The organism is Methylobacterium sp. XJLW (genome assembly GCF_003254375.1).
In the GTDB taxonomy this organism is placed as follows: domain Bacteria; phylum Pseudomonadota; class Alphaproteobacteria; order Rhizobiales; family Beijerinckiaceae; genus Methylobacterium; species Methylobacterium fujisawaense.
This window is the reverse complement of sequence record NZ_CP016429.1, coordinates 2,219,640-2,331,861: the sequence shown is the minus strand read 5'-3', so window position 1 is coordinate 2,331,861 and position 112,222 is coordinate 2,219,640. Positions and strand designations below refer to the sequence as shown.

The 112,222-nt window shown below is 71.8% G+C and carries 99 protein-coding genes, 1 tRNA gene and 1 pseudogene (2 of these 101 only partly in view); 36 read left to right on the top strand and 65 right to left on the bottom strand.

Annotation, left to right across the window (positions count from 1 at the left end):
• Positions 1-173: the 5' end (the start) of a response regulator transcription factor gene (locus tag A3862_RS10745; protein WP_043346856.1), read on the bottom strand. It extends 514 nt beyond the left edge of the window; 173 of the gene's 687 nt are visible here — the first part of the coding sequence; it begins with the start codon at positions 171-173; its stop codon lies beyond the left edge, outside the window.
• A gap of 375 nt (positions 174-548) precedes the next feature.
• On the opposite strand from A3862_RS10745, the gene A3862_RS10740 reads away from it, so the two are divergent.
• Positions 549-1,106, top strand: coding sequence for a L,D-transpeptidase family protein (locus A3862_RS10740; protein WP_043759476.1), 558 nt, complete (start codon positions 549-551; stop codon positions 1,104-1,106).
• A 15-nt stretch (positions 1,107-1,121) separates the two neighbouring features.
• On the opposite strand, the gene A3862_RS10735 is transcribed toward A3862_RS10740, so the two are convergent.
• Positions 1,122-1,874, bottom strand: coding sequence for a YggS family pyridoxal phosphate-dependent enzyme (locus A3862_RS10735; protein WP_043346853.1), 753 nt, complete (start codon positions 1,872-1,874; stop codon positions 1,122-1,124).
• Between the two features lie 392 nt (positions 1,875-2,266).
• On the opposite strand from A3862_RS10735, the gene leuS reads away from it, so the two are divergent.
• A complete protein-coding gene (gene leuS, locus A3862_RS10730) occupies positions 2,267-4,876 on the top strand; it encodes a leucine--tRNA ligase (RefSeq protein WP_043759478.1) in 2,610 nt (869 codons plus the stop codon).
• Positions 4,877-5,140: 264 nt separating this feature from the next.
• Here the strand turns inward: leuS and A3862_RS10725 are convergent, their stop codons facing one another.
• From A3862_RS10725 to A3862_RS10715, 3 genes are read right to left on the bottom strand one after another with little or no spacing between them, the layout of a single operon-like run.
• Positions 5,141-5,923: an ABC transporter substrate-binding protein gene (locus A3862_RS10725; RefSeq protein WP_083935960.1), complete on the bottom strand. Its 783-nt coding sequence runs from the start codon at positions 5,921-5,923 to the stop codon at positions 5,141-5,143.
• Positions 5,924-5,938: 15 nt separating this feature from the next.
• Complete coding sequence (locus A3862_RS10720; RefSeq protein WP_043346844.1) at positions 5,939-6,709, bottom strand: TerC family protein; 771 nt, start codon at positions 6,707-6,709, stop codon at positions 5,939-5,941.
• Entirely contained in the window at positions 6,706-7,659 is a 954-nt protein-coding gene (locus A3862_RS10715; protein WP_043346841.1) for a lipid kinase, read from the bottom strand. Before A3862_RS10715 ends, A3862_RS10720 begins: the two co-directional genes overlap by 4 nt.
• A 293-nt stretch (positions 7,660-7,952) precedes the next feature.
• Between A3862_RS10715 and A3862_RS10710 the strand changes: the two genes are divergently transcribed.
• From A3862_RS10710 to A3862_RS10700, 3 genes are all read left to right on the top strand, one after another.
• Entirely contained in the window at positions 7,953-8,825 is an 873-nt protein-coding gene (locus A3862_RS10710) for a hypothetical protein (RefSeq protein ID WP_043759480.1), read from the top strand.
• Positions 8,826-8,996: 171 nt separating this feature from the next.
• On the top strand, positions 8,997-10,268 hold the full coding sequence (locus A3862_RS10705) for a thermonuclease family protein (protein WP_043759482.1): 1,272 nt from the start codon (positions 8,997-8,999) through the stop codon (positions 10,266-10,268).
• A 4-nt stretch (positions 10,269-10,272) separates the two neighbouring features.
• Complete coding sequence (locus A3862_RS10700; protein WP_043759483.1) at positions 10,273-11,313, top strand: aldose epimerase family protein; 1,041 nt, start codon at positions 10,273-10,275, stop codon at positions 11,311-11,313.
• A gap of 122 nt (positions 11,314-11,435) precedes the next feature.
• Here the strand turns inward: A3862_RS10700 and A3862_RS10695 are convergent, their stop codons facing one another.
• The 6 genes from A3862_RS10695 to A3862_RS10670 form a co-directional block, all read right to left on the bottom strand.
• Positions 11,436-12,152 (bottom strand): hypothetical protein, encoded by a 717-nt coding sequence (locus A3862_RS10695; RefSeq protein ID WP_111473577.1) that lies wholly within the window; start codon positions 12,150-12,152, stop codon positions 11,436-11,438.
• Positions 12,153-12,176: 24 nt separating this feature from the next.
• Positions 12,177-12,521, bottom strand: a complete 345-nt coding sequence (locus A3862_RS10690) for a hypothetical protein (protein WP_111473576.1) — start codon at positions 12,519-12,521, stop codon at positions 12,177-12,179.
• Between the two features lie 14 nt (positions 12,522-12,535).
• Positions 12,536-12,955 carry a hypothetical protein gene (locus A3862_RS10685; protein ID WP_043346832.1) on the bottom strand — a complete coding sequence of 140 codons (420 nt, stop codon included), beginning with the start codon at positions 12,953-12,955 and terminating at the stop codon, positions 12,536-12,538.
• 129 nt (positions 12,956-13,084) lie between these two features.
• Positions 13,085-13,603, bottom strand: coding sequence for an Hsp20/alpha crystallin family protein (locus A3862_RS10680; protein WP_043346830.1), 519 nt, complete (start codon positions 13,601-13,603; stop codon positions 13,085-13,087).
• A 121-nt stretch (positions 13,604-13,724) separates the two neighbouring features.
• Complete coding sequence (locus tag A3862_RS10675) at positions 13,725-14,207, bottom strand: Hsp20 family protein (protein WP_111473575.1); 483 nt, start codon at positions 14,205-14,207, stop codon at positions 13,725-13,727.
• A 254-nt stretch (positions 14,208-14,461) separates the two neighbouring features.
• Complete coding sequence (locus A3862_RS10670; RefSeq protein ID WP_111473574.1) at positions 14,462-17,128, bottom strand: DNA translocase FtsK; 2,667 nt, start codon at positions 17,126-17,128, stop codon at positions 14,462-14,464.
• A 168-nt stretch (positions 17,129-17,296) separates the two neighbouring features.
• Here A3862_RS10670 and mtnA point away from each other — a divergent pair, with 168 nt between their 5' ends.
• On the top strand, positions 17,297-18,400 hold the full coding sequence (gene mtnA / locus A3862_RS10665; protein ID WP_111473573.1) for an S-methyl-5-thioribose-1-phosphate isomerase: 1,104 nt from the start codon (positions 17,297-17,299) through the stop codon (positions 18,398-18,400).
• A gap of 6 nt (positions 18,401-18,406) precedes the next feature.
• Here the strand turns inward: mtnA and A3862_RS10660 are convergent, their stop codons facing one another.
• From A3862_RS10660 to pth, 4 genes are all read right to left on the bottom strand, one after another.
• Positions 18,407-19,450 (bottom strand): aldo/keto reductase, encoded by a 1,044-nt coding sequence (locus A3862_RS10660; RefSeq protein ID WP_111473572.1) that lies wholly within the window; start codon positions 19,448-19,450, stop codon positions 18,407-18,409.
• A 58-nt stretch (positions 19,451-19,508) separates the two neighbouring features.
• Complete coding sequence (locus A3862_RS10655; protein WP_043759491.1) at positions 19,509-20,498, bottom strand: MaoC/PaaZ C-terminal domain-containing protein; 990 nt, start codon at positions 20,496-20,498, stop codon at positions 19,509-19,511.
• Positions 20,499-20,667: 169 nt separating this feature from the next.
• Entirely contained in the window at positions 20,668-21,765 is a 1,098-nt protein-coding gene (ychF, locus tag A3862_RS10650; protein ID WP_043355673.1) for a redox-regulated ATPase YchF, read from the bottom strand.
• Positions 21,766-21,996: 231 nt separating this feature from the next.
• On the bottom strand, positions 21,997-22,605 hold the full coding sequence (pth, locus tag A3862_RS10645; RefSeq protein ID WP_111473571.1) for an aminoacyl-tRNA hydrolase: 609 nt from the start codon (positions 22,603-22,605) through the stop codon (positions 21,997-21,999).
• Between the two features lie 302 nt (positions 22,606-22,907).
• On the opposite strand from pth, the gene A3862_RS10640 reads away from it, so the two are divergent.
• On the top strand, positions 22,908-23,138 hold the full coding sequence (locus A3862_RS10640) for a hypothetical protein (RefSeq protein WP_043387836.1): 231 nt from the start codon (positions 22,908-22,910) through the stop codon (positions 23,136-23,138).
• A gap of 72 nt (positions 23,139-23,210) precedes the next feature.
• Here the strand turns inward: A3862_RS10640 and A3862_RS10635 are convergent, their stop codons facing one another.
• Complete coding sequence (locus tag A3862_RS10635; RefSeq protein WP_442919055.1) at positions 23,211-25,436, bottom strand: FUSC family protein; 2,226 nt, start codon at positions 25,434-25,436, stop codon at positions 23,211-23,213.
• Between the two features lie 175 nt (positions 25,437-25,611).
• On the opposite strand from A3862_RS10635, the gene A3862_RS10630 reads away from it, so the two are divergent.
• Both A3862_RS10630 and A3862_RS10625 read left to right on the top strand, forming a co-directional pair.
• Positions 25,612-25,688 (top strand) — tRNA-Arg (locus A3862_RS10630).
• Between the two features lie 325 nt (positions 25,689-26,013).
• Positions 26,014-26,301, top strand: coding sequence for a hypothetical protein (locus A3862_RS10625; protein WP_043351475.1), 288 nt, complete (start codon positions 26,014-26,016; stop codon positions 26,299-26,301).
• A gap of 186 nt (positions 26,302-26,487) precedes the next feature.
• On the opposite strand, the gene A3862_RS10620 is transcribed toward A3862_RS10625, so the two are convergent.
• On the bottom strand, positions 26,488-27,207 hold the full coding sequence (locus A3862_RS10620) for a helix-turn-helix transcriptional regulator (RefSeq protein WP_043759495.1): 720 nt from the start codon (positions 27,205-27,207) through the stop codon (positions 26,488-26,490).
• Between the two features lie 94 nt (positions 27,208-27,301).
• On the opposite strand from A3862_RS10620, the gene A3862_RS10615 reads away from it, so the two are divergent.
• A complete protein-coding gene (locus A3862_RS10615) occupies positions 27,302-27,913 on the top strand; it encodes a glutathione S-transferase family protein (RefSeq protein ID WP_043759496.1) in 612 nt (203 codons plus the stop codon).
• A gap of 1,120 nt (positions 27,914-29,033) precedes the next feature.
• Here the strand turns inward: A3862_RS10615 and A3862_RS10610 are convergent.
• Positions 29,034-29,195 carry a YqaE/Pmp3 family membrane protein gene (locus A3862_RS10610; RefSeq protein ID WP_085987713.1) on the bottom strand — a complete coding sequence of 54 codons (162 nt, stop codon included), beginning with the start codon at positions 29,193-29,195 and terminating at the stop codon, positions 29,034-29,036.
• A gap of 200 nt (positions 29,196-29,395) precedes the next feature.
• Complete coding sequence (locus A3862_RS10605) at positions 29,396-30,904, bottom strand: glucosamine inositolphosphorylceramide transferase family protein (RefSeq protein WP_043759498.1); 1,509 nt, start codon at positions 30,902-30,904, stop codon at positions 29,396-29,398.
• A gap of 524 nt (positions 30,905-31,428) precedes the next feature.
• On the opposite strand from A3862_RS10605, the gene A3862_RS10600 reads away from it, so the two are divergent.
• Positions 31,429-32,262 (top strand): outer membrane protein, encoded by an 834-nt coding sequence (locus A3862_RS10600; RefSeq protein ID WP_043756327.1) that lies wholly within the window; start codon positions 31,429-31,431, stop codon positions 32,260-32,262.
• Positions 32,263-33,000: 738 nt separating this feature from the next.
• Here the strand turns inward: A3862_RS10600 and A3862_RS10595 are convergent.
• A complete protein-coding gene (locus tag A3862_RS10595) occupies positions 33,001-35,112 on the bottom strand; it encodes a putative bifunctional diguanylate cyclase/phosphodiesterase (RefSeq protein WP_043759500.1) in 2,112 nt (703 codons plus the stop codon).
• Positions 35,113-35,462: 350 nt separating this feature from the next.
• Entirely contained in the window at positions 35,463-35,759 is a 297-nt protein-coding gene (locus A3862_RS10585; RefSeq protein ID WP_236952738.1) for a hypothetical protein, read from the bottom strand.
• A gap of 95 nt (positions 35,760-35,854) precedes the next feature.
• On the opposite strand from A3862_RS10585, the gene A3862_RS10580 reads away from it, so the two are divergent.
• A complete protein-coding gene (locus A3862_RS10580; RefSeq protein ID WP_043386687.1) occupies positions 35,855-36,226 on the top strand; it encodes a hypothetical protein in 372 nt (123 codons plus the stop codon).
• Between the two features lie 50 nt (positions 36,227-36,276).
• Here A3862_RS10580 and A3862_RS10575 read toward each other — a convergent pair whose 3' ends face one another.
• The 14 genes from A3862_RS10575 to A3862_RS10510 all read right to left on the bottom strand — a co-directional run bounded on the left by A3862_RS10575 (position 36,277) and on the right by A3862_RS10510 (position 48,771).
• Positions 36,277-36,969 carry a response regulator transcription factor gene (locus A3862_RS10575; RefSeq protein WP_078947215.1) on the bottom strand — a complete coding sequence of 231 codons (693 nt, stop codon included), beginning with the start codon at positions 36,967-36,969 and terminating at the stop codon, positions 36,277-36,279.
• Complete coding sequence (locus tag A3862_RS10570; RefSeq protein ID WP_043759501.1) at positions 36,966-37,487, bottom strand: hypothetical protein; 522 nt, start codon at positions 37,485-37,487, stop codon at positions 36,966-36,968. The genes A3862_RS10575 and A3862_RS10570 overlap by 4 nt, the downstream gene beginning before the upstream one ends.
• Positions 37,484-38,425: a YncE family protein gene (locus tag A3862_RS10565; RefSeq protein WP_043759503.1), complete on the bottom strand. Its 942-nt coding sequence runs from the start codon at positions 38,423-38,425 to the stop codon at positions 37,484-37,486. The genes A3862_RS10570 and A3862_RS10565 overlap by 4 nt, the downstream gene beginning before the upstream one ends.
• Positions 38,426-38,433: 8 nt before the next feature.
• Positions 38,434-38,988, bottom strand: a complete 555-nt coding sequence (locus A3862_RS10560) for an SRPBCC family protein (RefSeq protein WP_043386677.1) — start codon at positions 38,986-38,988, stop codon at positions 38,434-38,436.
• 2 nt (positions 38,989-38,990) lie between these two features.
• Complete coding sequence (locus A3862_RS10555; RefSeq protein WP_111473570.1) at positions 38,991-40,034, bottom strand: vWA domain-containing protein; 1,044 nt, start codon at positions 40,032-40,034, stop codon at positions 38,991-38,993.
• Complete coding sequence (locus A3862_RS10550) at positions 40,031-40,660, bottom strand: hypothetical protein (RefSeq protein WP_043386674.1); 630 nt, start codon at positions 40,658-40,660, stop codon at positions 40,031-40,033. Before A3862_RS10550 ends, A3862_RS10555 begins: the two co-directional genes overlap by 4 nt.
• Positions 40,657-41,736, bottom strand: coding sequence for a vWA domain-containing protein (locus A3862_RS10545; RefSeq protein ID WP_111473569.1), 1,080 nt, complete (start codon positions 41,734-41,736; stop codon positions 40,657-40,659). Before A3862_RS10545 ends, A3862_RS10550 begins: the two co-directional genes overlap by 4 nt.
• A gap of 4 nt (positions 41,737-41,740) precedes the next feature.
• A complete protein-coding gene (locus A3862_RS10540; RefSeq protein WP_182592692.1) occupies positions 41,741-42,685 on the bottom strand; it encodes a nonribosomal peptide synthetase MxaA in 945 nt (314 codons plus the stop codon).
• 2 nt (positions 42,686-42,687) lie between these two features.
• On the bottom strand, positions 42,688-43,542 hold the full coding sequence (locus A3862_RS10535) for a DUF58 domain-containing protein (RefSeq protein WP_111474332.1): 855 nt from the start codon (positions 43,540-43,542) through the stop codon (positions 42,688-42,690).
• Positions 43,539-44,570, bottom strand: coding sequence for an AAA family ATPase (locus A3862_RS10530; protein ID WP_043386668.1), 1,032 nt, complete (start codon positions 44,568-44,570; stop codon positions 43,539-43,541). Before A3862_RS10530 ends, A3862_RS10535 begins: the two co-directional genes overlap by 4 nt.
• 191 nt (positions 44,571-44,761) lie before the next feature.
• A complete protein-coding gene (locus tag A3862_RS10525; protein ID WP_043759513.1) occupies positions 44,762-45,052 on the bottom strand; it encodes a methanol dehydrogenase [cytochrome c] subunit in 291 nt (96 codons plus the stop codon).
• 86 nt (positions 45,053-45,138) lie between these two features.
• Positions 45,139-45,726 (bottom strand): cytochrome c(L), periplasmic, encoded by a 588-nt coding sequence (moxG, locus tag A3862_RS10520; RefSeq protein ID WP_043759515.1) that lies wholly within the window; start codon positions 45,724-45,726, stop codon positions 45,139-45,141.
• An 80-nt stretch (positions 45,727-45,806) separates the two neighbouring features.
• The gene (gene moxJ, locus A3862_RS10515; protein ID WP_043759517.1) at positions 45,807-46,715 is read right to left on the bottom strand and encodes a methanol oxidation system protein MoxJ; all 909 of its coding nucleotides are present in this window, start codon (positions 46,713-46,715) and stop codon (positions 45,807-45,809) included.
• Positions 46,716-46,887: 172 nt separating this feature from the next.
• A complete protein-coding gene (locus A3862_RS10510; RefSeq protein ID WP_043386654.1) occupies positions 46,888-48,771 on the bottom strand; it encodes a methanol/ethanol family PQQ-dependent dehydrogenase in 1,884 nt (627 codons plus the stop codon).
• Positions 48,772-49,139: 368 nt separating this feature from the next.
• On the opposite strand from A3862_RS10510, the gene A3862_RS10505 reads away from it, so the two are divergent.
• The 6 genes from A3862_RS10505 to sorB all read left to right on the top strand — a co-directional run bounded on the left by A3862_RS10505 (position 49,140) and on the right by sorB (position 56,722).
• On the top strand, positions 49,140-49,943 hold the full coding sequence (locus A3862_RS10505; protein WP_051976220.1) for a trypsin-like serine peptidase: 804 nt from the start codon (positions 49,140-49,142) through the stop codon (positions 49,941-49,943).
• Between the two features lie 215 nt (positions 49,944-50,158).
• Entirely contained in the window at positions 50,159-51,568 is a 1,410-nt protein-coding gene (locus A3862_RS10500; RefSeq protein WP_111473568.1) for a cytochrome P450, read from the top strand.
• Positions 51,558-54,017, top strand: a complete 2,460-nt coding sequence (locus A3862_RS10495; RefSeq protein WP_111473567.1) for a putative bifunctional diguanylate cyclase/phosphodiesterase — start codon at positions 51,558-51,560, stop codon at positions 54,015-54,017. Before A3862_RS10500 ends, A3862_RS10495 begins: the two co-directional genes overlap by 11 nt.
• Positions 54,018-54,132: 115 nt before the next feature.
• Complete coding sequence (locus A3862_RS10490; RefSeq protein WP_043352342.1) at positions 54,133-55,074, top strand: NAD(P)-dependent oxidoreductase; 942 nt, start codon at positions 54,133-54,135, stop codon at positions 55,072-55,074.
• A gap of 98 nt (positions 55,075-55,172) precedes the next feature.
• On the top strand, positions 55,173-56,381 hold the full coding sequence (gene sorA / locus A3862_RS10485; RefSeq protein WP_043759524.1) for a SorA family sulfite dehydrogenase catalytic subunit: 1,209 nt from the start codon (positions 55,173-55,175) through the stop codon (positions 56,379-56,381).
• Positions 56,382-56,404: 23 nt separating this feature from the next.
• Positions 56,405-56,722 (top strand): SorB family sulfite dehydrogenase c-type cytochrome subunit, encoded by a 318-nt coding sequence (sorB, locus tag A3862_RS10480; protein WP_043386636.1) that lies wholly within the window; start codon positions 56,405-56,407, stop codon positions 56,720-56,722.
• 43 nt (positions 56,723-56,765) lie between these two features.
• Here sorB and A3862_RS10475 read toward each other — a convergent pair whose 3' ends face one another.
• The 6 genes from A3862_RS10475 to A3862_RS10450 all read right to left on the bottom strand — a co-directional run bounded on the left by A3862_RS10475 (position 56,766) and on the right by A3862_RS10450 (position 63,476).
• Positions 56,766-57,005 (bottom strand): hypothetical protein, encoded by a 240-nt coding sequence (locus A3862_RS10475; RefSeq protein ID WP_043386634.1) that lies wholly within the window; start codon positions 57,003-57,005, stop codon positions 56,766-56,768.
• Positions 57,006-57,117: 112 nt separating this feature from the next.
• Positions 57,118-58,527, bottom strand: a complete 1,410-nt coding sequence (locus tag A3862_RS10470; protein ID WP_236961944.1) for an adenylate/guanylate cyclase domain-containing protein — start codon at positions 58,525-58,527, stop codon at positions 57,118-57,120.
• A gap of 1 nt (position 58,528) precedes the next feature.
• Positions 58,529-59,926: a TAXI family TRAP transporter solute-binding subunit gene (locus A3862_RS10465; protein WP_043352333.1), complete on the bottom strand. Its 1,398-nt coding sequence runs from the start codon at positions 59,924-59,926 to the stop codon at positions 58,529-58,531.
• A 12-nt stretch (positions 59,927-59,938) separates the two neighbouring features.
• Positions 59,939-60,886, bottom strand: a complete 948-nt coding sequence (locus tag A3862_RS10460; RefSeq protein WP_043759527.1) for a DMT family transporter — start codon at positions 60,884-60,886, stop codon at positions 59,939-59,941.
• A 30-nt stretch (positions 60,887-60,916) separates the two neighbouring features.
• Entirely contained in the window at positions 60,917-62,185 is a 1,269-nt protein-coding gene (locus tag A3862_RS10455) for an arsenic transporter (protein ID WP_043352329.1), read from the bottom strand.
• A gap of 67 nt (positions 62,186-62,252) precedes the next feature.
• Positions 62,253-63,476, bottom strand: a complete 1,224-nt coding sequence (locus tag A3862_RS10450) for a metallophosphoesterase family protein (RefSeq protein WP_043352327.1) — start codon at positions 63,474-63,476, stop codon at positions 62,253-62,255.
• 782 nt (positions 63,477-64,258) lie between these two features.
• On the opposite strand from A3862_RS10450, the gene A3862_RS10445 reads away from it, so the two are divergent.
• From A3862_RS10445 to A3862_RS10420, 6 genes are all read left to right on the top strand, one after another.
• On the top strand, positions 64,259-65,059 hold the full coding sequence (locus A3862_RS10445; protein WP_043761500.1) for a MetQ/NlpA family ABC transporter substrate-binding protein: 801 nt from the start codon (positions 64,259-64,261) through the stop codon (positions 65,057-65,059).
• Positions 65,059-66,228, top strand: a complete 1,170-nt coding sequence (locus A3862_RS10440; RefSeq protein ID WP_043386625.1) for a methionine ABC transporter ATP-binding protein — start codon at positions 65,059-65,061, stop codon at positions 66,226-66,228. Before A3862_RS10445 ends, A3862_RS10440 begins: the two co-directional genes overlap by 1 nt.
• Positions 66,229-66,318: 90 nt before the next feature.
• Positions 66,319-66,972, top strand: a complete 654-nt coding sequence (locus A3862_RS10435; protein ID WP_043352323.1) for a methionine ABC transporter permease — start codon at positions 66,319-66,321, stop codon at positions 66,970-66,972.
• Between the two features lie 89 nt (positions 66,973-67,061).
• Complete coding sequence (locus tag A3862_RS10430) at positions 67,062-68,306, top strand: SfnB family sulfur acquisition oxidoreductase (RefSeq protein ID WP_043759529.1); 1,245 nt, start codon at positions 67,062-67,064, stop codon at positions 68,304-68,306.
• 10 nt (positions 68,307-68,316) lie between these two features.
• Entirely contained in the window at positions 68,317-69,555 is a 1,239-nt protein-coding gene (locus A3862_RS10425; RefSeq protein WP_043759530.1) for an SfnB family sulfur acquisition oxidoreductase, read from the top strand.
• Positions 69,555-70,934: an LLM class flavin-dependent oxidoreductase gene (locus tag A3862_RS10420; RefSeq protein ID WP_043759531.1), complete on the top strand. Its 1,380-nt coding sequence runs from the start codon at positions 69,555-69,557 to the stop codon at positions 70,932-70,934. Before A3862_RS10425 ends, A3862_RS10420 begins: the two co-directional genes overlap by 1 nt.
• Here the strand turns inward: A3862_RS10420 and A3862_RS10415 are convergent.
• Both A3862_RS10415 and A3862_RS10410 read right to left on the bottom strand, forming a co-directional pair.
• Positions 70,922-72,136 (bottom strand): transporter substrate-binding domain-containing protein, encoded by a 1,215-nt coding sequence (locus tag A3862_RS10415; protein WP_111473566.1) that lies wholly within the window; start codon positions 72,134-72,136, stop codon positions 70,922-70,924. The two genes, A3862_RS10420 and A3862_RS10415, sit on opposite strands and share 13 nt — an antisense overlap.
• Before the next feature lies 1 nt (position 72,137).
• Positions 72,138-73,160 carry a helix-turn-helix domain-containing protein gene (locus A3862_RS10410; protein WP_236961936.1) on the bottom strand — a complete coding sequence of 341 codons (1,023 nt, stop codon included), beginning with the start codon at positions 73,158-73,160 and terminating at the stop codon, positions 72,138-72,140.
• Positions 73,161-73,572: 412 nt separating this feature from the next.
• Here A3862_RS10410 and A3862_RS32440 point away from each other — a divergent pair, with 412 nt between their 5' ends.
• Both A3862_RS32440 and A3862_RS10400 read left to right on the top strand, forming a co-directional pair.
• Positions 73,573-78,099: a S8 family serine peptidase gene (locus A3862_RS32440; protein WP_043759534.1), complete on the top strand. Its 4,527-nt coding sequence runs from the start codon at positions 73,573-73,575 to the stop codon at positions 78,097-78,099.
• A 46-nt stretch (positions 78,100-78,145) separates the two neighbouring features.
• Positions 78,146-78,343: a hypothetical protein gene (locus A3862_RS10400; RefSeq protein ID WP_043759535.1), complete on the top strand. Its 198-nt coding sequence runs from the start codon at positions 78,146-78,148 to the stop codon at positions 78,341-78,343.
• Positions 78,344-78,534: 191 nt separating this feature from the next.
• On the opposite strand, the gene A3862_RS10395 is transcribed toward A3862_RS10400, so the two are convergent.
• The 3 genes from A3862_RS10395 to A3862_RS10385 all read right to left on the bottom strand — a co-directional run bounded on the left by A3862_RS10395 (position 78,535) and on the right by A3862_RS10385 (position 81,289).
• Positions 78,535-78,900: a response regulator gene (locus A3862_RS10395; RefSeq protein WP_043759537.1), complete on the bottom strand. Its 366-nt coding sequence runs from the start codon at positions 78,898-78,900 to the stop codon at positions 78,535-78,537.
• Positions 78,897-80,387 (bottom strand): sensor histidine kinase, encoded by a 1,491-nt coding sequence (locus A3862_RS10390; RefSeq protein ID WP_043348026.1) that lies wholly within the window; start codon positions 80,385-80,387, stop codon positions 78,897-78,899. Before A3862_RS10390 ends, A3862_RS10395 begins: the two co-directional genes overlap by 4 nt.
• A 332-nt stretch (positions 80,388-80,719) precedes the next feature.
• Complete coding sequence (locus A3862_RS10385) at positions 80,720-81,289, bottom strand: DUF3016 domain-containing protein (protein ID WP_111473565.1); 570 nt, start codon at positions 81,287-81,289, stop codon at positions 80,720-80,722.
• 206 nt (positions 81,290-81,495) lie between these two features.
• Between A3862_RS10385 and A3862_RS32350 the strand changes: the two genes are divergently transcribed.
• Positions 81,496-81,624, top strand: coding sequence for a hypothetical protein (locus tag A3862_RS32350; RefSeq protein ID WP_257787387.1), 129 nt, complete (start codon positions 81,496-81,498; stop codon positions 81,622-81,624).
• Between the two features lie 9 nt (positions 81,625-81,633).
• Here A3862_RS32350 and A3862_RS10380 read toward each other — a convergent pair whose 3' ends face one another.
• The 6 genes from A3862_RS10380 to A3862_RS10350 form a co-directional block, all read right to left on the bottom strand.
• The gene (locus A3862_RS10380) at positions 81,634-81,912 is read right to left on the bottom strand and encodes a hypothetical protein (RefSeq protein ID WP_043348032.1); all 279 of its coding nucleotides are present in this window, start codon (positions 81,910-81,912) and stop codon (positions 81,634-81,636) included.
• A gap of 29 nt (positions 81,913-81,941) precedes the next feature.
• Positions 81,942-82,283: a DUF6894 family protein gene (locus A3862_RS10375; protein WP_236961934.1), complete on the bottom strand. Its 342-nt coding sequence runs from the start codon at positions 82,281-82,283 to the stop codon at positions 81,942-81,944.
• Between the two features lie 305 nt (positions 82,284-82,588).
• Positions 82,589-83,047 (bottom strand): MucR family transcriptional regulator, encoded by a 459-nt coding sequence (locus A3862_RS10365; RefSeq protein ID WP_043348035.1) that lies wholly within the window; start codon positions 83,045-83,047, stop codon positions 82,589-82,591.
• A gap of 631 nt (positions 83,048-83,678) precedes the next feature.
• Positions 83,679-84,284, bottom strand: a complete 606-nt coding sequence (locus A3862_RS10355) for a PAS domain-containing protein (RefSeq protein ID WP_043759541.1) — start codon at positions 84,282-84,284, stop codon at positions 83,679-83,681.
• 132 nt (positions 84,285-84,416) lie between these two features.
• Positions 84,417-84,566: a hypothetical protein gene (locus tag A3862_RS31495; protein WP_164706361.1), complete on the bottom strand. Its 150-nt coding sequence runs from the start codon at positions 84,564-84,566 to the stop codon at positions 84,417-84,419.
• Positions 84,567-84,670: 104 nt separating this feature from the next.
• A complete protein-coding gene (locus tag A3862_RS10350) occupies positions 84,671-85,165 on the bottom strand; it encodes a GAF domain-containing protein (protein ID WP_164706360.1) in 495 nt (164 codons plus the stop codon).
• A 428-nt stretch (positions 85,166-85,593) separates the two neighbouring features.
• On the opposite strand from A3862_RS10350, the pseudogene A3862_RS10345 reads away from it, so the two are divergent.
• Positions 85,594-86,429: pseudogene (locus A3862_RS10345) on the top strand (outer membrane protein).
• 120 nt (positions 86,430-86,549) lie between these two features.
• Here the strand turns inward: A3862_RS10345 and A3862_RS10340 are convergent.
• The 4 genes from A3862_RS10340 to A3862_RS10325 form a co-directional block, all read right to left on the bottom strand.
• Positions 86,550-86,963, bottom strand: a complete 414-nt coding sequence (locus tag A3862_RS10340; RefSeq protein ID WP_043386105.1) for a VOC family protein — start codon at positions 86,961-86,963, stop codon at positions 86,550-86,552.
• Positions 86,964-87,304: 341 nt separating this feature from the next.
• Entirely contained in the window at positions 87,305-88,615 is a 1,311-nt protein-coding gene (locus tag A3862_RS10335; RefSeq protein ID WP_043348042.1) for an MFS transporter, read from the bottom strand.
• 526 nt (positions 88,616-89,141) lie between these two features.
• Entirely contained in the window at positions 89,142-90,713 is a 1,572-nt protein-coding gene (locus tag A3862_RS10330) for an ABC transporter substrate-binding protein (protein ID WP_043348046.1), read from the bottom strand.
• A gap of 90 nt (positions 90,714-90,803) precedes the next feature.
• On the bottom strand, positions 90,804-91,124 hold the full coding sequence (locus tag A3862_RS10325; RefSeq protein WP_043759544.1) for a hypothetical protein: 321 nt from the start codon (positions 91,122-91,124) through the stop codon (positions 90,804-90,806).
• A gap of 239 nt (positions 91,125-91,363) precedes the next feature.
• Between A3862_RS10325 and A3862_RS10320 the strand changes: the two genes are divergently transcribed.
• Together A3862_RS10320 and A3862_RS10310 are read left to right on the top strand one after the other, a co-directional pair.
• Positions 91,364-91,900: a PAS domain-containing protein gene (locus A3862_RS10320; protein ID WP_236961932.1), complete on the top strand. Its 537-nt coding sequence runs from the start codon at positions 91,364-91,366 to the stop codon at positions 91,898-91,900.
• A 375-nt stretch (positions 91,901-92,275) separates the two neighbouring features.
• Positions 92,276-92,914 (top strand): hypothetical protein, encoded by a 639-nt coding sequence (locus tag A3862_RS10310; RefSeq protein WP_236961930.1) that lies wholly within the window; start codon positions 92,276-92,278, stop codon positions 92,912-92,914.
• A gap of 274 nt (positions 92,915-93,188) precedes the next feature.
• On the opposite strand, the gene A3862_RS10305 is transcribed toward A3862_RS10310, so the two are convergent.
• The gene (locus tag A3862_RS10305; RefSeq protein WP_043348059.1) at positions 93,189-93,662 is read right to left on the bottom strand and encodes a CYTH domain-containing protein; all 474 of its coding nucleotides are present in this window, start codon (positions 93,660-93,662) and stop codon (positions 93,189-93,191) included.
• A gap of 245 nt (positions 93,663-93,907) precedes the next feature.
• Between A3862_RS10305 and A3862_RS10300 the strand changes: the two genes are divergently transcribed.
• From A3862_RS10300 to paoC, 6 genes are all read left to right on the top strand, one after another.
• Positions 93,908-94,375, top strand: a complete 468-nt coding sequence (locus tag A3862_RS10300; protein ID WP_051044698.1) for an NUDIX hydrolase — start codon at positions 93,908-93,910, stop codon at positions 94,373-94,375.
• Between the two features lie 195 nt (positions 94,376-94,570).
• The gene (locus A3862_RS10295) at positions 94,571-97,012 is read left to right on the top strand and encodes a bifunctional diguanylate cyclase/phosphodiesterase (protein WP_111473563.1); all 2,442 of its coding nucleotides are present in this window, start codon (positions 94,571-94,573) and stop codon (positions 97,010-97,012) included.
• Positions 97,013-97,152: 140 nt separating this feature from the next.
• Positions 97,153-97,350: a hypothetical protein gene (locus tag A3862_RS10290; RefSeq protein WP_043353828.1), complete on the top strand. Its 198-nt coding sequence runs from the start codon at positions 97,153-97,155 to the stop codon at positions 97,348-97,350.
• Positions 97,351-97,706: 356 nt separating this feature from the next.
• Positions 97,707-98,297: an aldehyde dehydrogenase iron-sulfur subunit PaoA gene (gene paoA / locus A3862_RS10285; RefSeq protein WP_043759553.1), complete on the top strand. Its 591-nt coding sequence runs from the start codon at positions 97,707-97,709 to the stop codon at positions 98,295-98,297.
• Positions 98,294-99,244, top strand: a complete 951-nt coding sequence (locus A3862_RS10280) for an FAD binding domain-containing protein (protein ID WP_043386121.1) — start codon at positions 98,294-98,296, stop codon at positions 99,242-99,244. The genes paoA and A3862_RS10280 overlap by 4 nt, the downstream gene beginning before the upstream one ends.
• A gap of 3 nt (positions 99,245-99,247) precedes the next feature.
• Entirely contained in the window at positions 99,248-101,467 is a 2,220-nt protein-coding gene (gene paoC / locus A3862_RS10275) for an aldehyde oxidoreductase molybdenum-binding subunit PaoC (protein WP_043759557.1), read from the top strand.
• 169 nt (positions 101,468-101,636) lie between these two features.
• On the opposite strand, the gene A3862_RS10270 is transcribed toward paoC, so the two are convergent.
• The 8 genes from A3862_RS10270 to A3862_RS10235 form a co-directional block, all read right to left on the bottom strand.
• Entirely contained in the window at positions 101,637-104,243 is a 2,607-nt protein-coding gene (locus tag A3862_RS10270; protein WP_043759558.1) for a TonB-dependent receptor, read from the bottom strand.
• 290 nt (positions 104,244-104,533) lie between these two features.
• A complete protein-coding gene (locus tag A3862_RS10265; protein ID WP_043759561.1) occupies positions 104,534-105,139 on the bottom strand; it encodes an SOUL family heme-binding protein in 606 nt (201 codons plus the stop codon).
• A gap of 88 nt (positions 105,140-105,227) precedes the next feature.
• Positions 105,228-106,358 carry an FAD-binding domain-containing protein gene (locus tag A3862_RS10260; protein WP_100794026.1) on the bottom strand — a complete coding sequence of 377 codons (1,131 nt, stop codon included), beginning with the start codon at positions 106,356-106,358 and terminating at the stop codon, positions 105,228-105,230.
• Between the two features lie 200 nt (positions 106,359-106,558).
• The gene (locus A3862_RS10255; protein WP_043759565.1) at positions 106,559-108,286 is read right to left on the bottom strand and encodes a hybrid sensor histidine kinase/response regulator; all 1,728 of its coding nucleotides are present in this window, start codon (positions 108,284-108,286) and stop codon (positions 106,559-106,561) included.
• The gene (locus A3862_RS10250; RefSeq protein WP_043353847.1) at positions 108,283-108,744 is read right to left on the bottom strand and encodes a response regulator; all 462 of its coding nucleotides are present in this window, start codon (positions 108,742-108,744) and stop codon (positions 108,283-108,285) included. The genes A3862_RS10255 and A3862_RS10250 overlap by 4 nt, the downstream gene beginning before the upstream one ends.
• A gap of 1 nt (position 108,745) precedes the next feature.
• Positions 108,746-111,001 carry an ATP-binding protein gene (locus tag A3862_RS10245; RefSeq protein ID WP_043759567.1) on the bottom strand — a complete coding sequence of 752 codons (2,256 nt, stop codon included), beginning with the start codon at positions 110,999-111,001 and terminating at the stop codon, positions 108,746-108,748.
• Between the two features lie 213 nt (positions 111,002-111,214).
• Positions 111,215-112,144, bottom strand: a complete 930-nt coding sequence (locus A3862_RS10240; protein WP_043759569.1) for an AEC family transporter — start codon at positions 112,142-112,144, stop codon at positions 111,215-111,217.
• 77 nt (positions 112,145-112,221) lie between these two features.
• Position 112,222, bottom strand: a 1-nt sliver of a protein-coding gene (locus A3862_RS10235) for a peroxidase-related enzyme (RefSeq protein WP_111473562.1). Its footprint extends 578 nt past the window's final position; only 1 of the gene's 579 nt is visible here; the start codon falls outside the window, past its right edge; its stop codon straddles the right edge of the window (only 1 of its three bases is visible, at position 112,222).

Genomic DNA, 112,222 nt, shown 5'->3' with positions numbered 1-112,222 from the left:
CCGACATCCATCACGGCGAGGTCGATGCGCTCGGCGGCGACCCGTCGGATCGCGTCCGTGGCGTTGGCTTCGGTGAAGACCGTGAACTCGTCGCAGAGATCGAGCTGCTCGGTGAGGGTATCGCGCAGGATCGCGTCGTCGTCGCAGATCAGCAGGCGGTAGGCATTCGGCATCGTCCGGGGCCCCAGAGCAGGCTGCGGGAGAGGCGGGGGCCGCCTGCCGGGTGCAGCATGCGATGACGTCAGGATCTCGGCAGGATCGCGGCGCGACTCTACCGAGGCTTGTGTTTCCGCATCCTTTCGCCGCCACGGCAATCGCCGCGGTGAACGGGCTGCGGGATCGGGGCGCACCGCTTCAGGATCAAGGCGTCGGACCCCACGGCGAGGCGGTGGGCTGGCTCCCGAATCCCGGCTCGGCGGCCCGGGTTCAACCGAGAAATAGAGCGCCCTTTGTGGCCGGAAGTTGCCTTGCGCGCAATTTTTCACCGGTTCGGAGTACGGATCTCGGGCATAAGGCGCGCCGGACCGGGTGGATTCGGGAGGACGGAGATGCGGCGGCCGAGCAGGGGACCCGTCCGCCTGACCCTGGGGGACATCCGCGTGCGGGCCACGGTGGGGGACCGGCGGCGCGGGCAGCTCCTCGTCGGCCCGGCGGTGATCCCCTGCGCCCTCGGGGCGGGCGGGATCGTGATCGACAAGCGCGAGGGCGACGGCGGCTCGCCGCGCGGGCGCTTCCGCCTGCGGGCCGGCGCCTACCGGCCCGATCATCTCGGGATCCGGCCGCGCACGCTGCTGCCCCTGCGGGCGACCCGGCCCGACGACGGCTGGTGCGACGAGAGCCGGGACCGCCGCTACAACCGGCCGATCCGCCTGCCGGCCCCCGGGATCAGCGCCGAATCGATGTGGCGCGGCGACGGGCTCTACGACGTGGTGATCGACCTCGACTACAACCGCGCCCCGATCCGGAAGGGGCGGGGCTCGGCGATCTTCCTGCACATCGCCCGGGACGGCTACCGCCCGACGGAGGGCTGCGTCGCCCTGGCCCGGGCCGACCTGCTGCGGCTGCTGCGCCGCCTCGGGCCGCGGACGCATCTGCGGATCGGCTGAGGCCCGACCTCAGGCTCAGGCCTTCCGGGTCCGGGCCCCGAAGATCGCGGTCCCGACCCGGACATGGGTGGCGCCGAGCTGGATCGCCGCGGGGAAATCCGCGCTCATGCCCATGGAGAGGATCGGCAGGTTGTGGGCCTTCGCGAGCCGGGCCAGCAGGGCGAAATGGGCCGAGGGCGGATCCTCCGCCGGCGGGATGCACATCAGCCCCTGAATGGCGAGGCCGTGGGTCTCCTGGCATTCGGAGAGCAGGGTGTCGAGTTGATCCGGGAGCACGCCGCCCTTCTGCGGCTCTGCGCCGGTATTGACCTGGATCAGAAGCTTCGGCGTCCGGCCGGACCGGTCGATCTCCTTGGCCAGCGCCGCCGCGAGCGACAGCCGGTCGAGGGAGTGGATCACGTCGAACAGGGCGACCGCCTCCCGGGCCTTGTTGGATTGCAGCGGCCCGACGAGGTGCAACTCGACATCCGGGTAGCGGGCCCGGAGGTCCGGCCATTTCGCTACGGATTCCTGGACGTAGTTCTCGCCGAAGACCCGCTGTCCGGCCTTGAGCGCCGGCAGGATGCCCTCGGCCGGCACGGTCTTGGAGACGGCCACGAGCTGGACCGTGGCCGGATCGCGCTCCGAATCCTCGGCGGCCCGGGCGATGGCCGCCCGGACCTCGGCGAGACCCGCGGCGACATCGGCCTGCCCCACCGGAAGCTTCGCGGTCACATGCCCCATCCCGTCGGTGGGAGGCGCGCTGGGTTCGGTCTTCGCGTCGTCCATGGCCTTGCCTGTCCTGTCGCTGCCGGGCGGCGGCCCGTGCATCCCCGCTGCCGTGATTCTCGAGGGGACGGTCATCCTGTCCAACCCCCTCATCCTGAGATGCCGGAGCGCCGCGGAGGCCTCGAAGGAGGGTCCCGGCGGTCCGCCCCCCTGCAGCCCGCCGTCGAGGCGGCGGCGCAGCGTCTCAGGATGAGGGGGTTGGATGGGATCGCTCCGGCGCGACCCCGCCTCATGTCCCGTCTCTCCCTGTCCGACCTATGCGTTCGCGCGCCCCGCGCAAGCCCGAATCGCGCGCTGCGTTGACCGGCTGCGGCGCAGATATGCTATCGCGGCGCGACCGTGCCGTGGTCATCCTTCGGAATGACCGACGAGCCCCTGACCCAGCCGGATCCATGACCAGCACCGCCCCCCAGCCCGTCGAGCGCTACAACGCCAAGGATGCCGAGCCGCGCTGGCAGGAAGCCTGGGCTGAGAGGCGCCTGTTCGAGACCGACAATTCCGACAGCCGTCCGAAATACTACGTTCTTGAGATGTTCCCCTATCCGTCGGGGCGCATCCACATGGGCCATGTCCGCAACTACGCGATGGGCGACGTCGTCGCCCGCTACAAGCGCGCCCGCGGCTTCAACGTGCTGCACCCGATGGGCTGGGACGCCTTCGGCCTGCCGGCCGAGAACGCCGCCATGGAGCGCAAGGTCAACCCGCGGGACTGGACCTACGCCAACATCGCGTCGATGCGCGACCAGTTGAAGGCCATGGGCCTGTCGCTGGACTGGAGCCGGGAGATCGCGACCTGCGATCCCGACTATTACAAGCATCAGCAGCGCATGTTCCTGGACTTCTTGGCGAAGGGCCTCGTGACCCGCCGCACCGCCAAGGTGAACTGGGACCCGGTGGACCACACCGTGCTCGCCAACGAGCAGGTGATCGACGGGCGCGGCTGGCGCTCCGGCGCCCTGGTGGAGCAGCGCGAGCTGACCCAGTGGTTCTTCAAGATCACCGACTTCGCCGAGGACCTGCTGACCGCGCTGGACGGGCTGGACCGCTGGCCGGAGAAGGTCCGGCTGATGCAGAAGAACTGGATCGGCCGCTCGGAGGGCCTGGAGGTTCTTTTCGCCCTTGTGCCGGATGCCCACGCCGCAGCTGCCCAACCTGCGGCCGATGGGGTCCTCCGTGACATCAAGGTCTACACCACGCGGCCCGACACCCTGTTCGGCGCCAAGTTCCTCGCCGTGGCCGCCGATCATCCGCTGGCGGCAGCGGTTGCCGCAACAAACCCCGCTCTCCAGGCCTTCATCGAAGAATGCCGGCGCACGGGCACGGCCCAGGCGGCGATCGACACGGCGGAAAAACTCGGCTTCGACACCGGCCTCACCGTCCGCCATCCCCTGGACCCGTCCTGGACGCTGCCGGTCTACGTGGCGAATTTCGTGCTGATGGAATACGGCACCGGCGCGGTGTTCGGCTGCCCGGCGCACGACCAGCGCGACCTCGATTTTTCGAACAAGTACGGGCTCGGCAACACGCCGGTGGTCTGCCCCGAGGGGCAGGATCCGACGACCTTCGTCATCACCGACACCGCCTATGTCGAGGACGGGCGGATGATCAATTCGCGCTTCCTCGACGGCATGAGCACCGGGGAGGCCTTCGAGGCCGTGGCGCGGCGCCTGGAAGGGGAGGGGATCGCCAAGCGCAAGGTGCAGTTCCGCCTGCGCGACTGGGGCGTCTCCCGCCAGCGCTACTGGGGCTGCCCGATCCCGATCATCCACTGCGAGTCCTGCGGCCCGGTCCCGGTTCCGGTGTCCGACCTGCCGGTGAAGCTCCCCGAGGACGTCTCCTTCGATCAGCCCGGCAACCCGCTGGAGCGCGACGCGGCGTGGCGGAACGTGCCCTGCCCGCAATGCGGCGCGCCGGCCCGGCGCGAGACCGACACGATGGACACGTTCGTCGATTCGTCCTGGTACTACGCCCGCTTCACCGCGCCCTGGCTCACGGACGCGCCCACCGACCGCGCCGTGGTCGATCGCTGGCTGGCGGTGGACCAGTATATCGGTGGCATCGAGCACGCGATCCTGCATCTGCTCTACGCCCGGTTCTTCATGCGGGCGATGCGCGAGACCGGCTGGGCCGGCGTCTCCGAGCCCTTCGCCGGCCTGTTCACGCAGGGCATGGTCGTCCACGAAACCTACAAGGACGCGGCCGGCGCCTGGGTGCCCCCGGCCGAAATCCGCTTCGCCACGGAGGAGGGCGAGCGCCGCGCGTTTCACGTGAAAACTCAGGCGCCGATCACGATCGGCGCCATCGAGAAGATGTCGAAGTCGAAGAAGAACGTGGTCGACCCCGACGACATCATCGCGAGCTATGGGGCCGACACGGCGCGCTGGTTCATGCTCTCCGACTCGCCGCCGGAGCGCGACGTGATCTGGACCGAGGAGGGCGTGCAGGGCGCGGCCCGCTTCGTCCAGAAGGTCTGGCGGCTGGTCAACGCGGCCGTGCAGGCGACCGGCGACGGCGCCGCGGACCTGCCCCTGCGCAAGGCCGCCCACCGGGCGCTGGCCTCCGTGCAGGACGATATCGAGCGCCTGCGCTTCAACCGTTGCGTCGCCCACATCTACACGCTGGCCAACGCCCTGGAGGATGGCCTGCGCGGGCCGGTCTCGGGACAAGCGGCGCGGGAGGCCGCCGGCATCCTGGTCCAACTCATCGCCCCGATGATGCCGCACCTCGCCGAGGAGTGCTGGTCCGTCCTCGGCCGCGGCGGCCTCGTGGCCCAGGCGCCCTGGCCCGAGACCGAGGCGGGGCTCCTCGTCGAGGACGAGATCACCTTGCCGGTCCAGATCAACGGCAAGAAGCGTGCGGACGTCACCGTGCCCCGCGATGCCGACGCCAAGGCCGTGGAGGCCGCGACCCTGGCGCTGGAGGCGGTCCAGAAGGTCCTGGAGGGCAAGGCGCCCCGCAAGGTCATCGTCGTGCCGGGGCGGATCGTGAACCTGGTGGTGTGAGGCGTCGATCTGCCGATCCCATCGGGAATCGACTCCATCCCACCCTCCATCCTCATCCTGAGGTGCCGGAGCGCAGCGGAGGCCTCGAAAGAGAGCTTCCGCCAGCCGGGCGATCCCGGGTGCCCTCCTTCGAGGCCCGCCGACGCGGGCACCTCAGGATGAGGGCACGGGTGAGGTCAGCGGATTCCAGGGCGAGGACGGCTCTGCCGGGCCTCTGTCACAGCGCCGGGTTGACGAAGGCCTCAGCGCGCCGCGTGACGCCCCTCAAGGCGCCGCCAACTCCGGGTCCTGCCCGCTGGCTTCCAGACCGCGCCGCACCAGTCCGTCCCGCTTCGCCTGCGCGATGAACGCGGCGAGGTAGGCGGCCCCGGCCGCGCGTCCGACCGGCAGGCCCATGGCCTGCGGGATCTCCATGAAGTGCCCCGGCAGCAATCGCACCTCCGGATGCGCCGCCGCGTAGGCGGCCAGCGGCTGATGCACGCCCGCCGCCACCTCCAACCCGTCCCGCACGAAGGCCGTCACCGCCTCGGCCGAGGTCGGTGCCCGCACCAGGGCCGCGTGCGTCAGGGCGCGGGTCAGGAACAGGTCGTAGGCGCTGCCGCGCCCCACCGAGACGCGTACGCCGTCGCGATCCACCGCCTCCGGGGACCGGAGCGGCGAGGCGGCCGGCACGAGGTAGCTGCCGGCGATCAGCACGTAGGGCTCGGTGAAGCTGATCCCCTCGGCGCGCTTGGGGTCGATCGCCAGGAAGCAGATGTCCCAGGTTCCGGAGCCCGCCGAGCCCGAAACCGCGCCCGCTCCCGGATAGGTGATGAACGCCACCGGCACCCCGAGCCGCGCCGCCAGGGCCCGGGCCAGATCCACCGAGACCCCCGCGGGCCCGTCCGGGCCTCCCTGAGCGAGCACCGGGTTGCCGAGATTGATCGCCGCCCGGAGCGTGCCTGTGGGGGCGAGGTCGTGCAGGACCGTCGGATCGGGTGCCATCGGTCTCGTCTCGGCATGTGCGGCGGCGGGGAGCAGCAGGAGGAGGGCTGCGCGGATCCACATGACGGTCGCTCCGCCTCAGGCGCGCCGCGCCGGCCCGGTCGACGCGGGGACGCCGTCCCGGGCGGGACGGCGGCGCCGGCGGGCCAGCATGTTGAGGCTCTCGACGCCGGCCGAGAAGGCCATGGCCGTGTAGACGTAGCCCTTCTGCACATGCGCGCCGAACCCCTCGGCGATCAGCGTCATGCCGATCATGATCAGGAAGCCGAGCGCCAGCATCACCACGCTGGGGTTTCGGGCGATGAAGGCCGAGAGCGGCTCGGCGGCGACCAGCATCACCACCACGGCGGCCACCACCGCCACCATCATCACCGGCACGTGCTCGGTCATGCCCACCGCGGTGATGATCGAGTCGACGGAGAAGACGAGGTCGAGGAGCAGGATCTGGCCGATCGCCGCGCCGAAGCCCAGGCTGCCCCCGGTTGGCCTGTCCGTCTCGGGCTCTGGATCCACCGTGTGATGGATCTCCTTGGTGGCCTTCCACAGCAGGAACAGGCCGCCGCCGATCAGGATCAGGTCGCGCCAGGAGAAAGCCTGGCCGAGCACCGCGAAGACCGGTTCGGTCAGCTGCACGATGAACGCCACGGTGCCGAGCAGCCCCAGCCGCAGGATCAGCGCGAGCCCGATGCCGATACGCCGCGCCCGGGTCTGCTGATCGGCCGGCAGCTTGTTGGTCAGGATCGAGATGAAGATCAGGTTGTCGATCCCGAGCACCACCTCCATCACCACCAGGGTGGCGAGGGCGGCCCAGACGGCCGGCTGGCTCGCGAGTTGGAGCAGGTCGGTCACAGGCTGGGGGCCTCACTGGTCGGGAACAAGCGGCTGCCCAGGGTGGTCAGGTCGAACGGGCTGGGGCCGCGCACCGGCTCGGGGGCCAGCACCCGCAGAATCTGCGGGAAGACCTTGAAGTGGGCGGGCGTGTGCGTGGTCAGCTCGCCGTCGGTGTTCACCGGCCGGGGTCTGCGGGTGGAGAGGCGGATCTCCTGCGCGTGGAACGCCCGCACGTCGGCCGCCCGTCCATGCGTGCCCCGCCGAAGCGCCGGGAGCAGGGTGATGAGCCGCCACCAGTGATCGATCTCCAGGCTGTAGAAATCCAGCTTGCCGTCATCCACCGCGGCCATCTCCTCGACGGTCATGCCGCCGCCATAGTGGCGGCCATTGCCCACCGAGACCTGGATCGTGGTGACCTTCTCCACCGTGCCGTCATGCTCGATCGTCACGGTGAAGGGCCGGACACGGCGCAGCACGCGGACAGCCGCGACCGCGTAACCGAGCACGCCCCAGGTCTTCTTGGATTCCGCCGTGAGTTCGCCGGCGAGTTCGGCGGAGAAGCCGATGCTCGCCACGTTGAAGTAGTAGTGACCGTTGACCCAGCCGAGATCCACCGGCCGCGCCTCGGCGGCGGGGATGAAGCGGGCGGCCGCCAGGGGATCCAGCGGCAGGTTGAGGGAGCGGGCGAGGTCGTTGGCCGTGCCGAGCGGCAGGATGGCGAAGGGCAGGCCGGCCTCCACCAGAGCCGGGGCGGCGTAGTTCATGGTGCCGTCGCCGCCGCCGAGAATCACGAGGTCGACCGCGCCGGCGCGGTCGCGGATGACATCCCGGCAATCGGCCTCCGGCGACGGCTCCTCCGGCTCGATCCCGCCCTCCCGCAGGATGGCGCGCACCTCGTCGAGATCCAGGGCGCCATTGCGGGCCTTGGCGTTACAGATCAGCAGGGCCCGGCGCTGGCGCGTGCTCATCGTGTGCGTCCGGGACGGGTGCCGGACGGCGTTTCGGTCTCAGGTCGGGCCAAGGGATCCTCGGTGCACGGCGGCAAGGGGGTGCCAGGGGAACGCGGGAACGGCGAAAGGCCGAGACTGTCCCCGACTTGGTACCCAAACGCACGAACGCAACCCCATCATCCCCGCAATCCAGGGCTGGTCGCCGCCGCGCAGTCGGGCAGGATGTGACGCGCGCCCGAAGCCCCCGTGGAACCCCGCACTCACGCAGGCGCGTTCTCTCCCAGTCCGCCCCGGCCGCCAGGAAGGCACCGATGCCCGCCACACGTCCCACCCGTCCCCATGCCCTCGTCCTGGGCTTGGTCCTGCCGCTCGCCATCGTGGGCTCTGCCGCGGCCCAGCAGCCGGGTGCTGCGGGCGGGGGCGGCTGGGTGGATCCGCCCCCGCGGGCGGCCGCGCCCGTTGCGGCTGCCCCGAAGGCCCCGCTCAAAGCCGCAGGCCCTCAGACCCAGGAGCCCGTCACCGCTCAGGCGAAAGCCCCGCCCGAAGGCGGGCGCGGCGCCGAGCCGCTCCGGCAGGCCGCCAGACCGGAACCGGGGGAGGATGCCCTGCCGAAGGCTGCGGCGACGCGGGGGCCGGGACCGAAGCGGGCCGCCGCCCTGGAGCGCCCGCCGGTCCGGGAATCCCTGCACCATCACGCGCGCCCCCCGCACCGGCTCGCCGAGACGCCGGCCGCGATGCTCCCGGCATCCGGCGTCTCGGCCGAGCGCGCCGCCGCCGCCCGGGCGCTGGCCACGAGCTACCTCGCCACCGTCTCGGGTTCGAGCGACACGATGGTCGATGCCGCGACCCGGTTCTACGCGACCCGCGTACGCTTCTATGGGCGGCCGATCACCACGGCGGGCCTCGTGGCCGAGAAGCGCAGCTTCGTGCAGCGCTGGCCCGAGCGTCGCTACGAGCCGCGGGCGATGCGCGCCGCCTGCGATGCCGAGACCTGTACGATCCGCACGATCGTCGATTTCCGCACCGCCAATCCGGGGCGCGGCGCCGTCTCCAGCGGCGAGGCCGAGCTGATCCTGGAGGTCGGCTTCGCGGGCACGCGACCCTACATCCTCGGCGAGACCGGTCGCGTCCTGCGGCGGAGCATCCAGGCCGGAACCCTGGCCGCTTCGCCCGGCAAGGCGTAAGAGCCCCGGATCATGGTCCGCCGCCTCGCGGCGGGCAGGGGCGTGCGAGGTGGTGCGTCATGGGATCGGTCCCGGTGCTCGGGCGTTCCGTGAGGCGCCCCGGGCGGGCTTCGTTGGGAGGCACGGCCGGGCCTCCTTCACGCCGCGCGCGGTGATGCCGGGATCGGGTGTATGACGTCTTCGATGGTGGTGGGGAAACAGGCGGCGGAGCCGGCGCGTCCGGCCCTCGACGGTCCCGGCCGCCTCGCCCTGCGCGAGGCAATCCGGGCCGAGATCGCGCGGGCGCGCCCGCGCCCCGTGGCGGTCCGGACCCTCGAGCTCCTGGCCGAGGCCGCCTGCACCCCCGATGAGGCGGGAACCGGCCTCCGCGTGCTCGATCGACACGGTGCCGTGCGCCTGCGGGACGACACGTCCGAGCCGATGACCCTCGTGGATCTCGTGGCGGACCTGCGCGCCCGGCATCCGGCCCTGTTCCTGCCGCCCGAGCCCGAACCCGAATCGGCGCCGGAGGCCGCCGACGAGGCCCGCGATTCGTCCCTGCTGAGCGGCGCCTACGAGATGAAGGCCGCCACCGCGCGCTTCGTCGAAACCCAGTCCGAACGGGCCCGCTCCCTGGCGGAGCGCTCCTCCGAGCAGGGTCGGGTTCTGGCGCAGAGCGCCGCCGGCCGGTTCGCCACCCTGCGGACGAGCCTGCGCGGCCGGTTCGCCCGTCCCGCGACGGTCCGGACCGACGCGGCCACGGCGGCGAGCCCGGGGGTCGATCCGGCAACGGCCTGGAACAGCGGCCCCGGCCGCGTCGGAGAGTCCCTCCGTGACGGCTTCGGCCGTCTGCGCGACCGGTTCGGCCGCGGCGGAGACGGCGCGGACGAGGGCGCACGCCGGCAGCGCCGCCTGCTCCTGGGCGCCAGTGCCGGCACCCTGGCGGCGGTGATCGCCGCGGGCCTCGTCCTGGAGGGCCGTGCGCCCGATCCCGCGCGTCCCGCGGCCCCGGCCGCGCCCCGAACGGAGGCCCCGAACGGCGCCACCCCGAACAATCCCTCCTCCGGCGCCCCGGCGGCAGCCCCCGACACGGTCACGCCGCCCCCCGAAACCGGAGGCGAGTCCGAGCCCGACGCGCCGCTGCCGCCGAATGCCGTGACGGGACAGGCCCAAGTCATCGATACCGCGACCCTCAAGGTCGGCGGCAAGGTCGTGCATCTGTTCGGCGTCGAATGGGTGCGCGGCGGCCAGGCGGAGGAGTTGGCCCGGTACATCGGCAACCGGCCGGTGACCTGCCAGCCCGCCCCCGGCAGCACGACCATGAATTGCCTCGTGGACGGGCGCGACCTCTCCGAGGTGGTGCTGTTCAACGGTGGCGGTCGCGCCTCGCCGGAGGCGAGCCCCGAACTGGTCGCGGCCGAGGATCACGCCCGGAGCGAACGGCTCGGCGTCTGGAAGCGCTAGACCGATGCCGGCCGAAGCGTTCGGCACCACCGCGGATGGACGGCCGGTCACCCGCCATGTCCTGAGCCGGGACGGTCTGCGCGTCGCCATCATCGATTTCGGCGCGGCCGTCACGGCGATCGAGGTGCCCGACCGCGCCGGCCATTCGGCCAACGTCGTCCTCGGCCTCGACACCCTCGCGGCCTACGAGACGCTGAGCCCGAGCTTCGGCGCCATCGTCGGCCGCTACGCCAACCGCATCGCGGGCGGGCGCTTCAGCCTCGACGGGCAGAGCTATCGCCTGCCTGTGAACGAGGCGCCCAACACCCTCCACGGCGGCCCGGACAATTTCGGCCGGCGCCTGTGGCGGGCGGACCTCTCCGAGGCGACGCGCCTCGTCCTGAGCCGCCGCTCCCCGGACGGGGAAGAGGGATTTCCCGGCACCCTCGATGTCCGCGTGACGTACAGCCTTCCGGAGGACGGCGTGCTGCGCATCGATTACGCCGCCGTCACCGACCGGCCGACGGTCGTGAACCTCACCAACCACAGCTACTTCAACCTCGCCGGCGAGGGGACGGGCAGCGTCCTCGGCCACATCGTGCAGGTCGAAGCGGACGCATTCGCGCCGACGGACGCGACCCAGATCCCCACCGGCGCGCTCCAGCCGGTCGCCGGGACGCCGTTCGACTTCCGCACGCCCCGGGCCCTGGAGACCCGGATCCGCGAAGGGGACCCGCAGCTCGCCTACGCCAAGGGCTACGATCACACCTTCGTCCTGCGCGGCGCCGCAGGGACGCTGCGGCCGGCCGCCACCTGCATCGCCCCCGACAGCGGGCGCCGGCTCGACGTCTGGACCACGCAGCCGGCGCTGCAGCTCTACAGCGGCAACAATCTCGACGGGCGGCTGATCGGGCCCTCCGGACGCATCTACCGGTCCGGGGACGGCGTCTGCTTCGAGACGCAGGGCTTTCCGGACGCGCCGAACCAGCCGGCCTTTCCCTCCGCGGTCCTGCGGCCGGGCGAGACCTTCGCGGCGACGACGGAGTTCCGGTTCTCGGTGGTGTGAGGGCGCGTCGCGCCAGCCTCACGCCTCCGTCAGGGCGCATACCGCCGGGCCGCAGTGCCCTGAGGGCCGAACCCGGGCTCGATCCGGGACCGGCCGATCCGGTCTGACGGCCGGCTCCGGCCTCACGCGGCCTGCGGGCGTCCCCGCAGGCCGGGGATCGCGGCGGCCGGCGCGGCGGGATGCGGACGCCGCGTCTCGCCGAGCGCCAGCAGGGCAACCGTCACGGCGTCGAGCCGGGACGGCTCGCCATCGGCCATGCCCTCGGCGGCGGCGACTTCCTTCAGGTACTCGTCCCACGCCCAGCGCCGCAGGATTTCGCGCTTGCAGCTGGGCAGCAGCCGGGGATGATCGAGGACCGCGGCCGGCGTGGCGAACACCGCGGCCGGGTTGACCAGGGCTCGCTCCAGATCCGGCAGCCCCTCGGGCACGCGATCGTCCGCGGAACGACCCTGCGCCGTCGCGCGGACCTGCACGGGCGCCGCGTCCCGGTTCGAGCGCCAGACCCGCACAGTGCCTGGCCGACCACGTCGGTCCGCCGGGTCGGGCGCGGGCCTGTCGGCGCGGCTCCGGCCCGGGGCAGAGGCTGCCGCCCGCTCCCCTGTCGGGCCTGTCGGCGCCTCCTCCGTGGCGGGCGTGCCGGTCTCGCCGGTCCGGCCCATCGGCGCCGCGATCTCCGGAGGCGTCGCCCGCTCGACGGCGAGGCCGCCCCTCTCGGCCCGGGCGGGGCCGGATGTCTCGACCGAGCGCCCGCCGTGGCGGATCGGCGCCCGGCGGCCGGCGCGCCTCGTTGCGCCCGCGGGCGGCGTGTCGTCTCCGAGTCCGATCGTACAATCCTGCATGGTTGCCTCCCTGTTGAGGCGCGCTCAGCCGCCGAAGAGACCGAGCCGCGCCGCCGATTGCACGCCGAAGCTCGCCGCGAACGAGAGCAGCGCGGCGTCCCAGGCAGTCAGATGCGGGGTGTTGGCCGGCGGCCCGGCCTGCGTGATCGCAAGACCGAGCCACACGAAGCCCGACAGGCTCAGCAGCACGGCCAGCACCCAGGGCAGGGCCGGTGCCGGGCAGAGCGCGGCCAAAGCGACGCACAGCGCGGCGGACAGGATCCAGCGGCCCAGCACGGCCCCGTCGGTCGCCTGCACCGGCCCGCCACGCCGGCCATGCCGCAACCGGGATACGCGCCTGTGCCCACCCCTCAGGTCGAAGGTTGCCATCGGACGCCTCCGGCTCAGTTCAGCTGAGGCTCGCGCCCGGTCGGACCGCGCCGCCAGCGGCGGGTGAATGCCGCGGGGAAGAGCGGCTTGGGCGGCGCCGGCGAGACGGGCGGGGCCGAACCCTCGTCGAGCGCCTGGAGCGCGTCCAGGATCGCGTCGAGCGGCACGGGCTCGGCCCGGCAACCGGGCAAGCAGCGCAGCGCCGGACAGGACTCGACCGCCCGTGCGTCGGAGGCCCAGGAGGCCAGGATCGCCCGCTTCTCGGCGTGCGACAGGCCCGGATAGCGCAGCACCTCGCGGGGATGCCGGAAGACGTCGCCCGGCGCCACGAAAGCGTCGAACGGCTCGACCGCCTGCGGTCTCAGGGTGGCGGCCGCCACCGGACCGAGGCGCTCGATCTCGGGATGGATGGACGTCGTATCGATCGGCTGCATGCAACCCTCCTCGTCGTGAGCAAAGGCAGGGGCAGCCGGCACGTTGATCGGGACGCACCGGCGGCCGCATCATGCGTTCAGGTCTGCGGCCACCGGGGCGGCCGCAGGCAAGGTCGATCCAAAGCCGGCTCAGTGCTTGGCGGCCGGCGCGCCGGTAGCGTTGATCGCGATGCGCCGACGGCGTTCCGGCGCCTCGGCGGCCCGCGGCAGCGTCACGGTGAGCACGCCGTTGCGGAACGTCGCCTCGGCCTTGTCCTCCTCCACCGGCACGGGGAGGGCGATCGACCGCTCGAAACGGCCGTAGCTGCGCTCGGAATAGCCGCGCGCCCTGTCGGTGGTCTCGGCACGCTTCTCGCCCTTCAAGGTCAGGACACCGTCCGCGATGAGGAGTTCGACGTCCTTCTCGTCGAGGCCGGGCAGCTCGGCGGAGACGCGCAGCGCCCCGTCCGCCTCCACCAGCTCGACCTGCGGCCAGCCGATGCCGCGGCTCGCGAGGCTCGGCACGCCGCCGAACCCGCTGAACACGTCGTCGAACAGGCGGTTCATCTCCCGGTGCAGCGTCAGGAACGGGCTGGCCGGCTCCTGCGACAGGGCGGTGGGCGCCGGGGCCGTGCTGCGGCTCCAGGGAATCAGATCTCTCACGCTCATGGTCCATTCTCCAGCGCATGCGATGCAGTCGTGGGAACAGGCCCGCGGCGGGTCCGCGGACCCGTGAGGGATGTCATGCGTGTCGGCACGGGGTGCCCGGACGCGCGGCCCGGGCCGCCGATCAGGCTGCCTTGGCGTCGCGGGCGATCTGAGCCGGGGCGTTGTCCTGGCCGGACGCGGCCGTCGTGCCGCCGATGGCGATGCGGCGAGGCTTGAGCGCCTCCGGCACCTCGCGCTTCAGCGCGACGGTGAGCAGGCCGTTCTCCAGGGACGCGCCCACGACCGTCACGTGCTCGGCCAGATTGAAGGTCTGGCGGAAGGTGCGCGCCGCGATGCCGCGGTGGAGGTAGTGCCTCTCGCCCTCCTGGGCGGCCTTCTGACCGGACACCAGGAGCATGGTGTCCTGCTGGGTCAGCTCGATCTCCTCGGGCGTGAAGCCCGCCACCGCCATGGTGATGCGATACTGGTCCTCGGCGACCTTCTCGATGTTGTAGGGCGGCCAAGCGGCCGAAGGCTCGACGCGCTCAGCCTGATTGAGCAGCTCGAACAGGCGATCGAACCCGATGGACGACCGGAACAGGGGCGAAACGTCGTAAGTCCTCATAACCACATCCTCCGACGAGCAACGTGACTACAAGCGACGCCGGACACCGTGTCCGGCGCCCTCACCGCGAGCCCGTTTCCGGGCCTCGCACGCGCGTAACGTGCCGGGGGAGGGCGGGTTCCAGGCCGAGCGAAAATTTTTGACCGCGACGCTGCGGGCTGTCGGACCGGGCATTCCGGCCCCAAGAGATCAGGATGAGGCCGGGGACTGGGACGGGCGCCGGACCGGAACCGGCGGCACCGGCGCCCGCACGCTCAGCCGACCGCCTCCTCCACCAGGATCTCGCGCTTGCCGGCATGGTTGGCCGGACCGACGATGCCCTCGATCTCCATCCGCTCCATGAGCGAGGCGGCGCGGTTGTAGCCGATCTGCAGGCGGCGCTGGATGTAGCTCGTCGACGCCTTCTGGTCGCGCAGCACCACCTGCACGGCCTGATCGTAGAGATCGCCGCCGGCCTCGCCGAAGGAGCCCTGGTCGAACACGGCGCCGTCGAGTTCGAGTTCCGCCGCGCCGGCCTTCCCCTTCCCGGCCCGTTCGCCGCCCTTCTCGGGCGCGCCTTCCTCGTCATCCGCCGTGACGGCGTCGAGGTAGCTGGGACGGCCCTGGCGCTTGAGATGCGCCACGACGGTCTCGACCTCGCTGTCCGAGCAGAACGGCCCGTGCACCCGGGTCGTGCGCCCGCCGCCGGCCATGAACAGCATGTCGCCCTGGCCCAGGAGCTGCTCCGCGCCCATCTCGCCCAGGATCGTGCGCGAGTCGATCTTGCTCGTCACCTGGAAGCTGATCCGGGTCGGGAAGTTCGCCTTGATCGTCCCGGTGATCACGTCCACCGAAGGCCGCTGCGTCGCCATGATCAGGTGGATGCCCGCCGCCCGCGCCATCTGCGCCAGACGCTGGATCGCCCCCTCGATGTCCTTGCCGGCCACCATCATCAGGTCGGCCATCTCGTCGACCACGATCACGATGTACGGCAGCGGCGCCAGGTCCATCGCCTCGTCCTCGTAGACCGCCTCGCCGGTGTGGCGGTCGAAGCCGGTCTGCACGGTCCGGGTCAGCACCTCGCCGCGCGCCGCCGCCTCGGCGACCCGGGCGTTGTAGCCGTCGATGTTGCGCACCGCGATCTTGGCCATCTTCTTGTAGCGCTCCTCCATCTCGCGCACGGCCCACTTGAGGGCGATCACCGCCTTCTTGGGGTCGGTGACCACGGGGGAGAGCAGGTGCGGGATGCCGTCGTAGACCGACAGTTCCAGCATCTTCGGATCGACCATGATCAGCCGGCACTCCTCCGGCTTCAGCCGGTAGAGCAGCGACAGGATCATGGTGTTGATCGCCACCGACTTGCCCGAGCCGGTGGTGCCGGCCACCAGCAGGTGCGGCATGCGCGCGAGGTCGGCGATGATCGGCTCGCCGCCGATGTTCTTGCCCAGGCACAGGGCCAGCTTGTGCTTGCTCTCGGCGAAGTCCGTGGAGGCCAGGAGCTCGCGCAGATACACCGTCTCGCGCTTGGCGTTCGGCAGTTCGATGCCGATGGCGTTGCGGCCGGGCACCACCGCGACGCGGGCCGAGACCGCCGACATCGACCGGGCGATGTCGTCGGCGAGCGCGATGACGCGGCTGGACTTGGTGCCCGGTGCCGGCTCCAGCTCGTAGAGGGTGACGACCGGGCCCGGCCGCACCGCCAGGATGTCGCCGCGCACGCCGAAATCGCCCAGCGTCGCCTCGAGGAGCGTGGCGTTCTGCTCCAGGGCGTCCGCCGAGATCAGGCTCGCCTGGGACGGGCCCCGGGGGGCAGCCAGCAGGTCGAGGGCGGGCAGGGCGTAATCCTCCGGGCGGACGGGCGGCGCGGGCGCGCGGCGCGCCGGCACCGGCGCGGCCGGGGGCGGAGCGACCCGGGAGGCGGTGGGTTCGGAGCGCGGCGGGACCGGGCTCTGCGGCGCCTCGAACGCCTCCAGCTCGTCCTCCGCATCGACCTGCGGCGCCGCGATTCGGCGGGCGGTCGTGGCCGGGGGGCCGTCCTCGGGCGCCTCGAAGACCGGCTCGCGCCGACCCGGCCCCGGCGCCCGTCCCTCGGGCAGGTGGTCGGTCCAGGGCAGATCCGCATCCGTGAAGGCGCGCCGGGCCGCGAGGGCCGGCGAGGCACTGTCGATCGGCTCGGCCCGGCCGGCGCGCCATGCCGCGATCCGGTCCGCCGCGGCGACGCGCAGGCCCATCAGCCCCTGCGCCAGGGCGCCGACACCCACGAGGCCGAGGCTCGGCTCGTCGGAATCCTCGCGCTCGTCGCGGGCCGATTCCCGGCCGCGCGCCAGGGCGCGGCGGACGGGATAGGGGTCGTCGTGCAGGCTTTCCTCCTCGACGGCGCCGAAGCGGCAGGCACCGGTCAGGCTGAGGATCGCCACCGCCGCGTAGCCGAAGCCGACGAGATGGGCCGCCGCGGACGAGACCGCCCCGACGATCACCCGCGCCATCGACAGCAGGCCGTCGCCGGCCACGCCGCCGAGGCCGGTGGGCAGCGGCCAGCGGGTCGTCGGCGGGAGCGCGCTCGCCACCGCACTGGCGGCGCAGAAGCCGATGATCCAGAGCGCGATGCGCAGGCCGCCCTCGGGCAGGTTGCGCTGGCGCATCAGCCGGATGCCCCAGAGGACCGGCGGCAGCACGAAGGCCAGGGAGCCCAGGCCCAGGATCTGCATGGCGAGATCGGCCACGACGGCGCCCGGCTGGCCGAGAACGTTGTGGGCGGCGTGGTCGGTGGCGTGGTTGAGGCTCGGGTCGTCGATCGACCACGTGGCCAGGGCCACGGTCAGCGCGACCGCGCCGGTGAAGAGCACGAAACCGCCGAGTTCCGTCAGGCGCTTGCCCAGGAAGGGGCGAACGCTGTCGACGAAAGTCTCGTAGGGCGATGCGGGACGGCGAAGCGAGCGCATGCGGGACCGGACGCAAGACGGGGACTTACGCCCGAGGCTAGGCATGACCGCCTTAACGACCTGCTAAGGTTGAGGAAGGCTCACCGGCGCCCGGCCGGGCCTCCTCGGGCCGTCGCGATCCCGCCCGGGAGGATGCAAAAGCCGCCCCGCTGTGGCACAGGAGCGGCCATGAATATCGACGGCCAGCCCTACCGCACGATCTTCCCGGACCCGGACGGCGTCAGCGTCCAGGTGATCGACCAGACCCGCCTGCCCTTCGCGTTCGAGCTGAAGCGCCTCGCCACGCTGGAGGACGCCGCGGTGGCGATCCGCACGATGATCGTGCGGGGCGCGCCCCTGATCGGCGTCACGGCCGCCTACGGGCTGGCGCTGGCCATGCGGGCGGATGCCTCCCACGACGGGATCGACCGGGCGGTGGCGACGCTCGCGGCGACACGTCCGACCGCCATCAACCTGCGCTGGGCGCTGGATCGGGTCTCCACCAACCTGCGGCAGGTTGCGCCGGACGAGCGCTTCGCCCGCGCCTTCGCGGAAGCCGGCCGCATCGCCGAGGAGGACGTGGCGAGCTGCCGCGCCATCGGCGCCCATGGCAGCCAGGTCATCGCCGACCTGCACAGGGCCAAGGGCGGCGACAGACCGGTCACCGTGCTGACCCACTGCAATGCCGGCTGGCTCGCCACGGTGGATTGGGGCACGGCGCTGGCGCCGATCTACGCCGCCCACGAGCGGGGGGTGCCGGTGCATGTCCTAGTCGACGAGACCCGGCCGCGCAGCCAGGGTGCCGCGCTCACGGCCTTCGAGCTGAACGGCCACGGCGTGCCGCACACGGTCATCGCCGACAATGCCGGCGGCCACCTCATGCAGCACGGCGGCGTCGACCTGTGCATCGTCGGCTCGGACCGGACCACGGCGAGCGGCGACGTCTGCAACAAGATCGGCACCTACCTGAAGGCGCTGGCGGCCCACGACAACGGCGTGCCGTTCTACGCCGCCCTGCCGTTCTCGACCATCGACTGGACCCTCGACGACGGGGTCAAGGAGATCCCGATCGAGGAGCGCGACGGGCGCGAGGTCACCCATATGACCGGGCGGCTCGCCGATGGCGGCTTCGCCACGATCGAGGTGGTCTCCCCCGGCAGTCCCGTGGCGAATCCCGCCTTCGATGTGACCCCGGCCCGGCTGGTGACCGGCATCATCACCGAGCGCGGCATCTGCGAGGCCAGCGCCGAGGGGTTGTACGGGCTCTATCCGGAGCGCCGGAAGGCGGCGTGAGCCGCCTCACCGCACCCCGGGCCGGCCCGATTCCGCGAGCTGCTGCGCCCGGGCGCCCTGGCGCTCGAACATCCAGCCCGGATATTCCGGCGGCAGGGCGCTCACCGCATCGAGGGCGTCGAGTTCCGCGTCGCCGAGGCTGAGTTCGGTCGCCGCGATGTTGTCCTCCAGCTGGTCGAGGCGCTTGGCACCGACGATCACGCTGGTCACCGCCTTGCGGTGCAGCAGCCAGGCCAGCGCTACCTGGGCCACCGAGACGCCGCGGGCCTCCGCCACCTGCCGCATGGCGTCGATGCAGGCGTCGGCCCGGGGGCGGTCGACCGGCGGGAAGTCGAAGCTCGCGCGCCGGCCCTCCCCCGCGCCGCCGGCATACTTGCCGCTGAGCAGGCCGCCGGCCAGCGGGCTCCAGACCAGGAGGCCGAGTCCCTCCGAGCGCAGCATCGGGACGATCTCCCGCTCCAGGTCGCGACCCGCGATGGAGTAATAGGCCTGCAGGGTCTCGAAGCGGGCGAGCCCGGCCCGCGCGCTGATCCCCAGCGCCTTCACGATCTGCCACGCCGCCCAGTTCGAGACGCCGACGTAGCGGACGTGGCCGTGCTGGACGAGGATGTCGAGGGCGCGCACCTGCTCCTCGATCGGCGTCGCCGGGTCGAAGCCGTGGACCTGATAGAGGTCGATGTGGTCGAGCTGGAGCCGCTTGAGGCTCGCCTTGCAGGCGTCGATCAGGTGCAGGCGCGAGGCGCCCTTGGCGTTCGCGCCCGGCCCCATCGGCCCGTAGCCCTTGGTGGCGACGACGACGCTGTCGCGCGGGACCTTGAGGTCGCGCAGGGCCTGGCCGGTGATCTGCTCCGAGAGCCCCTCCGCGTAGACGTCGGCCGTGTCGATGAAGTTGATCCCGGCATCGAGCGCCCGTCCGACGAGGCGCCCGGCCTCCGTCTGGTCGAGGGCGCCGATCTGGCGCCACATCCCGGCCCCGCCGCCGAAGGTCATGGTGCCGAGGCAGAGTTCCGAGACGAACAGCCCCGTGCTGCCGAGCTTCTTCTGATACATGCCTGCCTGATCCCGTCCGTGTCTGGGGTGTCAACGCGCGGGAGCGGGCCCGGTGCGCTCAGGGCTCCCAGCGGTGGAACACCGCGCTGTCGAAGACGAAGACCGGCTCGCCGCGCTGGTTCACCCCGGTGTTGCGGGCGAAGGCCAGGCCCCAGCCCGGCCGCGAGGCCGAGGCGCGCTTGTCGGTGAGCTTGGCGCTGAACCGGACCGTGTCGCCCGCGTAGACGGGCTTCAGCCAGCGCAGGTTCTTGAACCCGGGGGAGGGGCCCGCCTCCGGGACCGGACCGCGGGTGGCCGTGTAGGCGGCGTCGCGGGCGCGGGTCGTGAGCATCCGGTTCATGTAGGCGGCGGCCGTGTGCCACCCGGAGGCGCAGAGGCCGCCGAAATGGCTGCGCTTGGCCGCCGCGTGGTCGAGGTGGAAGGCCTGCGGATCGTAGGCCTCGGCGAACGCGATGATCGCCTCGGCGGTGAACGGATAGGCGCCCAGCTCCCGCACGGCGCCGATCTCGGCATCCCGCAGGAAGGGCAGGATCTCGGCATCCTCCGGCTCGGCGACCGGTCCCGGCACGCCGATCTCCACCGGCCGCGGGGGCAGGGGATCGGTGCCGCGGCGGGCCAGCATGAAGGTGAAGCGCTGGGTCAGCACCGTCTCGCCGCGCGGGTTACCGAGGGCGACCTCGGCGGTCACGAAACCGAGCCCGGGCTTGGAGGCCGAATCGCGCAGCCCCACCACCCGGAAGGTCAGCGTCAGCGCGTCCCCCGGCAGGACCGGCGCGAGCCAGCGCAGCTCGTCGATCCCCGGCGCGCCGAGCGACGAACCGCCCTTGAACGGTCCCTGCTGGAGCAGCCGCATGCCCAAAGCCGCCGTGTGCCAGCCCGAGCCGATCAGCCGGCCCGCGAAGGTCCCTTCCGCCGCCGCCTCGTCGAGGTGGAAGGGCTGGAAGTCGAAGGCCTGCGCGAAGCCCACGATGGCGTCGCGGGTGACGGTGAGCGGCGCGCCGACGATCACGTCGCCGACGGCGAAATCCTCGAGGGCGGGATCGGGCATGGCGGGCTCGTCTGGTTGATCGGTGGGGCGGGCGATCGGGATCGCCGTCTTTGCGAGCGGGCGCGAAGCAATCCAGGAGCGCCACGCTCACCGATGTCGCGCTGCCCTGGATCGCTTCGCTCCGCTCGCAAAGACGCAGCGCCGCCCAGGGCTGAGCGCGACCCGAGCCTCAGTTGGCGAAGCGGAAGTGCAGCACGTCGCCGTCCTGCACCACGTACTCCTTGCCCTCCAGCCGCAGCTTGCCGGCGTCCCGGGCCCCGGATTCGCCGTTGAGCGCCGTGTAGTCCTTGAACGCGATGGTCTCGGCCCGGATGAAGCCCTTCTCGAAATCCGAGTGGATCACCCCGGCCGCCCCGGGGGCGCGGGTGCCCTTGGTGATCGTCCAGGCGCGGGCCTCCTTGGGGCCCACCGTGAAGTAGGTGACGAGGCCGAGCAGGTCGTAGCCGGCGCGGATCACCCGGTTGAGGCCGGGCTCGGCGAGCCCCACCGCCTCCAGGAACTCCGCCTGGTCGGCCTCGGGCATCACGGCGATCTCGCTCTCGATCTTGGCCGAGACCACCACCGCCACGGCGCCCTCCGCCTTGGCGCGGGCGAAGACCGCGTCCGAATAGGCGTTGCCCTTGTCGGCGTCGGGCTCATCGACGTTGCAGACGTAGAGGACGGGCTTGGCGGTCATCAGGCCGAGGGACTGGAACAGCTTCTCCTCGTCGGGCTTGCGCTCCACCAGCCGCGCCGGCTTGCCCTCGCGCAGGAGCGGCAGCGCCCGGTTGACGAGGTCGAGGCTCTCCTTGGCCTCCTTGTCGGCCCCCTTGGCCTTCTTCTCCAGGGCGACGGCGCGGCGCTCCAGGCTGTCGAGGTCGGCGAGCATCAGCTCGGTCTCGATCGTCTCGATGTCGGCGGCCGGATCGACCTTGCCCTCCACGTGGGTGACGTCGCCGTCCGTGAAGCAGCGGACCACGTGGGCGATGGCGTCGACCTCGCGGATATTGGCCAGGAACTGGTTGCCCAGGCCCTCGCCCTTGGAGGCGCCGCGCACGAGGCCGGCGATGTCCACGAAGGTCAGGCGCGTCGGGATCTTCTCCTTCGACGAGGCGATGCGGGCGAGGTCATCGAGCCGCGGATCGGGCACCGCCACCTCGCCGACATTCGGCTCGATGGTGCAGAACGGGTAGTTCGCCGCCTGGGCGGCCGCCGTCTGCGTCAGCGCGTTGAAGAGGGTCGACTTGCCGACGTTCGGCAGGCCGACGATGCCGCATTTGAAGCCCATGGGTCAGTTCCGTCGCAGCACGTCGTCGGGCGACGCGCGAAAAAGGGTTGCGGAGAGTCAGGCCCGCGAACACGGCACCGTGCGCCCTGTCCTCGGTCGAGCACGCGCGGCACCGGCGAGCCGGGCCTCAGCCACCGGGAGGCAATCGAACCGCCGACAGCCGGGCTTGTGGCGCACGGCCTTCATCGGACCCTCTCGCCCGCCCCGATATCCCGTCCCCGCGGGGGCGTGTCAATTTCGGGCGCCCAGCGTCTTCACCTCGTCCCAGCCGCGGCCGGCCATGGCGAGGTGGACCTTGTTCTGGAAGCTCGCATCCTCGCCGGCGGCGAGCAGGGCGGCGTGGTCGGCCACGGCCCGGCAGAGATCGTCCACCCAGGGCAGCTCGGCCTTGCCGAAATCGTTGAGCACGTAGGCATGCACCAGCGCCTTGTCGCCGGGATGGCCGATGCCGAGCCGCACCCGGCGGTAGTCGTTGCCGCATTGGGCGGTGATCGAGCGCAGGCCGTTATGGCCGGCATTGCCGCCGCCGAGCTTCACCCGGAGCTTGGCGGGGGCGAGGTCGAGCTCGTCGTGCAGCACGATCACGTCGGAGAGCGGAATCTTGTAGAAGCGCTGCGCCTCCGAGACGGCGCGGCCGGACTCGTTCATGAAGGTCGAGGGCTTCAGGAGGATCGCCCGCTCCGGGCCCAGCACCACCTCGGCGGCCTCGCCCTGGAAGCGGTGGCGGAACGGGCTCGCCCGGTGCTGGCGGGCGATCGCGTCGACGGCGAGGAAGCCGATATTGTGCCGGTTGCCCGCATAGCGTGCGCCCGGGTTTCCGAGGCCGACGATCAACTTCATGTCAGAGGGTTCCGCGGGACTCCGTTCGGCGCGGTCTGTGGCACGCTTCCGCGCGGGACGCACCCCCGAGCCGGGTCCGGCCCGACCGGAGCGATGGGCCGGCCTCCGGGCCCGGGCCGTCTCCGTCGTGCGCCAGCGCACGGCCTCGGCCGAACCCGAAGCAGAATATCCTCGTTGAGAGGTCACATTCGGCCAAGCAAAGCCCGAGTGATCAAGACCGCCGACCCGACGATCTTCCTCACGCGACACGGTTGACCGGATGACTTCCCGCTGAAGTCGTACGAAGACACCAGGAGATCATCATGACCGTCCGCATGCTCGCTGCCGCCGCCCTGGTCGCCGCGGTCGCCACGCCCGCCCTCGCGCAGGGCCTGGATTCGAAGCACTCGCCCTACCCGGCCTCGGCCTATTCGGGCTGGGTCGGCAACGGCGCCGTCCTGCATCGGGACGCCGCCGGTCCCGCGCGGGCGGCCGCCTACCGCTACAGCGGTCCGCATGCCGGCGGCCCGGCCAACGCCCTGCCGCGGTTCTGACGGGCGGACGGGCCCGCGGGCTCCGCGGGCCCCGATAACCGGCGGTGATCGGGGCACGGGACCGGCGGACTCTCAGGTGTGAGGGACGGGCCGGTCGGCAAGGCCGGTGGCGCCGCTTGCCGGACCCGGCACCGCGCCGACGGCCGCCGTCCCAGCCCGGATCTCTCCAGGGCGCAGGGTTCCCACCAGAAGATCGACCTGGCTGACGAGACGCACGAGCGATTGCCCGCGATCCAGCGCCGGCCGCTCGGGCACGGGCCTGTCCGCGCCCAGGGCCGCCAGGGTTGCGGTGATCCAGGCCCGCCAGGGCTCGGCCTCGGGGGCGGCCGCCTCCGGGGCGTGCCGCAGGACGATGAGCCGGGCGCTGATCCGGCGCAGGGTCGCGTCGGCCACCAGGGCGGATTCCACCTCCGGGTGGCTGCCGGCCCGGGGCTGCTGCAGGGCGCGGGAGAGCGCCGCCTCCAGATCGTTGAGGGCGAGGCCGGCCTCGCGGCTCTGCGCCGCGATCGCGGTCTCGCGGCCCTCGCCGGGCGGCGCGCGGAGCACCGCCTCGGCGAGACCGGCCTGGGCCTTGAGCGCCCGGCGCAGTTCCTGCCGGACCTGATCGGGCTCCCAGATCGGCCACAGCACCAGGCAGCTCGCCACCGCGATCACGCCGCCCAGCACCGTGAAGCCGCCCCGCATGGCGACGATCTCCCAGGAGCTGTGGCCGGGCTCCAGCAGCTCGACCAGCAGCACCACGAGGGGGGTCAGGCAGGTGACGAAGAAGCCGTAGGAGATCTGGCGCGCCGCGAAGCCGACGATGCTGAGCACGAGGATCAGCCCGGCCTCCGCCAGGGGGCTCGTGGCGTAGTAGGCGAGCACGGCGCCCACGAGGCCGCCCAGCACCGTGCCGCCGATCCGCTCCAGCGCCCGCTGCCACGTCGCCGCGTAGAAGGGCTGCATGGTGAGCACCACGGTCATCACCAGCCAGTGCGTGAAGGCGCCCGCATAGGTCAGGGTGGCGGCGAGCGCCGGGGCCGCGACCGCGCTCGCCCGCAGGGCGTGCCGAAGATTGGGCGAGGCCAGGGTGAAGTTCTGACGCAGCGGCCCGACATAGCGGGTCCAGCGGTCGAGGCTGCCGCCCTCCGTGAGCGTGCCGCCGGGGCGATAGCCCTCCGGGGTCGACAGCTTGGCGCCGATCCGCACGCGCCCGACGATCCGTTCGGCGAGGCGGGCGAGGGTCGGATCCTCCGACAGCCCCTCGGCCACGCGGGCGATGGAGTGTTCCAGACGGTCGAGGTCGAGGTTGACGTCGTCGCGGATCGCCCGGGCGATGGTCACCAAGAGGGGGCGCAGGCGCCGCAGGAAGACCTTGGCGAGGGCCCGGCGGCGGGCATCGGGACGGCTGTCGATCAGCTCGCCGACGGCGATCAGCGCGGAAAAGATCTGCTCGGCGCTCTCCAGGCGCAGCAGGGCCTGGGCGGTGCGGTCCGAGACGCGCTCGCGGGAGCGGGCGAGGTCGAGGATCATGGTCCGGGCGGTCTCGATGCTCGCCCGCACGCCCCGCCGGTGGCCCCGCGCGTGGCCGTCGAAGGCGGCCGTGTCGGGTTCCGGCAGGACGACGAGCCGCTCGAGGTCGCCGCAGAGCCGGGCGAGGTTGTGCCAGACCTCCGCCACCGCCCGGTGGGCCGGCCGGTACGGGTGCAGCCGCCAGATCACCAGGGCCAGGAACGTCGCCCAGAGACCGCCGGCCGCGAACATCAGCGCGGTGACGGCCGCCTGCTCCGGGGTCAGGGGCCGGTCGAGGGCGATGCACAGCACCACCACGAGCACGTTGCCGGCCGACTGGGCCTGAACGCTCCAGACGCGGGCGTACGAGCAGGCGAAGATCAGCGCACAGGCGACCGGGACGACCACCGGCAGGCCGAGGGGCTGGATCAGGCCGAGTCCGGCCCAGAGCAGGCCGCCCAGGACCGAGAAGGCGGTGAGGACCCGCAGGCGGGCGCGCATCGGGCCGCCGTTGTCGCAGAAGCAGGCGAGGTTGGCGGCGAGCGCCATCGTCAGCAGCGGCGCCCACTGGATCCAGATGTTGAGGAGGATGACGACGCCGAACGCGAAGGCGGCGCGCACGCCCTCCACGAGCCGGACGTTCCGGAGGTCGAGGCCCGTCGGCAGGCGCCGCAGGTCCGAGCCGGGCCGGTTCAGGCTGCCCCGACCCGCGGCGTTCCACCGGCGCCGGGCCGGCCCAGGGGGCGAAGCTGTGGGACTCGGCGCGGGCAACCTCGGTCTCCGGACGGGGGCGCGGTGCCCCGGCATGAACCGCGCCCCGGCCTGTCCGGATCCGCAGCGTCGCGCAACCCCAATCCGGATCCGCTGCACGATCCAGACGTCCACATCGTCACCGCCGATGTGAACCCGGGGGCGGCGGACGTCTTCGTCTCGCGCTTGACCCCCGGGCGAGCCCGTGGCTTCTGGGGCCGCTTGGCATCCTGACTCCGTAGCTCAGCTGGATAGAGCAGCCGCCTTCTAAGCGGCAGGTCGTAGGTTCGAGCCCTACCGGGGTCGCCAGCAACTTGCCCGCTGCGGGGATGACGGAGCGGGTTTCACGGTGCCGCAGCGTCCTCCTCCGCGTTCACGGCACCGACGCGATCTCGACGCCGCGGAACTCACCGCCATCCGAGCAGCACGACGAAGCCGGAAAACGTGAGGGCGGAGGCCATGAGGGCGAACGGAACGATATCCATGAGGGCCGCGTAGCGGCGAGCCGCAGGCTCGGCCATCGGGCGTTCGGCCGCTGCGGCACGATCACCGCCGCTCCGGCCATCCTGGTTCGAACCGAAGAGCGCTCTGGACCGTTGATGGCCGTTCAGCGTGACCGTTCGAAGAGCCTCCCATGGACCGCCCCCGCCGCGTCGGCCTGCCCTGGTACGCTCCGGAGCGCTACGCGGAGTTGCGCGCGCGCTTGGCGGATGGCGCCAAGCTGCCGCCCGACTATGAGACGTGGCGCGTCGCCACCGAACAGATGGAACGCGAGGTGCAGCGCAGCGGCGTAGAGGTCGTGCGCGTGCCGATCGAGCCGGAGATCTTCGCCGCGTGGTGCGAGCGGGCCGGGCTTCAGAGAGATGCGGCGGCGCGCGCCCGATACGCCGCCGCGGCACTGGCGGCCGACTGGGCGATCTGAGGAGCGCGGCGGCGTCCCAAGGGCGATCCATCGCGCCGCCCCCGGGCGGCGCGGGCGCAGTTCGGCCAGCGCGTGACAGCCGGGCGGGCGACGGGGGCGATCGCGGCGCGACCCGGATCGCGTTCGGAACGCCAGGGGGCGCCCGCCCTCGACGGCGGGTGGCCGCAAGCCGGGATCCCGACGCCTTCACGTCACGACCTGCGTCGGCGCGTGCGGACCCACCGGCCGGCCCGACAGGCTCCGCTTCCACCGGGCGCGCAGGACGGCGGGCCGGAGGCCGTGCCGCTCCTCCAGGAAGTCGGGGTCCGTGATCCGGTCGGTGCGGAAGTGCCGGAATTCCCCGCGCAGCTCGCACCAGCCGGCCAGCATCCGTGCCTGATCGAAGAACCCGACGATCACCGGCCAGATCACGCGCCGGCTCGGATCGCCGCGCGCATCGCGGTAGTCGATGCGGATCTTGCGGCCCTCGCGGATCCAGGCCCGGGTCCGCGCGACATCGATCCCGTCCGCGGTCTGCGTGAAAGCCGGCGGCGTACCGATCGAGGGATCGGCGATGAACGGATGCAGGCGCTCGGGCACGACGGCGGTGATCTTGGCGATGAGATCGCGCGCCGCCTTGGCGAGGACCGGCTCGCCCCGGCCCGCAACCCATTGCGCGCCGAGGACCGCCGCCTCGATCTCGTCGGGTGTCAGCATCAGCGGCGGCATGTCGAAGGTCTCGCCCAGCACGTAGCCGAGCCCGGCCTCGCCCAGGATCGGCACGCGCTGGCCGACGAGATCGGCCACGTCCCGATAGACCGTGCGGGCGGACACCTCCAGCTCCCGGGCGAGCTCGGCGGCGGTCACCGGGCGCGGCGCACGCCGCAGGATCTGGATGATCTGAAACAGCCTGTCGGCGCGGCGCATCACTCGACTCCTGCTGACAGGATGCTGTCAGCAGGGTGGTCCTACAAGCCTCCCGTCGCGGCCATCCCGCCCGCCGTGACGAAGGAACCGCGCCATGATCACCCTGTATCACGCCCCGCAATCGCGATCCTCACGCATGATCTGGCTGCTGGAGGAGCTGGGCGTTCCCTACGCCATCGAGCCGGTCTCGATCTTCCGGCCGATGACGGGGGAGGGCGTGCCGGATGCCGCCAACCCGCATCCCGACAAACGCGTCCCGGCCCTCCTGCACAACGGCGTGCTGGTCGCGGAGTCCCTGGCCATCGTGCTCCATCTGGCGGAGCACTTCCCCGAAGCGGGGCTGGCGCCGGCGATCGGCGACCCCGATCGCGGCGCATACCTGACTTGGCTGGCTTGGTACGTGGCAGAGTTCGAGCCTGCCCTGTTCGCCGGCATGGCGGGCGAGCTCCCGGGATCGCCGCAGAAGCGGCGCGCCCACGAGGCGGTGGTTCGCCGCCTCGAAACCGCCCTGGCGCGCGGCCCCTACGCGATGGGTGAGAGGTTTTCCGGCGCCGACATCCTCATCGCCAGCGCGCTGGGCTTCGGCCGCGCCGCGTTCCCGGCCAGCGAGGCCTTCGAGGCCTATCTGGAACGCTGCCGAGCGCGACCGGCCGCCCTCCGCGGTGCGGCGCGGGACGGTGCCTCCGGTCCGCAGCAGGGTGCCTAGGGCGCCCTCCGCCGAAGCGGATGCCGGTTCTGTGGAGGGGCCGGCGCCAGAAGGACGGACCGAGCCCGCACCGCGCCGGCGTGCAGCGCGGTGCGGGCTCCGCCGGCCATCGCCGCGCAGACGATGTGCGGGGGCGCCCTCCACCGCGGGTGTTTCAGGACACGCCGGACCTGAATGCTTGAGCTTACATCAGGATCACACCGCGAACGCCGCCGCACAGCTGATGGAGATGACGATGACCTGGACGAACCGCATCACGATCGCCGCCACCCTGATCGCGGGCGCGATCGCGCTGGTCACCTACGCGCAGGCTTTGAGCCTTCCCGCGCATTTCGCATAGGACGGACCGGCGGGACGGCCGACCGCCGCATCCCGGCCCGCGCCGGGGCAGGCTCAGCCGTGTCGCTGAACCTGCGCCGAACGGTTCCGCAATGCAACGTGACGCATCGCACCGCACGCGCCCGGCCGATCCGGCATCATCGTTGCAGTTGGTTTTCCCGGGCCTTTGAAGGCCCGCCGCGTGATGAAAGGAGTGCACGACATGGTTCTGAAGGGCTTTTCCTACGCGATGATCGGCGCTTTCCTGGGCGGCCTCGCGATGACGGTGACCGGCTCGGCCGGCGTCCTGATGGGCTTCTGAGCGACGGAGACTGGCAGCCCGCGAGGCTGCCCTGGCGACGGTCTTCGCGGGCGGCGGGGTTCTTGCCCCGCCGTCTTCGCGTTCGGGGACCGGGCAGATCGCGGCACCGCCGCGCACGCAGCCAACTTCCAGTCGCCGGCCGGCCCAGCGGGATCCGGCAGGCGCATAACGGCCGGGCGCAGTGCACCGCTCCCAATCGACGGTAAAGCGAACCGGAATCCCGCCGGCATGCGGGATCGGGCCCGACAGTCCCTCACCGTGCGAAGCGGATCGTCGGTTCGAGACCGCCGGGGTCGGCACGCCGCCGGCCGCCTCGGCCGGTCTCCCGAGGCTCGGGCCGGCCGCTGGAGCCGAGTCCGAGCATCAGGCCGGTCACGTCCCTCGGTGGGATCGCTCGGATCGATCCTTCCGCGACGGTGCGGCCTCCATCGATCTTCGGGCGTAAGGCGGGCCGGTCCGCAACCGGCCCGGCGCTGTCCGTCAGGCCGCCTCCCTCCGGGTCACGACCAGGGCCCAGATCGTCGCCGGGATCCATCCGATGATCGTCAGGTGGAGGATGATGCAGAGGATACCCTGAAGCACCTTTCCGCGCAGGAACATGGCGAGCCATGGCGCGAGAAAGCAGATGAGGATCATGATCATGGGGGTGACGTGTCTCCGGGTTCGTGAGCGAACACGGAAAGCGCCGGCTGGTTCCTGGGGGCCGGGCCTCCGCCGCGACACGCATCGGATTGAGGTCCCGGATCGAGGCCCCGGGGCGTAGGGCGGATGCCGGTTCGGCGCAGGACTTGTGAGAACGGGCATCCGACGCCGTGCCGGTTCGCCCGGGGCCGGGTGCGGCTCTAGGCGCCGAGCCGCGCCCTGAGGCGCGAAGCCCGGCCGGATCCGTCGATGCACTCGATGCCGCCGCCCGCGTTGAGCGTGTGGAGACAGCTGCCGGGCCAAGCCGGCCCGGGCTCGATCCGGCCGAGGACGGTCTGGGCGAACCCATCTTGGTCCAGGCGGTCGATCCGCGCCAGCGACAGGGCGCGGCCGTAACCGTGGGCGCAATCCTGAACCGGACGGATCAGGCGCCCGCCGCGCGCGACGATCCGGCCCGCGGGCCGCGCGAACGAGGGGTCGACCAGAACGGGATTGGCCGGATGCGGCACGTACGGTCCCCGGAAGTCGGGGGCCGACCAGAGATACAGCGCGTCGTGGTGGCACCCCGATCCCGCCGGGGCGCCGGGGGGGGCGTCGCGCACGGTGGCGAAGAGCCACCAGCGGCCATCCTGTTCGAGGAGCGTCGCGTCGCTCGCGACCACGCCGGAGAGGAGCGTCGCTTCCTTCACCCAGCCGCCGGGGTAGCGCGTCGCCCGGTAGAGGTCGACCGTGCCCGCCGCGGAACTCTCCGGCACCATCCAGACGGCGCCCGCCCGCGCGAACACGAACGGGTAGGAGAGGTGATACGGCTCCTCCAGCACGGGGATGGGCGCCCCTACGGGACCGTCCGGCCCGAAGCGGACGGCCGAGATGATCGCCTTGCCGGTCGCGTGCGGGAATTCCTCGACGAAGACGTGGGTCGTCCCATCGGCGGCGAGCGGGAACGGGTCGGCGTAGAAGCGACGGCCGTCGTCGGGCAGGATCTGCCATCCCCCCTCGGGATGGCGCCCCAGGTCGATGAGATCCGGCCCGCGCAGAACCCGCCATCCGGTGCGCCAGTGCGGCGCGTGATAGCACAGCCTGTACAGGCGGCCGACGAGACTGCGGGCCAGAAGCCGCGCCGGTCGGGACGCCCGGATCCGCGCCGGGCGCGCGGGCCCGGCGGCCGCCGGGGCCGGGGTCTCAGCCGCGGCGCGGCCCGCCAATCGGTCCCGCAGCGCGGCGGCGACCAGCGTGGTCGTGCGCACCAGCGCGTCCTCGAACGACAGCGCGATGGAGCCCCGGTAGTCCGATCCGAGGCGTCCCGAGACCAGGACGGTGTCGCCTTCCAGCAGGTCGAGGCGCGGCACGCGGCCGGCGAGCAGGCTCCCGAGCAGGCCGGTCTCGCCGAAGCCGCCATCGTAAGCCACCCGCCAGACCGGGCAGCGGGCGACCGCATCGCCACACAGGTCGAGCAAGAGGTCCGGGGCCGCGGGATCGGTCCAGGCGGCCAAGTCCGCCGGCGGCACAGGCGCCGACCCGTTCGGGGCCACCCGGAAGATCAGGGATTCCAGCCGGAACAGGAGGTCGGCCTGGACCGGCCAACCGTCCGGGCCGGGTGCGGCCTCGACACTGACGGCTTCGATGCCGGGCAGGCCCGAGAGTCGCGTCAGCAGCGCGACGTGCCAGCGGCGCGGGTTCGCGCCGTCGAGGCGAACTCTCACATGCATGGCAGCCGGGTTCCTATCGATGGGTCGCTCGAGACAATGACTGTCGATCCCGTCTATTTTCCCGCTGGTAACGGGAGTGATAACTTTGGGCGGCCCATAGGATTTACCGTCGATCGGCTGCCGGACAGCGGCGAGGGTGCCGAAACCCGATCATCCGCGCGGAGCGCGATTGCCGGCGACTGGCTCGGCGGCCGGGTCCGGAATCCCGCGGGATCGATCGCGAGTGTCAGGCCCGGCCCAGGCGGCGCCCTCCTCCCACGAGGCCGGCCGGCCGCGCAGGGGCACCTGTGGCTCGACAGCCACAGGTGCGGGCGTAGGCACAGTGCGATGCAACCAAAACGCCTTCACATTGTTCTCGCGCGCGCTCGCGGTATGAGCGATGTATTTCGGCACGTCGGCGAATCTTGAGGGATGATTTACTATGGCATTGCCCGCCATCGACGGGCGGTGTGTCCGTAAAACTACAGCCATTTTCGTCGATGATCGGTAGCCATACGTCCAGATCGAAATTTGGACCTTACCTGATGACCAAGCTCCTGGCCTCGCTGGCTGCCTTCACCGCTCTGACCGCCGCCGCCTCGGCCGCCGACCTGCCGCGCCGCGCCGCCCCGCCGCCGGTCTTCACCCCCGTCCCGGTCTTCACCTGGACCGGCGCCTACTTCGGTATCAACGCCGGCTACGCCTTCGACGCCAGCGACCGCAATACCGGCAACACCTTCGCCGTGCCGTTCCCCTACGCCGCTCCCGGCACCGTCGCCTCCTTCCGCAACCGCAGCCAGGACGGCTTCTCCGGCGGTGGCCAGATCGGCTACAACTGGCAGCTGACCCCCGGCTCCGGCGTCGTGTTCGGTATCGAGGCGGACGCCCAGTACCTCGACTTCGGCCGTAACCGGAACAACGCCTTCGTCGCCGGCGCGCTGGCCCCCGGCTACTACGTCACCGACCCGCGCGGCCTCTCCAGCCTCGACTTCTTCGGCACCGTCCGCGGCCGCCTCGGCTACGCCTTCGACCGCACCCTCGTGTACGGCACCGGCGGCTTCGCCTACGGCTCCGGCAGCGCCGACCGCTCCTTCGGCGGCTACGCCGGCAACGACAGCTTCCGCACCGGCTGGGCCGTCGGCGGCGGCGTCGAGTACGCGCTCCCCACCGACTCCTTCCTGAACTTCTTCCGCTCCTCGGCCGTGACGCTCAAGGTCGAAGGCCTGTACGTCAACCTCGACCGCAACACCCGCAACCAGGGCGCGTTCGTCATCAACGCCGCCAACAACTTCCCCGTCGTCTACAGCGGCATCGGCCGCCGTTCCGACGAGTTCGCCGTCGTCCGCGCCGGCCTGAACTACAAGTTCGGCTCCTACTAAGACCGCGCCGCGGCGGCCGGATCCCGACCGCCGCGCCAAGCCGAGCTCGCAAGGGGCCGCGTCCGAAAGGACGCGGCCCCTTCGGCGTTCGGAGGCCGTCGCGTCTGCGACAGGCCGGACTTTCCACGGCCTCAACCGAGGAGCGCTGTGAACCAGGGCCGGGCGACCTCGGAGCGGGTGGCGCGCCCCGGATGGCTTCGCTGCGCGCGTGAAACCTGGACGCCGGCGTCGTCCGAGCGCTTCACGCGGAATCCGTATCGGACCGCCCGCCGGGCGTGCGGCGCGTCGAGAGCCTGTGCGGCCCGGTCCGCAGCCGATTCTCTATTGGTCAGAGCCGGGGGATCAGCCGATCGCCCAGAAGAGCGGCAGGGCGCCCGCCAGGAACAGCGCGGAGGAGATGAGCACGGCGACGCGCTCGCGATGACGGAGGATGAGGGCGTGGGGCTGGGCGAACATGCGATGAGGGCGCTGGGTGAGCCGGATCGACGGTGCGCGGTCATGCTGGCCTCCGAACCTTGACGGATCGGGGGCAGGTCACGTCATCCACAGGCGGTCGTCGTCGGGTGTCGCGGCCGCGCCACAGAGGCCGGCGCGGCGCCCGCGGTCCCGGCGGACCCCGGAACGCGTCGAGGCCGCAGGGCGGCTATCGCCGCCGTGGGACGCCGGCCGATCGGGCGGCCCGATCCGGCCCCGCATCGACCGTCCGGGCTCCGGGCCGTCGTCGATCCGCAGCGTGCCTCAGGCGACGGCCGCGTCCGGGCGGCCCGGTGCCACGAAGCCTTCGCGCGCACCGATCTGCTCGGCGAAATGCTCGATCGGCTGCGGCTTGCTGATCAGATAGCCCTGGGCCTCGTCGCACGCCTCCGCGGCCAGGAAGCGCATCTGCGCATCCGTCTCGACGCCCTCGGCCACGACGCTCATCCCCAGGCTGCGGCCGAGCCCCAGGACCGCGCGCACGATCACAGCGGCCTGCGCGCTGACCTCGACATGGCCCACGAACGACCGGTCGATCTTGATCTTGTCGAAGGGGAACGCCTGCAGCGTCGCCAGCGACGAGTAGCCCGTCCCGAAATCATCCATCGCGATGGAGATGCCGAAGGCCTTCAGCCGACGCAGGATGCCGAGCGCCCGCGCCATGTCGTTGATGATCAGGGTCTCGGTGATCTCGAGTTCGAGCCGCGTCGGCGCCAGGCCCGTCTCGGTGAGGATGGCCAGGATGCGCTCGGGCAGATCCGCTTGCTGGAACTGGCGCGGGGACAGGTTCACCGCCACCTTCAGCGGACGGGACCACCGCGCCGCCTCCCGGGAGGCAGCGCGCAGCACCCACTCCCCCAGCAGCAGGATCAGGTCGCTCTCCTCCGCCAGCGGGATGAAGGCATTCGGCGGCACCAGCCCGCGGGTCGGATGCTCCCAGCGCACCAGCGCCTCGAACCCGACGAGCCGGCCGGTGGCGGTGCTCACCTGCGGCTGGTAGTGCAGGATGAGTTCGTCGCCCTCGATCGCCTGGCGCAGATCCCGTTCCAGGTCGCGCCGGGCCGCCTCGGCCTCGTCCATCGTGGGCTCGAACACCCGATGGGTGTTCCCGCCCTCCGCCTTCGCCCGGCAGAGAGCGAGATCGGCGCGCCGGAACAGCGTCTCGCTATCGGGACCGTGGCCGGGCGCCTGCGCGATGCCGACGCTCAGGCCCACCTTCAGCCGCTGCTTGCCGAAGCGGATCGGCGCCTGCACCGCCGCGATGAGGCGCGCCGCCAGGGTCTCGGCGTGGGCGGGATCGCCCGCATCGGCCACCAGCACGGCGAACTCGTCACCGCCGAGGCGCGCCACCATGTCCTCGGCCCGCAGCACCGCGCGGATGCGATGGGCCACCGCCCGGAGCAGGAAATCCCCGGCCGCGTGGCCGAGGCTGTCGTTGACGGCCTTGAAGCGGTCGAGGTCGAGGCACAGCACCGCGCAGGCGCCGCCGTGGAGATGCAGGTCGGCGAGCCGGATCTCCAGCCGCTCGTAGAACAGCGCGCGGTTGGGCAGGTCGGTGAGGCCGTCGTGGCGCGCCATGTGGGCCACCTGCCCCTCGGCCGCCTTGCGGGCGCTGATGTCGATCTGCGTGCCGATGAAGCGCAGGGCGCGGCCATCCGCGGCGCGGGCCACGACCTTGCCGCGGGTCATCATCCAGGCCCAAGTGCCGTCCTTGCGCCGCATGCGGTGCTCGCACGCGAAGGTCGGCGCCCGCCCGCTCAGATGCTCGATCAGGGCCCGCTCGGCCGCGCCCGCATCCTCCGGGTGGAGCAGGGCCCGCCACGTCTGGGCGTGGCTCGCCAGCTCGCCGGGCTCGTAGCCCAGCACCCCCCACCAGCGATCCGAGGACCACGCCTCCCCGGTCGTGAGATCGCAGTCCCAGAGCCCGTCACTGCCCGCGTCCTGCGCCAGGGCGAGGCGCGTCTCGCTGACCTGCAGCGTCTCCTCGGCCCGCTTGCGCGCGGTGATGTCCGTGAAGGTCCGCACCGCCCCGCCATCGGGCAGCGGCACGGTGCGGATCTCCAGCACGGTGCCGTTCGGGCGCTCGCGCTCGTAGGTGTGGGCGCGGCGCTCCAGCCCGCGCGCGGCCACCCAGCGCCGCAGGGTCTCGCACGCCGCGCCGAACTCCCCCTGCGCGATCTGATATTGCCGGACGGCCTCGAAGGTCGGGCGGGTCCGCATCAGCGCCGGCGGCAAATCGAGCAGCGTAAGGGCGCGGGCATTGCAGACCTGAACGACGCCGGCGGCGTCGATCATCATGAGTCCCTGGTCCATCGTGTCGAGGACGGTGTCCAGAAGCTTCGCCTTCTCCCGCAGCGCGCCCATCCCACTGTTCATGTTCCGGGGATCCCACTCGTCCGCCTGCGCGAACGTACTGCTGGACGGTGCACGCTCCCACCAAGCGGGACTTTAGCAACGGGGAGCTTTCCGGATTCTTTCCGGAAGACCTGATTTCAATTGCTGCGTGTAATCCCGGAGGCGGATGGAGCACGGCTCCGCGGGCGTCCGGCGCGCCGCATCGGCCCTTGCCGGGCCGCCCGCGGAGCTTTCCGATACGCGGACCGCAGGCGGACCGCAGGCGGACCGCAGGCGGACCCGGGCTGAAGGTGGTCAGGGATCACGGCCGGATCCTAACCTTCGCGGCCCCCGGGATGTCGGCGGCACCGCAGGCCAGCGCGGCCGGCCGCTCACTCGCCTTCGTCCCGGACGAGGGAGATGCAGGCCCGCACCATCTCTTCGAGCCTGAGTTCCTTCGTGTCACCGATATTGGCGGTCTCTTCCAGACACCGCATGAAATACGCTTCGTCGAGTTTGGGCGACAGCGTGTGGAAGGCCCGGCCCATCCGGCTGGAAAAATCGATCTTGTCGGTCATGCTCGCCCGCGGCCACAGCGAGGCCTTGTCGTCCATGGTCAGGCGGGCGGCATCCGCCGGCAAGGTCCCGCAGGTCAGAGCAATTAAGACGATTATAAGCTTGGTCTGCATTGTAAATCCCCGATCCTGCGGCATAACCCTGCGTGACTCTGCGCAGCGGTGACGGTGGACGGACGCGCTGCTCTTCGAACAGGATGAGAGAAGCCATGCGCGTGGTCCGTCTGTCCGGTCTGGTCTCGGCCGGCCTCCTTCTGAGCCTGCTGACGGCCCAGGCGCAGACCCAGACCCAGGACCCATCGGCCGGCGACCCGCGGCGCAACCAGGCGGCGAAGCTCGCCGGGCTCGCCGGATTCGTGAACCTCGAATGCCCCGGCCTGCGGAGCGATCCCGCGCGCCTCAAGCAGACCGTCGAGGCCCTGGGCGTCGATGCCGCCAGCCTGGAGACCGGCGACCTGCACCTGATCGCGACCCGGTACATCGCGGCCTACCAGAAGGACGTGGCGGCGAATTGCCGGAAGGCCGAGGCGACGTTCGGGCCGCAGGGATCGATCATTCCCGGCCTGATCGTGCCGCGGTAGCCCCGGCCCGCTGTCGGCGGCGCTGTCGGACGCGCTGTCGGCTGCCCGCCTCACACCGGCCGCCCGTCCCGCGACAGGGCGATGCGGAGGAGGTCGGCGAGGCTGCCGGCGCCGAGCTTCTGCTTCATGCCCGAGACGATGGCCGACACGCTTCGGTGGCTCATCGACAGGCTGTCGGCGATCGCCTCGTTGGACTTGCCCGCCCCCAGCAGCGACAGGACCTGAACCTCCCGCGCGGTCAGGCGCGCGAGGGGCGAGTCCAGCAGACCGGCATTCAGCATGGCGATCTTGGTCGCGACCTCGTGCGGCAGGTAGCTGTGCCCGGCCGAGACGGCCGCCAGCGCCTCGTGGAAGCGCGTCACCGCCGTGTCCTTCAGGACGAAGCCATGCGCCCCGCCCTCGATGGCGCGGGCGACGATCACCGGGTCGTCGTGCATGCTGAAGGCGAGGATCCGGGTCGCCGGCTCCAGGGCCCGCACCCGGCGGATCAGCGACAGGCCGGAGAGGCCCTGGTCGCGGAAGCCGAGGTCGGTCACCACCAGCCCGGGACGGTGGCGGTGGAACGTGCGGTATCCCGACACCACGTCGGCGGCCTCGTGGACCGCCCGGACGCCGGCATCCTCCGCGAGGTGGCGGAAGCCGCGCCGCACCACCGGGTGGTCGTCGACGATCAGCACCGCGTCGAGGATGGCCGCACCGTCCCCCCCCGCCGGCCAATCGGCCGAGGCCCGGGCGGCGCTCACGGCGTGCCCTCGAGGACCGGATGCGGGGCGGCGAGGCGCGCCAGCGCGGCCGCATGGTCGGCCCCCTGCATCCGCGCGTTGTAATAGTGCTGGCACATCTCGCCGTAGAGGCTCTTGCGGCGCCCGCGTTCGGCCGCGATCCCGCCGAGCCCGTCGAGGATCGCGCCGTAGCCCTCGCCGATGCCGGCCTCGGCCAGCATCTGGCCGAGCTGGACGGTGCGGTTGGCGATCATGCGCGGATCCTCGATGAAGCCGTCGCGGGCCCGGGCCAGCGCCGCCGCCATCGCGCGCACACGGGGCTCGTCGGCCGGCAGGGCCTTGCCGGCCTCCCGGCCCGCGAGCCAGCGGGCCGGGTCGGTCCCGTCGGTCGGCGCGAGCCAGGCCGGCAGGGTGCCCTCGGCGGTGGTGGCGACCACCCCGCCCGCGGCGTCGCCGCGCTCGTCCGAGTCCCGGTTGCAGGCGCCGAGGGCCAGCAGGACCAGGCCGGACGCGATCCGGATGCGGCAGGCCCGTCTCATCGCGCGGGCTCCCCCGGCGCCAGGACCGTGCGCGGGCCCTCCGCCACCTTGATGCGCGCCGTCTCGCGCCACGTGGCGAGATCGATCACCGATACATCGTCCGAGAACCAGTTCGCCACGTAGGCCCGCGGACCGACCACCGCGATGCCCTCGGGATAGGGCCCCACCGCCACGGTGGCGACGATCTCGAGCCGGGCCGCATCGATCACCGTCACGGCGGCGGCATGCTGGTTGGTGACCAGGATCCGGCTGCCGTCGCCGGTGACCGCGACGCCGTAGGGCATCCGGCCGGCCGGAACCGTGGCACGAGCCCGCAACGTCGCCGTGTCGATCACCGTGAGGTCGCCGCTGCGCACGTTGGCGACGTAGAGGCTGGCCTCGTCCGGCGCGAGCGCCAGGGCGAAGGGCGCCTCGCCGGTCGGGACGACGGCCACGCGGGTCATCGTCCCCGTGTCGATCACGCTGACCTGACGGCTCTCGCGGTCGGCGACGTAGAGCCGCCCGCGCCGGTCGAGGACGAGATGGGCCGGTTCGTGCCCCACCGCCGCGGTGCCCTCGACGGCGCCGGTCGCCGCGGAGATCCGCAGCACGCGGTCGCCCGACCAGTCGCCGACGAACAGGTGCGCGCCGTCGGGGCTCGCCGCGAGGCCGAAGGCCTGGCCGGGGACGGGCAGGCGGCGGGGCGGCTTGCCGGGCTCGACGACGGTCACGGCGCGCCCGTCCGGGTGGGTGAGATAGAGGCGGCCGGCCCGGTCGGCGGCCGCCGCCACCGGCGCCGGCCCGAGCGGGATCCGCCCGGCCACGGTCCCGGCCTCGATCCGCGCCAGCTCGGCCCCCTGCTGGCTGACGACCCAGACCGGGTCGGCGGAGGCGGACGCGCCACCGGTCCCGGTGGCGGCCGCGAGCGCGAGCGTCGCGATCAGCCGGAGGTGGCGCATGCGGGGCCTCAATGGGTCGTCCGGCCCTCGACGGCCGCCTTCAGCCCCTTGAGCCCGTCCGCGAAGTAGCGGTTCATCGCCGTGCGCCCGGCCTCGTCGCTGAGGTTCTCCGGCGGCTCGTTGCCGGTGTCGCCCCGGTAGAAGCGGCCGATCCACGACACCTTGGAGCCGGTCCCGTCCGGGGTCACCGTGAGGGTCGCCGAGTAGGAGGAGACCGGGAGCGCCTTCAGGTCCGGGTCGGACATCCGGTACGAGTAGGTCCGGCCGTCGGCCAGCCACTCGTCCAGCCCCTCGACCAGGGTGCCGCCGGCCTTGAGGGTCACCCGGCGGGTCGTGCCCTCGACATTGCCGCCGCTGGCCTCGGCCTTGGCCACGTCGGGGTGCCAGCGCCCGATGCCGCCGAAATCGCCCACCACCTTCCAGACCGCGTCCGGGGGCGCCTGGATGGTGATCGACTGGTCGATCTTCTGCGGCGTCGGCCCGTGGGCCAGCGCCGCGCCGGCGAGGCCGACGACGGCAAGGCCCGCGGCGACGGCCGGGACGAGGGCGAGGGGCATCCGCATGGTCAGGTCCTGATCGGTCCGGTTGGAACGAGGGTTGGAACAGGGTGGGCCGCGCGCCCGCGGCGCGCGCGCTGGACGAGGGCGAGGGGGTTCGCCAGGAGGGCCAGGAGCGTCAGCCCCAGGGACGCCGCCAGGAGGGCGGGGCGCGGGTCGAGGCGGCCGGGCAGCGGGCGCGGCGTCGCCGCGGCGCGCAGGGGGGCGGCCAGGCCGCCCGGCCCGTCGAGATGGGCGTAGCCGAGGCCGGTCTCGGCGGCGAGGCGCTTCAGATAGGGTTCGCGGACCGCGGAGAGGTGCTCGCTGCCATGGGCCGCCTGGGCGCCGAAGGGGGCGTTGCGCGGATTGTAGCCCTCGCGCGATTCCGCGTCGGCCGGGGGCGGCCCGGAGCGGTTCTCCTGCTGGACGTCGCTCTCGCCCAGGAAGCCCGCCGGCCGGCCGCGATCGTCGAAGCGCGGGATCGGCGACAGGCCGTAGCCGCCCGCGCCGACGATCAGCCCGCGCACCGCGCCGGGCTTGCCGTCGAAGGTCGGGCCGCCGGAGGCCGGCAGGGGCGGCGTCTCCTGGCCGTCGGTGAGGAACAGGAGGTCGGCGTCGATCTCCCCCGCCATGGCGATCGACCGGAAGAGGCCGGCCGCGATGCGGCTGTCCCCCTCCCAGGCCATGCGCGGATCGAGGGCCGCGATGGCGCCGTCCAGCGGCGCGAAATCGGCGCAGACCTCGACCGGCGTGAACAGCAGGAACGGCCGCCGGTCGGTGAACAGGCCGAGCGCCACCCGCGAGCCGCAGGGGAGGTCGGGCAGCATCGCCCGCAGCGCCGCCTTGACGGTCTCGAGCCGGCTCACGGATCCCGCGGCGGCGGGATAGTCGCGCACCGCCATGCTGCCGGTGATGTCGACCACCGCCAGCACCGACACGCCGGTGCGGGTGAACGGGATCGGCGGGGCGACGAGGGCTGCCAGCGCCAGCACCAGGGCGGCCGCCAGGACGCGGAACCGCCCGTCGCGCAGGTTGCGGGCGACGAAGGGGGGCAGGACGCGCCGAGGTCTCACGGGCCGCCCCGCGGCTGGCCGGGGATGTCGGTCCAGATCTTCTTCGGTTCGGCGCGCAGCTCGTCCCCGGTCTTGCGGTCGAATTCCGGGTAGTCGCGCACGAGGCGCGAGGCGACGTCGAGATTGTACTTGGCGTCCCAGAATTCGGGCCGGGCCTGGAGGGCGCGGCGGTAATCCTGCCGCGCCAGCGTCACCTGGGGCGCGGCCTTGTCGAGATCGCCGCGGCCGATCAGCACGAAGGCCTGCCGCATCCGCGCGTTGCCGATGACGTACCGCGCCCGGGCCGCCTCCCGCACCGCGCCGGCGCGGTCGAGGGCGTCGAGGAGGGGTTCTGTCTCGCCGAGACGGTCCCGGGCGGCGAGGAAGCCGATCCGCGCCACCAGGAGGGCCGGCCGCGCATCCGGGTCGACCGGCCGGTCGCGGCCCGCCTCCAGGGCGGCGATCCGGTCGTCGTCGCGCGCGGCGCTCCAGCCCGAGACGGCGAACCACAGGGCGGCGGCCGCGAGGACCAGCGGCAGGGCGACCAGCAGGGCCGGCCGGACCCGGCGCCAGGCCGCGGCCACGCCGAGGCGGGGGAGGGCAGCGCGGCGCGGGGCCGGGCCGTCGAGGAGGGCGCCGGAGCTCATGCCGCCCTCCGCGGCGCCGCGCCCGCGGCTTCCGTCGCCGTCTCCGCCTCCGCCTCCGCCTCCGCCGGCGCATTCGCGAGTTCCGCCTCCACGAGGTCCGCCTCCACGAGCTTGGCGAGGACGAGCACGGCGAGGCCCAGCGCGGCGAGCGCGGCGGCGAGCCCGGTCAGGTCCCGGCGCGGGCGCTCCTCGACATAGGGGATCGGGTCCCGCTCCAGGGCCTCGATCTGCCGGATCGCGGCTTCCACCGCCGCGGCGCCCTCGGCCTCGAAGGCGCGGTAGGGCACGCCGAGGCTCTTGAAGAACAGGTCGAGGTGCCGCTCCGGCGCGGCCTGGGGCGTGTCCTCGCCGGCCGGCCGGTCGGCGATGCCGGGCGAGCCCTTGGTGCGCAGGAACAGCCAGTACAGGTTCGGCCGGATCCGCGCGACGGCGGCGCGCAGCTGGTCCTGGATGCGCGGGTCGATCACCGCGGCGCCGTCGGACACGAGCAGGAGCACCCGCGAGGCGCCGACATCGACCCCGAACTGCGACAGGGCCATGCCGAGGCCGCGGCCGATATTGGTGTAGTCGAGGCCGGGCCGGTCGATGGCGGCGATCGCCGCCCGCACGGCGTCGTGGCGGTCGGTCATCGGCATGACCAGCATCGGCGCGGTGGAGAAGGCCGTCACGGCGAACAGGTCGTGCCCCCGCGCGCCGACAAAATCCGCCAGGAGGCGCCGGGAGGCGGCGGCCTTCGATTCCTCGGCGCCGGAGGGCTGCCGGCCCGCGAAGGTCTCGTTCATGCTGCCCGAGCGGTCGATCAGCAGCGACACCTGCGCGCCGATGCCGAGGCGCTCGATCCGCGCCCCCGTCCGGTAGGGGCCCGCCAGGGCCACGATCAGGCCGGCGATGGCCAGGATGCCGGCGAGCGTCAGCGCCCGGCCGAGCCAGGCCGAGAGGGTATCGGCCGGGGCGGCGGCGACCGCCGGCACGGAGGTCCGGCGCAGGGCCGAGCGGGCCAGCGGCAGCAGCGCCAGCGGCAGCAGCCACAGGGTCCAGGGTTCGGTCGCGCCGAGGCGGGCGAGGAGATCGGTCACGGCGTCACGCGCTCCGCTCCGCCGCCGCGAGGCGGGTCAGGAGCATCTCGGCCTCGGCGAGGGGCCAGGCCGCGCGCGCGGCGGGCAGGCGGCCGCCGAAGAAGGCGAGGCGCGAGGCCTCGAAGAAGCGCGCGAGCCCCTCCGCCTGCCCCCGAAACGCCCCGTGGCGCGCGAGGACGTCCCCGAGATCGTCGGCCAGCACCCGCCGGCCGGCGGTCTGGTCGAGCCCCCGATGCAGGGCCAGCAGCGCCGCCCGGTAGGCCTGATCGGGCTCGGCCCCCGCCCGCTGCCGCCGGAGCACCCGCAGGGCCGTCGCGAAGGGACGGCCGCGCCGTGTCCGGAACGGCCCCCAGGCGCGGTCATGCGCCAGCGCCAGGGCGGCGAGGCCGGCCAGGGTCCCGAGGCCCGCCGCCGCCGCGACATCCGGCCCGGGATCGATCCGGCCGCCGCGACCGTCCGGGCGCAGGTACTCGGCCGGATCCTCGCGCCGCTGCGGCTGCACCTCGCGCAGGGGGGAGACGCCGAGGCTCCAGCCCGGCACCTGGACGGCGGCGGTGGTCAGGCCGGTCGCCGCCTCGCTCGCCAGCGTCAGGGGGAAGCCCGGCACCTCCAGGGTGCGGGCGTCGAGGGCGGCATAGAAGCTCTGGTAGGTGAGGCGCAGGCGCACCCGCCGGGCGCCGGCCACCGTAACGTCGTCGACCGCGACGGCGCGGAGGTCGAGCCAGTAGGTCACCGGACCCGGCTGGGGCAGGGTCGCGCGCTGCAGCCGGAAATCGGGATCGGCCAGGATCTCCACCTGCGCCTCGACGAGGTCGCCCAGGAAGATCCCGAAGGGCCGCGGGCTGCGCACCTCGACGGAGCGCACCTGCGCGGCGGCCGTCCCGGCCGTCAGGGCGAGGGGCGCGGCGAGGAGGCCGGCCAGCAGGAGGGCGGGAACGCGCGCGCCCATGCTCAGGTCGTCATCAGGTGGCGGGTGAGCGCCTGGGCGTCGAAGCGCCCGGCGAGCTGGAAGACCCGGCGGGCGAAGGGCGCGGCGGCGCGCTCCAGGGCGGCGATCCGGTCTCGCTCCCGGGCGATCCAGGCCCGGCGCAGGCTCGGGCGCAGCAGGACCACGCGGCGGCCGCCGCCCTCCAGATCGTCGAGCTCGACGAGGCCGAAGGCCGGCAGCGCCTCCGCCTCGGCGGGGTCGGCGAGCAGGATCGGCACCGTGTCGTGCGGCGCCAGCGCGGCGAAGACCTGGGCGATCAGGGCCTCGGGCCAGCGGAAGTCGGAGGCGAGGAAGACGAGCTTCGGCCGCCCGGCGAGCCGCCGCGCGGCCTCGAGCATGCCGGCGCAGCCGCGACCCGTGCGGGGCGCGCCCGCGACCCGCTCGGCGGCGGCGACGGCCGCGCCCCGGTGGCGGGTGGCGGGCAGGGTGAGGTCGTCGCGCAGGGTCTCGTCGCAGCCGATTAGGCCGAACCCGTCGCTGATCCGGGTCGCCGAGACGGCCAGCGCCCGGCAGAGATCGCCCGTGAGCCGCGTCCGATCCACCGTGCCGCGGAAGCCCATGGAGGCCGAGAGATCGACCAGAACCCAGGTCTCGACCGCGGTCCGCGCCTCGAAGCGGCGGACATGCACCCCCTCGAACGGGTCGCGCAGCGTCGCGCGCAGGTCGATGCGGCGGGCATCCGGCAGTTGCAGGAACGGCACCTGATCGCGGAACGGGCCGGAGCCGCCGGCGTCGCGTCCCCGGTGGAGGCCGGCCCGGCTGCCGCGCGGCCGCCAGCGCGGCAGGTAGACGATGTCGGCCGTGCGCGGGTCGCTCACGGCGCCGGCACCGTCTCGAACGCGGCCCGGCACAGGGCGGGCACGATCGCGCCGCGCTGCAATTCGTGGACGGGTTCGAGGAAGACGCGGTGGGCCATCACCTCGGTGAAGACCGCCCGCACATCCTCCGGCACCAGCCAGTCGCGCCCCTCCAGCCACGCCCGCACCCGGGCGGCGCGCACCAGGAAGGCGACGCCGCGCGGCGAGGCGCCTCCCTGGACGAGGGTGGCGGTGTCGAGGCCCGGGAGCCGGATCCCGGCCTCCGCGGGGCGAACCAGGGCGTCCCAGAGGGCCACCACGTAGGCCTCGATCGACGGCTCCGCCCGGACGGCGTGCTGGATTGCGGCGGCGATGCCGCCGATCCGGGCGTGGTCGAGCACGCCCTCCGCGACCGCGCCGACGAGGGCGTCGGTGTCGTGGAAGCGCGGGTCGAAGACCAGGGTCCGGCGCACCGCCGCGTCCCGGGGCGCCTCCAGGCCGATCTCCATCAGGAAGCGGTCGCGGGCCGCGGCCGGGAGCTCGAAGGTCTCCTCGCGCTCGACGCGGTTGCGGTCGGCGAAGACCTGCAGGTTCGGGAACGTGTAGGTGCGGCCGAAGGCCTGGACGCTGCGCTCGGCCATCAGCCGGAGCAGCAGGGCGTGGACCTGCGGCCGCGCCCGGTTGATCTCGTTGAAGAAGAACACCGAGAGATCTTCGGCCCGGGCCAGGACCGGACCGGGATCGACCCGCGGCCGGCCGTCGGGGCCGAGATAGGTGTGGTAGATCAGGTCGGTCGGCATCATGTCGACCGTGCCCTCGACGCGCTCGTAGGCGCCGCCCAGCGCCCGGGCCACCGCCCGCAGCAGGGTGGTCTTGCCGACGCCGACATCGCCCTCGAGCATCACGTGGCCGCGGGCGAAGATCGCGATCGTCACGAGGCGGATCGCCCGCTCCTGTCCGACCACCGCCTTGGCGACCTCCGCCTCGAAGCGGGCCGCCGCGGCCCGCCAGTCGGTGAGCATCGTGTCTCCGGGACGGAGGGTGTTCATGAGGCGGTGCCTGCGGTGTCGGGCGGGGCGCCGGTACGGTGGCGCCGGGTGTCGATGCGGCGTGTCGGTGCGGCGCGCGGTACCGAGCGTCGCTGCGGGCCGGCGCCGCGGCGCGGGCCGGCCCCAGGACGCCCGATCGGCCGGCCGGATCGGGCGGCCGCGATCCGTTCGACGCGATCCGTTCGACGCGATCAGTTCGATGAGATCTTGGTGACGTCGTACTCGAACTTGCCGGTCTTCTTGGCGTTCTCGATCCGCTTCTTGTTGCGCTCCTCCATCTGCTTGATGGATTCGGCCTGCTTGCTGACCTCCTTCGGGTCGTGCTTGGGATCGTACTTGGTCCCGGCGACCTTCTCGGGGAAGCCGGGCTTCGGCTGCCAGCAATTGCCCGGCGCCTTGCAGGTCTGCCCGTCATAGGCCAGCGCCGGCACCGCGAAGGCCGCCCCCGCGATCAGCATCGCCGTCGTGATCACTGTGCGCATCGTTGATTCCTCCGTCTCTTCCTTGGCCGGCCGGTCGGGCCGTCGGTTCGCCCCGTCTCCCGCGGGGCGCGACTTGCCGAGAACGGCTAGTCCAGCGGCTTGCACTGGCCGGGCACGTCCTTGGCAAAGGTCTCGCCCTCCTTGAAGGGCTTGTAAGTCTTCTTCTGCGCGTCGGTGAGCCACTCGGCATCCTTCACCGGACCCGTGTAGAGATGGCGGATCCAGGCGATGACCTGCAGCATCTCGTCGGGATTGAGATCCTCGTTGTGCGGTCCCATCATGCCGTTGGCCCCGCCCCAGAGGGTCGAGAACAGGCCGACATCGGTCGTGTTCGCCGGGTAGGTCCAGTAATCGTCGTTGAGGCCGGGCCCGACCTTGCCCTCGCCGAGATGGCCGTGGCAGCCGGAGCACGAGGTCAGGAACAGGCTCTCGCCGTTGCGCAGGCAGGACTTGTCGTCGATGTAGAGATTCTTGCCGGTCTGGAAGAAGGTCTTGACCGCCTGCGTGTCCCGCCCGCCCGGCTTGCCCTCGGCCGTGTCCATCGCCTCGCCGGTGATGGTGTTGCGGAAGACGATCCCGGTCTGCGGGCCGGACTGGGGCTGCGCGCGGGCCGCAACGGGCATGGCCACGGCGAGGGTGAGAAGGGCGACGCGGGCCGAACGAACGATGAGCATCTGTTGAGCGGATCCTGATGTCTTGGTCGGTGGCCCGGGCGCGCCGGGCCGGTCTCGGGGGGAGTCGGGGCGGGCGGGGCTCAGTTCGAGGCGACGACCGGCACCCCGTCCTGCTTGAGGATCGCCGCGATGGCGGGCCGCGCCTTCTCGATCCCGGCGTCGAGGGCCTTGCGCAGGGCCTCGTCGTCCTTGCGCACGCCCATCGACTGGTCGAAGACCTGCGGGACCTTGCGGCCGTCGCTGCCGACCGTGTCGGCCGGGACCAGCGTCATGCGCAGGGGCGTCGGGGAATCCTTGACGTAGCGGGCGACGTCGGGACCGAAGGCGACGCCGACATCGGCCTTGTCGTTGGCCACCTCGCTGACGATGCGGGCCGGGTCGATCTGGGTGTACTGGTTGCGCGGCGAGCGGAAGTTCACCAGCGAGTAGAGGTAGGCCATGTCCTCCTCGTAGCGGCCGATATCCTTGAGCATCGCCTCGCCGGGGGAGCCGAAGGGCACCACCATGTGGTCGAGGGTCTTGAGCCGCGGGTCGGACCAGGACTTCACGTCGAGATCCTTGTCGGCGCGCGTGATGAAGACGTAGCCGCTCCGGTAGTACGGCTTCGTGGTCAGCACCCGCGGGTCGTCGCTGTCGAGGCCGACGACCACGTCGCAGGTCCGCTTCTCCAGGCCGTCGCGGACGAGGTAGATCGCGGGCTTCGGCAGCCAGACGAAGACGGGCTTCTTCCCCATCGCCTCCGCGACCGCCACGGCGACGCGGTTCTCGAGCCCCGATCCGTCCCGCATCGAGAGCGGCGGCTGCTTCTCGGAGGCGCAGATGCGCAGGGTCGCGGGGTCGGCCGGCGGGGCGGCCGGGGCCTTGCCGGGATCCTGCTGGATGGCCTGGGCCTCGGATTCCTGGGCCGCCACCGGCCCGGCGGCCAGGGTGGCGAGCGTCAGGACGGCGGCGAAACGGGCCGCCAGGATGCGGGCGCGCGGGCGCGGCATGGACGTTGATCCCTGTTGTCGAAGCGTTTCTTGATGGCGGTCCGGAGGGGCGCGGCCGGGCTGCGGGGCGCCGTGGCGCCCCGCGCGTCCCGGACCCGGCCCGGAGTCCCGCCGGCCGCTTGGCCGGCGGGATGAAGGCGGGCCCTACTTGAATGGCCCTACTTGGCGGGCCCTACTTGGCGGCGTGCTGCTCGTACTCGCCGACATTCGGGTCGTCGTAGGGGCCCTTGCCGTCCAGCGAGAACACCATCACGCCGCCGCCCATTTGGGTGTAGTTGGCGAGCTTCTTGAAGGCGCCCACCGCGCCGAGGCCGGCGGTCGGGTCGGCGAGGTCGAACACCAGGCCCACGCCCGGCCAGCCGCCGACGCCGTAGTAGATGGCGACGTATTGCGTGCCCTTGTGGGTGTAGGTGATCGGGTAGCCGATGGCGCCCGACGGCAGCTTGAACTTCCAGAGGAGGTCGCCGTTGTCGGAGTCGCGCGCCTTGATGAAGCCGTCCAGCGTCCCGTAGAGGACCAGGTCGCCGGCGGTGGCGGTGGTGCCGCCCCAGACCGCGAAGCGCTCCATCTTCTCCCAGTTGAACTTGCCGGTGATGGCGTTGTAGCTCTTGATCTGGCCGAGGCCCTCGTAGTTCTGCCGGTCACCCTTCGGGCCCGGATACATGTTCAGCGTCGCGCCGACGAAGAACTGACCCGCCCGGTAGGGCAGCATGAAGGGCTCCCAATCCATGCAGATGTGGTTGATGCCCATGTAGAAGGCTTGGCGCTTCGGATCGTAGGAATCGTGCCCCTGGTTGTGGTAGCCCATCGCCGAGGGACAGATGTCCTTGGCGAGGTGGTCCATCCGGGTGCCGTATTCCGGATCGCGCACCGGCGTGCCGGTCTTCAGATCCACCGACTTGAACACGTTGACGGTGTCGTCGATCTTGTTGGCCGAGACCAGCGTCCCGTCCGTCCGGTCGAGGGTGTAGACGATGCCGTTGCGGTCCGGGTGGGTGAGGAGCTTCCTCATCTTCCCGTCCTTGTCCTTCTGGTCGGACAGCATCATCACGTTGACGCCGGCATAGTCCCACTCGTCGTGCGGGGTCTTCTGGTAGCCGAACTTCGCCTCGCCGGTGTCGGCGTCGCGGCCGAAGATCGTCATCGTCCACTTGTTGTCGCCGGGACGCATGGTCTCGTTCCACGGCGCCGGGTTGCCGGTGCCGAAGTAAATCAGGTTCGTGCCCGGGTCATAGGCGTACCAGCCCCAGTTGGTGCCGCCGCCGATCTTCCAGGCGTCGCCCTCCCAGGTCGAGGTGCCGAGGCCCTTCTGGCCGTAATGAGCGTTGTGGATGTTGAAGTCCTTGGCGAGCAGCAGGTCCTCGTCCGGGCCGGTCGCGTAGGCGCGCCAGACCTGCGCGCCGGTCTTGACGTCGTAGGCGGTGAGGTAGCCGCGGACGCCGAGCTCGGCACCCGAGGAGCCGATGATCACCTTGTCCTTGACCACGTAGGGGGCGATGGTGAGCGTCGAGCCGACCTTGATGTCGGAATTCTCGACCTTCCACACCGTCTCGCCGGTCTGGGCGTTCAGCGCCGCCACGTTGCCGTCGAGCTGGGTCTTGAGGATCAGCGCCGGGGTCTTGCCGTCGCCGGGCCAGTAGGCGAGGCCGCGGTTGACGAGATCGCAGCAGGCGACCGAACGGGCGGCCGGGTTCTGCTTGGGCTTGTCCTGCCACAGGATCTTGCCCGGGTCGTCGAGGCCGAGGGCGAAGGTGTTGTTCGGGAACGAGGTGTGGATGTACATGACGCCGTCGACGACGAGCGGCGCGCCCTCGTGGCCGTTGAGCAGGCCGGTGGAGAACGTCCAGGCCGGCTTGAGCTGCTTGACGTTGCTCTTGTTGATCTGGGTCAGATCGCTGTAATTGTTCGAGTCGTAGTTCTTACCGGGCATCACCCAGTTCTCGTCGCTCTTCGATTTCTCGACGAGCTTGTCGTTGGCCTGCGCCACGCCCGCCATGGCGACCGGCGCGAGCGCCATGATCGCCAATGCCGAGACGGAATTCCGGAGCCTGATCATCCTGCGTCTCCTCGCCGGACTGCCACGCCGTTTGGCCTCGCAGTCATCGTGGTGTTCATCCGATGGCGACACGTCTTCCGACGACAAATCCGCTTTCAGCATCGCGATATCCCGGCTATTTCCAGTATTCGCTAGGCTTATGAAAGACTTATTATCGTTGTGCGCCACTCGATTATTCGCACGGCTTGTAATGCGTGTCTTTGCAAAACGAAACATTTCTTTTCGGGACAATCTGGCAATACGCCACCGGAGATTTGGTAAGATCATCGAGGTCTTGACCGATCGCCGACATCCATCCCAGACAAGCGGAAACGATATGCGGGCGTGCGGGCACGGTGCCGTCCGCCGACCCGCTCCGGGAGGACGCGATGGGTCTTGTCACGGGCGGCGCAGGCCGCTTTCTGGCGCTGGCGACCTGTGTCGCGATTCCGGCCACGGCGGCCGGGACCGGCGGCGGACAACGCCTCGCCGCCCTCTACGCACAGGACGGGCGGCGCGAACTGACGGGGGCGGATCTGGAGCGCTTTACCGGCGCGGGCGTCCTGTGGTGCCGCCGCCCGGACGGGATCCCCCAGAAGGCCGCCGCCGCCTGGCTGATCGGGACCCGCTCCCTCGTGCTGATGAACGCGCACAATTTCCGCAATCGCCAACTGGAGGTCACCCGCACCGTTGCCGATTGCTACTTCCAGATCGCCGGCCGCAATTACGGCTTCGCGCCGGACTTTCTGGAACTCGGCATCGAGCCGGAGGCGCGGCGCCTGCACATCACCGACGACTGGGCGCTCCTGCGCCTCGCCGAGCCGGCCGAGGCACGGCCGCAGCCGATCCCGGACGCCCCGCACCTTCCGACCGGCGACCTGACGCTCCCGGTGACGATGGTCTCCCCCGCCGGCCACGAGAACTACCGCGGTCAGAGCAGCCGGGAATCCTGTGCCATCCGGCGGATCGATCCGCCCAGCGAGGGCGACATCCGCCGCGCCCGCCACGACTGCAACGACGGCTACGGAGGGTCGGGCTCGGGCCTGTTCGACGAGGCCGGGCATCTCGTCGCGATGCAGAGCGCGTCGCTCTCGATGAACCAGCGCCACGCCTTCGACATCGAGTTCCACTACGGCTCGGCCCTGCTGATCGAGGGCCGGCTCCGCGAGGCCCTCCGGGCGCAGGCCCGCTAGGGCCGTCGGTCTGACCCGCCCGCCCGGCATCCGCTTCGGCGGCGCGTGCCGGATCCGCCGTCCGGCCGCACGGCTTCCCGGAGGCATTCCGGTAAGCCTCCGGTAAGCAACGCGGCGATTTCCGCACCGCCCGGGCGCGAATGCCTCGACGGCGGCGCCGAGGAGCGCCAAAACTTAACGTTGAGCCTCGAATCTGGTCCCGCGAGGGTGCCGGGATGCCAGCGGTCGGAACGTTCAGGGTCTGCGAGCCGGGAAGGCTGCCGCTCACGGAGGCCGTGGAGGAGGCTGTGGCGGAGGCGATCGCCCTGCCATCGGTGCTCGTCACGATGCTGGGCAGCCTGATCGAGGCTTGGCCCCGGCAGATCTACACACAACCCTTGGTGACAACGCGCTTCCTCGGCCAGCGCACCACCTACGTCTGCGACCCCGGACACATCCGCAGCCTGCTGGTCGATCAGGCCGAGGCGCTGGAGCGGGAGCCGTTCATGCTGCGGGCCCTCGCGCCCGCCCTCGGCTCGGGCGTCCTCACCGCGGACGGTTCCCACTGGCGGGGGCAGCGCAGGACCGCCAGCCCGATGTTCCGCCCGGACCGGGTCCGGAGCTTCGTGCCGGCCATGGCCCGGGCCGCCGCGGCGACGCGGACGCGCTGGCACGGCGCCGATCCGGCCGGGGCGGAGCGGGACGTCCTGCACGAGATGATGCGCACCACCTTCGAGGTGATCGTCGCCACGATGGTGTCGGGCGATCCCCATCTGGAGGTCGAGCCGTTCGGGCGCGCGATGGACGCCTATCTCGGCCAGACCAGCTGGAAGATCGCCCTCGCGATGCTGCGCGCCCCGGCCTGGGTCCCGCATCCCGGGGCCCGGGGGGGCGCGGCCGCGGTGCGCCACCTGCGCGGCGAGGTCGCCCGGACGATCGCGCGCCGCCGGGCGCGCGGCGAGCCCGGCACCGACCTCCTCGGCCTCCTGCTGGAGGCGCGGGATCCGGAGACCGGACAGCCGCTCCCCGAGGCGCGCGTCGTCGACAACCTGCTGACCTTCGTGGCCGCGGGCCACGAGACCACCGCCCTGGCGCTGGCCTGGACCCTCCGGGTCCTGGCGGAACACCCGGAGGTGGAGGCGCGCGTCGTCGCCGAGATGGCGCAGCTCGGCGACGATCCCGCCGCCGATCCCGAGGCCGCGGACCGGTTGCCCTACACCCGCCAGGTGCTCCTCGAGGTGATGCGCCTCTATCCGCCGGCGCCGCTGATCGTGCGGCGGACCCGGGCGCCGGTCCGGCTCGGGGACAGGGTCGTGCCGGCCGGGCAATCGGTCCATGTGCCGGTCTACGCCCTGCACCGGCATGCCCTGCTCTGGGACAGGCCGGAGGTGTTCGATCCGGATCGCTTCGCCCCCGAGCGGGCCGCCGCGCGCGACCGCTACGCCTACCTGCCGTTCGGAGCCGGCCCGCGGGTGTGCATCGGCATGAGCCTCGCCCTGACCGAGTGCCTCGTCATCCTGGCGACGCTGCTGCCCGCCTTCCGCTTCAGACCGGTCACCCGGGCGATGCCCGCGACGCAGTTCCGCGTGACGCTGCGGCCCAAGGGCGGCCTGACGATGAGGGTCGAGCCCCGCCATGTCGCGTGAGACGTCCGCCGCGGCGGCCGGCCCGGCCGGCGGGCCCGATCCGGCCCGGCAATCGCGGCGCCGGACGGGATCGCTGCTCGGCCGCCTCCGCGGCCCCGACACGGTCGACGCGCTGCCGAACCGCTACCGGCTGCAGGTGCGCACCGGGCTCCTCGACGAGACGCTGAAGCTCGCCACCTACTCGGCGGTGACGCACCTGATCATCGCGCTGGCCGTCACGTACTTTTTCTGGGGCTCGGCCTCGCACACCTATCTTCTCGGCCTGCTCGCCGTGGTCGCGGCGCTGATCACGGCAACGACCTACACGACCTGGCTCTACTGGCGCGCCTATGCCGGCACCGCGTCCGAACGCAGCGTCCAGTGGGGCTGCCGGATCTCCGCAGGGCTGGCCTTCGCCCTCGGCCTCGCCTGGGCGACCATGCCGGTCGTGCTGTTCACCCCCTGCAGCAGCGAGGAGCGGCTGCTCGTCGTCGCCATCGTGGCGGGCCTGATCTCGGACGCCTACGTGGTCGGGCCGCTCCTGTCGGTCTCGTACCTGTTCGCGGTCCCGGTCATCGTCGGCAGCTTCGTCGGGCTCGCCCGGTCCGGGGAGCCGATCGCGCTCAGCATCGGTTTCCTGCTCACCGTCTACGCGGTGTTCGTGGTGACGAGCGTGCGCCGCATGAGCCGCCTGTCCTGCCAGCGCATCCTGGACCGGGTGCGCGTCGAGGATCAGAGCGAGACGATCGGTCTGCTGCTCAACGCCTTCGAGGCGAATGCCAGCGACTGGCTCTGGGAGACGGACGAGACCGGGCAGTTCCAACACGTCTCCACCCGGATGGCGGATGTCCTGGCCCGCCCGGTGGAGACGCTCCAGCACGCCCGGTTCCAGGCCCTGCTCGCCGGGCGGAGGGAGGCGCCGATCGAGGCCGATCAGAGCGTCGACCTGCTGGAGCGCCTCCGCGGGGGCACCCCCTTCCACCAGCTCCTGATCGCCGTCGACACGCCGGCCGGCCGGCGCTGGCTCCGGCTCAGCGGCAAGCCCTTCCTCGACCAGGGAGGGCGCTTCGCAGGCTTCCGGGGCGTCGGCTCGGACATGACGGAGGCCCGCCGGACGGAAGCGCACATCGCCTTCCTGGCGACGCGGGACCCGATGACGGGCCTGTCGAACCGGGTCATGTTCCACGCGGTCGCGTCGGAGGCCTGCGCGGCAGCGGTCGCGCAGGGGCCGGCCCCGGTGGTCAGCCTGCTCTACCTCGACCTCGACGGCTTCAAGACCGTCAACGACAGCATCGGCCACGCCGCCGGCGATGCCCTGCTGGGGCAGGTCGGCGATCGCCTGCGCGCCCTGCTCCCGGCCGACGCGCAGGCGTTCCGCCTCGGGGGCGACGAGTTCGCGATCCTGCAGCGCGGCCGGGATGCCGCGGCGGCGCAGGCCCTGGCCGAAGCCATCATCGGGGCCCTGCGCGAGCCCTACCTCATCGACGGCGTCCGGGCGGAGATCGGCGTCAGTATCGGGATCGCCTGCGCGCCCGCGGACGCGACCGATCCCGAGGATCTGCTCCGGAAGGCGGATCTCGCGCTCTACAGCGCCAAGGAGGCCGGCAAGGGGCGCTGGCGGGACTTCGACAGCGGCCTGGAAGTGCGCGTGCAGCGCCGGCGCGAACTCGACGAGGCGATGCGCCACGCCATCGCCGACGGCGAGATGACCTTGCACTACCAGCCGCTCGTGAGCCTGCAGGACGGCCACGTGGTGGGCTGCGAGGCGCTGCTGCGCTGGACCCGGCCGGGCCTCGGTCCCGTTTCGCCCGCCGAGCTGATCCCGATCGCCGAGGGAACGGGCTTCGTGGTCACGATCGGGCGCTGGGCCCTGCGGCGGGCCTGCACGGAGGCGCTGACCTGGCCGGCAAGCCTGCGCGTCGCCGTCAACATCTCGTCGGTCCATTTCCGCCGGCCCGACTTCTTCGCCGACGTCGCGGCGGTCCTGGCCGAGACCGGCCTGGCGGCGAACCGCCTCGAGATCGAGATCACCGAGTCGATCTTCCTGGCCAACACGCCGCACGTGCTGGACAATCTCCGCTCCCTGCGGGCGCTCGGGGTGCGGATCGCCCTCGACGATTTCGGGACGGGGTATTCCTCCTTGAGCTACCTGACGCAGTTCCCGGTCGACAAGATCAAGATCGACCGCGCCTTCGTCCGCGACCTGAGCAGCCGCCCCGAATGCCTGACGGTGATCGCGGCCATCATGGTCATCGCCCGCGACCTGGGCATCGACGTCACGGTCGAGGGCGTCGAGACCGAGCAGCAGGCCGAACTGCTCCGGCTGCGGCGCTGCGACAGCGCGCAGGGCTTCCTCTACAGCCCGGCCCGGCCGCCCGGGGAGATCCCCGGCCTGATCGAGCGCATACGGATCGCGTGCGCGCCGCGCACGGCCGCTCCGGCGGAGCAGACCGTCCGCGCGGTCGCCTGAAGGAGCGCCGGAATCGGCCCGGCCGCGTCGCGGGCGGGGACGGATCCGTGTTGCCACGCGCCCGGGAACGGCTCTAGCGGGGGGCGACCACGCGGAACCGGGGAACAGGCGCGCCATGCCCAAGGTCGTCATCAGCGAATTCATGGACCCTGCGGCGATCGCCGCCGACCTGTCGGGCTTCGACACCCTGTACGATCCCGGACTCGTCGACCGGCCCGAGGCACTCGCCGCCGCCGTGGCGGAGGCCGACGCCCTGATCGTGCGCAACCGGACGCAGGTCCGCGGCGCGCTGCTCGCGGGTGCCCGACGCCTCCGGATCGTCGGGCGTCTCGGGGTCGGCCTCGACAACATCGACGTTCCGGCCTGCCGGGCGCGGGGGATCACGGTCCAGCCGGCGACGGGCGCCAATGACGGCGCGGTCGCCGAGTACGTCGTCGCCACCGCGCTGCTGCTGCTGCGCGGGGCCTATGGGGCGAGCGAGGCGGTCGCGGCGGGGACGTGGCCGCGCAACGCCCTGATGGGGCGCGAGATCGCCGGCAAGCGCCTCGGGCTCGTGGGCTTCGGATCGATCGCCCGGGAGACCGCCCGCCGCGCCGCTGCCCTAGGCATGGCGATCGCGGCCCATGACCCGTTCCTGGCCGCCGAGGATCCGGCCTGGACGCCCCCATACGGTCCGGTGCGGCGCCGGGATCTGGAGGCGCTGATCGCGGAGAGCGACGTGCTCTCCCTGCACGTCCCGCTCACCGCGGAGACCCGCGGCCTGATCGACGCGACCGCCCTCGCCCGGATGCCCGCGGGCGCCGTGCTGATCAACGCCGCCCGGGGCGGCATCGTCGACGAGGCCGCGGTGGCGGCCGCCCTGCGGTCCGGGCATCTCGGCGGCGCGGCCCTCGACGTGTTCGACCGCGAGCCCCTCGACGCCGCGGCCGGCGCCCCGTTCGCGGGCGTGCCGAACCTGATCCTCACGCCCCACATCGCCGGGGTGACGCAGGAATCGAACGTCCGGGTCTCGGCCGTCATCGCCGCGGCGGTGCGCCGGCATCTCACGCAGGGCTGAACGCGGGGGGATCTGGGCCTTTCGCCCGGCGCAGGCTATCCCATGGATCCGGCGCCGCGCGACCGAGGCTGTCGGGGCAGACCGGGAGGGAGCAGGGGATGACCGATCCGGCACGACGGGCCTTCCTGAAGAGCGCCGCGCTCGGTGCCCTGGCGGCGGGAAGCGGCCTGCGGCCCGCCTGGGCCGGAGAGGACGCGCAGCTGCCCTTCGGCAACGGCGAGCGCCCGCTCGTCGCCTATCCGGGCAAGCGGCCGCTGCTGCAGACCACCGCCCGGCCGCCCCAGCTGGAGACGCCGTTCGCGGTGTTCGACGAGGGCGCGATCACGCCGAACGACGCCTTCTTCGTCCGCTACCACCTCGCCGACATCCCCCTGGAGATCGACCCGGAGGCGTTCCGGCTGACCGTGGGCGGCCATGTGGAGCGACCCGTCGCGCTGTCGCTGTCGGAGCTGAAGGCGCTGCCGGGCCGGACCGAGATCGTGGCGGTCAACCAGTGCTCGGGCAATTCCCGCGGCTTCTTCGAGCCCCGGATGGCCGGCGGCCAGCTCGGCAACGGCGCCATGGGCTGCGCGCGGTGGACGGGGGTGCCGTTGAGAAGCGTGCTGGACCGGGCCGGCGTGAAGGCCGGGGCCGTACAGGTCGCCTTCAACGGGCTCGACCGGCCTGTGCTGCCCGAGACGCCGGACTTCGCCAAGGCGCTCACCCTCGACCAGGCCGGCGACGGCGCGGTGCTGCTCGCCTGGGGCATGAACGGCGAGGACCTGCCCTGGCTCAACGGCTACCCGCTCCGCCTCGTGGTGCCGGGCTATTACGGCACCTACTGGGTCAAGCACCTCGATACCGTCACGGTGCTGGACAAGCCCTTCGAGGGCTTCTTCATGAAGACCGCCTACCGCATCCCCGACAATCCCTGCGCCTGCACCGAACCCGGCCAGGCGGCCGCCGCCACGGTGCCGATCGGGCGCCTCAACGTGCGGTCGTTCCTCACGAATCTGGCCGACGGCGCGCGCGTGACCGCCGGTCCGGTCTCCCTGCGGGGCATCGCCTTCGACGGCGGCTCCGGCATCCGGACGGTCGCGGTCTCCACCGACGACGGCGCCACCTGGACCGAGGCCGCGCTCGGCCGGGATCTCGGCCCCTACGCGTTCCGGCCCTGGTCGCTCACGGCCGCGCTCACGCCGGGCGCCCACGCGATCCGGGTCCGAGCCACCGCCAACGACGGCAGCAGCCAGCCGACGGCGTCCCGCTGGAACCCGTCCGGCTACATGCGCAACGGCGTCGAGACCACCCGGGTGCAGGCGGCGTGAACGCGAACGGGAGGACGAACGGGATGCGTATGCTTCTGCTCGGCGCGATGATCGGGGGCCTGACGGCCGGCTCGGCCTGGGCCGCGCCACGGACCTACGCGGTTCCGGACCCGACCGCGCAGCTGCGGCCGCCGAAGGCGGACAGCCTGGCTGCGGGCTACGAGGCGGCCCAGGCCAATTGCCAGACCTGCCACTCGGTGGACTACATCGCCACGCAGCCGCCCGGCCGCGGGAAGGCGTTCTGGGATGCCGAGGTGTCCAAGATGATCAAGGCCTACCACGCCCCGATCGAACAGGCCGATGCCGGCGCGATCGCCGCCTATCTGGCCGATACGTACTGAGAGGCCTGGAACGACGCCCCGGCCGGAAACCCGATCCGGGTTGTCAGCGCAGGGCGAGGGCCTGTGCGGCGTGCGTGGCGACGGCCTGAACGGCCGGAAGATCGTACGCGTAGACGCGACCGGCCAGGATCGCCAGGGCCAGCGTCCAGAACACTGCACCGCCGACGCGACGGGCCGTGCGGTCACCGGCCGCGGTGGCCGGGCAGGCGCGGGCGACGCCGTCGGCGACGGGCTCGCCGAACGGATCGAAGGCCGGCGACTGGTTTTCGGAGGCGCTGCGCATGATGGCGAATGTCGCGCTCGGCCTGTCCCTTCGCAATGGACGCGTCTTTCGTATTTCTCTGTCCGGGGAGATGCTTGTTCTCTATCCGCCATCGGCGGCAGACAGGTTCTTCTCAGACCGCCGTTCCTGCCGCCGGAAGCGGCACATCTTCGTCTCCACAGGGCGCCGGCGCGGCCGGCCCCGGGCCGGCGGGGGTATGATAGGCCATGCGCTCCCGGCGTCCCCGCAGGGGCTCGCGGCTGACCTCGCGCCACGCCTCGACCGGGGCCCCGGCGGCGCGCCGCGCGGCCTCGGAGACCAGGATCGGGACACCGTGGAGCTTGGTCGCCTGTTCCAGGCGGGCGGCGACGTTGACCGCATCGCCCAGCACCGTGAACTCGTAGCGCGCCTCCTCGCCGATGATCCCGCAGAACACCTCGCCGTAATGGACGCCCACGCCGATGCGCACGGTCCCCGTGGGCCCGGCTCTGTCGGTCCAGCGGGCGATCACCGCGACGAGATCCTGGGCGAAGGCGAGGGCACGGGCGGCATCGTCAGACCTGGGCTCGGGCAGGCCGAACACCACCAGGGCACCGTCGCCGATGAACTTGTCGACCACCCCGCCCCGGAGGCGGGCGAGGCGCGTCACCCGCCGCCGGAAGGCGGACAGGAACTCGGAGAGCCGGTGCGGATCCAGGTTCTCGGCCAGAGTGGTCGAGCCGCGCATGTCGACGAACACGATGGCGGCCTGCTGGCGGCGGCCGGCCTTCAGGCTCCCGTCGCCGTCGGCGAGCCGCAGGACCAGCTCCTGCGGCAGGAACCGCGACAGCCGGTTGCGGCGGGTCGCCTCCCGCAGGGCCGAGACGGCGAACAGCACGAACAGGACGGCGAGGGCACCGACCATGATCCAGAGGGCGAGGGCGATCCGGGACACCGTCGCCTGCCGCCGCTCCATCCTGTCCGCCTCGTACGTCTCCATGCGGCGCACGCGGTCGCGGATCGCGTCCATCACCTGCTTGCCGCGTCCGTCCGCCACCGAGGTGTGGGCCGCGGCGCTGTCGCCGCCGCGCATCAGGGCGACGCTGGCACCGAGTTCGTCGAGCTTCTCGCGGATCAGGGCGGCCAGGGTGTCGAGTTCGGCCCTCTGGTCGGCGTCATCCTGGACGAGGTCGCGCAGCCAATCGAGCTGGCGGTCGACGTTCAGCCGGCCCTCGGTGAAGGGCAGCAGGAAGGCCTCGTCGCCGGTGAGCAGGTAGCCGCGCTGGCCGGTCTCGGCGTCCTGCACCGCCGACAGCACCCGGGCGAGGCGCCCGTCCACCGCCACGGTGTGGCGCACGGCGTCGATGCCGCGCTGCTGGTAGACGAAGGCGCCGAGCGCGATGGCGGTCATCACTAGGATCGTGGCGAAGCCCACCGTCATCCAGGTCACGGTGCGCGAGCGCAGGGATCGCTGCACCCGCGCCTCGACGCGGTCCCGGACGGAGGCGACGTCCGGCGCGGCCTCGCTCCGGTCCGGCGCGGGCACGGTGGCGGGACCGGACATGTCAGGCCCCGCCCGCGCCGTGCAGCCGGACGGACCGCCCGATCCGCCCCCCGCCCTCAACCGCCTGCGTCCGGCAATCCGCGATGGTCGCCCGCGCCGTGTCGATGGCGACGGACGCCGCCGACAGGATCCGGGTGTCCGGCTCCCGCTCCCGGGCGTAGCGCACCACGTCCATGGCCAGCGCGTCGACCTCGACGGTGAGCGCCTCGATCGCCGCCGGGTCGCGCAGCGCCCGGGCCTGCCCGGCGATCTCCAGGAGCCGGTCCATGATCTCGTCGATGCGCTCCCGGCGCAGGCTGGCGAGGCGCTTCCGGATCCAGGCGAGCACCGAGACGAGGCCGCCCGCCAGCGCGCCCAGGAGGTAGAGGGTGTCGCCGTAGCGCTCGATGAAGCCGTGCTGGTCGCGCTCGTAATAGTCGATCGCGCCGGGATGGATCGGGATCCGGGCGCTGGTGGCGGCCACGGTCGTGTCGTAGGCCGGGGCCTGGACGTACTCGGCAGCGTCGGTGGCCAGCGCGGCGGCGCTGCGCTTCTCGAAGAGCTGCTGGGTCACGTCGGCCGCCACCACGCGGCTCAGGGAGGCCCGGGCCATCAGCCGGTACGAGGCGCCCACCGTCTTCACGTCGTCGGCCGGCAGCTTCGGGCGGCCGCCGAACAGGCCGCCCGGGACGGTGACCGCCTGGAGCCGCGGGAAGCGCTCGATCACCGCGCCGTCATCCTCAACGGCGACGAACGCCACCTTGCCGCCGCGGGCGACGCCCTGCACGGCCGAGACCAGGGCCAGCGCCTTAGGCGCCGAGGGGGCGATGATGCTGACGAAGGCGTCGATCCGCCTCTCGCGGAAGGCGCCGGCCACCGCCTCCTGATCGACCGGGACCAGCAGGACCGTCGAGTCCCGGGCCGGGCCGGCGGCCTCCTCCAGGGTGAGGCCGTAATAGCCGAGGAGGTTCCGCAGCAGCCAAAGGTCGGCGTCCCGGTGCGCCGCGATGCCGAGCCGCTTGCCGGCGAGCTTCGGGAAGCTCGTGATCCCGGCCTGCTCGGGCGAGGCGATGACCATCGCCTGGTCGCGCAGGATCGCCAGGGTCAGCCCGTTCGTCGGCAGCAGCACGTCGGGGCGGACGACCGCGAGGTCGGCCCGGCCGTCCTGCAGGGCGGCGGCGCTCTCGCGCACGTCGTCGAAGGACAGGATCTTCAGGCGGACATTCTCGTGGGCGGCCTCGAGCGCGTCCGCGTAGGCCTTGATCAGGCCGGGCTCGGTGCCGTCGCGGGGCGCGACCGCGATGGTCAGGACCGTCGCCTGGAGCAGGACCCACGCCGCGATCCCGCCCGCGCCCAGGAGGGCGGCGCCCGCCAGGAGAAGCATTTCCCGGCGCAGCAACCAGGCGGGCAGGCTCCACATCGGTCCGGATGCTCAGAACAGCGAGATCAGCACGATGCCGGCCACCATCACGGCGGCGCCGATCAGGCGCGGCGGGCCGGCCTTGACCTGCTTCATGCCGAACCAGCCGAAATGGTCCAGGGCCACCGAGGTCAGGAGGTTGGCGGTGATCAGCAGGCCGTTGAACGCCCCGGCCCCGACCTTGTCGACGAAGAGCAGCCCGGCGAACACCGCCACCGCCCCGGTGATCCCGGCGAGCGGCATCCACCAGCGAACGCCCGCGATGTCGTCCCGGGTCGGCAGCGGCGACGGCCGCAGCAGGAACATCAGGGCGAACACGAACACCACGGGCACGAACGACACCGTCGCGGCGAGCCAGGGGTTCTCCAGGGCGCCGCGGAGCTGCGCGTTCCAGACCACGCCGATCGCCATCAGGGCGCCGGCCACGAGGATGAACGGGTAGAGCAGCTTGCCCGACATCCCGTGCCCCTCGCCGTGCCCCTCGCCGTGCCCCTCGCCGCCGTCGCTCCTGCCCCCCGAGCGCGCGATGAAGATCACGCCCACGGCCATCAGCAGGCCGCCGAGCCAGGGCATCGGCTTGAAGCCCGCGGCCTGCAGGCCGAACAGGCCGAGCGCGTCCATCGCCAGGGAGGTGAGGATGTTGGCGGTGAGGGTCAGGCCGTTGAACGGCCCGGCGCCGACCTTGTCGATGAAAGCCAGCCCCCCGAACACCGCCACCGCGCCGGCCAGGCCGCCGAGGGGTGCGTACCAGGGCATCTTGCTCAAGCTGTCGAGGCTCGGCAGCGGCGTCGGCATCGTGAAGAACAGGGTCGTGAACACGAAGACGATCGGCAGGAACGACACCGTCGCGGCGAGCCACGGATTGACCATGCGGCCCCGCAGCTGCGCGTTCATGGCGTTGCCGATCGCCTGCAGCGCGCCCGCCACCAGGATGAAGGGATAGAGGAGGGCTGCCGTCACGGGCGCGGACCTTGGGTTTCCGGGAAGGGATCAGACGAGGAGCAGGCCGGCGAGCGCCAGCGCGAGGGCCGGCGGCATCACCAGCAGGCCGAGCTTGAGGAAGGTCCAGGCGCCGACATCCTGGCCCTCGCGGCGGATGGCGGTGAGCCAGAGGATCGTGGCGAGCGAGCCGGTGACCGAGAGGTTCGGCCCGAGATCGACGCCGATCAGGATCGCGCCCGCGACCTTCTCGGGAACGTGGGCGGCCTGCACGGCGGCGCCCGCGATCAGGCCGGCCGGCAGGTTGTTGACGAGGTTGCACAGCACCGCGACCAGGCCGCCCGCCCCCCAGGCGGTGGCCTCCGGAGCGGCGTGGGCGTAGCCCTTGAGGAGGTCCGCCAGCATCGCCAGGACGCCGGTCTTCTCCAGCGCCTCCACCAGCACGAACAGGCCAGCCACCAACGGCAGCACGCTCCACGACACGTCCTTGGCCACCTCGACGAGGCCGCCGCGCTTGAGCAGCAGCACGACGATCGTGGTGGCGAGCCCGGCCACGAAGGTCGGCAGGCCGAGGTCGAGGCCGAGCGCCGAGGCGGCGATCAGCACGCCGCCGGTGGCCACGATGCCGATCCCCGCCACGAGGCCGGTGCGGGACAGCGACACGGCCTCGACGTCGGTGGCGACCTCCTGCCCGCGCAGGGTCTTCGCCTGGGTCAGCCGCAGCACCGCGTAGGTCGTCGCGATGGCCAGCAGCGAGGGCAGGGCGAACAGGCCGAGCCAGCGCACCAGCGGCGGCATGTGCTCGGCGAAGACCACGAGGTTCGCCGGGTTCGAGATCGGCAGCACGAAGCTCGCCGCGTTGGCGATGAAGGCGCAGATGAACAGGTAGGGGAGGGGGTTCTCCACCTTGGCGGCCTTGGTGGCCGCGTAGACGGCGGGCGTCAGCACCACCGCGCAGGCGTCGTTCGACAGGAACACCGTGACCACGGTGCCGACGAGATAGACCAGGGTGAACAGCCGCGTCGCCGAGCCCTTGGCGGCGCGCACGGCGATCGAGGCGAGCCAGTCGAACAGGCCCTCCTTCCGGGCTACCTCCGACATCAGCATCATGCCGACGAGGAACAGGTAGACGTCGGTCCCCTTCAGGACGCCGTCCCAGGCGGTGGCGGGGGCGAGCAGGCCGAGGGCCACGAGGGCGCCAGCGCCGAGCACGGCCCAGATCGCCTCCGGCCACGCGAACGGCCGCAGGATGACGCCGAGGGTGGCGAGCGCGGCGATCGCCCAGGTCGCGATATTGGGGGTCAGCGTCAGCGCGCCCATCGGGTCCGGTGGTCCTCTGGTGGAGTGGATCGTGCGGTGCGGTGTGCAGCGATTCGGGTGAGTCCGGCTACCAGGGCCGGCCGTTGCGGTTCGGGCCGAGCTGGTCGCCCCGAAGCCCCTTCTGCGGCCAGGCGGGGAGCCGGGTGGCGTCGCTGCCGGGGCGATCGGGTGCGGGCGGCGGGACGAAGCTCCGGCCCACGGGCTCGATCACCTCGGTATCGGCCTGCCCCGTGCCGTCCGTGACCGTGACCGCGAGGCGGCGGGCGCCCTCCGGCCAGGGAATGCGGGCATGGACGGTGCGCGGCCCGTCCGGCACCATCGCGTGGGGCCGCCCGTCATCGACGCGCACGCAGCAGCACCAGTCGCCCTGCGGCCTGTCCGACAGCACGAGGGCGCGCACGGAGATCCGGCCGTCCGCCATGGCGAGGGGCGCCGTGGCGAGGCGCCGGTCGGCGGGGCTCGTGATCATCACGAAGGGCAGCGCCCGGTCGAGGGGCTTGAACCGCCAGCTCGTGACCGGCCCGTCGATCGCCGCGACCGCGTAGCCCACCGAGCCGTCCTCGTTCTGGCCGACGGAGCGGGCCGCCGCGTAGAGGGTGCGCCCGTCCGGGGCGAGCTCGTTGTAGTGGGTGTGGCCCATCTCGACGAGGCGCACGCCGTGGTGGCGGATCAGGCCGGCCAGCGCCGCCTTCTCGTCGGGCACGCAGAGATCGTCCGGGTAGGTGTGGGTGAAGACCGCGCAGGGCCGGCCCTCCTCGTCGGCCCGGGCCAGCTCCTCGGCGAGCCAGGCGAGCTGGCAGGGGCCGAGCCGGAAGTCGAGGCCGAACCCCTTCCGGCCGTAGCCGGGGCTGACCATGTCGAGGAACAGGCAGCGCACGCCCGCGAACGTCTCGGCGAAGTAGTAATGCGTGACGGGGGCCGGGTCGTGCGGGCGCGGCAGGTCGTGGCGCCGCGCCGCGTGGCCGCCGCCGCGGGGGCTGCCCGCCACCGCGGCGAACAGCGCGTCGAAATCCGTCATCGTGCCGTGCTGGCGGTCGTGGTCGCCGGCGATCAGGCGCACCGGCAGGTCCGGGTGCCGGTGCAGGGCCTCGCGCAGGACCGCGTATTGCTCCGCCCGCCCGTCCTCGGCGAGATCGCCCGGGAGGTAGGCGAAGTCGAGGAGGCCGTGTCCGTGCAGCCCGTCCACCTCCGCGAGGATCGCCCGCAGGTCGGCGGCATGGGGGTCGGAACTCCGCTCCAGATGGAGATCGCCGACATGCGCGAAGGCGAAGACACCGTGATCTGCGGTCATGGCGCGCCCACGGGGCCGGACACGGCCGCGTGGGCCGCGCGCGCTCTGTCGTTCCCCTGCGCCATCATGCTCCCCGGACAGGCCAGCCCGCCCCGGCCGGGGATCGGCCGCGGTGGTCGCGACCGGCCCGACGTTTCGGACACGGCCGGGTTCCGGATCCGGGATGATGCCCGCGGTGGCGGGAGCCTACATTTTCGTGAGTCAGGGCCATACGCGCCGTCGAGCCGGGAAAGTGTCGCGAAAACAGACACTCGATGTCTTCTCGCGCGACAGATCTGCGGGGATCGCCGTCGGCCGGGGACGCGGACGTCGGGCGCGGTCCCCAGGCTGTGCCGGCGTCGCCTGGGTGCCGCCCAACGGGGCACGGAATCCTCCCGCGCAGGCTCATCCCCCGGATCCAGGGCTATCGGTCGCGGCCTGTTCGCGGACGAACGCGGTCTTGGATGAGCCACGGTTCGTGCTCGATGACCGGTACGGTCCCGATCCGACGGGCACTGGTCCGGTCTCGTCCGAGACGAGGCTCGAGAGGCGCCGTACGGGATGCACGCAGCATCCGCATCCCCCTGACCGGGCCTTCCGGAGATCTTTCATGTCGATAAACGATCATCTTTGGAATTTCGGATCGCGTTGAGCTGATCTAGACTTTCTCAAGAAGCTCATCCGGACAAGATTGTGCCTATCGAATCGATGGATCGCCCGCGCCTGCGCGTCGGATGCCGACCGTTGTCTCGCGGCTCCACATCCGGAATTGCCCGATCATTGCCCCGCCGGAGTCCTGCCCGATGAAGATCCTGCGTCTCCTCGCCGTCGCGGCGCTCTGCCTCGGCGCATCCTCCGCCGGGGCAGAGGCCCTCCGGATCGGCGTCGTGCCCGGGGCCTACGGCGATGCCGTCACGGTGGCGGCCCGGGAGGCCAAGGCGGAGGGCCTCGACGTGAAGGTGGTCGAGTTCAGCGACTGGACGACGCCCAACGTCGCGCTCGATGCCGGCGACATCGACGTGAACTTCTTCCAGCACCGCCCCTTCATGGAGAACGCGGCCAAGCAGAAGGGCTACGCGTTCGACATCGTCGGGCAGGGGATCCTGTCCAATATCGGCCTGTACTCCCTGAAGCATAAGCGCCTCGACGAGATCCCGGTGGGCGGGTCGGTGGCGCTCGCCAACGATCCGGTGAACCAGGGCCGCGGCCTGCTGCTCCTCCAGAAGGCCGGGCTGGTCAGGCTGAAGGACGGTGTCGGCTTCCTCGGCACCCTCGACGACATCGTCGAGAACCCGAAGACGCTGCGATTCACCGAGGTCGAGGGACCGCAGCTCGCGCGGATCACCGGCGATGTCGATCTCGCGCAGGGCTATCCGCATTTCATCGTGGCGGCCGGAAGCTTCGACCCGACCAGCGGGCTGATCTATTCCGGCATCGAGGACAAGCTGTTCACGGTCAGCTTCGTCACCAAGACGTCCCGCAAGGACGACCCGGCGATCCGGAAGTTCGTGACCCTGTTTCAGAATTCGGACGCCGTGAAGCGGCAGATCCGCAAGTCCTTCGCCGACAGCGACAAGCTCTACCTGCTGGCGTGGCAGAACTGATGGTCGGCCTCGTCTTCGACAGCCTGCACACTCCGGGCACGCCGGTCGCGACCGGACGGCGGAGTCCGGGCGCCGCGGCCACCGCCCCAGGTCCGGCCGCAGGTCCGGCCGCAGCGCCCGGCCGGAGGCCCGGCACGGTACGGTTCGAGGCGGTCTCCAAGACCTATCCGTCCGCCGCCGGACCGGTCCGCGCGCTCGACAGCGTCGACCTCGCCATTCCGGCGGGGGCGATCTTCGGCATCATCGGCCGATCGGGGGCGGGCAAGTCGAGCCTCCTGCGCATGGTCAACCGGCTGGAGGCGCCCACCTCCGGCCGGGTTCTGGTCGACGGCGCCCCCGTCGATGCCCTCGACACCGACGGGCTCGTGGCCCTGCGCCGGCGCGTCGGCATGATCTTCCAGCACTTCAACCTGCTGGCGGCCAAGACCGTCCGGCAGAACGTGGCGCTGCCGCTGACGGTCGCGGGCGTCCCCAGAAGCGCGATCGGCCCGCGGGTCGCGGAGGCGCTGCGCCTCGTCGGCCTGGAGGACAAGGCCGACACCTACCCGTCGCGGCTCTCCGGCGGCCAGAAGCAGCGGGTCGGCATTGCCCGGGCCCTCGTGAGCGATCCGGAGATCCTGCTCTGCGACGAGGCGACCTCCGCCCTCGACCCGGAAACCACGCTGGCGATCCTCGACCTGCTGCGCGACATCAACCGGCGCCTGGGGATCACCATCATCCTGATCACCCACGAGATGCACGTGATCCGCGAGATCTGCAGCGACGTGGTGGTGCTGGAACGGGGCCGGGTGGTCGAGACCGGGCCGGTCTGGCGCGTCTTCGGGGCGCCCGAGCACCCGACCACGCAGGCGCTGCTCGAACCGCTGACCCGCGGCCTGCCGCCGGATCTGGCGGACCGGCTGCAGCCGCTGCCGACACCCGGCGGATCCGCGATCCTGCGGATCACCTGGGCCGGGCAGGGGACGCCGGATCTCTCGGGCCTCGCCGTGGCGGCCGGCACGCCGGTGCGCCTGCTCCAGGCCGGCATCGAGCGGATCCAGGGCCACGCGGTCGGCCGGATGCTGGTCGCCGTCCCGGGCGCGGATCCGGACGTGGAGGCGCGCCTGCGGGCGCTCGGCGGGGCCGTCGAGAGGCTCGGCTACGTCGCCCCGGAAGCGGAGGCGGGGTGAGGCGACGATGGGCCGCCTTCCCCGCGGAATCCGGCAGAGACTCCGCCGCGCAAGCGGTTCCCCCTCGAACCCACCGACCCGGAGCCCCGCATGACCCCGCAGATGATCGACCGCCTCTGGCAGGCCTTCCTCGACACCGGGCTCATGGTCGGGGTCTCGGCCGGGATCGCCGTGCTGGCCGGCCTGCCCCTGGCGCTGTTCCTCGTCATTTCCGGGCCCGGCGGCATCGTCCCGGCACCGGCGGCCAACCGGGTGGTCGGGGCCGTGGTCAACGGCTTCCGGGCCGTGCCGTTCATCGTGCTGCTGGTGGCGCTGATCCCGTTCACCCGGCTGGTGGCCGGCACCACCATCGGCGTCTGGGCGGCCATCGTGCCGCTCGCGGTGAGCGCCACCCCGTTCTTCGCCCGGATCGCCGAGGTCTCGCTGCGGGAGGTGGATGCCGGCCTGATCGAGGCCGCCCAGTCCATCGGCTGCCGACGCCGGCACATCCTCGCCCACGTGCTCCTGCCCGAGGCGCTGCCGGGGATCGTCGCGGGCTTCACCATCACGGTGGTGTCGATGATCGGCGCCTCCGCGATGGCCGGGGCGGTGGGCGCGGGCGGCCTCGGCGACGTCGCCATCCGGTACGGCTACCAGCGCTTCGACACCACCGTGATGATGGTGGTGATCGCGATCCTGATCGCCCTCGTGTGCGTGGTCCAGTTCGCGGGCGACACCGCGGTGCGGCGGCTCCGGGCCCGCTGACGGCCCCGCGCCCCGGCACGAGGCGGCCCACACCCGAGGCCGCATCCCTGAGGCTGAACCCATGAGCCTGCACCCATGAGCCTGCACCCATGAGCCTGGACATGGACGAATCCGTCGCCGACGGGGCGGCCGAGCCGATGCCCCCGCCGCCGTCGCCCCCGCACCGGATCGGATCCGACGCCGAGGCGATCGCGGCCGCACAGGCCGTGGCCCGGATCTTCGCGGCGGGCGCGGCCGAGCGCGACCGCGACCGGCGCCTGCCCTGGGGGGAGATCGCGGCGTTCACCGACAGCGGGCTCGGCGGCCTCACGGTGCCGCGGGCCCATGGCGGCGCGGAAGTCTCTTACGCGACGCTGGCCGAGGTGTTCACGATCCTGGCCGCCGCCGACGGCTCGGCGGCGCAGATCCCCCAGAACCAGTTCGGCGTCCTGGCGCTGGTCGCGGTCGCCGCCAGCCCCGCCCAGCAGGCGCGGATCTACCGCGACGTCCTCGCCGGCCACCGGATCGGCAATGCCGGCCCCGCCCGCAACGGCAAGGCGATCACCCGCGTGGAGACGCGGCTGACATCCGGGCCGGCGGGCCCGCGCCTGAGCGGCCACCGCTTCTATTCCACCGGCGCACTCTTCGCCCACTGGATCCCGACCCGCGCGGTCGGCCCCGACGGAGGACCGCTCCTGGTCTTCCTGCGCCGGGACGCCCCCGGCGTGCGGGTCGTGGACGACTGGCAGGGCTTCGGCCAGCGCACCACGGCGAGCGGCAGCGTCCTCTTCGAGAACGCCCCCGTCGAGGCGGATCTGACGATCGACCTCGCGCCCCTCGCCGGGCGCCCGGGCCTGTTCGGGCCGATCTCCCAGCTGATCCACGCGGCGATCGATGCCGGCCTCGCCCGGGGCGCAGTCGCCGCGGCCCTCGACTTCCTGCGCACCCGGACGCGGCCCTATCCCTTCACCGCCGAGACCGTCGCGGAGGATCCCCACATCCTCGGCGAGGTCGGACGGCTCACGGTCGACCTCCACGCCGCCGAGGCGGTCCTGGCCCGGGCCGGCCGGACCCTGGACCGGATCGCCGCGGCCCCCGTCACCGCCCAGAGCGCGGCCGAGGCCTCGGTGGCGGTGGCGCAGGCGAAGATCCTCACCACCGAGGTCGCCCTGGAGGCCTCCGAGCGGCTGCTCGAACTCGCCGGCGCCTCGGCGACCCGCGACGGGTACAATCTCGGCCGGTTCTGGCGGGATGCCCGGGTCCATACCCTGCACGACCCCGTGCGCTGGAAGTACCACCTCCTCGGCAACCACGCCCTGAACGGCGTGCTGCCGGCCCGCCACCAGTGGAACTGAGGATCGGGCCATGCCGCTCCAGCCCCACGAGACCGCTTTCACGCAGGCGCCCGCACCGCCGCGCCCAGTGCCGGTGATCGCCGACGCCGCGGCGGCGCTGGCCATCGCCGACACGCTGGCGGCCGCGTTCGCGGAGGCCGCGGTCGCGCGCGATCTCGAGCGGCGCCTGCCGGTCGCCGAGGTCGAGCGCTTCAGCGAATCCGGCCTCTGGGCGATCACGGTGCCGAAGGCCTATGGCGGCCCCGGCCTCGACAGCGCCACGGTCGCGCAGGTGATCGCCCGGATCGCCGCGGCGGACGGGTCCCTCGGCCAGATCCCGCAGAACCATTTCTACGCCCTGGAGGTGCTCCGCAACGGCGGAACCGAGGCCCAAAAGCGCGACCTCTACGGCCGCGTCCTGGCGGGCGAGCGATTCGGCAATGCGCTGGCCGAGATCGGCGCGCGGGACCACACCCGCCGCACCCGGCTCGTGCGCGATCCGGCCGGCTGGTTCGTCGAGGGCCGCAAGTATTACTGCACCGGCTCGCTCTATGCCCACCGCATCCCGACGCTGGTCGAGGCCGAGGAGGCGGGCCGCACGGCCACCTACCTGGTCTTCATCCCCCGGGACGCGCCGGGCGTGACCCTGGTGGACGATTGGGACGGGTTCGGCCAGCGGGTCACCGGCTCGGGCTCGGTCCTGTTCGAGCGGGTCGCCGTGGAGCCCCGCTGGGTGGTGCCGTTCCAGGCCTCGCTGGAGCGGCCCACCGCCATCGGCCCCTTCGCGCAGATCCTGCACGCCGGGATCGATCTCGGCATCGGCGAAGGCGCCTTCGCGGCGACGCTGCCCTTCGTGCGGGACCGCGCCCGGCCCTGGATCGATTCCGGCGTCACCCGGGCGGGCGAGGATCCCCTGACCCTCCACGCGCTGGGCGACGTCCAGGTCCGCCTCGCGGCGGCCGACGCCCTGCTGACGCGGGCCGGCCGCTTCGTGGACGCCGCGCAGGACGCCCCCGATGCGGACAACGTCGCGGCGGCCTCCGTGGCGGTGGCGGAGGCCCGGGCGGCGAGCCACCGGGCCGGGCTGCTGGCGTCCAACAGGCTCCTCGAACTCGGCGGCACCTCCGCCACCGACCGGGCCGAGGCCCTGGACCGCTACTGGCGCAACGTCCGCACCCACACCCTGCACGATCCGGTGCGCTGGAAGTACCACTGGATCGGCGCCTACCACCTCGACGGCCGGCTGCCGCCCCGGCACGGAGCGCTCTGATGGCCGCCCAGAAGAAGCAGATCTTGTTGAACGCCTTCAACATGGCCTGCGTGGGCCACATCAATCACGGGCTCTGGACGCACCCGCGCGACCGCTCGTCGGCCTACAACACGCTGGGCTACTGGACCGACCAGGCGAAGCTCCTGGAGCGCGGCCTGTTCGACGGCCTGTTCATCGCCGACATCATCGGCGTCTACGACGTCTACGGCGACGGCATCGACGTGACCGCCCGGGAGGCCGTGCAGCTCCCGGTCAACGACCCGACCGTGATGATCGCCGCCATGGCGGCGGTGACCGAACATCTCGGCTTCGGGGTGACGATCAACGTCCACCAGGAGGCGCCCTACACCTTCGCCCGGCGCCTCTCGACCCTCGACCACCTGACCGGCGGCCGGATCGGCTGGAACATCGTCACCGGCTACCTCGACAGCGCCCACCGCGCCCAGAGCGGCGGCACGTTGCCGGCACACGACCGGCGCTACGACTATGCCGACGAGTATCTGGAGGTTCTCTACCGGCTCTGGGAGGGCAGCTGGGACGACGCCGCCGTGCGCCGCGACCGGGCGGCCCGGGTGTTCAGCGATCCGGCCCATATCCGCAAGGTCGCCCACCGGGGCGAGTTCTTCGCGGTCGACGGCTACCACCTGTCCGAGCCGTCGCCCCAGCGCACGCCCGTCCTCTACCAGGCGGGCGCCTCGGGCCGCGGCCGCGCCTTCGCGGGCCGCCACGCCGAGTGCGTGTTCATCTCCGCCCGCGACACGGCCACCGCCCGCGAGTCCGTCCGCGCCATCCGGGCCGAGGCGGTCGCGGCCGGCCGCAATCCCGACGACGTGAAGGTCTTCGTCGGCCTCGCGGTGATCCCCGGCCGGACCCGGGCGGAGGCCGAGGCCAAGCGGGACGAATACCTGTCCTACGCGAGCCCGGAGGCGGGGCTCGCGCATTTCTCCGCCTCCACGGGGATCGACTTCGCCCGCTACGGCCTCGACGAGGCGATCCCCTACGCGCCGGGCAACGCCATCCAGTCGGCCACGGCGGCGGCGGCCAAGCGCGGGCTGACGAAGCGCGACCTCCTGGCCGAATTGCAGCTCGGCGGCCGCTACCCGGTGCTCACCGGCGACGCGGTCGCCATCGCCGACGAGCTCCAGGCCTGGATCGAGGAGGGCGAGGTCGACGGCTTCAACCTCAGCCGGATCGTCGTGCCGGAGAGCTTTTCCGACTTCATCGACCTCGTGATCCCGGAACTGCAGGATCGCGGCCTCTACAAGACCGCCTATGCCGAGGGCTCACTCCGGGCGAAGCTCTTCGGCCAGGGGGACCGGCTGCCCGCGCGCCACCCGGCCGAGGCCCACCGCCACCGCGGCGCGCCTCAGCGATCCTGAGCCTCGCCGCTCTCGGAGCCGAACCAGCGGCTGTAGATCTCGTCGTAGCGGCCATCCTCCCTGAGGCCGAGGAGGGCTTGGTTGACGCGCTTGCGCCGGGGGTCGTTCGCCGCGAACAGGATGCCGTAGGCCTGCCGGTTGAAGGCCGGCCCGATCAGGCGCAGCGGCGCGTGGCCGGGCTGCGTCGCGTAGTAGCTCAGGGCGGGGGCATCGTAGACCACCGCGGCGACCGTGCCGGCCTGCAGGGCCGCGCAGGCCTCCTCCAGGCTCGCGAACCCCACCGGCGTGGCGAAGTGGTCCGCCAGATAGGCGACCGACGTGGTGTGGGCGACCGTGCCCACCCGCTTGCCCGGCAGATCCTGCGGGCCGTTGATCGCGCCGCGCAGGCGCTCCACCGTCGCCGTGCTGGTCAGGCCGGCGGTGAACCACGCCACCAGGGCGATGCAGGTGAACAGCCAGACCACCGTGATGGCCCGCGCGAGGGGGCTGCGCGGCATCTCCTCCGCCTGCGCGGCGAGGCTGCTCAGCGCCCACCAGAGGACATGGGCGAAGCCGTGCGCCGGCCGCGCCCGCGCCGCCATGCCGCCGGGATGGCGGCGTTCGAGCCACCAGATCAGCGCCGCCACCGCGAGGATGAGGGCGGCGAGCCCCAGGAGGACCTGCAGGAAGGTGGCGTCGCTCAGGAGCGCCCGGAGGGCCCGGCCGGTGGCCGAGCCGGTCGCGTCCGGCGCCGCCGGGACGGCGATGCGCAGGCCGGTCTCCAGCATCGTGACCGAGAAGTCGAACCGCCGCTCGCGCTCCGCGGTGATCGACACCGCCGCGATGGCGAGGTCCGCGCGCCCGTCCGAGACCGCCCCGAACAGCGCCGGCAGGTCGTCGACGCGGACGAAGGCGGTCCGGACGCCCAGCTCCCGGGCGATGGCGTTCCAGAGATCGATGCTGAACCCGCGCAGCCGGCCCTCCGCCTCCATGACCAGGGGCGGCACCGGATGCGTCGCGACCCGCCACGTCTCGGGATCGTTCGTGCGGAGCGCGAGGGGCGGCCCCTCCGACACGCCCTCGGATGCCGTCCGAGCCGTGTCCCGGGTCTCGGCGCGCAAAGGGTCCGCGGCCACCGGCACGGCGGCCGCGAGGCAGAGGCAGAACGCCACGACGCCCGCAGGCGCGACGGCGCGCCGTCGACCGGTGGACGGGCGCGGCATGTCAGAGGCTCTCGATCCAGTTGCGCAGGACGGCCCCGGGCGCGGGGTCGGGGTGGGCGTCCAGGCGCTGGGACGCATCGCTGGGGATGAAGCCGAACCGGCGCTTGAACGCCCGCCGGAAGGTCCGCTCGTCCGAGAAGCCGACCGCGAAGGCGACCTGCGAGATGCGCAGGGGCTTGGACGCATCGTCGCGCACGAGCATCCGCATCGCCGCCATCAGGCGCCGGTCGCGGATATACGCCACGATGCCGTTGGGGGCGAACAGGCGGTACAGGGTCGAGCGCGACAGGCCGAGCCGCGCCGCGACCAGGGCGGGCGTCAGCTTCGGGTTGCCGAGTTCCGCCTCGACGAGGCGGCGGACGCGGATCCGGACGTCCTGGTTCTGGGACGGGCGCCCCTCCTCCTGGCCGCGCAGCCAGCTGGCGCAGAGCTGGGTGATCGCCGTCGAGGCCGCCAGGGCCTCGCGCCGGTCGAGGAGGTCGCCGCAGGCGACGACGTTGGCGACGAAATTGTGGACCAGCCGCCCGAACGGGTCGCCGTCATGGTCGAGGGGGCGGCCGTGGAGGGCGTCCGGGTGGCAGCCCTGCTTCTCCAGAAGCGCGCGGGGGATCACGACGTTGGTGGCGTCGACCGCGCCCGCGACGATGCGCACGGGCTGGGCGAGATCGAAGACGATGCACTGGACCTCGTTCACCGGGCCGGTGCCGTGATCGGTCTCCACGCGGCTCTGCCCCCGGCGGTAGAACTGCAGCAGGATGTGATCGAGGCCCTGCTGGCCGATCATCTCCCGCGTCCGCACGAGGGTGTGCGCCGGCGCCACCACGTCGCCGACCAGCAGGTCGCCGAGATGGTAGCTGCGCATCGCGATCGGGATGGTGAGATCGGTCTCCGGGCGGAAGCTCACGTCGAAGATGGGCGCGAGATGGTCCTGCCAGGCCCGGCCGAGCGCCTCCGGATCACCGGGCGGCTCGAACCGCAGGCAGGCGACCTCGCCGCCCGGAGCGGCGCCGCCGGCTGGTGCCACGTCCGGGTCCCGGTTTCTCTCCTCGGAAGACATACGTGGAGCCTGACACCTGCTGTTAGCGCGACCGATGAAGAACGAGGGCCTGCCCCAAGGTGACGCGTGGCAACGCGGTCGGGTCGTCCCGCACGTTAGCCGCGTCCATCCGGACAGTCCTCCTATCTCCCGCCGACCCGAGCAGCTGTACACTGTCGTTTGTCGCTGCGGCGTGCGATTCGACGCAGGTGTGGCCCGACCGGGCCGCAGCGGGCCCAGCATCGGAGGATTCTGACCTGCGCGCCGGTGGGATGGTTCCTTCCGTCTCAGAAAGGGGGATCCCCGTTTCAGAATGTTGCGCGCGGCGCAGAGTGTGGCTGCAATGTGATAGTTCGTTAAAGCCGCATTTTCTAACCCCCGCGCAAAGTCTGTGACAGGCATGACGGGGGTCAGTCCGATGGTCCAACAGTATAGCGACGTCGAGCATGCGACCGGATCCTGTGATCCGAGCAGGAGCACGGGCGCCGGAACGCGACGGTGCGGCCCCGTCCGGATGGGATTGCTGGTCGGCAGCTCGCTCGCCACGCTCGCGCTGGCTCTGGGACCTGTGGCGGCGCAGACCGTGCCGGCGCGCTCGCCCTCGACTTTCGGACTGACAGCGGCTGATTTCTCGAACTGGTCGGCTTACCAAGGTGATTGGGGGCTCGCCGCGATCAATGCCGCGACGGCTTACGCGCATGGCTATACGGGGCTCGGCGTCTCGGTGGCAGTTGTCGATAGCGGCATCGACCCCAATCACCCGAAATTTGCTGGGCGGATATCGTCTGCCTCTCGGAACTTTTGGCTCACCGATCCCCCTGGAGCGATCCGCAGCACTCTTCTCGTTGACCTCAACAGTCATGGGACGCACGTTTCAGGAACGATCGGGGCATCTGCAGCCGGCGGCGAGATGATGGGCGTCGCTTTTGAAAGCACGCTGCTCTCACTGAATGCGATCATGGGCCCGGCCGAGGCCAATTTTATCAAGCAGAGATTGGGCCTCAACGAAATCTCGACCGATGCCAATGCCGCGGTTGATTTCGCGGCAGCCAATGGGGCGCGAGTTCTCAATGGCAGCTATGGCCCCTCCTTGCCGACCAAGCTCATTCTCGATGATAACGGCAATGTAATATCTAATCCTTATTACGTTCAGCTGAAAATACAATCATACGAATACGGTGACGCACTGGCGGAGTACAGCGCCCTCAAACGTGCCGCAGACAAAGGTATGCTGCTAGTCTTTGCGGCTGGCAATGAGCGTGAAGATCAGGAAAAAGTCGCCGTCAATCCGACCGGCGTTGCGTTCTATCCTTTCATACGTCCAAGTAACGCAAACAGCGGCGTCTATCAGCTCAATGATGGTCAAAATCGGCCGATCGATCAGTCGAAGGTCGATTTTTCAGACTTGTCAGGCTACATCGTTTCAGTCGTCGCAACTGACAAAAACAATCAAATCGGATCTTTCAGCAATCTATGCGGCGTGACAGCAGCTTGGTGTATAGCCGCGCCCGGCGTGGGTATCTACTCGACCGTTCCAGGCGGCGGATACGGGTTAAAAAATGGTACATCGATGGCAGCGCCGCATGTCTCCGGTGCCGCAGCCGTGCTGATGCAGGCGTTCCCGTTCCTGACGGCGCCGCAGATCGCCCAGACGATGTTCACCACCGCCACCCACCTCGGCGACGGACCGGCCAACGCCCCGAACGCCACCTTCGGCTGGGGCCTGCTCAACCTCGGCAAGGCGATCGACGGTCCGGGCCAGTTCACCTCGACCTGGACGGTCAACACCACCTATAACGGCCAAGCCTATTACGGCCGCTTCGCCAACGACATCTCGGGCGTCGGCGGCCTGATCAAGACCGGGCTCGGCACCCTCGAACTCGCCGGCACCAACAGCTATGCCGGCGGCACCGCCGTCTACGGCGGCACCCTCGCCGTCTCCCGCGACGCCAACCTCGGCGCCGCCGGCACCGGCCTGACCCTCGGCGGTGGCACCCTCGAGGTCCTGGCCGACGGATTCGCCACCGCCCGCCCGCTCACCCTCTCCGGCCCCGGCACCCTGCAGATCGACGGCGGCACGTCCACCTTCGCGGGTCCGATCGCCGACGGCAGCCAGCCGGGCGTGCTCGTCAAGACCGGACCCGGCACCGCCGTCCTGTCGGCCGCCAACACCGTCACCGGCGGCGCCCTGGTCGGCGCCGGCACCCTGACCCTGACCGCCACCGGCAGCCTCGCCGCACCGGTCCGCGTCGGCCCCGCGGCGCGCATCCTCAATGCCGGCCTGGTCTCCGGCGGCGTCGGCAATCTCGGCGTCCTGGGCAACAGCGGCACCATCGCGGGCGGCCTCGCCAATGCCGGGCTGGCCCTCAACACCGGCACGATCACCGGCGGGGTGGCCAACACCGGCAGCCTGGCCAACAGCGGCGCCCTCGCGGGCGGGCTGACCAACACCGGCACAGCCCTCAACACCGGCGCCATCGCGGGCGGCGTGGCCAACACCGGCAGCCTCGCCAGCAGCGGCACCATCGCGGGCGGCCTGACCAACACCGGTACAGCCCTGAACACCGGCGCCATCGCGGGCGGCCTGATCAACACCGGCACCGTGCTGGCCAGCGCCGGCCGCATCGACGGCGCCATCGCCAACAACGCCGGGCTGCTCGCCGTCTCCGGCAACGTCGCCAGCGACGGCACCCTCGCCAACGCCGCCGGCGCGACCCTCGCCGTCACCGCAGGCGGCCGCTACAGCCTCGCCGGGCCACTCGCCAATGCCGGCATCGTCGTCCTCGCCCAGACCGCCAGCCTCACCGCGCCGGCCGGCTTCGGCAATGCCGGCCTCGTCGCCAGCGACGGCACCCTCACCACCGACCTGACCAACACCGGCCTCGCCCGCCTGTCCGGGCAGCTCAACGGCGCGCTGACCAACACCGGGCTGATCCAGGTCACCGGGCCGCTGGCCGGCCTCACCACCCTGACCAATGCCGGCGCCCTCGACCTCGGCGGCGGCGCCCTCACGGTGGCGAGCCTGTCCGGCACCGCCTCCGCCGTCCTGGGCAACGGCGCCCTCACGGTCGCCGGCCCGGCCTCCACCACCTATGCCGGCGCCATCCTGGAGACCGCCAGCCCCACCAGCCTGACCCAGGCCGGCACGGGCACGCTCACGCTCACCGGCACCGGCCGCTTCTCGGGCCCGACCACGATCCAGGCCGGCACGCTCGCGCTCAACGGCCTCTGGGCCTCGCCCGTGACGGTGGCCGCCGCCGGCACCCTGCGCGGCATCGGCACGATCGCCGCCCCGGTCACGGTGGCCGGCGCCCTGCGGCCGGGCAACTCCCCCGGCACCCTCACGGTGCTCGGCCCGGTGGCCTTCGCCCCCGGCAGCCGTCTCGGCCTCGACATCGACGGACCCGGCACCGGCACGGGTGCCGGCAGCTACGCCCGGCTCCTGGCGCTGGGGGCCACCGGCACGGTGTCGGCGGGGGGCACCCTCGTGCCGGAGCTGCGCGGCCTCACCGGCAACGCCACCAACGCCTTCACCCCGGCCCTCGGCCAGCGCTTCGGCGTCCTCACCGCTCAAGGGGGGCTGTCGGGCTCGTTCACCGGCCTCGCCCAGCCGACGACGGGGCTTCCGGCCGGCACGCGCTTCGACGCCCTTTACGCCGCCACCGGCCTCGACCTCGTGGTCACGCCGGCGGCCTACGGCAACCTCGCCGGGCTGGGCCTCTCCCAGACCGGCAACGCCCAGGCCGTGGGCGCGGCGCTGGACGTCGCCCGCCCGGCCGCCGGCACCCGGCCGGACGCGGCCCGGGCGCGGGTCTACGATCCGCTCTACGCGGCCAGCCCGGCCACCCTGCCGGGCGGCCTGGCCAGCCTGTCGGGCCAGAGCTACGGCGACGCGGTGATGACCGATCTCTCCGCGCGCCGGCTGATCGCCGACGCGATCGACCGGCACCAGCGCGGGCTGGGCGGCGGGACGGCGGCGTTCGGCGCGGGCGATCCGGGCCTGGGCCCGAACCGCACGGCGCTGCAGGTGCGCGGCGCCGCCGGGGTGCCGGACCAGCCGCTGGCGGTGGGCGAGGGCCGGGTCTGGGCGGACGCGCTGTACGGGTTCGGCGACCGGGCCGGCGATCGGGCGGCCTCGGGCGCCGGTTACGGCGCGGGCGGCCTGCTCGTGGGCGTCGACCGGCAGGTCGGGGCGGAGACGCAGGTGGGCGGGGCGTTCAGCTACCTGCGCGAGACCGGCACGTCGCGGGGGGCGGGGCTCGGCCGGTTCACCACGGACAGCTACGGCGGCAGCCTGTACGCGCAGACGCGTCTGGGGCCGGTGGTGCTGCGCGGGACGGCGGGGGTGTCGTACGCTGACGGGCGGATCGACCGGACGGTGGCCCTGGGCACGGCAGTGTCGCAGGCGAGCGGTCTGGCCTCGGGCTGGAACGGCGGGGTGGCGGGCTTTGCCGGGTACGCGCTGGCCGTGGATCTGCCGGTCGAGGTCGTGCCGGAGGTGGGGTTCAGCTACGATCGCCTGACGCGCGGCCGGGTGGCCGAGCGGGGCGGCCTGGTGGGCCAGGGGTTCGGGGGCCAAGGGTTGGGCGGCCAGGGATTCGCGGTGGCCGATCTCGACGCGGCGCGCAGCCTCGTGGGCGGCCGCGTGGCGAGCGTCGCCTTCGCGGGCGTGCCGGACCTCCGGCTGGAGGGTCGGGCCTATTGGGCGCACGAGCTCGCCGACACTTACGCGGTGGTCCGCTCCGGCCTGTTCGGGGCGCAGTTTGCCGCCCGCACCAGCGCCCTCGGCCGGAACGGGGCGGTCCTGGGGGTGAGCCTGACCGGGCCGGTGGCGGACGGCGTGCGGTTGACCCTGGGCTACACCGGTGACGTGCGTCCGGGCGCCACCGCCCAGGTCTTCGCCGCAGGCCTCCAGGCCGCATGGTGAGGCACGCCGACCGCACGCAGGCCGGCGCCGTACTCCGGAGGGAGGCATGCAGGACCGCAGAGAATCGGGCGATCCGTCGATCGAGGCCGAGCCGGCATCGCGCCGGCCCGGCCGGTTGCGGCGGCTGGTCGATCTGCTCGAAGGGATCGAGCTGCTGGTCCAGGCGGTTCGGCTGCTCGGATGGCTCCTGAGAGGATTGTGGCTGGCCGCCGGGGCCCTCGTGCGCGCCTTCGGGGATCGATGAGCCGCACGGCAGCCCCACCATCCCCTGCCGATGCATGGCCGCTCCGTCCGAAGCCCGTCTCGTGTCGGTCTGGACAGTAACGGCGCTCCGATGCAGAGCGGCGCGCAGGCGGAGATGTTTCACGGGAAACACCCGCCCGATTGGCCGAAGCCCCGACAACCGGGTCCGGCGCGGGCGCGGGACCCGGTGCTTCAGCCGAAGAGCGCGCGCGCCACGATCTGCGGGTCGAGAGGTTTCTGGCAGAGGGCCACGGCTCCGTGGAGGGACGGCACCGCGACCGGATCGTAGCCGGTCGCGAACAGGAACGGCACACCCCGCGCGTACAGCGCGTCGGCGACGGGATAGACGAGCTCGTCCTGCAGGTTGATGTCGAGCACCGCGGCGTCGATCGCGGCCGTGCGGGCGATCAGCGCCAGCGCCTCGCCGACACTGGGCACCGGTCCTAGCACCTGGGCACCGCTCGCCTCGAAGCCGGATTTGAGATCGATGGCGATGAAGTAGTCATCCTCGACCAGCAGGACCCGCCTGCCGGCCAGCGGGCGTGGAGTCGGGGTCATGCGGGGCTGCCTGCGGCTTCTCCGTCGGGGAGGGGAATGTTGATCGCGCAATAGAGCGCGGTGTCGCCGAGTTCGTAGCTGGTGGTCGCCTTGAGGGCATAGGGGAGGGCGTGCTCGATCAGTTCCCGCCCGTATCCGCCCCGCGGCGGCGCGTCCGCCGAATCCGGTCGACGGACGAGACCGTCCTCCACCCATTCCACCAGCAGCCGGCCGCCGCCATCGTCCGCCCGGTAGGTCCGCCACGTCACCGTCAGGCGCCCCTCCTCGCTGGTGAGCGCGCCGTATTTCAGCGCGTTGGTGGCGAGCTCGTGCAGGGCCAGCGCGAAGGTCTGCACCGTCGCCTTGCGCAGCCGCACCACGGGGCCGTGGAGCCGGATGCGCCCCTGCATGGCCGGAGCGTCGAGGGCGGCGAGTTCCGTCTCGATCAGGGCGCGGAGCGTGATCGGCTCCTGATCCGAGCGGGAGAGGAGGCCCTGGACCCGGGAGAGGGCGGACAGGCGGTCGTTGAAGCGCTCCCGGAACGTCTCGCCGGGCCCGGTCTGAGCCATCGTCTGCTGGGCGATGGAGCGCACGACGCCGAGCAGGTTCCGGGTCCGGTGCTGCAGCTCGGCGACCATGACCTGTTGCCGCTCCTGAAACTGGCGCAGATCGTCGATGTCGGTCGAGGTTCCGAGCCACTCGACGATCCGGCCCTGCGCGTCGCGGACCGGGGCGGCCCGGGTCTGGAACCAACAGAAGCGCTGCTCGGCCGCGTTGCGGAGCCGGTGCTCGAAGGAGAGGTGGCCGCTCACCGGAGCCTCGCGCCAAGCGGTCTCGGCCGCCGCGTAATCGTCCGCATGGACCGCGTCCAGCCAGCCCCAGCCCCGGCTCGTCGCCTCGGTCTGACCCGTATAGGCGTGCCATTGCGGGCTGGACCAGATGCAGGCACCGTCGATCGCGGCGCGCCAGACGAGCTGCGGGATGCCCTGGGCGAGGGTGCGGAACAGCTCCTCGCTCTCCCGCAGGCGGCGCTCGGCCAACACCCGCTCGGTGCTTTCGACCACGATGGCGATGACCCCGGCGGGCCGACCATCCGCGCCGAAGACCGGCGAGTAGTCGAGGTTCATCCAGACCGGCTCGGGCTGGCCGTAGCGGTGCAGGGTCAGTTCCTGGTCCTTGTAGGAGAGCGTCCCGCCAGCCAGTCCGACACGCATCACATTGTCGTTGAAATCGACGATCTCGGGCCAGCCCTCGCGCACCTTGGAGCCGAGCAGCTTGGGATGGCGCGCCCCCGCGAAGACGGAATAGGCATCGTTGTAGATCATGATGCCGTCCTCGCCCCACAGCAGCACGATCGGCACCGGCGATTGCAGCAGGGTGCTGACCGTGAAGATCAGGCTCTGGGGCCAATCCGCCAGGGGCCCCAGCGGCGTCTGCGTCCAATCATAGGTCCGGACCAGGTCCGCGAGTTCGCTGCAGCCGGCCGAGAAGATGCAGGCCTCGCTCATGCGGCGACCGACTGAAGAGGCTCGAGCCCGGGCGAGCGCCGCGGGACTGGAGCGGGGATCGTTCCGCGACCGGCCCGGGGGCGGCCCGTCGTGCAGATCACGACCAAGTACTACACAGCCCCGGGGCTTGATAGGGGCGCCCTCATCGTCGAAGCGGCCATCGGCTCCGGGTCTTGCGACCATCCGACGGGTCCGGAAAGCCGGATGTCGCGACATCGCATCGGTCTTCATGCCACCACGCCACAGCGCGCTCCACGAGCGCCACGGCGGATGTCCGCGGCCCTGTCGGATCCGATAGGACGAATGCAGGGACGAACCGCCGGTGACGTGCCCTAGTGGCGGCCCGCCGGCTCCGGAAAGCGCCGGGCAAACCAGTCGCGCAGGAGCTGGCGCTCGTAATACAGGCTGCCGGTGGAGAAGCGCGGGTTGGACGTCAGCAGGAAGTTGATATCCGTCACCGTGTCCTCGCCCTGCGCGACGATTCGGCCGCCGCGGTGCAGGACATAGGCGAGGCGGATCCGTGGCGGCGTCGCATCCGTCACGACCCGCAGGCCCGTCGGCGTCGCGAAGCCGGGGCGCTCGAAGCCGGCGAGATCGACATCGAGGACGATGATGTCGAGGCGCTCATCCGGGCGGAGCCGCGCCGTGCCGAGATCCCGGAAGATCCGGGTCAGCTCGGCGAGGGTGACCCGGAGCGGCTGCCCGGAGCCGAACCGGTTCTCGGCATCGGTGAACCGATCCGGATCGGCATAGCGCACATGGACCTGTGCCTGGACGATCGGAGCCTCTGCGACCTGAGCCTGGACGACCTGAGCCTGGACTTGAGCGGCGGCTGGTCCGGCCAGAGGCAGCAGAACCAAGATCGCGAACCCGGCCCAGCCGCCGGCGAGACGCCTGCACATGTCGAACTCCTCCCCGAACCGCTTCCCGACGGCGCGGCGTGGGCCTGCGGGGTGGGACCACCCGAGCGGAGCCACAGAGCCCACGCTCATCCCCGACGGCCGGCTGCGACCGAATGGCCCTGACCCGTTCATAGTCTCGCCGTGTTCCGGGCGCCTCGTACCACTCCCGGCCCGAGGGGCGAGCCGGTCATGGGAGTCCGACGCGCATGATGAACTCTGTTCTGGCGCTTCTTACCGTCGTGGCGGTTTTGGTGGTCACGGCGCTGATCAAGCTGCCGCTGCTGCCGTTCCGCCTCCTGGGCCGTCTCCTGCGCAGCCGCCCGGCGACCGCCTGATCGAGCCGCTCAGGTGGCCGTGTCGATGCAGAATTCCATCCCGCGACCCGGCCCCTGATCGGAATAATCGACGAGCGCCAGTCCGCGCTCGGCCAGGGTCGCCTCCACGGTGTCCCGCTCCTTGCGCACCATCTGGCCGACCGCCAGAGGGGTCAGCCGCGGACTCGCGCGCCGCACCTGATCGACCCCGATGCTCGCCGGCAGGCCCGCACCTTCGGCGATACGGGCCAGGGCGAGCCCCAGATCCCGCGCCTTGGTCTCCGCGGCGGATTTCGGCTTGTAGGCCATCTGCTTCTCCTTCTCGGCGGCCGCCCGCATCAGGCGGCCCGCGTGTCGACGTTCACGTCGGGAAAGGCCCGGATCCAGACGCGCCGCCCCTTGGCGTCGTAGACCTCGACCTGCCAGCCCGACCAATCGAACCGCTCCACGACCCGCTCCATCAGAGCGAGGGCGACGCGCTCGGCATGGGCCCGCATCGGCGCCCCGTCGGGCAACCGGCTGCCGCACAGGTCGGTCACCAGCTCGTGGCCGTCCGTACAGTGGAAACGGTACAGCCGCGTCGGCCTTGAGGCTCTCTCGATCAATCCACAGGGCTCCACCGCGATCCGAGACAGGACGCGTCGGCGGTTGAAACTGCCGATCCGAGGCGCTCTGTTCATGATCTGTTCTATACAGATTCGAAGCGCGATGCACCCTGGTCCCGAGACGAGACCTGCGGAGATTCGTCTCAGGGAGGCCGAGACGATCGCCTTTGCCGATCACCGGGCGGCGAAGGGCGATGGCACAGCGCCTCGACCGGCAAGACGGCTGATCGCCTGGGATTATGCCGTGGCCGGACGGAGGCGAACGATATCCCCGCGGCTGCCCCCGGCCGGTCCGTCGCCGTGACGGACGATTGACGATCCCGGCTCCGTCGGGGGGAACGGGACGCGGCGCCGTCCGGCGGCGTCACGCCCGCGGGGGATCAGCGCTTCGCGCCGCCGCGACGGGCCATGGCGCCGGGCTGGCCCAGGCCGATCGCCTTGGCGAGGGCGGAGCGCTGCTCGGCATAGCCCGGGGCGACCATCGGGTAGTCGGCCGGAAGGCCGTAGCGGTCCCGGTAGCTGCGCGGATCGAGGCCGTGGCTGGCCAAGTGGCGCTTCAGCGTCTTGTAGGTCTTGCCGTCGATGAAGCTGACGATCCCGTCCTGCCGGACCGACTTGCGGACCTGGGCCGCGCCCGGCTTCTCGATCTCGGCCTGGGGCGCCGCCCCGGATTCCGGCGTCAGGGTCCCGGCGACGAGCCCGCTGACCGCGCCATGCACCCGCGCGATCAGGGCCGGCAACTCCGAGGCCGGAACCGGATTGTTCGACACGTAGGCCGCAACAAGCTCGGCCGTTATAACGGCCAAGGTGTTGGAGGCTTCATCGAAGGTCTCGTTCATGTGCAGATTTCCAAATAGCGGTTTACGTTCAGATCGTTTGGGCTCAACAAGGGTTTAAACAAGGTAAAAATCGAACGAAGACTCATCGAATAGATTCCGATTTTCTCGTGCCCTACGGCCTCCGAGAGGCGATGGCGCCGCGTCGGTCACCGGGATCGCGTGACGACCCGTCTCGTGCCACCGAAGATCGTCCGGGATCATGGACACCCGGGTGGCGGCCAGATTCGGCACCCGTGCGGCGCAGCCGCCCGCTTGCCGGAACCGGCAATGGCATCGCGAACAGGCGCGTCTCCGACGCGACGGTCGGCGGTGGCCCCGGACCGTGCCGGCGATCACCGTCAGGCGCCCCAGGTTGGCATGCCGCGCAGCGGCTCGGGCGGCCGGGTGTCCTGGCCGCCGCTTTCGGGAGCTTCGTCGGGCCCGGGATCCGCAGGGCCGCTGACGCGGGACCGCTGCCGAGAGCCGCAGGATCGGACGCTTTCGCCGGGCCGGCCGAACGGTCCGGCGCACGCGTTCCGAACGCTTCGCGGGCGGCCTCGAGATCCTGTGCCTTGCGTTCCTCCCGGCCAGCCCGGCGGATCCTCCCGGAGGATCGCGTGGGCGGTCCGGTCGGAGTTCACCCGGATCCCGCTCAGCGTCGACCCATCGTCCGGGCCAGGGCGCGGCCGAGGCTCATCAACAATCCGTCGGCCGCGAGGCGGAGTTCCGACGCCGCATCCTCGCCGAGCGTCTGCCTCAGCGCGATGGCCAGATCGGCCGCACGGCTCAAGGGGTCGTCCGGCGCCGCCGCGCTGGTGAAGATGTAGCGGTCGCCGCTTTCCCGGAGTTCCGTGATGTCGATGATGATGCCACGCGCCCGGACCGGCCGCCCCGCGGAATCCGGGACGGTCCGTCCGCGGCTGATCAGCCAGTGCTCGGCTCCGCCCTGCACGACGCGGTACTCGGCCAGCACCAGACCACCCGACCGCACGGCCCGCTGGACCTGGTCCAGCAGCCACGGATGGTCGTCCGGATGGACGGCGGCCAGCGCGTCGGCGCCGCTGATCTCCGTACCGGCGAGGGCCGGATCGCCGGTGAGCAACCGGGCCGCCCCGGCATCATAGACTATGGTGCCGCGGCGGATGTCCCAATCCCAGGCGCCGACCACGCCGGATGCATCGAGGGCGGCCTGCAACCGGTCGAACGGCGTATTGAATCCGTCGGTCGCGTCGATCGGCGTCCTCGAAATCTCACTCATGACGCGAATCCCGGCCGCACAACCGGGATGATCTGGCATAGAAATGTGCCTCTTTGCCAGAATCTCGACGGAGATTTCATCAGCGGGTCCGGTCGATCAGGATCGGCACGCCGGGCGGCCCGTCATGCCGCATCATTTCCGCTGGGCGGTGGGGTTGGGTGTCGACGACGTATCCGGCGCGACGGCCGGATTGACGGGCGTGACCGTCGACCACGTGGCCGCGATCGCCACAATGGCGAGCAGCAGGGCGACGAAGATGCCGATGAGGGTGAGGCGCTTCATGAGGAGGGTCTGGGACTTCCGTGCAGGGCGATGAAGGCGGGGAACGGCCTGAGCGGCCGATCGATCCCGCCGGCCCGCAGGATCCGAACGGCCGGCACCGACCGTCACGGCCCGCTCGGACGGATCCGATCCAAGGCCGCCGCCGCGTGCCGGGCCAGACCCTCGAGCCGGCGAACGGTCCCGTCGTCGGGGATGACGGAGGCGCACCAATAGGCGCTGAGGGCGGCGATCGGCTCGGGGGAGCCGATCGGAACCACCACGAGACTGCGCATCGAGGTCAGTCGGTAGGCCGCGATCGGCACCCGGGGATCGCACTCGATGTCCGGCACGACGATGGTCGCGCCATCGAGCATGGCCCGTCCCGAAACGCAGTCGGTCAACGGAAACCGGCGGCCGCGCCACAACGGCTCGATGGCGTCCTCGGCGGCGTAGAATGAGGCGTCGCCCTCGCGCAGCACCACGGCAATCCCATCGGAGCCGGCGATCTCCCGGGCCGTCTCCCGCAGGATCGTCACGATGTCCTCGAGGAAGCGGGCGGTCGCCAGCCGGCACGAGGCCCGAACCAGACCGGCGTCGGAATCCAGGGGACGTTCAGCCATCTGGGACGCGTCGTGGAAGCAGGCCGATCGATCCATGAAGCGCCCTCCGCGACGTCGCCTCGGGGTCGCCTCGGGCGTCTTCTTCGGTTGAAGCCTCACTGCGCGCGACGGCGCGGACAACAACTTGGATCAAGCGTTTCGCCGAAGCGGTTCGGCGTGATCGGATCGCCCGCGCGTGGCGAGACGCGGAGAGATGAGCGGGCGACGCCCGACATATTGGTCATCGCGGCGGGGCGACGCGGCAGATGTCACGAAATAGTTCCCGATCCTTCGATCACGACGCCGAGATGATGTGCTCCAGCGCACCTTCCGGTCCACCGCCTCCGGACCCCCGCCGACGCTGTTGCAACAATGCACTATCGCGTCCGCACATCCTGACGTCCTGTCCGCCCCGCACACATCCCGCCTAACGGGAGACAGAGGACCAGATGATCAAGAAGCTTCTTCTCGCGAGCGCCGCCACGGCCCTCCTGACCGGTGCCGCCTCGGCTGCCGACCTGCCGCGCCGCGCCGCCCCGCCGCCGGTCTTCACCCCCGTCCCGGTCTTCACCTGGACCGGCGCCTATTTCGGTATCAACGCCGGCTACGCTTTCGACGCCAGCGACCGCAACACCGGCAACACCTTCGCCGTGCCGTTCCCCTACGCCGCTCCCGGCACCGTCGCCTCCTTCCGCAACCGCAGCCAGGACGGCTTCTCCGGCGGTGGCCAGATCGGCTACAACTGGCAGCTGACCCCGGCTCCGGCGTCGTGTTCGGTATCGAGGCGGACGCCCAGTACCTCGACTTCGGCCGTAACCGGAACAACGCCTTCGTCGCCGGCGCGCTGGCTCCCGGCTACTACGTCACCGACCCGCGCGGCCTCTCCAGCCTCGACTTCTTCGGCACCGTCCGCGGCCGCCTCGGCTACGCCTTCGACCGCACCCTCGTGTACGGCACCGGCGGCTTCGCCTACGGCTCCGGCAGCGCCGACCGCTCCTTCGGCGGCTACGCCGGCAACGACAGCTTCCGCACCGGCTGGGCCGTCGGCGGCGGCGTCGAGTACGCGCTTCCCACCGACTCTTTCCTGAACTTCTTCCGCTCCTCGGCCGTGACGCTCAAGGTCGAAGGCCTGTACGTCAACCTCGACCGCAACACCCGCAACCAGGGCGCGTTCGTCATCAACGCCGCCAACAACTTCCCCGTCGTCTACAGCGGCATCGGCCGCCGTTCCGACGAGTTCGCCGTCGTCCGCGCCGGCCTGAACTACAAGTTCGGCTCCTACTAAGACCGCGCCGCGGCGGTCGGATCCCGACCGCCGCGCCAAGCCGAGCTCGCAAGGGGCCGCGTCCGAAAGGACGCGGCCCTTTCGGCGTTGAGGGCCGCCCCGACGCGGCCCGGCGCCGTCTCAGTAGCCCTTCCAGAGGCCCGGGGTGGCCAGCTCCAGCAGGTGCCCGTCCGGGTCGCGGAAGTAGACGCTGACGCCGCCCCTCGGCCAGCGGGTGCGCCCCTCGACGGCCACGCCGGAGGCCGCGAGATGCTCCTCCCAGGACGCGAGGGCGTCCGCGTCGATCGAGAACGCGACATGGGCCGGGCCGCGGCCGTCATGCGGCGGGATGAGCCCGCCCGGCGTCTCGATCGGCTGCAGGGACCCGCCCTCCGGGAAGAGCAGGAGGACGCCGCGGCCGCCGACGTCGAAGGCGCGCATGCGGAAATCCGTGAAGAGGCAGGGCAATCCCATTGTGTCGCGGTAGAAGGCTTCGGCGCGGTCGAGATCCGCGACGTACAGCGCCGTCTCCAGGATGGCGTTGAGCTTGGGCACGGCGATCTCCTGACGGCATCTCGGTCACGGGCGGCCCGGCCGCCGGGCTCGATCGTCCGGCGGGGATGTTCCGCGACGCCGCGCGAGCCGCGCGGTCCGCCGGCGACCGCGCCGGCGGTCACCGTCGGCAGAGCCTCGCGGTCGATCCGCCTCGGCCTGACGCGTCGGCTCCGCCCGGACGGCGTCCTGCAAGGCGTCGTCCAACGTCATGGGTCCGGCTCCCGGTCATCGGTGCGCCCGGCCGGCGGGCCCCGATCCGGTCCGGATCGGCGCCGTGCCGGGCGATGGCGGCACCAGGGCCAACCGGCCGGTCCCGGACTCGGTTCGCCGCCGCGCCGGGCTCAGACGGTCGACGGGCGCGGCGTACCCCGGTCGGGACGCGGGGCACGGCCCGGCACCAGTGACAGGGCGGCCGAGAGCAAGGCGAAGGCCACCAGGGGCAGAAGGCTCAGGGTGAAGCTGCCGGTCCCGTCCTTGATCGCGCCGATCAGGTAGGGGCCCAGGAAGCCGCCGAGATTTCCGACCGCGTTGATCGCCGCGATGCTCGCCGCCGCCGTGGCGGGCGGCATCTGCTCGGTCGCGAGCGCCCAGAACGGCCCCTTGAGCATGTAGACGCCGACCGCCGCGACCGTCAGCGCCGCCACGACCGGGCCGAGCCCCGAGAGGACCGTCCCGCCCGCGAGCCCCAGCGCCAGGACCAGGAACGAGAGCGCGAGGTGCCAGCGCCGCTCGGCGGTCCGGTCGCTGTGCCGGCCCCAGAGGACCATGGCCAAGGACGCGAATCCGTACGGGATGCTGTTCAGGAGCCCGGTCTCGACATTGCCGAGGCCGAAGCTCTTGACGATCTGCGGCGTCCAGAACGACAGCCCGTAGCTGCTCGCCGTCGAGCCGAAATAGATCGCCGCGAAGAGGGCGAGCCGCCGGTCGCGCAGGATCTCCCAGAGCGGCGGCTTCGCGGGCGCGCCGCGGCGGGTGTTGCGCGCCGCCTCGGACCGGAGCTGCCGCTCCAGCCAGTCCCGCTCGGCCGCCGGCAGCCACGCCGCCTCCCGCGGCCCGTCCGGCAGGAACCACAGGACCGCGACGGCCAGGACCACCGCCGGCAGGCCCTCGAGGATGAACAGCCACTGCCAGCCGGCGAGGCCGAACCCCGTCACGTTGAGCAGCGCGCCGGAGATCGGCGAGCCGAGGAAGGACGAGATCGGGATCGAGATCATGAAGATCCCGATGATCCGCGCCCGGTAGGCGGAGGGGAACCAGTAGGTGAGGTAGAGGATCACGCCGGGGAAGAAGCCGGCCTCGGCGAGCCCCAGCAGGAAGCGCAGGGCGATGAACGACCACGGCCCCTGCACCAGCGCCATGGCGGCGGAGATCAGGCCCCAGGTGGCCATGATCCGGGCGATCCACAGCCGCGCCCCGAAGCGCTCCAGCATCAGGTTGCTGGGGATCTCCATCAGGAAATAGCCGAGGAAGAAGATCCCGGCGCCCCAGCCGAACACGGTCGCCGACAGGCCGACATCGTGGTTCATCTGGATCGCCGCGAAGCCGACATTCACGCGGTCCAGGAAGGACACGAAGTAGGCGAGGATCAGGAACGGCACGAGCCGCCAGCCGATCCTGCGCATCGCCGAGCGTTCCAGGGCGGCGTCGTCCATGGCCTATCCTCGCGCGTGTCGTGGGCTCGGGCCGGCCCCCCGGGGTCCGGATCGATCCAGGTCACGGCTCCAGATAACGGCCGGGCCCGCACGGGGCTCGACGTCGCCGCGGTGGCCCCCGTGAGCGGCGGGCCGGGCGTCTCGTCTCGGGCTTCCTCGCGGGCCGGTCATCTCTGGTTGTGACCTGTGCCAACCTCAGCTTAACCCGCGGCCGCCGCGGCTGGGAAGCGCCATCGGGCTTCAACGGATCGGATCTGTCGAAGCCCGACGGCGTATGCGTCCGCCAGGCTGACGGCCGCGATCGCCTGCAGGCGCGCGCGCCGGGCTGCCGCACCTGCGGGCCGCGAAGCGCCATCCGGCGGCCATCCAGGCCGCGCGACGCTCGGCGACGTCCCGCGATTCCGGGTTGCCGGCGCCGCTCGCCGGGACGGAGACACGGCGGGCGGCTCCCGACGCCGGGGCCTCGGTCTGGTTCGGAGCGACCGCCGTGCCGCAGGTCCGGGTCGGGACGGCGGTCCGCCGCCCGTCACCCCTTCTTCACGTTCCAGAACATCGGCACGCCGTCGAGCACGCCGGTCAGGGACGGCTTGTACGAGGTCTGGTTGAAATATTGCCCGAGGGGCAGGTAGGGCAGGTCGGTGAAGGCCTGGCGCTGAAGGGCGCCCGCGAGCTGCTTGCGCGCGGCGGTGTCCGGAGCATCCAGCCACTGGTCCCGCAACGCCTCGATCTTCTCGCTGGTGGGCCAGCCGATCGCGGCGCTCTGGCCGGTCCCGCGCAGGAAGGCGCTGACCGCCGGGTTGGCCTGGTCGAGCCCCGCCCAGAAAGTGCAGAAGGCGCTCCAGCCGCCCTGGGCGATCGGGTCCTTCTTGGCGCGCCGCTGCACCACCGAGCCCCAGTCCATGACCTGATAGTCGACGTTGAAGCCGGCGCGCGTGAGCATGTCGGCCGCCACGTCGGCGAGCGCCTTGAGGCTGGGGAAGTCCGAGGCGCCCATCAGCACCACCTTCTCGCCCTTGTAGCCCGCCGCCGCCAGCGCCGTCTTGGCCGCCTCGTAGTCGCGCTTGCTCGTGAGGACATCGAGGCCGACATCGCTCGCCATCGGCAGGCCGGGGCAGAAGAACCCGGTGGGCACGTGGATCAGCTTGGGATCGGTGCCGGTCACCGCCTGCATGAAGTCGGTCTGGTCGACGACCTTCAGCAGCACCTGCCGGATGGCCGGGTTGTCGAAGGGCGGCTGAAGCTGGTTCATCCGCAGGCAGCCGATCAGGCCGGTCGGGTCGGTGATCCGCGTCGTGAGCCCGCCCAGGGTCGGAACGAGATCGGCCGGCGGCTGCTCCCACCAATCCATCTCGCCGGTCTGCATGGCCGAGGCGGCGGTGGCTTGGTCGGGAATGACGTGCCACTCGACCCGGTCGACGAAGACGCGCTTCGGACCCGAGGTCCATTGCGGCTCGCCGCCCTCGCGGGGGACGTAGCCGGCAAAGCGCTCGTAGACCACCCGGGCGCCGACGACGCGCTCGTCCGCCTTGAAGCGGAAGGGGCCGCTGCCGACCATCTCGGTCACCTGCGTGAACGGGTCGGTCTTGGCGAGCCGCTCCGGCATGATGGCGCAGATCGAGGATCCGACCTTACCGAGGGCCTCCGGCAGGAGCGCGAAAGGCTTTTTCAGCCGGAACTGGATCGTCCGGTCGTCGGGGGCCGAGAGTTCGTCCGTGTAGGCCATGAGCGTCTGGCCCATGGCGTCGCGCTTGCCCCAGCGGGCGATGCTCGCCACGCAGTCGCGGGCGAGCACGGGGCTGCCGTCGTGGAAGGTCAGCCCGGGCCGCAGGGTCAGGCGCCAGAGCTTGTCGTCGTTCTCCACCGTGTGGCCCGCCACCATCTGCGGCTGGGCGGCATAGCGCGCATCGGTGCCGTAGAGCGTGTCGAACACGGCGAGCCCGTGATTGCGGGTCACGTAGGCGGTCGTCCAGATCGGATCGAGCACCGTCAGGTCGGCCTGCGGGATGAATTTGAGCGTCCGCGCGGCACTGCCCTGCGCCAAGGCCGGGGCCGCGAGGGCGGCGCCCGACAGGGCCATGAAGGATCGTCTGTTCAGCATGCCGACTCGCCCGAGCGTTGCAACCCGGCAAAGGTTAGCACGTGGCGGGCCAAGCACGTCACGGGCGAAGCGGATCAGGGGCGAAGCGCGTTACGGGCGAGCCGATGCGCGTCGCTCCGCGAGATTCCGCACGAGGTCCAGGAGACGATGGCGAAGCTCGGGATCCTCGATCCGCCGGAAGGCGGACAGGAGAGCCTCCGCCTCGTCGGCGCGCCGTTCGGCACCGCCATCGTCCCGTTCGGCGGCGCGCGGGCCGTACAGGGTGGCTGCCGGAATCGCCAGGGCTTCGGCGATCCGCTGCAGGAGCCGCCCCGTCGCCGATTCGGGCGGACGGGCCCGGTGATCGAACGGGTTGTCCTCCGGCGCCGCATCCCCGAAGGATCCGCCCGGATCAGGTGCTTTGGGTCCCATCGGCGGTCAAGCTTCGGCACGCAGGCTGGCGGGAGCATTCATAATACAGAAGAATGCCGACACGCGAGTGCCCAGCAAGCAACAGTTGCATAATTGCGCCAAGAATCCCTTGAGGTTGTGACAGACATCCTAATAAGAGGTGATCGGGGACGAATACGAACACCGCCATGCCCAAGACTAAGCCGCACGCCGGTCGGAACCGTTCCAGGGCGTTCCCGATCGCGGGCGAGACCGCGGACATGATCGGACACTGGGACTGGGATGCCGCCACGGACCGCGTACGAGTCGATGCCTTCGCGGCTCGCCTCTTCACGGTCGATCCCGCCGAGGCCGAAGCGGGTCTCCCGCTGGCGTTCTACGACGGGATCACCCATCCCGACGACCGCGAACGGGTCATCGGCCTGATCCGCCGCAGCGCCGCGGAGGGGAGCCCGTACATCGCCGAGTACCGGGTGATCTCCATCGACGGCCGGACGCACTGGGTTCTGGCCCGCGGCCGCATCTTCGGCGACCATACGGGCCGGCCGGCCGGCGGTCGCGGAATCCTGGTGGATGTCACGCGGCTGCGCGCGAGCGAGGGCCTCTGCGATGAGGTCACGCCCGGTGCCGGGGAGACGCCGCTGGACCGGGCGGTCGAGCATGCCATCGCCGCGCAGGACGCGATCGTCGCCGCCGGGGATCCGGTGCTGAAGGCCCAGGCGGACGCGCTGCTGATGGCGCTGGGACGGCGGCTGGCACAGCGGCACGTGGTGGAGCAGCGACGGCGCCTGAACTGACGTCGGCGATCGATCGCTGATCATCACGCGTGACGATCGGCCATGAGCAAGTTCTCGCCGAGGTGATGACTTTGTCGGCGACGATCCAGGGCGCCCTGCAGGCTGCCGAAGGCGTCGCGTCCGGCACCGCCGCGGTGACGATCACGGACGGCAGCGTCCGGGTGCGGGCGCCGGCTGAGCTCCGCGCCGGCGCAGGCCGCCCGATCCGGAAGGACCCTGGTCCTCGCCGCCGCCGCTCCCGCACGCGGGCCGGCCGGGTGGCGCCTCTCCAACGGCAGCACGCAACACCTTCCTGAATGGCCCCGGTGAACACGACTTCCATTTCTCGGCTCACCGCTTGGATATGACGGCAGCCGATTTCAACTACAAAGAAATTTGATCAGTACGCGCCCGTCTTTCTGGACAACGGCCGAGATCAGGCTTAACCTGGATATGTTCGTGCCGCCGATGTGCGGGCTCGAATGCTTCCAAGGATCGTCTTACATGAAGCGCCGCAGCGCGCGACCGTTCATGGTCGAAGTCAAGCAGACCCGTCCGGCCCGCACATCGCTGACTGCCACTGAAGCGCGCTCCCGCCCGGACAAGACTCTATGGCCGGAACTGGCGCAGGCCGCGATGGAGCCGCCGGCATCCGTGCCTCAGGCGGCGCCGGCCCAACGCCCGGAACGGAAGGCGCCGGAGACACCGGCTCGCCGGGTTCTGCCGAGCCTCGTCCCCATGTTCGAGATTCCGGACGAGCCGGTGGCCGAACCGGCGGACGAGGCCGTGCCGGCACCTCGGGTGCGGCGGCCGCGCCGTACCCGGGCTCCCGCGTCCGAGCAGGACATCGCCCCCCAGGTGCAGGCGGCACCGCCGCGTCCGGCCGCAGAGCCGCCCCTGCCCGTCGCGGAGGCGCCCCCCCTGGCGGCCGCGTCCGGTCAAGGTCCGTCGCCGCGATCGACGGCCGGGCGGCGAACGAAGGACCTGCGGCTCGGGGAACGCTGGAAGCGGCGTCTTCCGCCGGCCCTGCGCTGACCCAAGCTGCGCTGACCGGTCCGGGCGCCTTCGCCCGGATCCGTCAGGGACAGCACGGTCCGAAGGTCTCTAGCCATCCGCGCAGACAGGCTTCGCAAGCCGGCCCGGCGCCCTCGGCCGGCGGGCTCCATCCGGTCCAAAACCGGCTCTATCCGTCAGCCCCGGGAGCGGCACGCCGGGCGGCTCGTCCCGCGTCCCGGCAATCCGGCGCTTGGCGGCGTCCCATTGGAACGCCGCCTGTCCAACCCGATGGATCCGGCGGGGGCGCAGACGGTCAAGCCGCCTGCCGCTCCGGCACCAGTCCCGCGGCCAGGCGCGAGTTGCGGTAGCGCGCGTCGCCGGTGACCTCGCCCTCGACCCAGGGGGGCAGCACCACCGGCTGGTCCTCGCGCTCCAGCTCGATCTCGGCCAGGATCAGGCCCGAGAGCCCCCCGCCGAACACGTCGACGTCCCACGTCGCTCCGGCATGGACGACCCGGTAGCGGGTCTTCTCCAGCCGCCGGTCGGGCGGCACCGTGGCGAGGAGCGCCGCGCCGTCCTCGGGCGGGATGGCGAATTCGATCTCGTCCCGGCAGGCGCCCCGGCGCGGGCTCTTCCACGTGATGAGCGTGCGCGCCCCGGCGCGGCGGATCCGGATCGTGTTGGCGGCGTCGGTGAAGAGATAGCCCTGAACGAAGTGCGTTCCCTCCCGGCACAGTGCCAGAACCGACGGGTTCGCGATGAACTTGCGCTCGATCTCGACCGGCATACCGTGCCTCGTGGACATTTGACGCAGGAGCTTTCGCGGAGGAGCCGGCCCGAGACAAGCGGGCTGCCGGGGATGAGCACAGCGCTGCGGGCATGGCTCGGTGCCGATTCGCACGGGCTGAATTGGGATCGTATTAAACTTATGTAAAAGCGCGAGGAGTCTTGGCCTTGCAAAAGCAACATCAGAAACCCCGCCCCCCAACTTCCCCGAGGTCGGCGCTGAAGACGTCATCCAAGCGGCCGAACCTGAAGAAGCTGCTCCGGAAGGCGCATGTCAAACCGCTGAAGCCGCTCAAGCAGGTGGCGGCCCTGCCGTTCCGCGTCGACGCGGAGGGCCGGATCGAGATCCTGCTGATCACCTCGCGGGATACGGGCCGCTGGATCATTCCGAAGGGCTGGCCGATGTCCGGCCGGAAGGCCCATCAGGCGGCCGAACGGGAGGCCTTCGAGGAGGCGGGTCTCAAAGGGCAGATCGCGGCGAGCCCGGTCGGTCGGTACCACTATCAGAAGCGCTTCGATCACGGCCGGGCGTTCCCCTGCATGGTCCGCGTCTACCCGCTGCGGGTCGAAGCCCAGCATGCGCGCTGGCCGGAGCAGGATCAGCGCACGCTGCGATGGTTCCCCCCCGAAGAGGCGGCGCGCCTCGTCCACGAGGACGAACTCCAGGAGCTGCTGGCGGACTTCGCGGTGCGGCCGGTTGAAAGCCACGGTTGAAGGCCGGCGCGGCCCGTTCGTCGCCGCGACCCGGGCGAGGCTATAGGGCAAAGAGGCTGCGCTGAAGGGGTGGGACAATCGCGCCGGAAACGCCCGCCCGCGGGTGCCGGGCCGTCCGCGACCGCAGCTTATGCAACTTCTGATTAGTATCCGCAGGTTACGGTTCCGGCCATCGCAGATGGGCGGGGCACCTCGATGTATCGCGCTTTCGCTTGCCTGACCGAGGAACACACCGCCTGGGTGGTGGCGCTGGCGGCCTGCATCTGCTGGATCTCCTGCGCGGTCGCCCTCAAGCTCGAGCAGCGCGTCCAGGCCCACAGGCACGGGCCGATCTGGCTCCTGGCCTCGGGCTTCTCGATCGGAGCCGGGATCTGGAGCACGCACTTCATCGGCATGCTCGGCTACGATCCCGGGGTGGTGCTCGGCTACGAGCCGCGCACGACCCTGCTCTCCCTGCTGGTCGCCATCGCGGCCGCCACCGCGGCCTTCCTGCTCGCCCGGGCCACGCCGTCGCGCTGGGCGGGGGCCGGGGCCGGCCTGGTGCTGGGGATCGGCATCGCCGGCATGCATTTCCTCGGCATCGCCGGCGTGCGGCTGCCCGGGCATTTCACCTGGGACCCGGCCCTGGCCGTCACGGCGATCGCGGCGGGCTGCCTGCTCTCGGCGGTGGGGATGGCCATCCATGTCGGGCCCGCCGGCCCGCGGGCCCGGTTCGCGGCCGCGACCGTCCTGACCCTCGCCATCGCGGTCCTGCACTTCCTGGCCATGGCGGCCGCCCGGGTGGTGCCGGATCCCGCCCTGGCGATCCCGCAGCTCGGTCTCGCCCGCGGCGTGCTGGCCGGCGGCATCGCCGCCATGATGGCCGTGATCCTGGCCTTCGCGGCGCTGACGCTGATGTTGGACCACCTGCGCCGGATCAACGTCGCCCTGGCCCGACAGAGCCACATGCTGCGGGAGAAGACCCTGCTGCTCGACGCCACCCTCGACAGCATGGACCAGGGTCTGATCATGGTCGACGCGGGCGGTGCGGTGCGCGTGTGCAACGAGCGGGCGCTGGCGCTCCTCGATCTGCCCCGGGCGATGATGCAGGCGCAGCCGAGCTACCGGGCGGTGCTGCGCCATGAGGCAAGCCGCCGCGAGCGCCGACTCACGGACCGCTCCTCCCGGGCCTGGATCGAGCGCGGCGAGGCCGGGCAGACGCAGGTCCACGAGCGGGCGCGGCCGAACGGCCTCGTGCTGGAGATCCGCACCGTGCCGCTGGCGGATGGCGGCTTCGTCCGGACCTTCACCGACATCACGGAGCGGAAGGCCGCCGAGGCCGAGGTGGCCCGCCTGGCGCGCCACGACGTGCTCACCGGCCTTCCGAACCGGGCGCTCTTCCACGAGACCCTCGCGCGCAGCCTCGCCGACATCGCCCTGCGCGGGGGCGCCTGCGCGGTCCTCTACCTCGACCTCGACGGCTTCAAGAGCGTGAACGACAGCCTCGGCCACCAAGCGGGGGACGAACTCCTGCGCCGCGTGGCGGCCGGCCTGCGGCGCGCCGCGGGGGACGGGGCGGTGGCCCGGCTCGGAGGCGACGAGTTCGCCGTGCTCTCGGACGGGGGCGCGGCGGAGGCCGCCGCCCTGGCCGAGCGCCTCATCGCCCTGTTCGACAGCCCGTTCAGCGTGGCCGGGCACCGGGTCGGCGTCGGCCTGAGCATCGGCATCGCGCTGGCGCCCGAGCACGGAATGGATGCGGAGCCCCTCTACCGCCGCGCCGACCTCGCCCTCTACCGGGCGAAGGCCGAGGGCCGCGGCACGTACCGGATCTTCACCCCCGCCATGGACGAGGAGGCCGAGGAGCGGCGGATGCTCGAACGCGACCTGCGGCAGGCTCTCGACGACGATACCTTGAGCCTGCACTATCAGCCGCAGGTGGACGGCTACACGGGGGCGCTCGTCGGGTTCGAGGCGCTGCTGCGCTGGACGCACCCGGTCCGCGGCAGCGTTGCGCCGAGCGTCTTCGTGCCGCTCGCCGAGGAAACCGGCCTGATCGTGGTGCTCGGCGACTGGGTGCTGCGCGAGGCCTGCCGCGAGGCGGCGCAATGGGCGCAGCCCCTGAAGGTCGCCGTCAATCTCTCGCCGCGCCAGTTCCAGAAGCCCGATCTGCCCGAGTCCGTCCTGGCCATCCTGGCAGAGACCGGCCTGTCGCCGGACCGCCTGGAGCTGGAGGTCACCGAGAGCATCATCATCAACGACATGGCGCGGGCCGTGGGCATCCTCCGGCGCCTGAAGGGCTACGGCATCCGGATCAGCATGGACGATTTCGGGACCGGCTACGCGTCGCTCGCCACCCTCCAGGCCTTCCCGTTCGACAAGCTGAAGATCGACCGCTCCTTCGTGGCGCAGCTCGGGACCGGACCGCAGGCTGCCGTGATCGTGCGCGCCGTGCTCAGCCTCGGCCGCAGCCTCGGCATGGGCGTGGTCGCGGAGGGCGTCGAGACCCACGCGCAGATGAAGTTCCTCACGGAGGAGGCCTGCGGCGAGATGCAGGGCTACCTGTTCGGCAAGCCGCGCCCGATCGCCGACTACGCCGCGGCGGTCGGCGCTCCCGCGGTGGCGGTCGCCGCCGGATCGGGCCTCGCCGCGGCCGGGTGAGGGCCGTCGCCGGCCTTACCCGATGGGGAACCCGCCGGATCCGTCCGACGTTGGGCCAGCAGATTGGATCACTTCTAAGGTCCACGCTCTCCGTTCCCCGCCAGGGCGGCCGCGGCCGCCGGCTTCACAGGAGCCTGACCATGAACGCCAAGTGCGAGACCTGCCGGTTCTTCGACGAGCACAAGGGCAACGGCGCCGTCGCCCAGAACGATGCCGGCCTGTGCCGCTTCAACCCGCCGGTCAGCCAGCCCGCGCCCGAGTCCAAGGGATTGTGGCCGATTGTCGGTGCCCAGGACTGGTGCGGCCACTACACCCCCGAGATGACGGCGGCCGAGTAGGAATTTTCGCAGGGCGCACGTTGGGGCCGGCCTTCGGGTCGGCCCTTTCGTTTGGCGTCAACGTCCCCGGCCGCCGCCGGGCGCCACCCGCAGCGCCGCACCGCGGTCGGCGCGCATGCGTCTCGTGATCGGTCGGGCCCGCGGCCTCCGACCGCGGGGCCCGCGATTTTCGGGTCGATGATCCCGTCGACCCCTGACCATCGGGGACGTGGGCGCTACCTTGGAGCCAATCCAGGGTGTCGGTGTTTCCCCGGGTGTCCCGCCTGCGATGGGCCGACGCGCGTCGGCGGCGGCGCCGGCCCGGAGACCGAGACGCGCCGTCCCTGCCCTTGTGATCTGAACCGGAGAGAAACTTGATGGTGGGAGCTACCGCCGCCGCGCCCCAGGACCGGGGTGCCGGGACTTCACAGACCACCGCACGGACCGACGCGCCGGTCCTCGCCACCGTCACCTTCACGGTGAACGGCGAGCGGCGCACGCTGGACCTCGACACCCGCACCAGCCTGCTCGACGCGGCACGCGAGCACCTGCACCTGACCGGGTCCAAGAAGGGCTGCGACCATGGCCAGTGCGGCGCCTGCACGATGATCGTCGACGGGCGGCGCATCAATGCCTGCCTGACGCTCGCGATCATGCACCAGGGCGCCGAGATCACCACGATCGAGGGGCTCGGCCAGCCGGACCAGCTCCATCCGATGCAGGCGGCCTTCGTGAAGCACGACGGCTACCAGTGCGGCTACTGCACGCCGGGCCAGATCTGCTCGGGCGTGGCCGTCCTCGAGGAGATCAAGGCCGGCATCCCGAGCCACGTCACCGTCGACCTCGATGCCGCACCCCGGGTCACCGAAGCCGAGATCCGCGAGCGCATGAGCGGCAACATCTGCCGCTGCGGCGCCTATTCCAACATCGTCGAGGCGATGACCGAAGTCGCCGGGGGGCAGGCATGAAGTCCTTCACCTACGAGCGCCCGAGCACGCCCGCTCAAGCCGCCGCCGCCGTCGCCGGGACGCCCGACGCCAAGTTCATCGCCGGCGGCACCAACCTCCTCGACCTGATGAAGCTGCAGATCGAGACCCCGCGCCACCTCGTGGACGTGAACGGCCTCGGCCTCGACACGGTGGAGCCGACCGCGGAGGGCGGCCTGCGCATCGGCGCCCTGGTGCGCAACACCGACCTCGCGGCCCATCCGCGGGTGCGCAAGGATTACGGGGTCCTGAGCCGGGCGCTGCTGGCCGGCGCCTCGGGCCAGCTGCGCAACAAGGCGACCACCGCCGGCAACCTGCTCCAGCGGACCCGCTGCCCGTATTTCTACGACACGGCCCAGGCCTGCAATAAGCGCCGGCCCGGCTCGGGCTGCTCGGCCCTCGACGGGGTCAACCGGCAGCTCGCGGTGATCGGCGGCAGCGACGCCTGCATCGCCACGCATCCGGGCGACATGGCGGTGGCCATGCGGGTGCTCGACGCCACCGTCGAGACGGTCGATGCCGCGGGCACGGAGCGCCGGATCCCGATCGCCGAGTTCCACCGCCTGCCCGGCGACGCCCCCGAACGGGATACGAACCTCGAGCCCGGCGAACTCATCACCGCGGTGACGCTGCCGAAGCCGGTGGCGGGCACGCATATCTACCGCAAGGTCCGCGACCGCGCCTCCTATGCCTACGCGCTGGTCTCGGTGGCCGCCATCCTCGGCAAGGACGGGACGGGTCACGTCGCCTTCGGCGGCGTCGCCGCCAAGCCCTGGCGGGACGCGGCGGCCGAGGCCGACCTGCCGAAGGGCGCGAAGGCCGTGACCGACCGGGTCTTCGCCGACGCCAAGCCCACCCCCGAGAACGCCTACAAGCTGAAGCTCGCCGAGCGGACCCTCGGCGCCGCGCTCAACCAAGCGAGGGCCTGAGCCATGAAGTTCGACACCCCCGCCGGCCCGAACCCGATCGACCGGCTCAAGGTCGTGGGCCAGCCCACCGACCGGATCGACGGCAAGTACAAGACCACCGGCACCGCCCCCTACGCCTACGAGCGCCACGACGCGGCGCCCGAGGCCGCCTACGGCTACGTGCTCGGCTCGGCCATTGCCAAGGGCCGCGTCCGCAGCATCGACACCGCTTCGGCCCGGCAGGCCCCCGGCGTCATCGGTATCGTCACCACCCTCGACACGCCCCGGATCGAGCGCGGCGTGATGAACGTCGCCTACCTGTTCGGCGGCGACGTGATCCAGCACTACCACCAGGCGATCGCCGTGGTGGTGGCCGAAACCTTCGAGCAGGCCCGGGCGGCCTCCTTCCTGGTCGCGGTCGAGTACGCCCCGGAAGCCGGCGCCTTCGACCTCGCGGCGGCGGCGAAGACCGCCGAGCCGGTCCCGGCCGAGAGCGGCGAGGGCAGCGGCGGCGACGGCGAGGAGCGCGTCGGCGATTTCGAGGGGGCCTTCGCGCAGGCGCCCGTGACCCTCGACGCGGCCTACACGACCGCCGACGAGAGCCACGCCATGATGGAGCCGCACGCCACGACGGCGGCCTGGGACGGCGACCGGGTGACGCTCTGGACCGCCAACCAGATGATCGGCTGGGGCCACGGCAGCCTCGCCAAGATGCTCGGCCTGCCGAAGGACAAGGTCCGGCTCGACGCCCCCTATGTCGGCGGCGGCTTCGGCGGCAAGCTGTTCGTGCGCGCCGACGCGGTGCTGGCGGCGCTGGCCGCCAAGGCGACGGGGCGGCCCGTGAAGGTCGCGCTCACGCGCCCGCTCATCGCCAACAACACCACGCACCGGCCGGCCACGATCCAGCGGGTCCGGATCGGCGCCACGCAGGACGGCACCATCACGGCGATCGCGCATGAGAGCACTTCCGGCAACCTGCCGGACGGCGATCCCGAGACGGCGGTGAACCAGACCAAGTTCCTCTACGCGGGGAAGAACCGCCTCACCGCCATGAAGCTCGCCCATCTGGACCTGCCCGAGGGCAACGCCATGCGGGCGCCGGGCGAGGCCCCGGGCCTCGCCGTGCTCGAGGTCGCCATGGACGAGATGGCCGAGAAGCTCGGCCTCGACCCGGTGGAGTTCCGCATCCGCAACGACACGCAGGTCGTCCCGACCCAACCGGACCTGCGCTTCTCCCACCGCGACCTCGTCGGCTGCCTCAAGCTCGGCGCCGAGAAGTTCGGATGGGCCAAGCGCAACCCGAAGCCCGGCCAGGTCCGGGACGGGCAATGGCTCGTCGGCCTCGGCATGGCGGCGGCGTTCCGCGACAACATGGTGATGAAGTCGGGCGCCCGGGTGCGACTGGACGGCAACGGCACGGTCACGGTCGAGACCGACATGACCGATATCGGCACCGGCAGCTACACGATCATCGCCCAGACCGCCGCCGAGATGATGGGCGTGCCCCTCGACAAGGTGGCGGTGCGGCTCGGCGACTCGGACTTCCCGGTCTCCTCGGGCTCGGGCGGCCAGTTCGGCGCCAACTCGTCGACGGCGGGCGTCTATGCGGCCTGCGTGAAGCTGCGGGAGTCCGTGGCGCAGAAGCTCGGCTTCAACGCCACCGACGCGGTGTTCGAGGAGGGCGAGGTCCGCGCGGGCAACCGCGCGATCCCGCTCGCCCAGGCTGCCGCGGACGGGGAGCTGGTCGCGGAGGACACGATCGAGTTCGGCAAGGTCTCGAAAGAGCAGCAGGTCTCGACCTTCGGGGCGCATTTCGTCGAGGTCGCCGTGGACGTCTACACCGCCGAGGTCCGGGTCCGGCGGATGCTGGCGGTCTGCGCGGCCGGTCGCATCCTCAACCCGAAATCGGCCCGCAGCCAGGTGATCGGCGGGATGGTCATGGGCACCGGGGCGGCCCTGATGGAGGAGCTGGCGGTCGACACCAAGCGCGGCTTCTTCGCCAACCACGACCTCGCCGGATACGAGGTGCCGGTCCACGCCGACATCCCGCATCAGGAGGTGATCTTCCTCGACGAGGTCGACCCGCGGTCCTCGCCCATGAAGGCGAAGGGCGTGGGCGAGCTCGGGATCTCGGGGATCGCCGCCGCGGTGGCGAACGCGATCTACAACGCCACCGGCATCCGCGTGCGCGACTACCCGATCACCCTTGACAAGCTCCTGGACCGCATGCCGGACGCGGCCTGACCGGGGAACGGGGACGTCCGGCGGACGTCCCCGGCTGGATCGACGCTGAGGAGGCCGGCCCGGCCCGCACCAGCACGGGCCGGCCGTCCGCGTCGCAGGCGCGCGCGGTGAAGGCGTTCACCCCGGCCGCGTCGCGCTCACGGGTGCCGTCAGGGTCCCGCGGGCGGGATCAGTACTTCCTGATGATCGGCTCCGGCGCCATCGGGACCGGATCTTCCCCGAACCGGTAGGTCAGGCCGGCATAGACCGAGAGCGGCTGCGCCAGCGTCGTGGTCCGGGGATCGTTGATCGACAGGTTGCCGGCGACCGCCCCCGTCTCGGCGAAGGTGCCGAAGGTGGCGTAGCGGTTGTTCGTCAGGTTGGTGATCAGCCCGAAGATCTCCAGGTTCTTGGTGACCTGATACTTCGTCGTCAGGTTCATCACGTAGTAGGCCGGCAACTTGCGGTTCAGGTTCGATTCGTCGCCGCGGAAATAGGACGACGAGAAAGCCGAGACGTTGAGGCCGAAGCGCCAGTTCGGGGTGATGTTGTACTCGAAGCCCGCCTTGATCTGGTGATCGGGGATGAGCGGGATCTTGTCGCCCGGCCGCACCCGGATGCCGCCGTTCGGGATCACGTCGCCGCCCACGGCACCGCCGGTCGCCCCCGTGCTGGCCAGGGGGTTGTTGGGCGACGAGAGGGTCGCGTTGAACTGGAAGGTCGCGTCGACCAGGGCGTAGTTGGCGTAGACCAGCAGGTCGGGGGTGACGGCGTATTCGGCGCCGACCTCGATGCCCTGGCGCCGGGTCGCCGGGACGTTGATGTAGTAGGCCCTGGCGGCATTGCCGGCGACGGCGACCTGATAGAGGTCGTTGCTCAGGTCGGTGCGGTAGACGCCGGCCTTGTAGGTCAGGGCGCCGCCCGACAGGAAGCTCGGGATCACCCCGCGGAAGCCGGCCTCGTAGGTCCGGCCGGTGACCTGCTTGAGCGGCGGATCGGCCACCAGCGAGTTGGGCAGCAGGCAGGGCTGGGTCGGGCTGGAGCAGGACAGCTCCAGCGGGGTCGGGGCACGGTTCGATTCCGAATAGCTGCCGTAGAGGTTGACCGCCGGGTCGAACTGGTAGGTCAGGCCCGCGAGCGGGTTGACCTTGGTGTATTCGTGCACGCCGGTCACGTCCGGCGAGAAGCCGGTCTGGTCGCGTGTCTGGATGCGGGCGTAGTTGAGGCGGAAGCCGCCGGTCAGCGACAGCCGGTCGGTGAGGTCCAGCGTGTCGGTGGCGTAGAGGCCGAGATACAGCGTCGAGCCGGTCACCGAGCTGGGCGCGAGGCCGATCGCCCCGAGGGTGCGGATGTCCGGCGTGCCGAGCCCCGGGATGGTGCCGTAATACGGGTTGTTCGGGTCGACGGTGATCGACAGGTTCGGATTGATCACGCCCAGCTGGCTGGACGACTTGAACGCGAAGGTTGAGGCGTCGACGCTGCCGCCGACCACGAAGGCGTTGTTCAGGCCGAAGATCCGGTCGCGGTTGGCCGCCTGCAGCGAGCCACCATACGACTCGGCCTCGGTCAGGGTCGTGTCGATCGTGCCGTAGGGGATGTTCCGCAGGAACGGGATCGTCCGGTTGTTCAGGCCCAGGATCGCGAACTGGTTGGCGTAGGCCCGGCGGGCCGCCACCTGGCTGGTAGGCGGCGCGTTCACGTTGAACGCGTCGTCCTGGTAGCAGAGCGAGCCCCGGAAGCTGCTGCGGCTGCTGCAATTCTCGAAGTTGCCCTGGTTGCCGTCGACGTAATTCTCGCTGAAGCGCCGGTAATAAGCGTTGCCGGCGAGATCCCAGGTCGGCGAGATGTCCACCCGGCCGGTCAGCTGGATCGTGCCGACCTGCGTCGTCTGGGTCTGCGGGTAGGTGAAGATCGCCCGCGGATCGCGGTGGGTGAAGTCCACCGGGGTCGCGGCGGCGGCGCCGTAGAAGCTGCGGGCGGCGAGCCCGATCAGGTGGAACTCCGAATCCTGGGAGCGGTAGCCGAGATCCGCGTAGAGGCGGCCGATCGTGCTCGGGCTCTGGTAGCGCCAGCCGCGGTCGTTCAAACCGTCGCCCGTGAAATAGAAGCTCCAGGGGCCGGAGACCTTGCCGTATTCGAGGTAGCCGGCGGTGCGCGCGTCCGAGCCGCCCCAGGCCGAGATCTCGGTGCCCTGCCAGGTGAAGCCGTTCTTCATCTGGATGTTGACCGCGCCGCCGATGGCGTTGAGGCCGAAGACCGGGTTGCCGGTGACGACGTCGATCCGCTGGATCGCCTGCGGGGGGATCAGGTCGAAATTGACGACGTCGCCGAAGGCTTCGTTGATGCGCACGCCGTTCTGATAGACGGCGAGCCCCTGCGGCACGCCCTGCACGGACGAGGCGGTGAAGCCGCGATAGCTGAGATCGACCCGGTTCGAATTGCCCTGCGAATCGTTGAGGTTCACGCCGGGCGTCTGCCGCGCCAGCGTGGCGATCACGTTGTCGGAGCCCCGGTCGATCTCGATCTGCCGCGCCGTGACGGTCTCGACGGTGCTGGGGATCTTGTTGAGCGGCTGCTCCGAGCCCCGAAGGCGCACCCCGCCGGCCGGAGCCGGCAGCGTCGGCGCGGTCTGGGCGAGGGTATCGAGGGTCTGGGCGCCGCTGGAATTGCCGCCGCCCGCACCCACCGGCGACGTCGAGACGACGCTGATCTCACCGAGGGTGACGGCTTGTTGAGCCTGCGCGACACCGGGCAACAGGGCCACGGACGCGATCAAGCTGCCACGTAGGGCGTGCATATCTTCCCCCAACCTGAATTCAAGGCTCGCGCCGCTTCCCGTCGGCTGCGTGAGCGTCACTGATCTCGGGTCGGGTTCGGGTCGCAATTCACGTTTTGTTTAATCCCTGCCCGTGCCGGAAAAGACCATCGAATGACGCACAGTGTTGCGCAGATATAACATCATCGAACCATCGTCCGGGATCTTCGGGCATATTTGGAAGTAACTTCCGGGAATATTACGCAATCGGGAAGTTCGGCGACGGGCCATCGGGATGCCGGCCGGGACCGGCCCCCGTCGCCGCCTCCGGCTCACGGGGAGGCCAGCCGGACGGCCACCTCGTTCCTGCGCAGGAACGGGATCGCGAAGGGGGGATCGTATCCCATGACGAACGGCGCGCCCTCGGTTCTCCGTCCCGCCGCCGCCAGCACGTCGGCGAGGATGCGCGCCTGTGCGGCCCGCGCCTCCGGGGTGAGACGGCCGGAGAAGCGCAACGCCGCGATCCGTTCGGCCGGGATCTCGACCAGCCGGATCCCCGGCTCGGTCGGCGCGGGCGCCCCGGCCGCCGCCACCGCGCGCGGCAGGAAGAAGCGCATCGTGCCGGCCCCGTCCTGCTCCACCGGGACCGTCATGGCGATGCGCCGCCCGCCGGTCTCCACCGGCGCGGTCATGGCGATGCGGTCGCCCCCCCGGTTCGCACCGGTGATGTAGCGGAACAGCCGGCCGAAGGCCTCGCCGTCGCCCTGGCCGCGGGAATCGGTCTCGACCGCCAGGCGCGGCGCGTAGGACCGGATCTCGACCCCGCGGTCGAGACGCTCGACCACCGTGTAGGCGGGCTGCTCGTAGAGCGCCCGCACGCCGAAGATCCCGAGCACCGATTCCACGAGGGTGACGAGCACGTACAGGACCCTGTCCATGGCGGAACCTCCGGATGCGGGCGCGGGCGTCGCCCCGCGGTCCCGGGAACATGGCGTCGGGGGCGCCTGCCGCCGACCATCTGCGGCGTCAGGCCTCCATCAGGCCGGGGATGGCGCTGCGCAGGCGGAAGAAGCCGCGGTTCGCGAGGGGCCAAGCCCGCGAATCCCAGGGGCGGCGGACCCGGAGGCAATCCCGCGGCAGCACCTCCGCCGAGGGGCCTGCCGGCGCCCAGGCCGTCACCACGGGCAGGTCGCCGGCCCAGCCGTCCTGCACGGGCATGGCCGGGCAGCCGAACTGCGCCTGTGCCCGGGTCAGGGCATCCGCCAGCGCCGCCGCGTCGGCCGCGCGGACCCGGTCGACCGCCCCCTCCGCGTGGGCGAGAAGGCCGCCGACGCGGACCACGCGGGCCGGTCCGAGGGGAAGGCTCTCGGGATGAAGGTCGTCGAGGTGCAGCAGCAGGGCGATCGCCCCGTCCGGCGGGGTGTCGGCCGGGGCGAGGGGCACCTCCCGCGGGGGCATGTCCTCCTCCAGCGGCGCGGCCCCCTCGTCGAGCCCGGCGGGATCGTGGCGGCCCTCCGTGTACTGCCGGATGTTGTCGCGCCGGGCGCGGTAGGGCTTGCCCCGGGTGTGGAGGCCCGCGACCCACCGCCACGACAGGGTGTTGCTGGCCGGATCGCCGTCGAGCAGGTGGCGCAGGAACAGGTCGGCGCCCAGCTCCCAGGGCAGGCGCAGGGTGAAGATCCAGATCGAGGCGAACCACATGCGGGCATGGTTGTGCAGCCAGCCCTCCTCGGCGAGCTGGCCGGCCCAGGCGTCGAAGCCGTCGAGGCCCGTGCGCCCCGCGGCGGCCCGCTCGTAGGTCCGGCGCAGGCCGGGCTCGGCGGCAAGGCGCATCCGTGCGGCCGCCAGACCCTCCCGATAGCCGGTCCAGGCGCCGGGATGGGTTTCGAGGTGGCCCTTGAAGTAGATCCGCCAGAACACCTCGGAGACGAAACGCTCCGCGCCCGAGATGCCGAAGGCGCTCTGCGCAGCCCGGGCGACCTCCTCCTCGGTGAGCAGCCGGCGGCGCAGGTAGGGCGACAGAACCGACGTCGTCGGCGTCGCACCGGGGCCGCGATCCGTGTTCCGGGACGCCGCGTAGGCGGCGCCGGGACCGGTCAGGAATGTCGCCAGGGCCTCGAGGCCGGCGGCGCGGGTCATGGGGCGCGAAGGGGGCATGACCCTGATCTAGGCCCCGTGCCGCGATTGGCAGCTGCGCGAAAGCGCGGATCCCCCATCTCGGCCCGGGCGCGGGTGTAGCCGGAGGCCGGCACCACCGGCAGGGCCAGACACCCCGCTCCGGTCGCAGCGCCGACTGCCGGGGGCGGCCTTTCGCCGAAGCGGGCCGTCCGATGGCCACGGCCCGGGTCGAGGACGCCTCAGGCGCTCCTGTCGCGGCCCGAGATCAGGCGAAGCTGCGCCGGCGGGCGGGCCGCCAGGGCGGCGGCGACCTTGCCCTCGAGCTCGCCGACCCGGAACGGCTTCAGCACGATCGCGTCGCTGCCGACGGCCCCGGCCTTCGTCAGGGCGGTGGTGTCGGCAAAGCCGGTGACGAACAGCACCGGCAGCGTCGGCCAGCGCTTCCGGATCTCCAGAGCCGTCTCGGCTCCGTTCATGCCGGGCATGGCGAAATCCATCACGACGAGGTCGACGCCCGGATCCGCTTCGAGGGCCGCCAGGGCCTGGAGGCCGGAGGCCGCCTCGCGCACCGCGTAGCCGGCCTCGGTCAGGCGGGTCGTCGTCACCTCGCGCACCTCGGCGTCGTCGTCGACCACCAGGAGCCGGGGGCCGCTTCCGGGCGGATGCATCCGCGCGGCCTCGGCCGCGGCGGCATTGCGGGGTGCGTCCCCCTTCGCCTCCGCGGCCCGGGGCAGGTAGACCTTGATCGAGGTGCCCTCGCCGGCGACCGTGTCGATGCGGATGCCGCCGCCGGACTGCTTGACGAAGCCGTAGACCTGGGCGAGCCCGAGACCCGACCCCTTGCCGACCTCCTTGGTGGTGAAGAACGGCTCGAACACCCGGGCCAGCACGTCCGGCGTCATCCCGGTGCCGGTGTCGCTCACCGCCACCATGACGTAGGCGCCGGGCGCCGGCTGTTCGGGCCGCGTCGGCGCCCCGGTGACGCTGACATTTGCGGTCTCGATGGCGAGCCGGCCGCCCACCGCCATCGCGTCGCGGGCGTTGATGGCGAGGTTGAGGATCACGAGCTCGATCTGGGTGGCGTCGACCAGAGCCGGCCACAGATCGGGCTGGAGCGCGGTCTCGATGCGAACCGCGCCGCCGATCGAACTCTGCAGCAGGTCGCGCATCGAGGCGACCGTCTGGTTCAGGCTGACCGGGGTGGGTTCCAGGCGCTGGCGCCGGGAGAAGGCGAGGAGCTGTGCCGTGAGCCGGGCGGCGCGCTCGGCGGCCCCGCGCATCATGTCGAGGCGGCGCTTCGAGCGGGCGTCGGAGACGGCGCGCTCCAGGAACTCGATGTTGCCGGCGATCACCGTGAGCAGGTTGTTGAAGTCGTGCGCGACGCCGCTCGTGAGCTGCCCGACCGCGTCCAGGCGCTGGGCGAGCCGCAGGGCGTCCTCCGCCCGTTCGCGTTCGACGATCTGAGCCTGCAGAGCGTCGTTCGCCGCGGCGAGTTCCCGGGTGCGCTCGGCGATGCGCGCCTCCAGGGTCTCGTTGAGCGCCTGCAGGGCGGCCTCGGCTTCGCGCTTCTCGGCGCGCGCCCGCGCCTCGGCCAGCGCCCGGACGATGGTGCGCGGCATCCGGTCGAGGCGCTGCTTGACGACGTAGTCGGTGGCGCCGTTCTTCAGGGCCTCGACGGCCACGTCCTCGCCCAGCGTGCCCGAGCAGAAGATGAACGGGGTGTCCGGGCATTGCGCCCGGGCGATGCCGAGGGCGCTCACCCCGTCGAAGGTCGGCAGGACGTAGTCCGCCAGGATCAGATCGTACCGGCCGGGCACCGCCGCGCGGGCGAAGGCGTCGCGCGTCATCACCCGCTCGATCTCGACCGGATGCCCGAGCGTCTCCAGCTCGGCCTCGATCAGCTCGGCGTCGAGATCGCTGTCCTCCAGATGCAGGATGCGCAGCGGGCCCGCGGAACGTCCGATCACGCGTTCGATGGCCAGCCTCCCCGGTATGGCGGCGGCTCGTTGAGGAGGGCCCAGAACACCCCGATCTCCTTGATCGCGGCGAAGAACTCCTCGAAGCCCACGGGCTTCACCACGAAGGCGTTCACCCCGAGGTCGTAGGAGCGCACCAGGTCGGTCTCCTCGCGGGACGAGGTCAGCATGACCACGGGCGTCTTGCGGGTGACCGGGTCGCCCTTGATCTTGGCGAGCACCTCCAGGCCGTCGACCTTGGGAAGCTTCAGGTCGAGCAGGACGACGGCGGGATCCTGGGCCTGCCGCTTCTCGTGGGCGCCGCGGCAGTAGATGAAGTCGAGGGCCTCGGCGCCGTCGCGGCAGATGACGATCTCGTTGGCGAGCTGGCTCGATTCGAGGGCCGCGAGGGTCAGCTCGATGTCGTTCGGATTGTCCTCGACCAGGAGGATGGGTTTCAGTCCTGCCATCTCAGTGCGCCTCCTCCCGGATGGGCAGGGTGAAGTAGAATGTGGCGCCCCGGCCGAGCGTTCCCTCGGCCCAGGTCCGCCCGCCGTGGCGCTCGACGATGCGCCGGACGTTGGCGAGACCGATGCCGGTGCCCTCGAACTCCTCGACCCGGTGCAGGCGCTGGAAGACGCCGAACAGCTTGTCGACATAGGCCATGTCGAAGCCGGCGCCGTTGTCCCGGACGTAGTAGACCGCCTCCCCGTCCCGGGGCGGCAGGCTGCCCACGGCGATCACCGCCTCCGCGGTGTCGCGGGTGTACTTCACGGCGTTCGACAGCAGGTTCTCGAGGACGAGCCGCAGCATCACCGGATCGGCATAGGCGCGGCCGAGCGGGGCGATCTCCCAGCGGATGGTCCGGTCGGGGGTGACGTCGCGCAGGACCTTGCGGCGGACTTCCTCGACCAGGGCGTTCATGTCGCCCCAGACCTTGTTCAGGGCGTGCCGGCCCATCTGCGAGAAGCTCAGGAGGCTGTCGACCAGGGTTCCGGCCGAGAAGGCCGCCTCGATGATCGTCTCCACGTAGTGCCGGCCCTTGTCGGACAGTTGGGCCCCCTCGCGGGTCTTGAGCAGGTTCGCGTAGCCGACGATGTGGCGGAAGGGCGCGCGCAGGTCGTGGCTGACCGAGTACGAGAAGGCCTCCAGCTCCTTGTTCGTGCGCTGCAGCTCCTCGCTCATGGCGGCGAGTTCCTCCGCCCGGCGCAGCACGATGCCGAGCACCGAGGCGCGCAGGTCCTTGGCGGCCTCCACCTCCGGGTCGGACCAGGGCAGGGAGCGGCCCTTCACGGTTTCCTTCCAGATCTCGAACGACTTGCGCGGGTGCAGCCGGTCCGGGCCGCCGTCCGGATCGGGCTCGACGGCCTTCACGGGATTGCCGCCCCACTTCACCGTCCGCACGACCTCGGGTCTGAACCAGAGGATGTAACTCGCGTATTTCTTCGAGACCGAGACCGCCAGGAGACCGCTCGCCCGCCCGGCGAAGGCCGCGGCCGCCGGAAACGCCTCCGACAGGGCTTCGGAGACGAAGACCTCCTCGGCCTCCTCGCGCGCGGACAGCCACCGGTACAGGCCACGGACCTCGCGCTCGGTCGGCGTGGCCCCGAGCAGCCGGCAGCGGTCCGCCGTCACCACCGCGGCGCCGGTCGCGTCCACCAGGGCCAGGACGTCGTCGGGATGGTTGAGCAGGCCGTCGACGAAGCTGTCCTCCTCGGCCATGAAGCCGAGGAGGCGCGCCTGCACGGCGCCCAGGGCCAGACGCCTCTCGGACTGGGCGCCGCGCTCGCGGGCCGAGAGCTGCAGCGCGAAGATCTGGGTGAGCACGTCGCAGGCGTTGCGCGCCTGGAGGGGCACGCGCTTGGGCGCGCGGTTGTGGCAGGAGATCAGGCCCCAGAGCGCGCCGTCGACGAGGATCGATACCGACATGGACGCCATCGTGCCCATGTTACGCATGTACTCGACATGGACCGGCGAGACCGAGCGCAGCACCGACTGGCTGAGGTCCAGGGGCCGGCCGGACGGCGTGGTGGCCGGCCGGATCGGCACGGGGACGTAGCCGGCATCGGGGATGATGCGCAGGCGGTTCCGGCGGTAGAGTTCGCGCGCCTGGACGGGGATGTCGGAGGCGGGGAAGCGCAGGTCGAGGTAGGAGGGCAGGACGCCGTTCCCGGCCTCGGCCAGCACCGTCCCGTGCCAGTCGCGGTCGAACCGGTAGACCAGGGCGCGGTCGAGACCGGTGATCTGGCGGATGTCCTCGGCGACGAACCGGCAGAGGTCCTCGACGGTTCTGGCGGTGTGCAGGCGTTCGACGAAGGCGCGCAGGCGCGGCGTGAGCAGGTCGACGCCGATGTCGGCGGCGGCCGCGTCGATCTCCTCCAGTTCCACCACCACAAGGTCATCGACCCGGTGGGCCGCCACCTCGTAGGCTTGGCGCCCGCTGCCGGTCTCCAGCGTGACGGTGCGAAGATAGAGGGCCCCGTCCTGGGTCTCCGCCGCCGCGAGGTGGTGCCGGACGACGGCCGCAAGGTCGGGCAGAGCCGCGTCGAGGATGGTCCCGACCGCCGCCGCCGCTGGGGCGTTGGCGCTCGCCTGGACGATGGCGAGGGACCGGGCGTCGAGCCCGAGCAGGAATCCGTGCGGCTGGACGCTGCCGACGATATGGATGGGCTCGCGATCGCACGCAGTCACATCAAGACGCTGAGCCGCGCCGCTTCGTAGGTTCAAGCCGGGGTTCGCCTCCTCACCGGGTCGGCCGCAAAACTTAAAGCGTGTTAACAGCCGAACCGTGCCGCTCCTATAGGGCTAAAGGATTGGCACAGGCGGCTTAACCGTCCGCGCGGGAGGCCGGTGCCGGGTGGCCGAAGGGCACGGCGACCGGATCCGCCATGCGCGCGCGACGCCAGGTCGCACGACGGGGCCGGGCGGCGCGCCGGGAGCCTAGAGCGGAACCCAGGCGGCGAGGGCGATCAGGACCAGGGGCATCGCCACCAGGGCCAGCACGGTCTGCGCCGCCGTGATCCCCGCCATCAGGGGGGCGTCCCCGCCGAGCTGCCGGGCCAGGATGTAGGCGGAGGAGGCGGTGGGCAGGACCTGGAAGAGCAGGGCGGTGGTCAGCGCCGGGCCGTGCAGCCCGAGGCACAGGGCCGCCAGAACCGTCGCCGCCGGCATGGCGATGAACTTCATCGTCGAGGCGGCGAGCACGGGCCCCGCCCAGTGCCGGGCGGTGCCGAAGTCGAGCGCCGCGCCGACGCAGAGCAGGCCGAGGGGCAGCGACGCGGCCCCGAGGGCCCGCAGGGCCGGTTCCAGCCCCGGCGGAATACCGAGGCCGAGGCCCTGGACCAGGATTCCGCCGAGCGAGGACACCACCAGCGGGTTGGTGGCCAGTTGCCGGGCGATGCCGCGCGGCGTCAGCCGCACCGTGCCGTGCCGGGCGAAGACCAGCACGCAGAGGATGTTGACGGTGGGCACGATCGCCGCGTTGCAGATGGCCGCCAGCGCGATGCCCTGCGGCCCGAACAATCCGGCGGCCAGCGTCACCCCGACATAGTTGTTGAAGCGGACACTGCCCTGGAACACCGAGGTGAAGGCCGGTCCGTCGAGCCTCAGGCACGGCCTCAGGACGATCACGAGGACCGCGACGGCGAGGGTCGACAGGATCAGCGTCAGCGCGAGGGCGCCGACCGGCACGGCCTCGATCCGCGCCGTCGCGAGGCCGTGGAAGAACAGGCTCGGCAGCAGCACGAAGTAGCCCAGCCGCTCGGCCTGCGGCCAGAAGCCCTCGGCCAGGAAACCACGCCGCCGCAGGGCCAGTCCCAGCGCGGTCAGGATCACGATCGGCAACAGGGCGAGCAGCACCGCGCCGGTCACGGGAGAGGGTCCAAGGCGGTGTCGCTTTCAGCTGCGCCGGTCAGGTGCGCCGCGGCGCTGGCGGGACGGCCATGCCGT

Excerpts from the sequence above, each read along its gene's own strand:
- A3862_RS10740 (WP_043759476.1), top strand. The coding sequence starts at position 549 with ATGCGGCGGCCGAGCAGGGGACCCGTCCGCCTGACCCTGGGGGACATC.
- A3862_RS10735 (WP_043346853.1), bottom strand. The coding sequence starts at position 1,874 with ATGGACGACGCGAAGACCGAACCCAGCGCGCCTCCCACCGACGGGATG.
- leuS (WP_043759478.1), top strand. The coding sequence starts at position 2,267 with ATGACCAGCACCGCCCCCCAGCCCGTCGAGCGCTACAACGCCAAGGAT.
- A3862_RS10725 (WP_083935960.1), bottom strand. The coding sequence starts at position 5,923 with ATGTGGATCCGCGCAGCCCTCCTCCTGCTGCTCCCCGCCGCCGCACAT.
- A3862_RS10715 (WP_043346841.1), bottom strand. The coding sequence starts at position 7,659 with ATGAGCACGCGCCAGCGCCGGGCCCTGCTGATCTGTAACGCCAAGGCC.
- A3862_RS10710 (WP_043759480.1), top strand. The coding sequence starts at position 7,953 with ATGCCCGCCACACGTCCCACCCGTCCCCATGCCCTCGTCCTGGGCTTG.
- A3862_RS10705 (WP_043759482.1), top strand. The coding sequence starts at position 8,997 with ATGACGTCTTCGATGGTGGTGGGGAAACAGGCGGCGGAGCCGGCGCGT.
- A3862_RS10700 (WP_043759483.1), top strand. The coding sequence starts at position 10,273 with ATGCCGGCCGAAGCGTTCGGCACCACCGCGGATGGACGGCCGGTCACC.
- A3862_RS10695 (WP_111473577.1), bottom strand. The coding sequence starts at position 12,152 with ATGCAGGATTGTACGATCGGACTCGGAGACGACACGCCGCCCGCGGGC.
- A3862_RS10690 (WP_111473576.1), bottom strand. The coding sequence starts at position 12,521 with ATGGCAACCTTCGACCTGAGGGGTGGGCACAGGCGCGTATCCCGGTTG.
- A3862_RS10685 (WP_043346832.1), bottom strand. The coding sequence starts at position 12,955 with ATGCAGCCGATCGATACGACGTCCATCCATCCCGAGATCGAGCGCCTC.
- A3862_RS10680 (WP_043346830.1), bottom strand. The coding sequence starts at position 13,603 with ATGAGCGTGAGAGATCTGATTCCCTGGAGCCGCAGCACGGCCCCGGCG.
- A3862_RS10675 (WP_111473575.1), bottom strand. The coding sequence starts at position 14,207 with ATGAGGACTTACGACGTTTCGCCCCTGTTCCGGTCGTCCATCGGGTTC.
- A3862_RS10670 (WP_111473574.1), bottom strand. The coding sequence starts at position 17,128 with ATGCGCTCGCTTCGCCGTCCCGCATCGCCCTACGAGACTTTCGTCGAC.
- mtnA (WP_111473573.1), top strand. The coding sequence starts at position 17,297 with ATGAATATCGACGGCCAGCCCTACCGCACGATCTTCCCGGACCCGGAC.
- A3862_RS10660 (WP_111473572.1), bottom strand. The coding sequence starts at position 19,450 with ATGTATCAGAAGAAGCTCGGCAGCACGGGGCTGTTCGTCTCGGAACTC.
- A3862_RS10655 (WP_043759491.1), bottom strand. The coding sequence starts at position 20,498 with ATGCCCGATCCCGCCCTCGAGGATTTCGCCGTCGGCGACGTGATCGTC.
- ychF (WP_043355673.1), bottom strand. The coding sequence starts at position 21,765 with ATGGGCTTCAAATGCGGCATCGTCGGCCTGCCGAACGTCGGCAAGTCG.
- pth (WP_111473571.1), bottom strand. The coding sequence starts at position 22,605 with ATGAAGTTGATCGTCGGCCTCGGAAACCCGGGCGCACGCTATGCGGGC.
- A3862_RS10640 (WP_043387836.1), top strand. The coding sequence starts at position 22,908 with ATGACCGTCCGCATGCTCGCTGCCGCCGCCCTGGTCGCCGCGGTCGCC.
- A3862_RS10635 (WP_442919055.1), bottom strand. The coding sequence starts at position 25,436 with ATGCCGGGGCACCGCGCCCCCGTCCGGAGACCGAGGTTGCCCGCGCCG.
- A3862_RS10625 (WP_043351475.1), top strand. The coding sequence starts at position 26,014 with ATGGACCGCCCCCGCCGCGTCGGCCTGCCCTGGTACGCTCCGGAGCGC.
- A3862_RS10620 (WP_043759495.1), bottom strand. The coding sequence starts at position 27,207 with ATGCGCCGCGCCGACAGGCTGTTTCAGATCATCCAGATCCTGCGGCGT.
- A3862_RS10615 (WP_043759496.1), top strand. The coding sequence starts at position 27,302 with ATGATCACCCTGTATCACGCCCCGCAATCGCGATCCTCACGCATGATC.
- A3862_RS10610 (WP_085987713.1), bottom strand. The coding sequence starts at position 29,195 with ATGATCATGATCCTCATCTGCTTTCTCGCGCCATGGCTCGCCATGTTC.
- A3862_RS10605 (WP_043759498.1), bottom strand. The coding sequence starts at position 30,904 with ATGCATGTGAGAGTTCGCCTCGACGGCGCGAACCCGCGCCGCTGGCAC.
- A3862_RS10600 (WP_043756327.1), top strand. The coding sequence starts at position 31,429 with ATGACCAAGCTCCTGGCCTCGCTGGCTGCCTTCACCGCTCTGACCGCC.
- A3862_RS10595 (WP_043759500.1), bottom strand. The coding sequence starts at position 35,112 with ATGAACAGTGGGATGGGCGCGCTGCGGGAGAAGGCGAAGCTTCTGGAC.
- A3862_RS10585 (WP_236952738.1), bottom strand. The coding sequence starts at position 35,759 with ATGCAGACCAAGCTTATAATCGTCTTAATTGCTCTGACCTGCGGGACC.
- A3862_RS10580 (WP_043386687.1), top strand. The coding sequence starts at position 35,855 with ATGCGCGTGGTCCGTCTGTCCGGTCTGGTCTCGGCCGGCCTCCTTCTG.
- A3862_RS10570 (WP_043759501.1), bottom strand. The coding sequence starts at position 37,487 with ATGAGACGGGCCTGCCGCATCCGGATCGCGTCCGGCCTGGTCCTGCTG.
- A3862_RS10565 (WP_043759503.1), bottom strand. The coding sequence starts at position 38,425 with ATGCGCCACCTCCGGCTGATCGCGACGCTCGCGCTCGCGGCCGCCACC.
- A3862_RS10560 (WP_043386677.1), bottom strand. The coding sequence starts at position 38,988 with ATGCGGATGCCCCTCGCCCTCGTCCCGGCCGTCGCCGCGGGCCTTGCC.
- A3862_RS10550 (WP_043386674.1), bottom strand. The coding sequence starts at position 40,660 with ATGAGCTCCGGCGCCCTCCTCGACGGCCCGGCCCCGCGCCGCGCTGCC.
- A3862_RS10540 (WP_182592692.1), bottom strand. The coding sequence starts at position 42,685 with ATGGGCGCGCGCGTTCCCGCCCTCCTGCTGGCCGGCCTCCTCGCCGCG.
- A3862_RS10530 (WP_043386668.1), bottom strand. The coding sequence starts at position 44,570 with ATGAACACCCTCCGTCCCGGAGACACGATGCTCACCGACTGGCGGGCC.
- A3862_RS10525 (WP_043759513.1), bottom strand. The coding sequence starts at position 45,052 with ATGCGCACAGTGATCACGACGGCGATGCTGATCGCGGGGGCGGCCTTC.
- moxG (WP_043759515.1), bottom strand. The coding sequence starts at position 45,726 with ATGCTCATCGTTCGTTCGGCCCGCGTCGCCCTTCTCACCCTCGCCGTG.
- moxJ (WP_043759517.1), bottom strand. The coding sequence starts at position 46,715 with ATGCCGCGCCCGCGCGCCCGCATCCTGGCGGCCCGTTTCGCCGCCGTC.
- A3862_RS10510 (WP_043386654.1), bottom strand. The coding sequence starts at position 48,771 with ATGATCAGGCTCCGGAATTCCGTCTCGGCATTGGCGATCATGGCGCTC.
- A3862_RS10505 (WP_051976220.1), top strand. The coding sequence starts at position 49,140 with ATGGGTCTTGTCACGGGCGGCGCAGGCCGCTTTCTGGCGCTGGCGACC.
- A3862_RS10500 (WP_111473568.1), top strand. The coding sequence starts at position 50,159 with ATGCCAGCGGTCGGAACGTTCAGGGTCTGCGAGCCGGGAAGGCTGCCG.
- A3862_RS10495 (WP_111473567.1), top strand. The coding sequence starts at position 51,558 with ATGTCGCGTGAGACGTCCGCCGCGGCGGCCGGCCCGGCCGGCGGGCCC.
- A3862_RS10490 (WP_043352342.1), top strand. The coding sequence starts at position 54,133 with ATGCCCAAGGTCGTCATCAGCGAATTCATGGACCCTGCGGCGATCGCC.
- sorA (WP_043759524.1), top strand. The coding sequence starts at position 55,173 with ATGACCGATCCGGCACGACGGGCCTTCCTGAAGAGCGCCGCGCTCGGT.
- sorB (WP_043386636.1), top strand. The coding sequence starts at position 56,405 with ATGCGTATGCTTCTGCTCGGCGCGATGATCGGGGGCCTGACGGCCGGC.
- A3862_RS10475 (WP_043386634.1), bottom strand. The coding sequence starts at position 57,005 with ATGCGCAGCGCCTCCGAAAACCAGTCGCCGGCCTTCGATCCGTTCGGC.
- A3862_RS10470 (WP_236961944.1), bottom strand. The coding sequence starts at position 58,527 with ATGTCCGGTCCCGCCACCGTGCCCGCGCCGGACCGGAGCGAGGCCGCG.
- A3862_RS10465 (WP_043352333.1), bottom strand. The coding sequence starts at position 59,926 with ATGTGGAGCCTGCCCGCCTGGTTGCTGCGCCGGGAAATGCTTCTCCTG.
- A3862_RS10455 (WP_043352329.1), bottom strand. The coding sequence starts at position 62,185 with ATGGGCGCGCTGACGCTGACCCCCAATATCGCGACCTGGGCGATCGCC.
- A3862_RS10450 (WP_043352327.1), bottom strand. The coding sequence starts at position 63,476 with ATGACCGCAGATCACGGTGTCTTCGCCTTCGCGCATGTCGGCGATCTC.
- A3862_RS10445 (WP_043761500.1), top strand. The coding sequence starts at position 64,259 with ATGAAGATCCTGCGTCTCCTCGCCGTCGCGGCGCTCTGCCTCGGCGCA.
- A3862_RS10440 (WP_043386625.1), top strand. The coding sequence starts at position 65,059 with ATGGTCGGCCTCGTCTTCGACAGCCTGCACACTCCGGGCACGCCGGTC.
- A3862_RS10435 (WP_043352323.1), top strand. The coding sequence starts at position 66,319 with ATGACCCCGCAGATGATCGACCGCCTCTGGCAGGCCTTCCTCGACACC.
- A3862_RS10430 (WP_043759529.1), top strand. The coding sequence starts at position 67,062 with ATGAGCCTGGACATGGACGAATCCGTCGCCGACGGGGCGGCCGAGCCG.
- A3862_RS10425 (WP_043759530.1), top strand. The coding sequence starts at position 68,317 with ATGCCGCTCCAGCCCCACGAGACCGCTTTCACGCAGGCGCCCGCACCG.
- A3862_RS10420 (WP_043759531.1), top strand. The coding sequence starts at position 69,555 with ATGGCCGCCCAGAAGAAGCAGATCTTGTTGAACGCCTTCAACATGGCC.
- A3862_RS10415 (WP_111473566.1), bottom strand. The coding sequence starts at position 72,136 with ATGCCGCGCCCGTCCACCGGTCGACGGCGCGCCGTCGCGCCTGCGGGC.
- A3862_RS32440 (WP_043759534.1), top strand. The coding sequence starts at position 73,573 with ATGACGGGGGTCAGTCCGATGGTCCAACAGTATAGCGACGTCGAGCAT.
- A3862_RS10400 (WP_043759535.1), top strand. The coding sequence starts at position 78,146 with ATGCAGGACCGCAGAGAATCGGGCGATCCGTCGATCGAGGCCGAGCCG.
- A3862_RS10395 (WP_043759537.1), bottom strand. The coding sequence starts at position 78,900 with ATGACCCCGACTCCACGCCCGCTGGCCGGCAGGCGGGTCCTGCTGGTC.
- A3862_RS10390 (WP_043348026.1), bottom strand. The coding sequence starts at position 80,387 with ATGAGCGAGGCCTGCATCTTCTCGGCCGGCTGCAGCGAACTCGCGGAC.
- A3862_RS10385 (WP_111473565.1), bottom strand. The coding sequence starts at position 81,289 with ATGTGCAGGCGTCTCGCCGGCGGCTGGGCCGGGTTCGCGATCTTGGTT.
- A3862_RS32350 (WP_257787387.1), top strand. The coding sequence starts at position 81,496 with ATGATGAACTCTGTTCTGGCGCTTCTTACCGTCGTGGCGGTTTTGGTG.
- A3862_RS10380 (WP_043348032.1), bottom strand. The coding sequence starts at position 81,912 with ATGGCCTACAAGCCGAAATCCGCCGCGGAGACCAAGGCGCGGGATCTG.
- A3862_RS10375 (WP_236961934.1), bottom strand. The coding sequence starts at position 82,283 with ATGAACAGAGCGCCTCGGATCGGCAGTTTCAACCGCCGACGCGTCCTG.
- A3862_RS10365 (WP_043348035.1), bottom strand. The coding sequence starts at position 83,047 with ATGAACGAGACCTTCGATGAAGCCTCCAACACCTTGGCCGTTATAACG.
- A3862_RS10355 (WP_043759541.1), bottom strand. The coding sequence starts at position 84,284 with ATGAGTGAGATTTCGAGGACGCCGATCGACGCGACCGACGGATTCAAT.
- A3862_RS31495 (WP_164706361.1), bottom strand. The coding sequence starts at position 84,566 with ATGAAGCGCCTCACCCTCATCGGCATCTTCGTCGCCCTGCTGCTCGCC.
- A3862_RS10350 (WP_164706360.1), bottom strand. The coding sequence starts at position 85,165 with ATGGCTGAACGTCCCCTGGATTCCGACGCCGGTCTGGTTCGGGCCTCG.
- A3862_RS10335 (WP_043348042.1), bottom strand. The coding sequence starts at position 88,615 with ATGGACGACGCCGCCCTGGAACGCTCGGCGATGCGCAGGATCGGCTGG.
- A3862_RS10330 (WP_043348046.1), bottom strand. The coding sequence starts at position 90,713 with ATGCTGAACAGACGATCCTTCATGGCCCTGTCGGGCGCCGCCCTCGCG.
- A3862_RS10325 (WP_043759544.1), bottom strand. The coding sequence starts at position 91,124 with ATGGGACCCAAAGCACCTGATCCGGGCGGATCCTTCGGGGATGCGGCG.
- A3862_RS10320 (WP_236961932.1), top strand. The coding sequence starts at position 91,364 with ATGATCGGACACTGGGACTGGGATGCCGCCACGGACCGCGTACGAGTC.
- A3862_RS10305 (WP_043348059.1), bottom strand. The coding sequence starts at position 93,662 with ATGCCGGTCGAGATCGAGCGCAAGTTCATCGCGAACCCGTCGGTTCTG.
- A3862_RS10295 (WP_111473563.1), top strand. The coding sequence starts at position 94,571 with ATGTATCGCGCTTTCGCTTGCCTGACCGAGGAACACACCGCCTGGGTG.
- A3862_RS10290 (WP_043353828.1), top strand. The coding sequence starts at position 97,153 with ATGAACGCCAAGTGCGAGACCTGCCGGTTCTTCGACGAGCACAAGGGC.
- paoA (WP_043759553.1), top strand. The coding sequence starts at position 97,707 with ATGGTGGGAGCTACCGCCGCCGCGCCCCAGGACCGGGGTGCCGGGACT.
- A3862_RS10280 (WP_043386121.1), top strand. The coding sequence starts at position 98,294 with ATGAAGTCCTTCACCTACGAGCGCCCGAGCACGCCCGCTCAAGCCGCC.
- paoC (WP_043759557.1), top strand. The coding sequence starts at position 99,248 with ATGAAGTTCGACACCCCCGCCGGCCCGAACCCGATCGACCGGCTCAAG.
- A3862_RS10270 (WP_043759558.1), bottom strand. The coding sequence starts at position 104,243 with ATGCACGCCCTACGTGGCAGCTTGATCGCGTCCGTGGCCCTGTTGCCC.
- A3862_RS10265 (WP_043759561.1), bottom strand. The coding sequence starts at position 105,139 with ATGGACAGGGTCCTGTACGTGCTCGTCACCCTCGTGGAATCGGTGCTC.
- A3862_RS10260 (WP_100794026.1), bottom strand. The coding sequence starts at position 106,358 with ATGCCCCCTTCGCGCCCCATGACCCGCGCCGCCGGCCTCGAGGCCCTG.
- A3862_RS10250 (WP_043353847.1), bottom strand. The coding sequence starts at position 108,744 with ATGGCAGGACTGAAACCCATCCTCCTGGTCGAGGACAATCCGAACGAC.